General features: G+C 66.7%; 97 protein-coding genes, 1 other RNA gene and 1 pseudogene (2 of these 99 only partly in view). 41 read left to right on the top strand and 58 right to left on the bottom strand.

Annotated elements, in window-relative coordinates; translation table 11 throughout:
- From DZC73_RS24330 to DZC73_RS24320, 3 genes are all read left to right on the top strand, one after another.
- Positions 1-277, top strand: partial view of an oxidative damage protection protein gene (locus DZC73_RS24330; protein ID WP_124542971.1) — the 3' portion only. Its footprint begins 14 nt before the window's first position; 277 of the gene's 291 nt are visible here — the last part of the coding sequence; the start codon falls outside the window, past its left edge; its stop codon occupies positions 275-277.
- 138 nt (positions 278-415) lie between these two features.
- Positions 416-727 (top strand): H-NS histone family protein, encoded by a 312-nt coding sequence (locus DZC73_RS24325; RefSeq protein WP_124542970.1) that lies wholly within the window; start codon positions 416-418, stop codon positions 725-727.
- Positions 728-1,002: 275 nt separating this feature from the next.
- A complete protein-coding gene (locus tag DZC73_RS24320; RefSeq protein ID WP_161974722.1) occupies positions 1,003-3,984 on the top strand; it encodes a bifunctional diguanylate cyclase/phosphodiesterase in 2,982 nt (993 codons plus the stop codon).
- Between the two features lies 1 nt (position 3,985).
- Here the strand turns inward: DZC73_RS24320 and DZC73_RS24315 are convergent, their stop codons facing one another.
- A complete protein-coding gene (locus DZC73_RS24315; protein ID WP_124542968.1) occupies positions 3,986-4,723 on the bottom strand; it encodes a TonB family protein in 738 nt (245 codons plus the stop codon).
- 279 nt (positions 4,724-5,002) lie between these two features.
- Between DZC73_RS24315 and dnaG the strand changes: the two genes are divergently transcribed.
- From dnaG to DZC73_RS24300, 3 genes are all read left to right on the top strand, one after another.
- Entirely contained in the window at positions 5,003-6,904 is a 1,902-nt protein-coding gene (dnaG, locus tag DZC73_RS24310; RefSeq protein ID WP_124542967.1) for a DNA primase, read from the top strand.
- A 418-nt stretch (positions 6,905-7,322) separates the two neighbouring features.
- Positions 7,323-9,563: an RNA polymerase sigma factor RpoD gene (gene rpoD, locus DZC73_RS24305; RefSeq protein ID WP_124542966.1), complete on the top strand. Its 2,241-nt coding sequence runs from the start codon at positions 7,323-7,325 to the stop codon at positions 9,561-9,563.
- Positions 9,564-9,680: 117 nt separating this feature from the next.
- Complete coding sequence (locus DZC73_RS24300) at positions 9,681-10,625, top strand: adenylate/guanylate cyclase domain-containing protein (RefSeq protein WP_124542965.1); 945 nt, start codon at positions 9,681-9,683, stop codon at positions 10,623-10,625.
- A gap of 6 nt (positions 10,626-10,631) precedes the next feature.
- Here the strand turns inward: DZC73_RS24300 and DZC73_RS24295 are convergent, their stop codons facing one another.
- Complete coding sequence (locus DZC73_RS24295; RefSeq protein WP_124542964.1) at positions 10,632-11,345, bottom strand: HAD family hydrolase; 714 nt, start codon at positions 11,343-11,345, stop codon at positions 10,632-10,634.
- 97 nt (positions 11,346-11,442) lie between these two features.
- Here DZC73_RS24295 and DZC73_RS24290 point away from each other — a divergent pair, with 97 nt between their 5' ends.
- The 9 genes and pseudogenes from DZC73_RS24290 to DZC73_RS24250 all read left to right on the top strand — a co-directional run bounded on the left by DZC73_RS24290 (position 11,443) and on the right by DZC73_RS24250 (position 23,683).
- On the top strand, positions 11,443-13,563 hold the full coding sequence (locus tag DZC73_RS24290) for an ATP-binding protein (protein ID WP_161974721.1): 2,121 nt from the start codon (positions 11,443-11,445) through the stop codon (positions 13,561-13,563).
- Between the two features lie 65 nt (positions 13,564-13,628).
- Positions 13,629-14,732 (top strand): ferrochelatase, encoded by a 1,104-nt coding sequence (gene hemH / locus DZC73_RS24285; protein ID WP_407924126.1) that lies wholly within the window; start codon positions 13,629-13,631, stop codon positions 14,730-14,732.
- Positions 14,733-14,778: 46 nt separating this feature from the next.
- Complete coding sequence (locus DZC73_RS24280) at positions 14,779-15,180, top strand: RNA-binding S4 domain-containing protein (RefSeq protein ID WP_124542962.1); 402 nt, start codon at positions 14,779-14,781, stop codon at positions 15,178-15,180.
- Between the two features lie 156 nt (positions 15,181-15,336).
- The gene (grpE, locus tag DZC73_RS24275; protein WP_124542961.1) at positions 15,337-15,888 is read left to right on the top strand and encodes a nucleotide exchange factor GrpE; all 552 of its coding nucleotides are present in this window, start codon (positions 15,337-15,339) and stop codon (positions 15,886-15,888) included.
- A gap of 91 nt (positions 15,889-15,979) precedes the next feature.
- Positions 15,980-17,944: pseudogene (gene dnaK, locus DZC73_RS24270) on the top strand (molecular chaperone DnaK); the annotation flags it as partial.
- 124 nt (positions 17,945-18,068) lie between these two features.
- Entirely contained in the window at positions 18,069-19,223 is a 1,155-nt protein-coding gene (gene dnaJ, locus DZC73_RS24265) for a molecular chaperone DnaJ (protein WP_124542959.1), read from the top strand.
- A gap of 157 nt (positions 19,224-19,380) precedes the next feature.
- Positions 19,381-21,054, top strand: coding sequence for a response regulator (locus DZC73_RS24260; protein ID WP_124542958.1), 1,674 nt, complete (start codon positions 19,381-19,383; stop codon positions 21,052-21,054).
- Between the two features lie 27 nt (positions 21,055-21,081).
- The gene (locus tag DZC73_RS24255; protein WP_124542957.1) at positions 21,082-22,710 is read left to right on the top strand and encodes a phosphoethanolamine transferase; all 1,629 of its coding nucleotides are present in this window, start codon (positions 21,082-21,084) and stop codon (positions 22,708-22,710) included.
- Between the two features lie 64 nt (positions 22,711-22,774).
- Positions 22,775-23,683, top strand: a complete 909-nt coding sequence (locus tag DZC73_RS24250) for a cation diffusion facilitator family transporter (protein ID WP_124542956.1) — start codon at positions 22,775-22,777, stop codon at positions 23,681-23,683.
- 6 nt (positions 23,684-23,689) lie between these two features.
- On the opposite strand, the gene DZC73_RS24245 is transcribed toward DZC73_RS24250, so the two are convergent.
- On the bottom strand, positions 23,690-24,817 hold the full coding sequence (locus tag DZC73_RS24245) for a PA0069 family radical SAM protein (protein WP_124542955.1): 1,128 nt from the start codon (positions 24,815-24,817) through the stop codon (positions 23,690-23,692).
- 126 nt (positions 24,818-24,943) lie between these two features.
- On the opposite strand from DZC73_RS24245, the gene DZC73_RS24240 reads away from it, so the two are divergent.
- Positions 24,944-25,852 (top strand): class I SAM-dependent methyltransferase, encoded by a 909-nt coding sequence (locus tag DZC73_RS24240; protein WP_161974720.1) that lies wholly within the window; start codon positions 24,944-24,946, stop codon positions 25,850-25,852.
- Positions 25,853-25,858: 6 nt separating this feature from the next.
- Here the strand turns inward: DZC73_RS24240 and DZC73_RS24235 are convergent, their stop codons facing one another.
- Complete coding sequence (locus DZC73_RS24235) at positions 25,859-27,292, bottom strand: undecaprenyl-phosphate glucose phosphotransferase (protein ID WP_124542953.1); 1,434 nt, start codon at positions 27,290-27,292, stop codon at positions 25,859-25,861.
- A 496-nt stretch (positions 27,293-27,788) separates the two neighbouring features.
- On the opposite strand from DZC73_RS24235, the gene DZC73_RS24230 reads away from it, so the two are divergent.
- Genes DZC73_RS24230 through DZC73_RS24205 form a run of 6 tightly spaced genes read left to right on the top strand, consistent with a single transcriptional unit; the run spans position 27,789 to position 34,492 of the window.
- Entirely contained in the window at positions 27,789-28,859 is a 1,071-nt protein-coding gene (locus tag DZC73_RS24230; RefSeq protein ID WP_124542952.1) for a glycosyltransferase family 2 protein, read from the top strand.
- The gene (locus DZC73_RS24225) at positions 28,852-30,075 is read left to right on the top strand and encodes a glycosyltransferase family 4 protein (protein ID WP_124542951.1); all 1,224 of its coding nucleotides are present in this window, start codon (positions 28,852-28,854) and stop codon (positions 30,073-30,075) included. The genes DZC73_RS24230 and DZC73_RS24225 overlap by 8 nt, the downstream gene beginning before the upstream one ends.
- The gene (locus tag DZC73_RS24220; RefSeq protein ID WP_161974719.1) at positions 30,072-31,031 is read left to right on the top strand and encodes a glycosyltransferase; all 960 of its coding nucleotides are present in this window, start codon (positions 30,072-30,074) and stop codon (positions 31,029-31,031) included. Before DZC73_RS24225 ends, DZC73_RS24220 begins: the two co-directional genes overlap by 4 nt.
- A gap of 58 nt (positions 31,032-31,089) precedes the next feature.
- On the top strand, positions 31,090-32,160 hold the full coding sequence (locus DZC73_RS24215) for a glycosyltransferase family 4 protein (RefSeq protein ID WP_124542949.1): 1,071 nt from the start codon (positions 31,090-31,092) through the stop codon (positions 32,158-32,160).
- Positions 32,157-33,311, top strand: coding sequence for a glycosyltransferase family 4 protein (locus DZC73_RS24210; protein WP_124542948.1), 1,155 nt, complete (start codon positions 32,157-32,159; stop codon positions 33,309-33,311). Before DZC73_RS24215 ends, DZC73_RS24210 begins: the two co-directional genes overlap by 4 nt.
- Positions 33,308-34,492 carry a hypothetical protein gene (locus DZC73_RS24205; RefSeq protein ID WP_124542947.1) on the top strand — a complete coding sequence of 395 codons (1,185 nt, stop codon included), beginning with the start codon at positions 33,308-33,310 and terminating at the stop codon, positions 34,490-34,492. The genes DZC73_RS24210 and DZC73_RS24205 overlap by 4 nt, the downstream gene beginning before the upstream one ends.
- A gap of 2 nt (positions 34,493-34,494) precedes the next feature.
- On the opposite strand, the gene DZC73_RS24200 is transcribed toward DZC73_RS24205, so the two are convergent.
- The 10 genes from DZC73_RS24200 to DZC73_RS24155 are packed head-to-tail and all read right to left on the bottom strand — an operon-like array spanning position 34,495 to position 46,453.
- Entirely contained in the window at positions 34,495-35,175 is a 681-nt protein-coding gene (locus DZC73_RS24200; RefSeq protein ID WP_124542946.1) for an LbetaH domain-containing protein, read from the bottom strand.
- A 49-nt stretch (positions 35,176-35,224) separates the two neighbouring features.
- Positions 35,225-36,352, bottom strand: a complete 1,128-nt coding sequence (locus tag DZC73_RS24195) for an aminotransferase class III-fold pyridoxal phosphate-dependent enzyme (RefSeq protein ID WP_124542945.1) — start codon at positions 36,350-36,352, stop codon at positions 35,225-35,227.
- Positions 36,349-37,830 (bottom strand): lipopolysaccharide biosynthesis protein, encoded by a 1,482-nt coding sequence (locus DZC73_RS24190; RefSeq protein WP_161974718.1) that lies wholly within the window; start codon positions 37,828-37,830, stop codon positions 36,349-36,351. The genes DZC73_RS24195 and DZC73_RS24190 overlap by 4 nt, the downstream gene beginning before the upstream one ends.
- 23 nt (positions 37,831-37,853) lie before the next feature.
- On the bottom strand, positions 37,854-40,004 hold the full coding sequence (locus DZC73_RS24185) for an alpha-L-arabinofuranosidase C-terminal domain-containing protein (protein ID WP_124542943.1): 2,151 nt from the start codon (positions 40,002-40,004) through the stop codon (positions 37,854-37,856).
- A 39-nt stretch (positions 40,005-40,043) separates the two neighbouring features.
- The gene (locus DZC73_RS24180; RefSeq protein WP_124542942.1) at positions 40,044-41,033 is read right to left on the bottom strand and encodes an NAD-dependent epimerase/dehydratase family protein; all 990 of its coding nucleotides are present in this window, start codon (positions 41,031-41,033) and stop codon (positions 40,044-40,046) included.
- Positions 41,034-41,073: 40 nt separating this feature from the next.
- A complete protein-coding gene (locus DZC73_RS24175) occupies positions 41,074-41,829 on the bottom strand; it encodes a sugar phosphate nucleotidyltransferase (RefSeq protein ID WP_124542941.1) in 756 nt (251 codons plus the stop codon).
- Positions 41,830-41,860: 31 nt separating this feature from the next.
- Positions 41,861-43,381 carry an O-antigen ligase family protein gene (locus DZC73_RS24170; RefSeq protein ID WP_124542940.1) on the bottom strand — a complete coding sequence of 507 codons (1,521 nt, stop codon included), beginning with the start codon at positions 43,379-43,381 and terminating at the stop codon, positions 41,861-41,863.
- Entirely contained in the window at positions 43,378-44,046 is a 669-nt protein-coding gene (locus tag DZC73_RS24165) for a P-loop NTPase family protein (protein ID WP_124542939.1), read from the bottom strand. Before DZC73_RS24165 ends, DZC73_RS24170 begins: the two co-directional genes overlap by 4 nt.
- Positions 44,047-44,093: 47 nt before the next feature.
- Positions 44,094-45,695: a GumC family protein gene (locus DZC73_RS24160; protein ID WP_124542938.1), complete on the bottom strand. Its 1,602-nt coding sequence runs from the start codon at positions 45,693-45,695 to the stop codon at positions 44,094-44,096.
- Between the two features lie 11 nt (positions 45,696-45,706).
- Positions 45,707-46,453, bottom strand: a complete 747-nt coding sequence (locus tag DZC73_RS24155) for a polysaccharide biosynthesis/export family protein (protein WP_161974717.1) — start codon at positions 46,451-46,453, stop codon at positions 45,707-45,709.
- Positions 46,454-46,813: 360 nt separating this feature from the next.
- On the opposite strand from DZC73_RS24155, the gene DZC73_RS24150 reads away from it, so the two are divergent.
- Together DZC73_RS24150 and DZC73_RS24145 are read left to right on the top strand one after the other, a co-directional pair.
- The gene (locus DZC73_RS24150; RefSeq protein ID WP_161974716.1) at positions 46,814-48,172 is read left to right on the top strand and encodes a lipopolysaccharide biosynthesis protein; all 1,359 of its coding nucleotides are present in this window, start codon (positions 46,814-46,816) and stop codon (positions 48,170-48,172) included.
- A gap of 15 nt (positions 48,173-48,187) precedes the next feature.
- On the top strand, positions 48,188-49,078 hold the full coding sequence (locus DZC73_RS24145) for an aspartyl/asparaginyl beta-hydroxylase domain-containing protein (protein ID WP_124542935.1): 891 nt from the start codon (positions 48,188-48,190) through the stop codon (positions 49,076-49,078).
- 3 nt (positions 49,079-49,081) lie between these two features.
- On the opposite strand, the gene DZC73_RS24140 is transcribed toward DZC73_RS24145, so the two are convergent.
- The 12 genes from DZC73_RS24140 to DZC73_RS24085 form a co-directional block, all read right to left on the bottom strand.
- Positions 49,082-50,080 carry a glycosyltransferase gene (locus DZC73_RS24140; RefSeq protein WP_198414947.1) on the bottom strand — a complete coding sequence of 333 codons (999 nt, stop codon included), beginning with the start codon at positions 50,078-50,080 and terminating at the stop codon, positions 49,082-49,084.
- An 8-nt stretch (positions 50,081-50,088) separates the two neighbouring features.
- Positions 50,089-51,066, bottom strand: a complete 978-nt coding sequence (locus tag DZC73_RS24135) for a UDP-glucuronic acid decarboxylase family protein (RefSeq protein WP_124542933.1) — start codon at positions 51,064-51,066, stop codon at positions 50,089-50,091.
- Positions 51,067-51,242: 176 nt separating this feature from the next.
- Positions 51,243-51,740, bottom strand: a complete 498-nt coding sequence (locus DZC73_RS24130; RefSeq protein WP_124542932.1) for an FxDxF family PEP-CTERM protein — start codon at positions 51,738-51,740, stop codon at positions 51,243-51,245.
- A gap of 193 nt (positions 51,741-51,933) precedes the next feature.
- Complete coding sequence (gene dnaB / locus DZC73_RS24125) at positions 51,934-53,361, bottom strand: replicative DNA helicase (RefSeq protein WP_124542931.1); 1,428 nt, start codon at positions 53,359-53,361, stop codon at positions 51,934-51,936.
- Positions 53,362-54,108: 747 nt separating this feature from the next.
- Positions 54,109-54,561, bottom strand: a complete 453-nt coding sequence (rplI, locus tag DZC73_RS24120) for a 50S ribosomal protein L9 (RefSeq protein WP_124542930.1) — start codon at positions 54,559-54,561, stop codon at positions 54,109-54,111.
- 11 nt (positions 54,562-54,572) lie between these two features.
- Positions 54,573-54,863: a 30S ribosomal protein S18 gene (gene rpsR / locus DZC73_RS24115; protein WP_124542929.1), complete on the bottom strand. Its 291-nt coding sequence runs from the start codon at positions 54,861-54,863 to the stop codon at positions 54,573-54,575.
- 12 nt (positions 54,864-54,875) lie between these two features.
- Complete coding sequence (gene priB / locus DZC73_RS24110) at positions 54,876-55,166, bottom strand: primosomal replication protein N (RefSeq protein ID WP_124542928.1); 291 nt, start codon at positions 55,164-55,166, stop codon at positions 54,876-54,878.
- Positions 55,167-55,200: 34 nt separating this feature from the next.
- A complete protein-coding gene (gene rpsF / locus DZC73_RS24105; protein ID WP_124542927.1) occupies positions 55,201-55,572 on the bottom strand; it encodes a 30S ribosomal protein S6 in 372 nt (123 codons plus the stop codon).
- Between the two features lie 118 nt (positions 55,573-55,690).
- A complete protein-coding gene (locus DZC73_RS24100) occupies positions 55,691-57,790 on the bottom strand; it encodes a sodium:solute symporter family protein (protein ID WP_124543116.1) in 2,100 nt (699 codons plus the stop codon).
- Positions 57,790-58,071, bottom strand: coding sequence for a DUF4212 domain-containing protein (locus DZC73_RS24095; RefSeq protein ID WP_124542926.1), 282 nt, complete (start codon positions 58,069-58,071; stop codon positions 57,790-57,792). The genes DZC73_RS24100 and DZC73_RS24095 overlap by 1 nt, the downstream gene beginning before the upstream one ends.
- Before the next feature lie 85 nt (positions 58,072-58,156).
- A complete protein-coding gene (gene rnhA / locus DZC73_RS24090; protein WP_124542925.1) occupies positions 58,157-58,660 on the bottom strand; it encodes a ribonuclease HI in 504 nt (167 codons plus the stop codon).
- Positions 58,657-59,496 (bottom strand): class I SAM-dependent methyltransferase, encoded by an 840-nt coding sequence (locus DZC73_RS24085; protein WP_124542924.1) that lies wholly within the window; start codon positions 59,494-59,496, stop codon positions 58,657-58,659. Before DZC73_RS24085 ends, rnhA begins: the two co-directional genes overlap by 4 nt.
- On the opposite strand from DZC73_RS24085, the gene gloB reads away from it, so the two are divergent.
- Both gloB and DZC73_RS24075 read left to right on the top strand, forming a co-directional pair.
- Entirely contained in the window at positions 59,495-60,265 is a 771-nt protein-coding gene (gene gloB / locus DZC73_RS24080) for a hydroxyacylglutathione hydrolase (protein WP_124542923.1), read from the top strand. The two genes, DZC73_RS24085 and gloB, sit on opposite strands and share 2 nt — an antisense overlap.
- Before the next feature lie 11 nt (positions 60,266-60,276).
- The gene (locus tag DZC73_RS24075) at positions 60,277-61,896 is read left to right on the top strand and encodes a transglycosylase SLT domain-containing protein (RefSeq protein WP_124542922.1); all 1,620 of its coding nucleotides are present in this window, start codon (positions 60,277-60,279) and stop codon (positions 61,894-61,896) included.
- A gap of 71 nt (positions 61,897-61,967) precedes the next feature.
- On the opposite strand, the gene recR is transcribed toward DZC73_RS24075, so the two are convergent.
- From recR to dnaX, 3 genes are read right to left on the bottom strand one after another with little or no spacing between them, the layout of a single operon-like run.
- Positions 61,968-62,555, bottom strand: a complete 588-nt coding sequence (gene recR, locus DZC73_RS24070; protein WP_124542921.1) for a recombination mediator RecR — start codon at positions 62,553-62,555, stop codon at positions 61,968-61,970.
- A gap of 19 nt (positions 62,556-62,574) precedes the next feature.
- Complete coding sequence (locus tag DZC73_RS24065; RefSeq protein ID WP_124542920.1) at positions 62,575-62,901, bottom strand: YbaB/EbfC family nucleoid-associated protein; 327 nt, start codon at positions 62,899-62,901, stop codon at positions 62,575-62,577.
- 34 nt (positions 62,902-62,935) lie between these two features.
- Positions 62,936-64,828, bottom strand: coding sequence for a DNA polymerase III subunit gamma/tau (gene dnaX / locus DZC73_RS24060; RefSeq protein ID WP_124542919.1), 1,893 nt, complete (start codon positions 64,826-64,828; stop codon positions 62,936-62,938).
- Positions 64,829-64,876: 48 nt separating this feature from the next.
- Between dnaX and DZC73_RS24055 the strand changes: the two genes are divergently transcribed.
- Both DZC73_RS24055 and ffs read left to right on the top strand, forming a co-directional pair.
- Positions 64,877-66,004 (top strand): AIR synthase related protein, encoded by a 1,128-nt coding sequence (locus tag DZC73_RS24055; protein ID WP_124542918.1) that lies wholly within the window; start codon positions 64,877-64,879, stop codon positions 66,002-66,004.
- A gap of 45 nt (positions 66,005-66,049) precedes the next feature.
- An RNA gene (gene ffs, locus DZC73_RS24050) (signal recognition particle sRNA small type) lies at positions 66,050-66,147 on the top strand.
- Positions 66,148-66,159: 12 nt separating this feature from the next.
- On the opposite strand, the gene DZC73_RS24045 is transcribed toward ffs, so the two are convergent.
- On the bottom strand, positions 66,160-66,720 hold the full coding sequence (locus tag DZC73_RS24045) for a TetR/AcrR family transcriptional regulator (protein WP_235835260.1): 561 nt from the start codon (positions 66,718-66,720) through the stop codon (positions 66,160-66,162).
- A gap of 130 nt (positions 66,721-66,850) precedes the next feature.
- On the opposite strand from DZC73_RS24045, the gene DZC73_RS24040 reads away from it, so the two are divergent.
- Positions 66,851-67,318, top strand: a complete 468-nt coding sequence (locus tag DZC73_RS24040; RefSeq protein ID WP_124542916.1) for a nuclear transport factor 2 family protein — start codon at positions 66,851-66,853, stop codon at positions 67,316-67,318.
- 33 nt (positions 67,319-67,351) lie between these two features.
- On the opposite strand, the gene DZC73_RS24035 is transcribed toward DZC73_RS24040, so the two are convergent.
- The 5 genes from DZC73_RS24035 to DZC73_RS24015 form a co-directional block, all read right to left on the bottom strand.
- On the bottom strand, positions 67,352-67,747 hold the full coding sequence (locus DZC73_RS24035) for a hypothetical protein (RefSeq protein WP_124542915.1): 396 nt from the start codon (positions 67,745-67,747) through the stop codon (positions 67,352-67,354).
- A gap of 73 nt (positions 67,748-67,820) precedes the next feature.
- Entirely contained in the window at positions 67,821-70,247 is a 2,427-nt protein-coding gene (locus DZC73_RS24030; protein ID WP_124542914.1) for a serine/threonine protein kinase, read from the bottom strand.
- Positions 70,248-70,249: 2 nt separating this feature from the next.
- Entirely contained in the window at positions 70,250-72,085 is a 1,836-nt protein-coding gene (locus DZC73_RS24025) for an HDOD domain-containing protein (RefSeq protein WP_161974715.1), read from the bottom strand.
- Positions 72,086-72,291: 206 nt separating this feature from the next.
- Entirely contained in the window at positions 72,292-75,558 is a 3,267-nt protein-coding gene (locus tag DZC73_RS24020; protein ID WP_124542912.1) for a UvrD-helicase domain-containing protein, read from the bottom strand.
- Complete coding sequence (locus tag DZC73_RS24015) at positions 75,555-78,185, bottom strand: PD-(D/E)XK nuclease family protein (protein WP_124542911.1); 2,631 nt, start codon at positions 78,183-78,185, stop codon at positions 75,555-75,557. Before DZC73_RS24015 ends, DZC73_RS24020 begins: the two co-directional genes overlap by 4 nt.
- Positions 78,186-78,317: 132 nt before the next feature.
- Between DZC73_RS24015 and trxA the strand changes: the two genes are divergently transcribed.
- The 4 genes from trxA to DZC73_RS23995 all read left to right on the top strand — a co-directional run bounded on the left by trxA (position 78,318) and on the right by DZC73_RS23995 (position 82,344).
- Entirely contained in the window at positions 78,318-78,647 is a 330-nt protein-coding gene (gene trxA, locus DZC73_RS24010; protein WP_124542910.1) for a thioredoxin TrxA, read from the top strand.
- A gap of 273 nt (positions 78,648-78,920) precedes the next feature.
- Entirely contained in the window at positions 78,921-80,183 is a 1,263-nt protein-coding gene (rho, locus tag DZC73_RS24005) for a transcription termination factor Rho (RefSeq protein WP_124542909.1), read from the top strand.
- 105 nt (positions 80,184-80,288) lie between these two features.
- Positions 80,289-80,546: a type B 50S ribosomal protein L31 gene (locus DZC73_RS24000; RefSeq protein ID WP_124542908.1), complete on the top strand. Its 258-nt coding sequence runs from the start codon at positions 80,289-80,291 to the stop codon at positions 80,544-80,546.
- 133 nt (positions 80,547-80,679) lie between these two features.
- Entirely contained in the window at positions 80,680-82,344 is a 1,665-nt protein-coding gene (locus tag DZC73_RS23995) for a hypothetical protein (protein WP_124542907.1), read from the top strand.
- Here the strand turns inward: DZC73_RS23995 and phoR are convergent, their stop codons facing one another.
- From phoR to pstS, 7 genes are all read right to left on the bottom strand, one after another.
- A complete protein-coding gene (gene phoR, locus DZC73_RS23990) occupies positions 82,345-83,703 on the bottom strand; it encodes a phosphate regulon sensor histidine kinase PhoR (protein ID WP_124542906.1) in 1,359 nt (452 codons plus the stop codon). It abuts the gene before it with no gap.
- A gap of 22 nt (positions 83,704-83,725) precedes the next feature.
- Complete coding sequence (phoB, locus tag DZC73_RS23985; protein ID WP_124542905.1) at positions 83,726-84,427, bottom strand: phosphate regulon transcriptional regulator PhoB; 702 nt, start codon at positions 84,425-84,427, stop codon at positions 83,726-83,728.
- A gap of 13 nt (positions 84,428-84,440) precedes the next feature.
- Positions 84,441-85,148, bottom strand: coding sequence for a phosphate signaling complex protein PhoU (gene phoU, locus DZC73_RS23980; protein ID WP_124542904.1), 708 nt, complete (start codon positions 85,146-85,148; stop codon positions 84,441-84,443).
- 28 nt (positions 85,149-85,176) lie between these two features.
- The gene (gene pstB / locus DZC73_RS23975; RefSeq protein WP_124542903.1) at positions 85,177-85,962 is read right to left on the bottom strand and encodes a phosphate ABC transporter ATP-binding protein PstB; all 786 of its coding nucleotides are present in this window, start codon (positions 85,960-85,962) and stop codon (positions 85,177-85,179) included.
- A 13-nt stretch (positions 85,963-85,975) separates the two neighbouring features.
- The gene (gene pstA / locus DZC73_RS23970) at positions 85,976-86,848 is read right to left on the bottom strand and encodes a phosphate ABC transporter permease PstA (protein WP_124542902.1); all 873 of its coding nucleotides are present in this window, start codon (positions 86,846-86,848) and stop codon (positions 85,976-85,978) included.
- Positions 86,845-87,822, bottom strand: coding sequence for a phosphate ABC transporter permease subunit PstC (gene pstC, locus DZC73_RS23965; RefSeq protein WP_198414959.1), 978 nt, complete (start codon positions 87,820-87,822; stop codon positions 86,845-86,847). The genes pstA and pstC overlap by 4 nt, the downstream gene beginning before the upstream one ends.
- 113 nt (positions 87,823-87,935) lie before the next feature.
- Complete coding sequence (gene pstS / locus DZC73_RS23960; RefSeq protein ID WP_124542900.1) at positions 87,936-88,973, bottom strand: phosphate ABC transporter substrate-binding protein PstS; 1,038 nt, start codon at positions 88,971-88,973, stop codon at positions 87,936-87,938.
- A 179-nt stretch (positions 88,974-89,152) separates the two neighbouring features.
- Here pstS and DZC73_RS23955 point away from each other — a divergent pair, with 179 nt between their 5' ends.
- Positions 89,153-89,635 (top strand): fasciclin domain-containing protein, encoded by a 483-nt coding sequence (locus tag DZC73_RS23955; RefSeq protein WP_124542899.1) that lies wholly within the window; start codon positions 89,153-89,155, stop codon positions 89,633-89,635.
- Between the two features lie 68 nt (positions 89,636-89,703).
- On the opposite strand, the gene glmM is transcribed toward DZC73_RS23955, so the two are convergent.
- The 4 genes from glmM to DZC73_RS23935 form a co-directional block, all read right to left on the bottom strand.
- Complete coding sequence (glmM, locus tag DZC73_RS23950) at positions 89,704-91,035, bottom strand: phosphoglucosamine mutase (protein WP_124542898.1); 1,332 nt, start codon at positions 91,033-91,035, stop codon at positions 89,704-89,706.
- A gap of 66 nt (positions 91,036-91,101) precedes the next feature.
- Positions 91,102-91,929, bottom strand: coding sequence for a dihydropteroate synthase (folP, locus tag DZC73_RS23945; protein ID WP_124542897.1), 828 nt, complete (start codon positions 91,927-91,929; stop codon positions 91,102-91,104).
- A gap of 56 nt (positions 91,930-91,985) precedes the next feature.
- Entirely contained in the window at positions 91,986-93,893 is a 1,908-nt protein-coding gene (gene ftsH, locus DZC73_RS23940; protein ID WP_124542896.1) for an ATP-dependent zinc metalloprotease FtsH, read from the bottom strand.
- Between the two features lie 160 nt (positions 93,894-94,053).
- Complete coding sequence (locus tag DZC73_RS23935) at positions 94,054-94,746, bottom strand: RlmE family RNA methyltransferase (protein ID WP_124542895.1); 693 nt, start codon at positions 94,744-94,746, stop codon at positions 94,054-94,056.
- A gap of 20 nt (positions 94,747-94,766) precedes the next feature.
- On the opposite strand from DZC73_RS23935, the gene DZC73_RS23930 reads away from it, so the two are divergent.
- Positions 94,767-95,240 (top strand): YhbY family RNA-binding protein, encoded by a 474-nt coding sequence (locus DZC73_RS23930; RefSeq protein WP_124542894.1) that lies wholly within the window; start codon positions 94,767-94,769, stop codon positions 95,238-95,240.
- Between the two features lie 21 nt (positions 95,241-95,261).
- Here the strand turns inward: DZC73_RS23930 and DZC73_RS23925 are convergent, their stop codons facing one another.
- The 4 genes from DZC73_RS23925 to carA form a co-directional block, all read right to left on the bottom strand.
- Positions 95,262-95,696, bottom strand: coding sequence for a DUF4149 domain-containing protein (locus DZC73_RS23925; RefSeq protein WP_124542893.1), 435 nt, complete (start codon positions 95,694-95,696; stop codon positions 95,262-95,264).
- A gap of 3 nt (positions 95,697-95,699) precedes the next feature.
- Positions 95,700-96,176, bottom strand: coding sequence for a transcription elongation factor GreA (gene greA, locus DZC73_RS23920; RefSeq protein ID WP_124542892.1), 477 nt, complete (start codon positions 96,174-96,176; stop codon positions 95,700-95,702).
- An 84-nt stretch (positions 96,177-96,260) separates the two neighbouring features.
- Positions 96,261-99,539 (bottom strand): carbamoyl-phosphate synthase large subunit, encoded by a 3,279-nt coding sequence (carB, locus tag DZC73_RS23915; RefSeq protein WP_124542891.1) that lies wholly within the window; start codon positions 99,537-99,539, stop codon positions 96,261-96,263.
- Between the two features lie 78 nt (positions 99,540-99,617).
- On the bottom strand, positions 99,618-100,769 hold the full coding sequence (gene carA, locus DZC73_RS23910) for a glutamine-hydrolyzing carbamoyl-phosphate synthase small subunit (protein ID WP_124542890.1): 1,152 nt from the start codon (positions 100,767-100,769) through the stop codon (positions 99,618-99,620).
- Positions 100,770-101,074: 305 nt separating this feature from the next.
- Here carA and DZC73_RS23905 point away from each other — a divergent pair, with 305 nt between their 5' ends.
- On the top strand, positions 101,075-101,770 hold the full coding sequence (locus tag DZC73_RS23905; RefSeq protein WP_124542889.1) for a Bax inhibitor-1 family protein: 696 nt from the start codon (positions 101,075-101,077) through the stop codon (positions 101,768-101,770).
- Positions 101,771-101,836: 66 nt separating this feature from the next.
- On the opposite strand, the gene rlmD is transcribed toward DZC73_RS23905, so the two are convergent.
- Complete coding sequence (gene rlmD / locus DZC73_RS23900) at positions 101,837-103,180, bottom strand: 23S rRNA (uracil(1939)-C(5))-methyltransferase RlmD (RefSeq protein ID WP_124542888.1); 1,344 nt, start codon at positions 103,178-103,180, stop codon at positions 101,837-101,839.
- Positions 103,181-103,233: 53 nt separating this feature from the next.
- Here rlmD and DZC73_RS23895 point away from each other — a divergent pair, with 53 nt between their 5' ends.
- Complete coding sequence (locus DZC73_RS23895; RefSeq protein ID WP_124542887.1) at positions 103,234-103,818, top strand: hypothetical protein; 585 nt, start codon at positions 103,234-103,236, stop codon at positions 103,816-103,818.
- A gap of 12 nt (positions 103,819-103,830) precedes the next feature.
- Here DZC73_RS23895 and DZC73_RS23890 read toward each other — a convergent pair whose 3' ends face one another.
- The 5 genes from DZC73_RS23890 to surE all read right to left on the bottom strand — a co-directional run bounded on the left by DZC73_RS23890 (position 103,831) and on the right by surE (position 108,376).
- Positions 103,831-104,619 carry a 3'-5' exonuclease gene (locus DZC73_RS23890; RefSeq protein ID WP_124542886.1) on the bottom strand — a complete coding sequence of 263 codons (789 nt, stop codon included), beginning with the start codon at positions 104,617-104,619 and terminating at the stop codon, positions 103,831-103,833.
- 11 nt (positions 104,620-104,630) lie between these two features.
- Complete coding sequence (gene rpoS / locus DZC73_RS23885; protein ID WP_124543115.1) at positions 104,631-105,623, bottom strand: RNA polymerase sigma factor RpoS; 993 nt, start codon at positions 105,621-105,623, stop codon at positions 104,631-104,633.
- A gap of 188 nt (positions 105,624-105,811) precedes the next feature.
- On the bottom strand, positions 105,812-106,708 hold the full coding sequence (locus tag DZC73_RS23880) for a peptidoglycan DD-metalloendopeptidase family protein (protein WP_124542885.1): 897 nt from the start codon (positions 106,706-106,708) through the stop codon (positions 105,812-105,814).
- A 43-nt stretch (positions 106,709-106,751) separates the two neighbouring features.
- Positions 106,752-107,633, bottom strand: a complete 882-nt coding sequence (locus tag DZC73_RS23875; protein WP_124542884.1) for a protein-L-isoaspartate(D-aspartate) O-methyltransferase — start codon at positions 107,631-107,633, stop codon at positions 106,752-106,754.
- Positions 107,630-108,376 carry a 5'/3'-nucleotidase SurE gene (gene surE, locus DZC73_RS23870; RefSeq protein ID WP_124542883.1) on the bottom strand — a complete coding sequence of 249 codons (747 nt, stop codon included), beginning with the start codon at positions 108,374-108,376 and terminating at the stop codon, positions 107,630-107,632. The genes DZC73_RS23875 and surE overlap by 4 nt, the downstream gene beginning before the upstream one ends.
- 93 nt (positions 108,377-108,469) lie before the next feature.
- On the opposite strand from surE, the gene DZC73_RS23865 reads away from it, so the two are divergent.
- The 4 genes from DZC73_RS23865 to DZC73_RS23850 all read left to right on the top strand — a co-directional run bounded on the left by DZC73_RS23865 (position 108,470) and on the right by DZC73_RS23850 (position 113,686).
- Positions 108,470-109,447, top strand: coding sequence for an NADPH:quinone oxidoreductase family protein (locus DZC73_RS23865; RefSeq protein WP_124542882.1), 978 nt, complete (start codon positions 108,470-108,472; stop codon positions 109,445-109,447).
- Between the two features lie 52 nt (positions 109,448-109,499).
- Complete coding sequence (gene phnD, locus DZC73_RS23860) at positions 109,500-110,477, top strand: phosphate/phosphite/phosphonate ABC transporter substrate-binding protein (RefSeq protein ID WP_124542881.1); 978 nt, start codon at positions 109,500-109,502, stop codon at positions 110,475-110,477.
- A 119-nt stretch (positions 110,478-110,596) separates the two neighbouring features.
- Complete coding sequence (locus tag DZC73_RS23855; protein WP_124542880.1) at positions 110,597-111,337, top strand: LuxR C-terminal-related transcriptional regulator; 741 nt, start codon at positions 110,597-110,599, stop codon at positions 111,335-111,337.
- 33 nt (positions 111,338-111,370) lie between these two features.
- On the top strand, positions 111,371-113,686 hold the full coding sequence (locus tag DZC73_RS23850) for a sensor histidine kinase (protein WP_124542879.1): 2,316 nt from the start codon (positions 111,371-111,373) through the stop codon (positions 113,684-113,686).
- Between the two features lie 18 nt (positions 113,687-113,704).
- Here DZC73_RS23850 and DZC73_RS23845 read toward each other — a convergent pair whose 3' ends face one another.
- Complete coding sequence (locus tag DZC73_RS23845; RefSeq protein ID WP_124542878.1) at positions 113,705-115,111, bottom strand: DUF3999 family protein; 1,407 nt, start codon at positions 115,109-115,111, stop codon at positions 113,705-113,707.
- A 7-nt stretch (positions 115,112-115,118) separates the two neighbouring features.
- Positions 115,119-115,343, bottom strand: the 3' end of a protein-coding gene (locus DZC73_RS23840; RefSeq protein ID WP_124542877.1) for a DUF2339 domain-containing protein. Its footprint extends 3,531 nt past the window's final position; the window shows 225 of its 3,756 coding nt (coding positions 3,532-3,756); the start codon falls outside the window, past its right edge; the stop codon is at positions 115,119-115,121.

The raw sequence follows: 115,343 nt of genomic DNA, 5'->3' as shown, positions 1-115,343 counted from the left end.
TCAATGCACGTATCTCAAGAAGGAAGGCGAAGGCCTGGATTTCGCCCCCTACCCCGGCGAGCTGGGCAAGCGCATCTACAACGAGGTCAGCAAGGAAGCTTGGCAACTGTGGATGAAACACCAGACCATGCTGGTGAATGAAAACCGCCTGAATCTGGCCGACCAGCGCGCCCGCCAGTATCTCGCCCGCCAGATGGAGCGCTTTTTCTTCGGCGAAGGCGTAGAACAGCCCGCAGGTTATGTCCCGCCGGCCGATACCCCGAATACCCAAGGCTGACGCCTGATTTGATACTCAACCGGTCGCCAGTGCAAGCCGAGGTCAAACACCGATAAACCCCTGCTTGCTTCGCCAAACGATTTCACTAGAATCCGCGCCATCGCCGGATTGGCGAGTCCGAGAAAAAGGGAAATCGTTATGGCAAGTTTGCAAGACCTTCTGGACCGGAAGGCCGCACTTGAAAAGGAAATCGAGGCCACGCGCAAACAGGAACGCGCGGACGCCATTTCTCAAGTCCGCGCCCTGATGAGCCAATATGGCCTGACCGCGGCGGATTTGAATTCCAAGGCCTCACCCAAAGCGTCCGGCCCCGGCAAGGGCAGCAAGGTCGCCGTGAAATACCGTAACGCCGCCACCGGCGACACCTGGAGCGGCCGCGGCCTGCAACCCAAATGGCTCAAGGCAGCGATTGCCGCCGGCCGCAAGGTCGATGAATTTGCGGTCAAGTGATCTGACGCTGCGCTGACGCACGGCACGAAAAGCCGCCTCATTCAGGCGGTTTTTCGTTTTGGGGAGGACCGTGATTTCAAAAAATCATGGCGGGCATTGCGCGATTTGCGGGTTCTCCGCGACGGCAAATTGGATTCGAAGAGTTACATTCGATGCCGCCAGATCGCACTCAATTCCAGGGTGCCGTTTTGGCTTATTTCCATACCAGCGCCCCGTCCACCCGCCCGACCGCCGTGCCCGCCATGCGATTGCCGTTTGCTCGGCTGAACATTGCCGTGCCTGCCCTGTCCGTGACAGGCGTGGGCCAATTGGCGTTGATCGGTTTGAGCTGGTACGTGGCGGCACTGGTGAGCCTGTCCATCTCGCCGCACATGGCCCAGGTGGCCCTGCTGTGGCTGCCACCGGGCGTGGCGCTGGCGGCGCTTGTGCGCTGGGGCATGGGCGTGTGGCCCGGCATCTTCGTCTCGGCGACGGCGATGTTCATCGTCAGCGGCACCTCGCCAATCCTTGCGGCGGCACTGGGTGGCTGCCAGACACTGGGCGCGATCGCCGCCACCTGGGGCCTGAAGCGGCTGAACTTCCACCCGGCGCTCGAACACCGGCGCGATCTCTGGCATTTCTGCCTCATCGGCGCCGTGGCGGCCAGCCTGATCGTCTCCAGCAGCGCCGTGCTGTGCCTGGCCGTCTTCGGTGCGATGGCGAAGACCCAGTTGCCGGGCGCGTGGCTGTACGGCTGGGTCGGCGGCGCGGTGGGCACCCTGTTGCTCGGCGTTCCACTGCTCACCCTGTCGAGAGACACCCTGCGCGAGGCCCTGGCCGGCTGGCGCTGGCTGCCCACGCTGATGCTGGCGGCGGCGGTCCTCGCCAGCGGGCTGCTGGTCTTCGGTGCCACCGCCTCCAGCGACGCCCCGCTGTCGCCGCTGATCTTCGTGCCGCCGCTGCTGCTGTCATGGATGGCGGTCCGCAGCGGCACGTTCGCGTCGTCGCTGGTCGCCTTGCTGCTGGCCTGCGCCGCCGCCTTCGCCACGACCGCCGGGCACGGCCCCTTCGCCGAGCCGGCCATCGCATCCAGCATGGCGGTGCTGTGGGTCTACGCCTGCACGCTGTGCGCGACGCCGCTTCTGCTGACCGCGCTGGTCGGCGAAGTACGCAGCAAGGATGAACGCTGGCAGCTCGCGCTGGACCATTCACGCATCGGCGTCGCCGAATGGGATGTGGAAGCCGCCGAGTTCACCCTGTCGCGCCACTGGCTGGCCATGCTGGGCCACCAGACGCAGTCCTTCGGCCGGTCCTTCACCGCCGCCTGGACGCGTGTGCACGAGGAAGACCAGCCCGCCCTGCAGGATGCCCTGGCCAGCCTGCGCACCGGCCGCGACAGCGCGCGCGCCGAGTTCCGCATGCAGACCAACGACGGCGGCTGGAAGTGGCTGGAAGGCCATGCCATCGTCGCGCAGCGCAACGCCCAGCGCGAGCCGGCGCGCATCATCATCACCGCGCGCGACATCGGCGACCAGCGTGCCGCCGAGGAACGCTACCAGCTCTCGTCCAAGCTCTTCCAGCATCTGCACGAGGGCCTGCTCATCACCGATGCCAGCCACCGCGTGCTGGACGTGAACCCGACGTTCTCGGCCATCACCGGCTACACCCGCGAAGAGCTGCTGGGCGTGGTCGCACCGCTCATGCGCCCTGCGCCCACCGGTTCGGCCGCCGAGCGGCAACAGGCCGCCATGCGCGACAGCCTGCAGGCCAGCGGCACCTGGCGCGGCGAGATCGTGGACCACCGCCGCAACGGCGAGGCCTGCACCATGCAGGTCACGGTGTCCGCCGTCAAAGGGCAGAACGGGCAGATCCGCTTCCATGCGCTGGCCATCGCCGACGTCACGCAGGCCCACGCCCAGCGCGCCCAGCTCGAACGCCAGGCCCACACCGACGAGCTCACCGGCCTGCCCAACCGCGCCCGGCTGGCGCACCTGCTGCGCGACGCCATGCTCGCCAGCGAGCGCGAAGGCTTCCTGCTGACCATCTGCTACCTCGACCTCGACCACTTCAAGCCGGTCAACGACAACCACGGCCACGAAGCCGGCGACCGCCTGCTGGTCGACCTGGCCGAACGCCTGCGCCGATCATTGCGCCACTGGGCCAGCGGCGATGACGCAGTGGCCCGCCTGGGCGGCGACGAGTTCGTGCTGCTGCTGCGCACCGCCACGCTGGAAGAAGGCCGGCATGCGGTCGAGCGCGTGATGCGCAGCGTGTCGCAGCCGTATGCACTGGGCGTCGCGGCCGGCCCGGTGTGGGTCACAGCCAGCATCGGCGCTACGGTCTACCCCATCGACAAGGCTGATGCCGACACGCTGCTGCGCCATGCCGACCACGCGATGTACGGCGCCAAGCAGGCCGGCCGCAACGGCTACCTCTTCTTCGACGCCGAGCACGACAGACGCACCGAGCAGCACTTCGAGGCCCTGGGCCGCGTGCAGGACGCGCTGGACGCCAACGAGTTCGTCCTCTACTACCAGCCCAAGGTCGACATGCGCCAGGGCCGCGTGCTGGGCATGGAGGCGCTGCTGCGCTGGAAGCATCCGCAGCATGGGGTCATCACGCCGGCGCAGTTCCTGCCGCTCATCGAGCACACCGGCCTGAGTGCGCGCCTGGGCGACTGGGTGCTGCAAGAGGGCATCGAACAGCTCGCGAAGTGGCAGCGCATGGGGCTGGACGTGACTGTCAGCGTGAACATCTCGGCCCGCCACCTGCAGGAGCCGCTGTTCTCCAAGCGCCTGGCCGGGCTGCTCGGTCGGCACAACACGCCAGTGGGCCAGCGGCTCATCATCGAAGTGCTGGAGACCGCCGCGCTGGCCGACGTGGAGTACACCTGTGCCTTGATGGACGAGTGCCGCGAGCTGGGCGTGCGCTTCGCGCTGGACGACTTCGGTACCGGCTACTCGACCTTCACCTACCTCAAGCGGCTGCCGCTGGACTTCCTCAAGATCGACCGTTCCTTCGTGCACAACATGCTGATCGACCGCCAGGACCTGGCCATCGTCGAAGGCGTGATCGGCCTGAGCGAGACCTTCGGCTGCAAGGTGGTGGCCGAGGGTGTGGAGTCGAAGGAGCAGGCGCGCCGCCTGATCGAGCTGGGCTGCGACGTCGGCCAGGGCAACGGCATCTCCGAAGCGATGCCGGTGGCCGAGGTCTACAACTGGGTGCGCAACTTCAAGAACACGATCCCCGCGCCGCAGTGGGCGGAGACCCTGCAGTAGTTCATTCGAGGTTGAAGCCCAGGTCGACCACCGCCTGCTCTGCATGGCGGATGGGCTGGAACTTCCATTGCTGGACCGCCGACACTGCGCTCGGCGACAGGCGTGCATGCGTGCTCGTCACCGCGCGCGCATCGGTCACGCTGCCGTCGGGCTGCACGGTGAAGGCCACTTGCACCAGGCCCTTGCGCAACTGACGCATCAGCGAGGCCGGGAACTGGGGCTCGGACTTGACCAGCGGCGTGAGGACGATCTCTTCTTCCACCTCCACCACCGGAGAAGCAGCGGCGGTCGACGCGGAAGCGTCTTTCGTCTCGGTGGTCGGGTCGGGCTGTGCTACTGGCTTGGCAGCGGCCAGTTGCTCCTCTCGCGGCGCGGACTTGGCCGCCGTTTCTGCCGAATTGGCGCTGGCATCGGTGGCAGCAGGCTTGGGCGCGGCCCGCGTGGCGACCTTGGCAGGTGCAGGTGCCGGTGCAACGGCGGCCTTCTCAGGCGCGGCGGCCGGGACGGCGGCAGCCTTGCGGGGCTTGTCGGAAAGAATTCGGATCCACTGGAAGACCTTGTCGCCTTCCTTGGAGGCACGTTCGCTGGCCGACTGGCCAGGGCCGGCGCCATTGGCAGGCGGAACGGTCTGGGCTTGGGAGGTGCCGGCGAGTGCGGCGATCAGGACGGCAGCAAAGGCCGCAGGCTTGAACGAAGACGGGGCAGCGGCACGCGGGTACCGTGTTTGGCTGGACAGCATGATTCCCTCCGACAGTCCTTGTGATCCTCGAAGGCGCCTTCCGGGCACCCCCGACGAGCGGGGTCGTCGCGCGGCTTATGGCCGTTCGCGCGGCGCAGTGTATCGATATGTTTTGCCTCGCAAGGCTCGGGCCACCCTGGGAAATCCCTCAATGGCGGCGCAAGGACAAGAAAATCGTTGCAAAAGTCTCCCGCCATCGCACCGGCGCGGTGAACCCCGCCGCACAACGGTGAACTTCGATGCCCGCCTCTACTGAGCGGACCCTCTAGACTCCTGCCCGTGATCCCGCAGAACTTCATCGACGACCTCCTCAGCCGCGCCGACATCGTGGAGATCGTGGGGCGCCATGTCGACCTGAAGAAGGCGGGCATCAACCACAAGGGCCTGTGCCCCTTCCACGGGGAGAAGTCGCCCAGCTTCATCGTCAGCCCCACCCGGCAGACCTACCACTGCTTCGGCTGCGGCGTGCACGGCAATGCGCTGCGCTTCCTGATGGAGCACACCGGCGCGGGCTTCGTCGACGCCGTGCACGACCTGGCGCAGCAGGTGGGCATGACCGTGCCCGAGGACACCAGCACGCCCGAGGAGCGCGAGCGCGCCCAGGCCGCGAAACAGCGCCAGTCCACGCTCACCGACGTGCTGGCCAAGGCCGCCGAGCACTACAAGCAGCAGTTGAAGGAAAGCCAGCGCGCCATTGCCTACCTCAAGGGGCGGGGCCTGAGCGGACAGATCGCCGCGCGCTTCGGCCTGGGCTACGCGCCCGAGGGCTGGCGCAGCCTGGCCAGCGCCTTCCCCCGCTACGACGACCCGCTGCTGGAGGAGAGCGGCCTGGTCATCACGCACGAGGCCGACAGCGGCAACGAGGCGGACCGCAAGCGCTACGACCGATTCAGGGATCGCGTGATGTTCCCGATTCGCTCGGTGCAGGGCGAGGTGATCGGCTTCGGCGGCCGCGTGCTCGACAAGGGCGAGCCGAAATATCTCAACTCGCCGGAAACGCCCGTCTTCAGCAAGGGCCGCGAGCTGTACGGCCTGTTCGAGGCGCGCGCCGCGCTTCGGCAGAAGGGCTACGTGCTGGTCGTCGAGGGCTACATGGACGTGGTCGCGCTGGCGCAGCTGGGCTTTCCGAACGCGGTCGCGACGCTGGGCACGGCCTGTACCGCCGACCACGTGCAGAAGCTCTTTCGCTTCACGGAGTCGGTGATCTTCAGCTTCGATGGCGATGCCGCCGGCCGGCGTGCCGCGGGCCGCGCACTGGAAGCCGCCCTGCCCCACGCCACCGACACGCGCAGCATCCGGTTCCTGTTCCTGCCGTCCGAGCACGACCCCGACTCCTATGTGCGCGAGTTCGGCACCGAGGCCTTCGACCAGTACGTGCAGCAGGCCGTGCCGCTGTCGCGCCAGTTGCTGGAGGCGGCCGGGGAAGCTTGCGACCTCGACACCGCGGAGGGCCGCGCGCGCATGCTCTCCAACGCGCGGCCCATGTGGATGGCACTGCCCGATGGTGTGCTCAAGCGGCAGATCCATGCCGACCTGGCGCAGCAGGGGCGCATGGACGTGGCCGACCTGACATCGCTGTGGGGCTCGTCGCAAGCCCAGGCTGGCGGCCACGCGCGCCAGCGGTCACGGGAGTCGCAGGCTTACGACGAGCCGGATCGGGATGGCAATGGCGCGCCTCGTCCTCGCCGCTTCACACCCCGTGCCGCGGGCAGCCGAGTCAGCCGCGGCACGGCCAACCTGCTGGACCGCGCCCTGTGGCTCCTGGTGCAGCGCAGCGACCTGTTGCTGGCGCTGGACGGCGAATCCCACGACCTGCTGGCCCAGCAGTCAGCCCCCTACGACGCCTTCTTCAACTGCCTGGAGCGCCAGGTGCACGACCATGGCCCCATGGCCGCCCAGGCGCTGATGCCCGAACTGCGCGCCCAGGCAGCGGACGTGGACGCCGTCCCGGTCATCGAGCGCATGGCCGCCTTCCACGACCCCGACCCGCAGGCCGACCTGGCCGCCGAGCTGGCCATCCTGCTGGAACGGCTGCGGCTGCAGGCGGCGGAGGACGAACTCAAGCTGCTCTTCGACTCGGGCTCCCTCTCGCCCGACGCCCAGCAGCGCGGCAAGGAACTCATGGCCACCCAGGCGCGTCTGAAGGCGAAGATCGCCAAGATGAACGAGCCCGAACGCTGAACACCCGCGCCAGGCCGTTGCGCCAACCCGTCAAACGCCACAGGATCGAAGAATTCAAACCCTTGTCACTTTGACGGGGACTCTTTCCTGGACGATAATTGAGGGTTTGTTACGCGGCAAGAGTGAAGCAGCACCTCCGGGCCCCGGCCACCCTTTGAACCAGGGTCCCCACGCAAGGCCAACCTTCCCCGCAAGGGCTGCATGAAAAAGGTTCACGTGAGCTTGTCCGCCATGCCGGCCGATCGCCGTCTGTCCCACGGGATTCATCTCGAACCCCGCGGCATTGACGAATCCGCGCCGGCGCCAGCTTTGTCTCTTGCAGATTTCATCAATCGCACAACATGCCCTGATGGGCCCGCTGCGCCATTGACGCCTGCCGGTGCAAGGCCGTGAAGCCCATCATCATCCGAGGAATTGCATGACCGCGAAGAAGAGCGCCCCAGCCCCCGCTCCCAAGCCTGCCGCCAAGACCGCCGCCGCCCCCAAGGGTGCGAAGGCCGAAGCCGAAGACAAGAAGAAGACTGCCACCGCCGCGGCCAAGCCCGCCGCGAAGGCCGCCAAGCCGGCCGCGGAAGACACGAAGGCCAAGCGCGGCCGCAAGCCCAAGGAAGAGAAGGCCACCGCCAAGAAGCCCGGCGCCGCTGAAGAGGAAGAAGACTTTTCCGACCTCGAAGCCGAGCTGGAAGGGGAACCCGAAGCCGAGGCTGTCGATGAAGGCGAGGCCAAGGCCGCCAAGGCCAAGCCCCTGCGCATGAAGGTGTCGCGCGCCAAGGAGCGCGCGCTGATGCGTGAATTCGGCCTGGACGAGACGGCGCTCACCGAAGAGGAAGTCGCCAAGCGCCGCCAGGAGCTGAAGACCCTCATCAAGATGGGCAAGACGCGTGGTTTCCTGACCCACCAGGAAATCAACGACCACTTGCCCGAGAAGCTGGTCGACAACGAAATCCTCGAGGCCATCGTCTCGATGCTCAACGACATGGGCATCGCGGTCTACGAGCAGGCCCCCGATGCCGCCACGCTGCTGATCGCCGGCGGCGGCACCACCACCGCGACCGAAGAAGAAGCCGAGGAAGCCGCTGAAGCTGCGCTGTCCACGGTGGACTCCGAATTCGGCCGCACCACCGACCCCGTGCGCATGTACATGCGCGAGATGGGCACCGTCGAGCTGCTGACCCGCGAAGGCGAAATCGAGATCGCCAAGCGCATCGAAGGCGGCCTGCAGGCCATGATGCTGGCCATCTCCGCCTCGCCCACCACCATCGCCGAGATCCTCGCCTACGCCGACAAGATCGCCGCCGGTGAGATGCAGATCTCCGAGGTGGTCGATGGCTTCGTCTCCGAAGACGAGGCCGACGACTACGTGGCTGAAGAAGACGTGGACTTCTTCGACGAGGAAGACGACGACGACGGCCAGGGCGGCTCCAAGGCACTGACCAAGAAGCTGGAAGAGCTGAAGTCCGCGGCGCTGACCAAGTTCAACGAGCTGCGCACGAACTTCGACAAGATGCGCAAGGCCTTCGAGAAGGAAGGCTACAAGTCGCCGTCGTACAACAAGGCCCAGCATGCCATCAGCGACGAGCTGATGACCATCCGCTTCACCGTCAAGACCATCGAGAAGCTGTGCGCCATCCTGCGTTCGCAGGTGGACGACGTGCGCCGCTACGAGCGCGAGCTGCGCAAGATCCTCGTGGACAAGTGCGGCATGCCGCAGGAATACTTCATCAAGCACTTCCCCCCCAACATCCTCAACCTGAAGTGGGCGGAGAAGGAAGTCGCGTCGGCCAAGCCCTACAGCACGGTGCTCTCGCGCAACCTGCCGCCGGTGCAGGAGCTGCAGAAGAAGCTGATCGACCAGCAGGCCCGGGCCGTCGTGCCGCTGGAAGACCTGAAGGAAATCAACCGCCGCATGAACGAGGGCGAGAAGGCCTCGCGCGACGCGAAGAAGGAGATGATCGAGGCCAACCTGCGCCTGGTTATCTCCATCGCGAAGAAGTACACCAACCGCGGCCTGCAGTTCCTGGACCTCATCCAGGAAGGCAACATCGGCCTGATGAAGGCGGTGGACAAGTTCGAATACCGCCGCGGCTACAAGTTCTCGACCTACGCGACGTGGTGGATCCGCCAGGCCATCACCCGCTCGATCGCCGACCAGGCGCGCACCATCCGCATCCCGGTGCACATGATCGAGACGATCAACAAGATGAACCGCATCTCGCGCCAGCATTTGCAGGAATTCGGCTTCGAGCCGGATGCGCCGACGCTGGCCGAGAAGATGGAGATCCCTGAGGACAAGATCCGCAAGATCATGAAGATCGCCAAGGAGCCGATCTCCATGGAAACGCCGATCGGCGACGACGACGATTCCCACCTGGGCGACTTCATCGAAGACACCAACAACACCGCGCCCATCGAGGCCGCGATGCAGGCGGGTCTTCGCGACGTGGTCAAGGACATCCTCGATTCGCTCACGCCGCGCGAAGCCAAGGTGCTGCGCATGCGCTTCGGCATCGAGATGTCCACCGACCACACGCTGGAAGAAGTGGGCAAGCAGTTCGACGTGACGCGCGAACGCATCCGCCAGATCGAGGCAAAGGCGATCCGCAAGCTGAAGCATCCCAGCCGTTCGGACAAGCTGCGCACGTATCTGGACAACCTGTGATGCCTTGACGCGTCGTCCCGGCGAATGCCGGGATCCGCGGTGATCCATGGAAAACGGCTCCTTCTCGGAGCCGTTTTTTCGTGATCAATGTCACGGCCGGCGATAAACTCCCGACCCATGAGCCAGATCATCCAGCGCACCGTCCTGTTCGCCGACCTGCGCGGCAGCACGGCGCTCTACGAGACGCTGGGCAACACCGAAGCCACTTCCGTGGTCACGCAAAGCGTGGCGCTGCTCGGGCACGTGGTCAAGAACTGCGATGGTGTTGTCGTCAAGACCCTGGGCGATGGCCTCATGGCCATGTTCGTGTCCGCCTCGGCCGCCGTGATGGCCGCCGACGAGATGCACGACCAGCTCGAGCGTATCGGCACCCGCCCCTCCGACGGAACACCCCGCCCTGCCCTGAAGCTGCAGGTCGGCCTGGCGCTGGGCGAGGTGGTGGAGATGGCCGACGACTACTTCGGTGATGCCGTGAACGTCGCCGCTCGCCTGCTGGACCACGCTGGCGACAACGAAACGCTCGTCACCTCCGCCGTGCTCGACGCGCTGGACCCGCTGGAGCGATCGCGCTTTCGCAGCCTGGACCGCCTCCAGCTGCGCGGCCGCGTCGAGCCGGTGTACGTGCACCTGCTGGAAGCCCACCGCTGGGGCGACACCGCGGCCACGGCCTACGGCGACATCCTCCGCGCGCCTGAGCCCGAGGGCATCCGCTTGGTCTGGCTGGACACCAACCGCGTCTATTCGCCGCACAGCCTGCCGGTGGTGCTGGGCCGCAGCCCGCAGGCCACCTACTGCATCGACGACTCGCGCGTCTCGCGCTCGCACGTGCGCATCGACTGGCACGGCGGCACCTTCCAGCTCACCGACCTCAGCTACAACGGCACCTACGTGCGCTTCTCCGGCGACTCGGAGATCGTGAGCCTGCGCCGCGGCACCTGCACGCTGCACGGCAGCGGTGTCATCGGCCTGGGCTCGCCGCCGGCGGACATCACCGCGCCGGTGGTGCGCTTCGAGGTGATGAAGTTCGCGGACACCCAGCCGCAGGCCGGTTCGGACCTCTGAGTTTTCTCAGCCGGCCGGAATGCCCAGCCGGTCCGCCAGCGTCCTGAGGCAGGACACCGTCGCCAACCCCGCTGACCGGGCGTCATCCATCGGCTCGCAACCCTCGCGGCGCAGCCAGAAAGTGTGCAGCCCGGCATTGCGTGCGCCCAGAACGTCCAGCTCCAGGTCGTCCCCCACGTGCAGCACCTGTACGGGCTCCAGGCTCAGGCGCCGGCAGGCCTCGTGGAAGATGCGCGCATCAGGCTTGCCCACGCCGAACGCCCTAGCACTGATGGCCCCGCGGAACCACGGCCCGAGCATCGTCCGGGCGATATCGGCATTGCCGTTGCTCAGTGCCATCAGCGGATAGCGCGAGGCCAGGCGCCGGATGGCGTCCTCAACCTCGGGGTACAGCTCCAGCTCGTGCCGTGCCGCGAAGAACACCTCGAAGGCCTCTCGTGACAAGGCCGGGTCATCGCCCGACTCCAGCAGTGCGAGCCTCAGGCTCTCGTGCCGCACCTGCGTGAAATCATGCGCAATGTCCGGCCGCTTCAAGGCCACCTCGTCGCGCTTGGCGCGCAAGGCCGCAACGTCAAAGGCCTGCGCCGTCTTCGGCGCCTGAACCGTGAGCCAGGCATGCAGCGCCAGCTCGGCGCGGTAGATGGCCGGCGCAATGGGCCACAGGGTGTCGTCAAGGTCGAGCGTGATTGCCTTGATCAGCGGAATCGATTCTGGGGTCATCAGGAACTGCCTACCCGTGTTACCCCTTGCATTGCTTCACGGGGCCATGCGGAGATTGTCCGCTACAGTTGGCGACCTGCGCCTGCAGTCGTCCTTCATGAACCTGCCCGACCTGCCTGCCGACGAAGAAGAGCGCGTGCGGCTGCTGCACGAGTTGGACATCCTCGACTGCCCCGTCGAGCCGGCGTTCGACGCCATCGCCAGGCTTGCCGTCATGCTGACCGGCTGCCCGATCGGTGCGCTGAGCCTGGTCGATTCGCAACGCCAATGGTTCAAGGCCTGCATGGGCATGCCGGCCCGCGAGACGGTGCGGTCCGACGCCTTCTGCGCCCACACCATCCTCTCTCCCCACGTCCTCGTGGTGGAAGACGCCCGCATCGATCCGCGCTTTCGCAGCAGCCCGCTGGTCACGCAGGCGCCGCACGGCCGCTTCTACGCCGGCGCACCCATCGTGGTCGAAGGCCGGGCCCTGGGCGCCGTGTGCTGCCTGGATCCGCGAGAACGCGTGGCCACCGAAACGCTTCGGCAAGGCCTGCAAGACCTGGCTGCCGTGGCCGCCCAGATCTTCACCGAACGCCTGAAGGAAGTGCGCGCCAAGGCCCGCGCGCTGGAAGAGATGCAGGCCAGCGACGAGCGCTGGCGCCTCGCCCTCGAAGGCGGTGGCCAGGGCGTGTGGGACTGGGATTCCGACAAGCATGGCCTGTACTTCAGCGATGCGTGGAAAGCCATCGTCGGCCACGCCGGCAACGAGGTCGGCACGCAGGTGAAGGAATGGCTGTGCCGCATCCACCCCGACGACCTGTCTCACGCCAAGGCCAAGCTCGCCGCCCACCTGCGCGGTGAAACGCCGGTCTACGCGGTGGAGCACCGCATGCGCCACAAGCACGGCCACGACGTGTGGGTGCTCAACACCGGCAAGGTGGTGCGCCGAGCGAAGAATGGCCGTGCCACGCGCATGGTGGGCACGATGATCGACGTGACCAGCCAGCGCCACGCCGAATCCAGCCTGCGCGACAAGCGGGCCGCCGAGCTGGCTCACATCGCCAAGAGCGAATTCCTCTCGCGCATGAGCCACGAGATGCGCACGCCGCTGAACGCTGTCATTGGCTTCACGCAGTTGCTGCTCAGCCGCCAGGGCACGCCCGACCCCGACGAGGTTCGCGAGTACGCCGAACACGTGCTGCGCGCCGGCGAGCACCTGCTGGCGCTGACCAACGACGTGCTCGACCTGCAGCATGTGGAGGAAGGCCGCGTCGAGCTGGACACCGCCGACGTGCCGCTGGACAGCGTGGTCACGCAGGTCATCGGCCTGCTCGAAGGTGCCGCGCAGGACCGCGGCGTGCGCTTCGACAACTTCGTGCCCACCGGCATCGAGGTGCGCGCCGACGAGCGCCGCCTGCGGCAGGTGCTGATGAACATCGCCTCCAACGCCGTGAAGTTCAACCGCCCTGCCGGCGTCGTTCGCTGGTCGGTCGAGCTGGACACCGAACAGTCGCGGGTGCGCCTGAGCGTGGAAGACACCGGCTCGGGCCTCAAGCCCGCGCAGCTTGAACGCCTGTTCCAACCCTTTGAACGCCTGGGCCGCGAGACCTCGACCATCGAGGGCACGGGGCTCGGTCTCATCATCGCCAGAAGCCTCACGGTCGCCATGGGCGGATCGCTCCATGTCGCCAGCAGTGCGGGTGTGGGTACCCGCGTGGTCGTCGAACTTGCCATGGCCCAGCAAACGATGTTGCCTTTCACCCCTGAAGCCCACGAACACACGAACAGCGCCGCGGTCGACACGCCGCAGCGCCCGCCCGCGCCCATCGCAGCGATGACACCGCAGACGGTGCCTGCCCTGCGCATGCTCTACGTCGAGGACAACCGCATCAACGCCATCCTGTTCGAGGAAGCCCTGCGGCTTCGCGACGGCGTGGAGTTGCGGCTGGCCGAAGACGGGGCCGAGGCGCTGCACCAGGTGCGCGGCTGGACGCCCGACGTGCTGGTGCTGGACGCCCACCTGCCCGGCATGGACGGCTTCGAGCTGCTGGAGCGCCTGCGCCGCGAGCCCGGCCTGGCCGAGGTGCCGGCCTTCATGTGCAGCGCCGATGCCATGCCCGACGACATGCAGCGCGCCGCCGATGCGGGATTCGCGGGCTACTGGTCCAAGCCGATCAACATCGCGAAGATCCTGGGCGACCTGGACGAGCTCTGCGCCAGGCGGCTTCAGTCTTGAGCCCTTGACTGGCAAGCCGCAGGACGGGGAGATAATCCCGCGCTTCGTCGCACCTTCGCCTTCGCATGCTGCGTTTCGCGCCCGAACCCGCTCACAGCCACGGCCAGTCGCCGGCCACGCCGCGCACGGCCATCGTGCTGTGCAACCTGGGCACGCCCGATGCGCCCACGGCACCGGCACTGCGCAAGTACCTGGCCGAGTTCCTGAGCGACAAGCGCGTGGTGGAGATCCCGCGCTTCGTGTGGTGGCCCATCCTGCACGGCATCATCTTGCGCACGCGGCCGGCGAAGTCGGCCGCCAAGTACGCCAGCATCTGGACGCCCGAGGGCTCGCCGCTGCGGGTCTGGACCGACAAGCAGGCCAAGCTGCTCGCGGGCTACCTGGGCCAGCGCGGGCAGCGTGTCACGGTGCGCCATGCGATGCGCTACGGCAGCCCGTCCATCGCCTCGGTGCTCGACGAACTCAAGGGCATGGGCGTCAACCGCATGCTCATCCTGCCGCTGTACCCGCAGTACTGCGCCGCCACCACGGCCAGCGTGTTCGATGCGGTCTATGCCTGGGCGGCCACCCAGCGCTCGCTGCCCGAGCTGCGCTTCGTCAATCGCTACCACGACGATGCGCTCTACATCGAGGCGCTGGCGCGCCGCGTGATCGAGCATTCGCAAACCCACGGCCGCCCCGAGAAGCTCGTGCTGAGTTTCCACGGCGTGCCCAAGCGCACCCTGGCGTTGGGCGACCCCTACCACTGCGAATGCCAGAAGACCGCGCGCCTGCTGGCCGAGCGGCTGAGCTACAAGCCCGAGCAGGTGCTGGTGACCTTCCAGAGCCGCTTCGGCAAGGCCGAATGGCTGCAGCCCTACACCGAGCCCACGCTCGTCAAGCTGGCAAAGCAAGGGGTGAAGCGGGTGGATGTGATGTGCCCGGGCTTCACCTCGGACTGCCTGGAGACGCTGGAAGAGATCAACCAGGAAGCGCGAGCGGCCTACACGAAGGCCGGCGGCGCCGAGTTCCACTACATCCCCTGCCTGAACGACCAGCACGAGTGGATCGCGGCGATGTCGTCCATCGCCATGCGCCACCTGCAAGGCTGGCCCACCACGGGCGCGGATGATCCCGCCGCGCTGGCTGCCGAGCGTGAACGCGCCCTGGCCATGGGCGCCAGGGCCTGACACCCCTCACCCAGGCACGGCTTTTCAGAGGACTACGATTTCAGGCATGGACGAGGTCAGGCTGGACAAGTGGCTGTGGGCGGCACGCTTCTACAAGACGCGCAGCCTTGCCGTGGACGAGATCGGCAAGGGCCGGGTGAGCGTGAACGAGCAGGCGGCCAAGCCGGCCCGTTCGGTGCGCGTGGGTGACCTGATCGAGATGCGCCGCGAGGGCGTCATTCGCACGGTGAAGGTCCAGGACCTGAGTGAAGTGCGCGGCCCCGCGCCGGTGGCCCAGAAGCTGTACGAGGAAACGGCCGAGAGCATCGCCCACCGCGAGCAGCAGGCCGAGCAGCGGCGCTTCGGCGCCGAGCCGTCGCAGGCCATCGAACAGGGCCGCCCGACCAAGCGGGACCGTCGCAAGCTGGCCGACTGGAACCGCTGGAGCGCCACGGCCGAGCCCGAATGAGGCATTCCACCCCTGATTAACCCTTGCGGCAGCAAGAATCCAGCTTGATCCCGGCCAGATTGCACCCACTTCAGTTCAATGAAGTGGAAGTTCCGATCCCCTCTTGAAAGACGCGCAGCCGGCCCCAGATCGGCGGCTGTGGAAACGAGACCTGACATGACGACAGAACAAAACACCCAGGACACGCAGCAAGCCGCCAACCCCGCCACCACTGCGGACAACGGGGTTGCGCCGGCAACTTCCCCCGATTCCGATGCGCTGGCCCGCCTGAACGAGCTGGAAGCCAAGCACGCCGAAGTGGCCGATGCCTACCTCCGGGCCAAGGCGGACGCGGAAAACACCCGCCGCCGCGCCGAGGAGGAAATGTCCAAGGCCCGCAAGTTCGCCATCGAGAGCTTTGCCGAGAGCCTGCTGCCCGTGAAGGACAGCCTCGAAGCCGCCATCGGCATCCAGAACGCCACGCCTGAGCAACTGCTCGAGGGCGTGCATGCCACGCTGCGCCAGCTGGCCCAGGCCCTGGAGCGCAACAAGGTGATCGAGATCAGCCCCAGCGCCGGAACGAAGTTTGATCCGCATCAACACCAGGCCATCAGCATGGTGCCTGCCGATCAGGACGCGAACACCGTGGTCGCGGTGCTGCAAAAGGGCTATCTCATTGCCGAGCGCGTGCTGCGTCCGGCGCTCGTGACGGTCGCTGCGCCCAAGTGATGCCAAGGGGTGTCTGAGGGGACATCCACAGGCGCTTGCACCCTTGAAATAGCGACAGTTATCCACAACTCGAAGACAACCGAATTTCAGTTTCAGGAGAACCAACATGGCCAAAATCATCGGCATCGACCTCGGCACCACGAACTCGTGCGTGGCCATCATGGAAGGCAACAACACGAAGGTGATCGAGAACAGCGAAGGTGCCCGCACCACGCCATCGATCGTCGCGTACCAGGAAGACGGCGAGATCCTCGTCGGCGCTTCGGCCAAGCGCCAGGCCGTCACCAACCCGCGCAACACGCTGTACGCCGTCAAGCGCCTGATCGGCCGCAAGTTCACCGAGAAGGAAGTGCAAAAGGACATCGACCTGATGCCCTACAAGATCAGCTCGGCCGACAACGGCGACGCCTGGGTCGAGGTGCGCAACAACAAGCTCGCGCCTCCGCAGATCAGCGCCGAAGTGCTGCGCAAGATGAAGAAGACCGCCGAGGACTACCTGGGCGAGCCGGTGACCGAAGCCGTCATCACCGTGCCTGCGTACTTCAACGACTCGCAGCGCCAGGCCACCAAGGACGCCGGCCGCATCGCGGGCCTGGATGTCAAGCGCATCATCAACGAGCCCACCGCGGCAGCGCTCGCCTTCGGCCTGGACAAGAACGAGAAGGGTGACCGCAAGATCGCCGTGTATGACCTGGGCGGCGGCACCTTCGACATCTCCATCATCGAGATCGCCGACGTGGACGGCGAGAAGCAGTTCGAAGTGCTGTCGACCAACGGCGACACCTTCCTGGGCGGCGAAGACTTCGACCAGCGCATCATCGACTACATCATTGCCGAGTTCAAGAAAGAACAAGGCGTTGATCTCTCGAAGGACGTGCTCGCGCTGCAGCGCCTGAAGGAGTCCGCCGAAAAGGCCAAGATCGAACTGTCGAACAGCGCGCAGACCGACATCAACCTGCCCTACATCACGGCCGACGCCTCGGGCCCGAAGCACCTGAACATCAAGCTCTCGCGTGCCAAGCTCGAAGCGCTGGTGGAAGACCTGATCGAGCGCACCATTGCCCCGTGCCGCACCGCCATCAAGGATGCCGGCGTGAGCGTGGGCCAGATCGACGACGTGATCCTCGTGGGCGGCATGACCCGCATGCCCAAGGTGCAGGACAAGGTCAAGGAGTTCTTCGGCAAGGAGCCGCGCAAGGACGTGAACCCTGACGAAGCCGTCGCCGTGGGCGCGGCCATCCAGGGCCAGGTGCTGGCCGGCGACCGCAAGGACGTGCTGCTGCTGGACGTGACGCCGCTGTCGCTCGGTATCGAGACGCTGGGCGGCGTGATGACCAAGATGATCCAGAAGAACACGACCATCCCGACCAAGTTCGCGCAGACTTTCTCCACCGCCGACGACAACCAGCCGGCCGTGACCATCAAGGTCTACCAGGGCGAGCGCGAGATGGCCTCGGGCAACAAGAGCCTGGGCGAGTTCAACCTGGAAGGCATCCCGCCCGCACCGCGCGGCATGCCGCAGATCGAGGTGACCTTCGACATCGACGCCAACGGCATCCTGCACGTGAGCGCCAAGGACAAGGGCACGGGCAAGGAAAACAAGATCACCATCAAGGCGAACTCGGGCCTGTCGGAAGACGAGATCCAGAAGATGGTGAAGGACGCCGAGCTCAACGCGGCGGAAGACAAGAAGAAGCTCGAGCTCATCCAGGCCCGCAACTCGGCCGACGCGATGATCCACAGCGTGAAAAAGAGCCTTGCCGAACACGGCGACAAGCTCGAAGCTGGCGAGAAGGAAAAGGTCGAGGCCGCGCTGAAGACCGCCGAGGAAGCGCTCAAGAGCGAAGACAAGGCGGAGATCGAGTCCAAGACCGAAGCACTCGTCATGGCGAGCCAGAAGCTCGGCGAGAAGGTCTACGCCCAGGCACAAGCGGCTGATGCCGCGGCCGGCGCGGCCCAAGGCGCCAGCGCCGAGGCTCCGAAGGCTTCCGCCTCCGCCGCAGCCGACGACAACGTCGTGGACGCGGACTTCAAGGAAGTCAAGGACCGCAAGTGATGGTCGGCACCGGGGTGGGTTTCCTCCCCGGCGCATCGCCGCGTTCGAGTGCCCGACGGCCGTGTCGGAAGCTTGGCGCGGCGTTCTCGTTTGAATGAGTTCGACGGATCAAGCGGATAAAGCAATGGCAAAGCGCGATTACTACGAAGTCCTGGGGGTGGCGAAGAACGCCAGCGAGGACGACATCAAGAAGGCCTACCGCAAGCTGGCCATGAAGTACCACCCCGACCGCAACCAGGGCGAGGGGGCCAAGAAGGCGGAAGAAAGCTTCAAGGAGGCCAAGGAGGCCTACGAGATGCTGTCCGACGGCCAGAAGCGCGCGGCCTACGACCAGTACGGCCACGCGGGCGTGGACCCGAACATGGGCGGCGCGGGCTTCCGTCCGGGCGGGCCGGGTGCGGAAGGCTTCGGTGGCTTTGCGGAAGCCTTCGGCGACATCTTCGGCGACATCTTCGGCGGTGCTGGCGGCGCACGCCGTGCCCAGGGCCAGCAGGTCTACCGCGGCGCGGACCTGAGCTACGCCATGGAGATCACGCTGGAAGAAGCGGCCACCGGCAAGGAAACGCAGATCCGCATCCCGAGCTGGGAAGGCTGCGAAACCTGTCACGGCACAGGCGCCAAGCCGGGCACCTCGCCCAAGGTCTGCACCACCTGCAACGGCTCGGGCACGGTGCACCTGCGCCAGGGCTTCTTCAGCATCCAGCAGACCTGCCCGAACTGCCACGGCACCGGCAAGATCATCCCCGAGCCCTGCACGGCGTGCCATGGCCAGGGCAAGATCAAGAAGAACAAGACGCTGGAGGTGAAGATCCCGGCGGGCATCAACGAAGGCATGCGCATCCGCTCGGCCGGCAACGGCGAGCCGGGCACCAACGGCGGGCCGCCGGGGGACCTGTACATCGAGATCCGCCTCAAGCAGCACGAGATCTTCGAGCGCGACGGCGACGACCTGCATTGCACGGTGCCGGTGTCGCTGACCACGGCGGCGCTGGGCGGCGGGATCGAGGTGCCCACGCTGGGCGGCAAGGCCGAGATCGAGTTGCCCGAGGGCACCCAGCACGGCAAGACCTTCCGCCTGCGCGGCAAGGGCATCAAGGGCGTGCGCTCCAGCTACCCGGGCGACCTGTACTGCCACGTGCAGGTGGAGACGCCGGTCAAGCTCACCGAGCACCAGCGCAAGCTGCTCAAGGAGCTGGACGAGTCCTTCCGCAAGAGCGGAGACCGGCATTCGCCCAACAGCAAGAGCTGGTCGGACCGGGTCAAGGACCTGTTCAAGTGAAACAAGGGTCGCCGCGGCGGCCCTTTTTCATTCCTGGTGCCAGGGGATGCGGGCAGGCATCACACCCCAGGGCACAAACCCCAGGTGCGGCCGCTCGTGCAAGTTCTACAGTCGGACGAGAGCTTGCCGATAACGGCAGTGGGGTTTTGTCCGAACCATGTCTCGTCTCGACCACGATATCCACAACTGCCGCGCGCTCGTCGTCGACGGCAATCCGACATCACGCAGCGTGCTGACGGCGCAGCTGCGCGACTTCGGCGTGGGCACGGTGGTGCAGACCGGCCGCGTGAAGGATGCACGCAACATCCTGGAGAACCGGCATTTCGACGTGGTGCTGTGCGACTACCACTTCGAAGGCAGCGAGATGTCCGGCCAGGACCTGCTCGACGAACTTCGCCGCGAGCAGTTGCTGCCCTTCTCCACCGTCTTCCTGATGGTCACCGGCGAGGCCTCTTATGCCAAGGTGACCGAAGCCGCCGAATCCGCCCTGGACGGCTACCTCCTCAAGCCCCACAACGCCACCAGCCTGGGCGACCGGGTGCTGGAAGCCCGCAAGCGCAAGCGCGTGCTGCGGCACATCTTCGAGGCCATTGAGCGCGGCGACTTCGGCGCGGCGGCACAGCTGTGCCAGGCCCGGTTCGAGAAGCGTGCGCCTTACTGGCTGTATGCGGCGCGCATCGGCGCCGAGCTGTACCTGCGATTGGAGAAGCACGTCGAAGCCCAGCAGCTGTATGCGGCGGTGGTCGAGGCGCGCGCCCTACCCTGGGCCAAGCTCGGCATCGCGCGCTCGCAGCTCGCCTCGGGCCAGGTCGTGCCGGCACGCCGGACCCTGGACGCCCTCATCGGCGAGATGCCGCAGTTCGCCGACTCCTACGACGTGCTCGGCCGCGTGCTGGTCGAACAAGGCGAGATGCAGCAGGCCTTCGAGATCTACCAGAAGGCGGCGGAGCTCACGCCCGGCAGCGTGACGCGGCTGCTGCATGCCGGCACCCTGGCCTTCTTCGCGGGGCAGTCCGACCAGGCCATGTCCGCGCTGGACCGGGCCTGCGTGATCGGCGTGGCCTCGAAGATGTTCGACGACCATGCCCTGGTGCTGCTGGCCCTGCTGCAGTTCGATGCGAAGGACCCGAAGGCCTTGCAGCGCACCTATGACCACCTGTCGCGTCGCATGGAAAAGCAGCCCGAGAGCCGGCGCCTGGTGCGCTTCCAGGGCGTGATCGACACCCTGCGCACCATGCAGGCCAAGAAGGTGGCCGAAGCCATGCGCATGGTGCGCGAACTCACCTCGGAGATCGACAGCCCCGACATGGACATGGAGGCGGCCAGCAACCTCATCGCCTTGTGGGCACGGCTGAACTCCTCGGAGATCCAGCTCGACGAGATGCCCTCGCAGGTGCAGCGCATCGCGCAGCGCTTTTGCGTGTCACGGGCGTCGATGGAGATGCTGATTGCCTCCGCACAGGGCACTGAGCCCACGGCGACCATCGTGCGCGAGACGCATGCAAGCATTTCCGCCACCGCCGAAAAAGCCATGGGCGCGGCGATGAACGGTGCACCGGCCGACGCGGTGAGGCTGCTGCTGGCCAGCGGGGCGGAGACGCGCAACGCCAAGCTCATCGAGCTGGCCGGACTGGTCGCGCAGCGCCACCACGAGAAGATTGCCGACGTCGAATCCCTGCAGGCGCGTGCCCGCGAACTGTCGCAACGCTATTGCTCGCAGGGGGCGCACCTCATCGGCGGCAGCAAGCAAGGCGGCCGCTCGGCCGGCGGGCTCAGCCTGCGCGCGGCACCGGCCGCACCTGCGCCGGCCACCGCCCAGCCTGCGGCCTGAGCACCGGCCCTGCGACACAATCGGCGGATGCCTCGTCCGCCGATCTCACTGAACCCGACCACCCTCGCCCTTGCCACCGCCGCATGGATCGGCGCGTTCTCCAACTGGCCGCTGTGGCAGGCGCTGGCACGGCTGCCGGAGATGTCATCGGCGCGAGGGCTAGTGTTCATTGCCGGCTTCATGCTCGCGGTGATGGCGCTGACCTTCGCGCTGCTCACCGTCTTCGCCTCGCGTTTCACCATCAAGCCCATGGCCGCATTTTTCGTGCTGGCCGCGGCCTTCGGCGCGCACTTCATGGGCGCGTATGGCGTGGTCATCGACCCGACCATGATGACCAACGTGCTGCAGACCAACGCACGCGAGACACGCGACTTGCTGAGCGGGCGGATGGTGCTGGTGGTGGCGTTGCTGGCCGCACCGCCGCTGTGGGGCCTGTGGCGCGTTCGCCTTCTGCCCACCAGCGGTTGGCGGCAGCTCGCACGCAACGCCGTGGCCGTGCTCGCATCGATCGCGCTCGTGGTGGCCATCGTGTTCGCGCTCTTCGCCGACCTCTCGGCCACCATGCGCAACCACCGGCAGTTGCGCTACCTCATCAATCCGCTGAACTCCTTTTTCTCGCTGGGCGTGCTGGCCGCCGAGGGGCAAGCCAAGCCCAAGGGCCCGCCGCTGGCCATCGGCCTGGATGCCGCCGCGCTGCCTCGCGCTGCCGACGCAAAGCCACCCTTGCTGCTGCTGGTCGTCGGCGAGACGGCGCGGGCGGACCACTTCTCGCTGAATGGCTACAAGCAGCGCACGAACCCGGAGCTGGCCGAGCGCCAGGTACTGAGCTTCACCGAGGTGAGTTCCTGCGGCACCAGCACGGCCGCCTCGCTGCCCTGCATGTTCTCGCACCTGGGCCGCAAGGAATTCAACGCCGCCGATCGCGACCACGAGAACTTGCTGGACGTGCTGCAGCGCGCCGGCTACGCGGTGCTGTGGCTGGACAACCAGGCCGGCTGCAAGGGCCTGTGCACGCGCGTGCCCAATGCCGAAACCGGCGACGACAAGACACTGCCCGCCACGCTGTGCGACTCGGAAGGTGAATGCTTCGACGAGGCCCTGCTGCACGGGCTGGACCGGCGCCTGGCCACCCTGCCCGCCGAGCGCCGCGCCAAGGGCACGGTGATCGTGCTGCACCAGATGGGCAGCCACGGCCCGGCCTACTACAAGCGCTCGCCGCCCGAGCGCAAGCCGTTCACGCCGGAGTGCACGACCAACGTGCTGCAGCAGTGCGAGCATGAGTCGCTCATCCACGCCTACGACAACTCCGTCGCCTACACCGACCACGTGCTGGCGATGGCGGTGGACTGGCTCAAGGCCCGCGAGGCCGACTCTGCGCCGGCCTTGCTCTACGTATCCGACCACGGCGAATCGCTGGGCGAGAACAACCTGTACCTGCATGGCCTGCCCTATGCCGTCGCACCTCGCGAACAGACTCATGTGCCGATGGTGGTGTGGCTGCCGCCGCGGCATCCGCTCACCGCATGCCTCGCGTCGCAGCAAAGCAAGCCGCTCAGCCATGACAACCTCTTCCACACCGTGCTGGGCTTGGCCGGCGTGCGAGCCAAGGAATACCAGCAGGCGTTGGACATGACGGCTCAGTGCGGCCCTCGGTAATGGCCTTGATTTGAGGTAGGCTCGCGGACTTCGCAAGTCAAGCTCCCGTCAGGTTACAGGCCGCATGTCCGCACAAGCCGATTCCCTCAAGTCCATCCTCTTCGCGCTGGGCGCCAACTTCGCCATCGCGGTCGCCAAGACCGCCGGCGCGGTGTTCACCGGCTCGTCGTCCATGCTGGCCGAGGCGATCCACTCCTATGCCGACTGCGGCAACCAGGCGCTGCTGATCTGGGGCCTGAAGGAGGCCAAGAGTGCACCCACGGCGGACCACCCGCTGGGCTTCGGCAAGGCGATCTACTTCTGGAGCTTCATCGTCGCGCTGATGCTCTTCAGCATGGGCGGCCTGTTCTCCATCTACGAGGGCGTCCACAAGCTGCACGACACCGAGCCGGTGAAGTACGCCTGGGTGGCGGTGGGAATCCTCGCCTTCAGCATCGCGGCCGAAGGCATGTCGCTGTGGGGTTGCCTGGGCGAGATCAAGAAAGACCGTGGCGAGCAAAGCCTGTGGCAATGGTTCAAGACCTCGCGCCAGAGCGAGCTGCTGGTGGTGCTGGGTGAAGACCTGGCCGCGCTGGGCGGCCTGGTGCTGGCCTTCGGCTTCATCCTGCTGTCCATCCTCACCGGCAACCCGATGTGGGACGCGGTGGGTTCCATCGCCATCGGCGTGCTGCTGGTGGTGGTGGCAGTGCTGGTGGGTGTGGAGGTGAAGGCCCTGCTGGTGGGCCAGAGCGCCACGCCGCAGCGCATCGCGCAGATGCGTGCGCACCTGGAAGCGCAGCCCGAGGTGAACAAGGTGTTCAACCTGCTCACCCAGCAGTTGGGCGGTGAAATCATGCTGGCCGTGAAGGCCCAGATGGCACCGCAACCCAGCGACGTCGCGCTGGTGGAGGCGATCAACCGCGTCGAGAAAGGCCTGCGGGAGCACTTCCCCGACGTGCGCTGGATTTTCTTCGAGCCCGACCTGCGCGACTGAGCCTGATCAGAACAGCTCGCCCTGCCCGTTCTTCGAGGGCGGCCGTGGCCGCTTGAACCGGGTGAGGTCCAACTCCACCCGCGTGCGGTTCAGCCCCAGCCTGGCGGTGGCCTTGCTGTAGCGCTGGTGCAGCAGTTGCGCCCACACGCCCTCGCCTTTCAATCGGGCACCGAACTTCGCGTCGTAGTCCTTGCCGCCTCGCATCTCGCGAACGCGCGCCATGACGCGTGCGGCACGCTCGGGGAAGTGCTGGTCCAGCCACTGCTGGAAGATGGGGTTCACCTCCCAGGGCAGGCGCAGCACGATGGAGAAGGCCGAGGTGGCGCCCGCATCGGCCGCCGCTTCGAGGATCTTCTCCAGCTCCGGCTCGTTGATGAAGGGAATGATCGGCGACACGCTCACGCCCACCGGCACGCCCGCCTTGGCCAGCGCCTCGATGGTCTTGAGCCGCCTGTGGGGCGCCGCGGCTCGAGGCTCCAGGATGCGCGCCAGCTCGGGGTCGAGCGAGGTGATGGAGACGTAGATGGCCACCAGCCGCTTCTGCGCCATCGGCGCCACCAGGTCGAGGTCCCGCTCGATGCCCGATGACTTCGTGACCATGGAAAACGGATGCTCGCATTCGGACAGCACCTCGATCACCGAGCGCGTGATGCGCAGCTTGCGCTCGATGGGCTGGTAGGCGTCGGTGGCCGCGCCGATGTTGAGCATCAGCGGCTCGTAGCTCTTGCTGGCGAGGGCTTCGCGCAGCTTCTCTGCTGCATTCACCTTCGCGATGATCTTGGTCTCGAAGTCCAGCCCCGGCGACATGTTGAGGTAGCTGTGCGTGGGCCGGGCGAAGCAGTACACGCAGCCGTGCTCGCAGCCTCGGTAAGGATTGACCGAGAGGTCGAAGCCGATGTCGGGCGACTCGTTGCTGGACAGCACGGACTTCACCCGCTCCTCGATGATCTGCGTGGCCGGCGGCAGGTGCTCCTCGGTCGCTTCCTGCTCGGCCGTGCCCCAGCCGTCGTCGAAACTCTCGCTCACCTGCGAGGAGTAGCGATGCTCGATCGCCCAGGCTGTGCCCCGGCCCTTCACAGGCGCGCTGCCCGCAGGCGCTTCGGAAACGAGGCGAATGGTTTTGCCGTGACGCATACTGTGAATATATACAGTATCTTCTGGCATGCCAACTGCATGGCATGCGCCAAGCGGCGACATCCGTCACAGGGCGCACCGCAGTGCGCCGATACACTGCGCAGCCATCAAGTCGGGAAGGGTTCCATGGTCTACAAGAGCTTCCGCCTGGGCGGACTTAAGCTGTCCGTCAATGCAGATCGGGCAGGCGCCGGCGTGGCCATCTCGTTCAGCGGCGGGGCCTGGAATTCCTTCGTGAACAAGGTTCGCGGACCGCGCCCTCCGGCGGCCGATGCGCAGGCCCAGACCATGCCGGCAGCAGCCGCCAAGGCGCCCTCCACCCTCGAAGAGGAAGTGGCCTCGCAGTACTGGTACCACACCATCGACCTCGGCAACGGGCTGCGCACGCCCGGCCAATTCGACCATGGCCCGCTCATCGACCGCTATCAGTTGCCGACCAGCCTGGCCGGCAAGCGAGTGCTCGACGTGGCCACCTTCGACGGCTTCTGGGCCTTCGAGTTCGAGCGGCGCGGGGCGGCCGAAGTCATCGCGCTGGACCTGGACAAGCCAGCCGACCTCGACTGGCAACCCGCCCTGCTCGCCAGGGCCACGCCAGAGCAGCTGGCCGTGCGCTTCGGCAAGGGCTTCGAGCTCGCCAAGCGCGAGCTGAAGTCCAAGGTGCAGCGCGTCGCCTGCAACGTGTACGACCTGCATCCCGACAAGTTCGGCATGTTCGACATCGTGCACGCCGGCGACTTCCTGCTGCACATCAACAGCCCGGTGAAGGCCTTGCAGAACATGGCCCACGTCTGCCGCGAGTACGCCATCATCTCGGACGTCTACTTCCCCGAGCTGGAACACTTCGGCGGCATGCCGTTGATGGAGTACCGCGGAGGACGCGACGACGTGACCTGGTGGCGCTTCAGCCTCGCCGCGCTACAGCAGATGGTGAAGGACGCCGGCTTCAGCCGCGTCGAACTCGTGACCACCTTCCGCTACGGGCAGCGCAACATGCCCGAGAACATGCATCACGCCGTGCTGAAGGCCTACAAGTAGCCGAATTCAGTAGGCGTTGGGATCGTCGAGGACTTTGAAGATGGTCATCCAGAGAATCTTGATGTCCAGCTTCAGCGACCAGTAGTTGATGTACTCCAGGTCGCAGCGAATGCGATTGAGCATCTTCTCCGGCGTGTCCGTCTCGCCGCGGAAACCATTGACCTGCGCCCACCCCGTGATGCCCGGGCGCACCTTGTGCCTGAGCATGTAGTTGTCGATGAGCTTGCGCTGCGTCTCGTTGAGCGCCACCGGGTGCGGGCGCGGCCCCACCAGCGACATGCGGCCTTGCAGCACGTTGATGATCTGCGGCAGTTCATCGAGCGACGTGCGGCGCAGGAAGGCGCCCAGCGGGGTGATGCGCACGTCGTTCTTCGTGGCCTGCTTGAACTCGTTCTTGCCGTCCTCCACCGTGGTCATGGAGCGGAACTTGTAGATCTCGAACTCCTTGCCGTCCAGGCCGTAGCGGCGCTGGCGGAAGATGACCGGCCCGCGCGAGGTGGTCTTGATCGCCACCGCGATGCACAGCAGCGGCACCGCGATGAGGGTGAGGATCAGCGACGACATCACGATGTCAAAGAGCCGCTTGGAGGCGCCCTCGAAACCGCGGTGAGGCGTGTCCATCAGGCTCACCATGGGCATTCCGCCCAGCACTTCCCAGCTCGCATGCAGCAGGCCGAAGGCGGAGAAGTCGGGCACGAAGAGGATCTGCACCATCGAGTCGCGCAGGCGGTCGACCACCTGCTGGATGCGCAGCTCCGCGCGCAGCGGCAGCACGATGTAGACCACGTCGATCTCGCCGCGCTCCACGCGCTGGATGAGCACATCGATGCCGCCATCGAGCTTCATCTCGGGATGGGTGCGCGAGGCCTGCGGTGCACGGTCGTCGTAGATGCCGGCGACGACCATGCCCATCCAGGTGCTGCGGCGCATCAGGCCGGCGATGCTGTGGCCCGTCTCGTTGGCGCCCACGATGGCCGCGGTGCGGAAGTTGCGCCCATTGCGGCGCAGCGTGCGCAGCACCAGCCGAGACACCACGCGCGTGCCGAGCATCAACACCATGACGGTGAAGCCCCACAGCGGCAGCAGCGAACGCGGCACGTCGGGCGCAGGGTCGAAGAAGTAGAGCACGGCGGCCAGCAGCAGCATGGACACGGCCCAGCACGACACCGCCCGCTCCAGCTCCGTTCGAAGCGGCGACACGCGCCACGAGCGGTACAGCGTCCATTGGCCTGCAGCCGCGGTGAAGAAGCCCACGGCCAGCAGGCCGATCGTCAGGTGCCGGTCATGCCAGCTCACACCGACCCATTGCTCGGTGATCCACAGGCCCGCCAGAATCCATGCGGCATCGACGATGCGCAAGAGATCGACCAGGGTGGCGCCGTGGCTGTGAACCCAGCCCCGGCGATGGCCGTGGCGCCGCTGCAGTTCCGACTGTTCCATCTAGAGTGACCTCCAAACGGCTGCCGCGTCGGGCGCCGCCCCTTTGTTCTTGAAAGCAAGTGTTCTGCCAACGCGGTGACTGCTCGGGCAACTGGCCCCGGCCGCGTCCTGCACCGAATATCGTTGACACGATGCGAAAGCGCCATCCCTGGCTCGTGGGATCGCAGCACCGCGGACTGCCTGTGTCGATGTCGAATTGTCACTGCGACCATGACAAGGTGATTGCGAACCATTCCTCACAACGGCCTGTTTTGTGGGATGGCGCGGGGCTTGCGTTGCGCTGTAGCGTCCTGCACGCAAATCCAGACACATGCACGGTTTTCGATCCACCCCTCATTCAAGGCCCGCCGAAGTGGTGCACTGGCGGGTCATTGACGGGCAGAATCTCGCGCCAGACACCGCTGCCCCGCCCTTGACCGCTGGCCGTCACCGGACTCGTTGACAATGCGGCCCGCGCTTCCCGTCCCACCCCGCGTCCCACCCCGACCATCCAGCCATGACCAGCGTTGAACCCGTCGGTGCCCGCCAGGCGCCGGTCACCGTGGTGATCCCCACCTACAACCGCGCTGCGGACCTGCAGCGCGCGCTGCGCAATCTGGGCGCCCAGTCCGCCGGTCGGCTGCAGGTGGTCATCGTGGACAACAGCTCGACCGACAACACCAAGGAAGTCATCGAAGGGCTCATGCCCTCGTGGGAAGGCCGGCTGCGCTACATCCGCAAGAAGCCCGAAGGCCCCGCGGCCGCACGCAACACCGGCATGGCTGCCGCGACCACGCCCTACGTGCTCTTCCACGACAGTGACGTGGAGCTGACTCCCGACTGGGTGGAGCGCGCGCTGGCCCACCTGGAGGCCGATGCGTCGCTGGGTGCCGTGGGCGGCTACATCGTCTATGCCTTCGAGCCCGGCCGCGTCAATGCCTATGGCGGCGACCTGGGCCGCATGGGCCTGGCCTGGGACATCGGCGAAGGCAGCCTGCTGGATTCGAAGCAAGGCAGCGCGCCGCGCATCTGGATCAACTGCTCGGCCATGCTGGCCCGCGTGCCGGCAGTGCAGCAGGCCGGCGGCTTCGACGAGACCTTCTTCTACGGCTACGAAGACTCTGACGTCGGCTGGCGGCTGAACATCACCGGCCACCGCGTGGCGGTGTTCCCCGACCTCGTCGCACGTCACCACGTGGAGCCTTCGCCGGGCGGTGCACATGCCGAGATCGTCTTCCACTACTGCAAGAACCGCCTGCGTTCGGTCCTGCGCAACGCGGGCGGCTTCAACTTCTGGGTCATGACCCTGGGCTATGCCGCCTACACGCTGCTGGACCTCATTGCCCGCGGTCCGCGTGGCGCGAAGCTGCGCGCCTTGCGCTGGAACCTGGCCCGCTGGGGCGAGACCATGGCCCTGCGCCGCACGCTGCAGGTGCAGCGAAAAGTGGCCGATGCCGACATCTTCGCCCTGGGTGAGCGGCGCTGGCTGCCGCCCACGCCGCTGGGCGGCCAGCGCCGACGCCCTGTGGAATCCGCCGCCTCCACCTCGCCGCGCGGCGCGGCACCGGTGTCCGACGACCGTGTGTAGCGCGCTGGCCCATGCGCCGGCGCCACCCGCCGGCGCCTCGCCCCTGCCCGCCTGCGAGCCGATGCACGTGGTGGTGACGAACCCGTTCGCCTGGCCCCATGTGCGCCGCGGCGCGGAACGGCTGCTCAACGACCTGGCCGCCTGGCTGCGCTCGCGCGGCCACCGCGTCACCGTGTTTGCCATGGGCCCGCAGGACGCCGAGGAGGACCGCGACGGCGTGCGCTACGTCTTCATGCGCGAACGCATGCGCAGCTCGCGGCGCCAGCTCAACAGTCTGCACTATTTCGCCTGGCGGCTGCAGCGCGAACTCAAGGGCATCGAGGCCGATGCCGTGTTCTGCCTCAACTACTTCGATGCCTATGCAGCCCTGCAGGCGCGGCCTCAGGCGCCCAAGCCTTATCGCATCGTCTTCCAGGCCGTGGGCATTCCCACGCGCCGCTATTTCCGCGCTGTGCCGCTGGACGCGTGGTTCATCCGCCGCGTATTGCGCGAGGCCGACGCCACCGTCTCGCTGAGCAGCTTCGCGCGCGACCTGCTGCAAAGCGACTTCGGCTGCCGCTCGCTGGTGCTGCCGCCACCGGTGATGACGCACGACTTCTCCAAGCTGGAGGCCGTGGTTCCTGAAGGCGGCCCCATCGTGCTCTTCGTGGGCGACCTCGACGAGCCGCGCAAGGGCGTGCGGGCGCTGTGCATGGCCTTCGATCTCGTGAAGCAGGTCCATCCCGACGCGCAACTGGTGCTGGCCGGCCGCGCCAGCGATGCCACGCGCCAGATGCTGCTCGCGCTGCCGCGCGTGGCGGCGCATGCATCGAGCATCCGCTTCCACGGCGTGGGCGGCGTGCACGACCTGCCGGACCTGTATCGCCAGGCCTCGGTCACCGTGCTGCCCTCGGTGTGGGAAGCCTTCGGCCTCGTGCTCGTCGAGTCGCTGGCCGCCGGCACGCCGCTGGTGGGTGCGCAGCATGCGGGCATCGTGGACATCATCGACAGCCCGATGGTCGGCCGCATGTTCGACCCCGGCCGATTCGAGCTTCAGACCGACAACATCGCCGGCCTCGCGCAGGCCATCCTCGACGTGCTGGTCCAGGGCAAGACGCCCGAGGTGATCGCCGCCTGCCGTGCCCGCGCCGAATGCTTCAGCTGGGATGCGCTGGGCCCCGCCTACGAACAGGCCTTGCTGCCCCAGGGCGCGCAACGCCGCACCGCCTCGACATGATCCTCGCCAGCGTCGTCATTCCCACCCACAACCGGCGCGTGCTGCTGCAGCGCTTGTTGCGCTCGCTCGCGGCACAGACGCTGCCCAGCGACCAGTTCGAAGTCCTCATCGTCCACAACCACACCGCCGACGGCACCGAAGAGATGGCGCGCGAGTGGTGCGCGCAGCAGCCGTTCAAGGCCCGCTACTTCCCGAAGAACTACAACGGCCCGACACGCTCGCGCGAGTTCGGGGCGCGCTCGGCCGAAGGCCGATACGTGGTGTTCATCGACGATGACTGCATCGCCACGCCCGACTGGCTGGCCCAGGGCATCGCGGCCTTCGATGCGAAGAGCGACGCGCCCATCGGCCTCGTGCAGGGCATGACCACGCCGATGCCGGACCAGCCGCAGCGCTTTCCGTTCAAGACCATCAACATCGTCGAGCCGACGGTGTTCTTCGAGACCTGCAACATCTTCTATCGCAAGGAAGCCTTCGAGAAGGTGGGCGGCTTCTCCGAGGACTTCCTCGACCGCTTCTACGGCGAGGACACCGACCTCGGCTGGAAGGTGACGCAAGGCGGCTACGCGGCCGGCTTCGCGCCCGGCGCTCTGGCGCACCACGAGGTCTTCCAGGTGACCTTCAAGCAATGGCTGGCCGAGCCGCTGCATTTCAAGAACCTGCCCTACCTCGTCAAGAAGTACCCGGCGCTGCGCGAGCGCATGTTCGCCCACTACTTCCTGACGCGCGACACCTGCTTCTTCAACCTGCTGTGGCTGGCGGTGCTGCTGTCGCCGTTGAGCGCGTGGGCGGGGTTGCTGGCCCTGCCCTACTTCATCGAGCGCCTGCGCGGCGGCAGCCACGTGGGCGGCTGGAAGCTGCGCATCCTGCGCGTCATTGCCGGGCTGCCGCGCAACCTGTTCATGTGGTGGGCGCTGCTGCGTGGCTCGCTGAGAGCCAGGACGGTGTTGCTGTGAGCGCCGCACGGCCGCCCGAAAGCGCTCGCGCCGCAGTGCGAAGCACGGAGGCTTCTCAATGAGCACCACACGCCCCTTGCGCGTGCTGATGGTGCACGAGCGCTTCCCGCCCGACTACGCCGGGGGCGGCGAGTACTTCGTGCTCGAAACGGCGCGGCACCTGCAGCAGCGCGGCCATCGCGTGGACGTGCTCACCTGCGGCGACCCGTCCATCACGCATTTCGAGGGCATCCGCACCACGCGGCTGCCGATGTCACGCTACCGCTTCAACTTCGCGTGGAAGACGGTGGCCGAGCACGCGCGCGACGCCGACATCATCCAGACCTTCTCCTACCACGCGACCTATCCGTCCTTCCGCGCTGGCCGAGCGCTCAACAAGCCCGTGGTCTGCGGCGTGCTCGCGCTCTTCGACGAGGTGTGGCGCGAGATGCGCGGCCCTGTCGTCGGCCGCATGTTCCAGCGCATGGAGCGCTTCCTGCTCGGCCTGCCGCTGGACCGCCGCGTGTTCATCAGCGACGGCTCGCGCGAGGTGGCCCGCAAGCTGGGCCTGGCGCGCGACGAGGACGTGGTGCTGGAGCCCGGCATCAGCCTGGCGGACTACCGCAGCGCGCCGGACAAGCACGACGTGGTCTTCTCCGGCAAGCTGGACGTGCGCAAGGGCATCGATGCCGTGCTGCAGGCGGCCACTCGGCTGCCGCATGTGCCGTTCCGAATCATCGGCTGGGGCGAGCGCTTCGACGAGATCGCGCAGGCTAAACCGGCCAACGTACAGCTCGAACGCTTCCGCGACCGCAGCCACCTTGCCGAAGTGCTGGGCCGCGCGCGCATCTTCCTGTTCCCATCGAAGGCCGAGACCTTCGGGCTGGTGGTGGCCGAAGCCATGGCCTCGGGCTGCGCCGTCGTCTCCACCTTGCCCATTCCCTTCGAGGGCGTGCACCTGCGCGAAGCGGATGCCGAATCGGTCACGGACGCCGTCAAGCGCCTGTGGTCTGATCCCGACGCCTGCCGCGCAGCAGGCATCGCCAACGAACGCGCGGCCCAGCGCTACAGCTGGCCGCACCACGTCGAACAGCTCGAAGGCATCTACCTCGAACTGCTGCGTCAACATTCCAAGAACACACGCTCATGAGAGTCGCGCTATACCACCCCTGGATCTACCTCAAGAGCGGCCTGGAACGCACCATCCTCGAGATCGCCAAGCGCAGCCGGCATGAGTGGGACATCTACACCAGCCACTACGACGCCGAGGGCACCTACCCCGAGCTGAAGCAGCACCACGTGCAGGAGGTCAACCGCGTCTCCGTGCAGCGCAGCTATGGCGCGGTGCTGGGCGCTTCCATGAACATCGCCCGCACGCGGCTGGCCACCGACAAGGTCGATGCGCTGGTGGTGTGCTGCGACGGCGTGGGCAGCTTCGTCACCCTGCGCAACGGGCAGGTGCCGGCCATCAACCTGTGCTTCACGCCGCTGCGCGCGGTGTACGACGAGGAATACCGCAAGCGCCACCTCGAACGCCAGGGCGGACGCCGCTGGATGGCCTTGCTGATGGAAAAAGGCTACCGCTGGATGGACCGCTGGCTGTGGCGCCGCTACGACCGCGTGGTGTGCATCAGCGAAACGGTACGCGACCGTTCCGTGGCCGGCGGCCTGGGCGAGGCCGCGTCCATGGACGTGCTCTACCCCGGCGTGGACGGGTCGCGCATCCAGGCCAGCGACACCTTCGAGCACTTCTTCTTCCTGCCCGGCCGCATCATGTGGACGAAGAACATCGAGCTGGGCATCGAGGCCTTCCTGATGTTCAAGCGCGCGACCGGCTCCGACTGGAAGCTGGTGATCGCCGGCATGGTGGACCACAAGGGCCAGGAGTACTTCGCCAGGCTCAAGGAACTCACCGGCGGCGACGACAGCATCACCTTCCACGTCGGCCCGTCCGATGCGCAGATGCAGGACTACTACACCCGCTGCGGGGCCTCGCTGTTCACGGCCTTCAACGAAGACCTGGGCCTCACGCCGATGGAAGCCATGGCGCGAGGCAAGCCGGTGATCGCCGTGAACCGTGGCGGACCGCGCGAGGTGGTGGAGCACCAGGTCAGCGGCTACCTCGTCAACGCCGATCCGCAGAGCTTCTCGGTGGCGATGGAACTGCTCACGCAAGACGAGAGCCGCCTTCGCCGCATGGGCCAGGCCGGGCTGGAACGCGTCAAGCGCTTCACCTGGGACAAGCTGGTCAGCGGGCTGGATGACGTGATCGACCAGGCGGTGGCAGGCCGCAAGCGATGAACGACCTGGCCGCGCCCGAGCTGGTCGCCGGCGCCGTGGATGGCGACCCAAGCGCGCCCGTGGCGGCGCGGCTGCTCGTCATCGTCTCGGGCGACTACGGCGAGCTGGGCGGGGCCATGTACTTCCTCAACGGCCTGAGGCTGGCGACGCCGGCCACGGTGCTGCTGCCCGCATCCTTGCGCCAGTCGCAGTCGCCCATCGACGGCATCGCACCGCGGGTGTACGACAGCCTGGACGACATCGTGCGCGTGGTCGACGAGCTGCGGCCGGACATCGCCATGATGTTCTGCGGCTACCTGCTCACCATCGGGCGGCGGCTCACGCTGCTCAAGGCCTGGCGCCTGCGGCGGCTGCTGCGGCAGCGCGGCATCCGCGTGGTCACGAGCGACCCGTTCCTCGGCATGCTCGACAGCCCGAAGTCGCTGCGCTTCGCGGACATCCTGCGCGGGTCGTCCACCGGCGAAGCGGGCCTGGCCGTCCGGCTGCTGGCGCGGGCACTGTCGCTGCGGCTGTACCTCATGGGGCGGCTGTTCCGCCACGACCTGCACATCTATCCTGCTCCGGTGGATGCGATGGCGCCGGGACGCAGGCTGCCCTACTTCAACGCCAGCCGTCCGAAGCCGGCCACGCATGCAGCCGATGGCGCATGGCTGTTCGTGCTCTCGCAGATCGACCACCAGATGCAATGCAAGCGCTGGGGCGTGGAGCGCTTCCATGAGCTGCTGGCGGCAAGACTGTCGGACGCTGCGGCCAGCGGTGCGAGGGTCTGCCTGATCGGGCCGGCCGGCGTGGTGAAGGCACTCACCGGGCGCGTGCCAGCCAACGTCGAACTCGACAGCGCGGCGTCCTACCGCGACTTCATGCAGCGCCTGTCGCTGGCCCGCTACGCCTTCTTCTGGAACCACTACTCCTTCTCGATCATCCACCGCGTGATCGCCAGGCAGGTGGTGTTCTTCTTCGATGAAGGCCACATGGTGAGCATCCTGCCCAGCCTGCGCGACACCGGCATCCAGACCTTCTATGGCGGTTGGACGCCGCCGTCGCTGTCGATGGAGCAACGGCTGGATAGCGCCGACCTGGTGTCACGCGAGACGGACACCCTGGCGCAATTCGAGCGCATCACGCGGCGGCTGGAGAGCGGGCTGAAGCCCTCAGAGTTGATCGAGCACGTCGCTTCGTGAGCTCACGAAATCAGCGGGATGTTGCGGATGCGAAGGCTTGAAACGCGCGACGGCTTGCTGCGTGCGCCTCGATAAACCTCATAGTCCTTCGTGTCCTGCGTGATCAGCGCCCCCGCGCCGATGAGGTTGTGGCTGCCCACCTGCACGAACGGCGCCACCGTCGCATTCAGGCCCACGAAGCTGTAGTCGCCGATCGTCGTCGAGTCGCCGATCACCGCCGACGTGATCCACACGTGCTCGCCGATGCGCACCTTCAGCGCGATGCGCGAGTTGCTCCACACGATGGTGTCGGCGCCGATCTCCACGTCCGGGTGGATGTTCACCTGGTCCATGATCATCACGTTGGGCCGCGCCACGAAGCCCTTGGGCACGCGTGCCAGCGGGCTCACGTAGGAGGCCAGCGTGAAGCCGTCCTTCTGGACCTGCTCCACCTTCTGCGCCCGCAGCGTGTTGATCTTGCCGACGCCCACCGCCACGAACAGCTCGGCGCCTTCGCGCAAGGGGCTGGCCAGCAAGTCCTCGTAGGCCATGACCGGCAGCCCGCGGAACTCCGTGCGTCCTTCGACGTACGCCGCATCCACCGTGAACCCGCAGACCTCGTAGCCGCTGTCCTCCTCGCCGAAGAAGTGGTGGCACATTTCCGCGAAATTTCCCGTGCCGAAGATGAACAGTCGTTTCTTCATGCGTCTTCTCCTTGCGGGCCCCCGCCCCGTGTGTCATTCCTCGCTGGTCTCAGGCTGCCTTCACGATGGCCGCTTCAGCGGCTTGTTCGATGGCGCCGCAGGCCCGGTCGAGGTCGTCCAGTCCGATCGTGGCTGCCGGCAGCAAGCGGATGCATCGCCCGTGCGAACTCGCCAGCACGCCCTGTACACGGATGCCCTCCAGCGCCTTGGGCATGTCCACGCGCGGCGAGGCCTCCAGCACCCACAAGGCACCACGGCCGCGCAGCGTGAAGAGATCAGTGCGAGATGCAAACCGCTGCCGCACCGTGCGGTCGATGCCAGTCACCAGCGTCGTCATGTCCAGCGCGCCCATCGCGCCCAGCGTCGCGGCCACCGTGGCGGCGGCCAGCGGGTTCCCCGAGAACGTGCTGCCCGGCAACGCGTCGGCCGCAACGCCCAGCGGTTCGCGCAACGCAATGCCCGACACCGGAAAGCCATTGCCCATGCTCTTGGCAAACAGCACGACATCGGGCCTGGCCTGCAGCGAGTCCGAATGGAAGCACGGCCCCGTCCGGTACAGCCCGGTGAGGATCTCGTCGAAGATGCACAGCGTGCCATGCGCATGGCAGGCTTCGATCAGCCGTTCGTAGAAGGCCGCGCTGCCTTCATGCCCACCGTTCGATCCCTGGATGGGTTCCACGAACAGCGCCGCGATGCGCCCGCCTGCCAGCAGCCCGGTGAGCTGCTCGACGATCTGGTCTTCCGTGGCAGTCGACACGAACGGCAGCAGGTGCATCTGCGTCGACCCCACGGGCGCATTGGCCCAGGCCAGCGCCGCCGTGGCCACCGACTTGCCATGCATGCTGCTGGCAAAGCCGACGAACTCGCGCCGCCCCGTGTGGCGCGCGGCGACGCGCATGGCGAATTCCGCGACCTCCATGCCGGTGGAATACAGGCCGCCGAAGTGATAGCCCGTGGGCAGGATGGCCTCGATGGCACTTCGGGCTTGCGCGGACGCCGGATGTTCGAAGCGGGCGCAGGCCCACAGTGAATCCGCCTGCCGCTTCAAGGCATCGGCGATGTCAGCCCGGCAATGCCCGAGGAAGACCGCGCCGAAGCCGCTCATGAGGTCGATGTACTCGCGGCCGTCGGAGGCCATCACCCGGCTGCCGGCGCCACGCACGATCTCGGTGCTCACGACAAGGCCTCCCTGCTCAATTCGGGTTCGATCGCCAGCGCCGGCAAGGCGCCCTCCGCGCGCTTGAGGTTCTGGCGGGACTCGCGTTGCTCGCGCAGCTGCGACAGCACGCCGAAGCTGAGGATCACCAGGACGCAAGCCACCGCGAACTGCAGCGCCGGGCTGGCCTCCAGCGCACTCACGCTCGCGGCGACGAGCACCGCCGGCACGAGATAAAGCACGAGACGTGCCCCGAGCATGCCGTTGCCGTGCAGCGCCGAGCGGCTCCACAGCAGCGCCAGCAAGGCGAACTCCGACACTGCATAGGCGGCCGATGCGCCCTCGGCACCATAGCGAGGCACGGCCCAGGCATTGGCCATGGCGGCGATCACCAGGGCGGCCAGGCTCATCCAGAGCATGTCGCGCTCGCGGCCGAAGGCGAGCTTGCCCACCACGAGGATGGGCGTGACCAAGGCGAAGCAGGCGCCCAGGATCTGCCAGCGCAAGCTGGGCAAGGCCGACAGCGCACCCTGGCTGTAGCGCTCGCCGTAGAGCCAGTGCAGCAGGGCCGGCGCCACCAGCACGCCGGCCGCGCCGATGGCCGCCGCCACGCCCACCAGAAGGCGCGCATGGCTGCCGAGCTGGCACACCACCTCGTCCGGTTCGCGTTCAGCCATTGCCGTCAGCGTGGCGATCAGCGGCGTGGCGAACAGCCAGGCCACGTCGCGCAAGGGCGAGACCAGCCGCTGCGCCGCGCTGTAGCTGCCCAGCGCCTCGGGGCTGGCCATGGACCAGACGAAGAAGTTGCCCGAATGCTGGGCCAGCTTGTAGAGCACGCCAGTCAGGCCGAACACGCCGGCCGCGCGCATGAGCCGGCGCCATTCGAAGTCAGGCGATGGCTTGGGCAAGGCATAGCCCAGCACGCGCCGCGCGATCACCCGGCTGCCCAGCACCTGCACGATCTCGCGCGCCACCACGGCGAACGCCACCGCGACGCCCGCGCCATGCAAGCCCACCGTGACCAGGCAGGCGATGAGGAACGCAACATGCGTGGACATCGCCAGCAAGGTGGCACGGCCGAAGGCCTGCCGAACCTGGAAGACCACGTGGTACGCGCCCAGGTGAAGCAGCCACACCGCGATGGCCAGCGCCGCCAGCAGCGCCGGCTTGTCGGCCAGCGCGAAGGGACCGAAGCCCAGCGCCACGCACAACGCCGCCAGGGCCACCGCCACCCATCGCCGCCAGGCCAGCAGCGAGGCCATGATCTGCGGCTCGTCAGCCGGTGCACGAGCCACCTCGCGCGCCGCGACGGCGGTGGTGCCCATGTCCAGCACGTCCTGCGACAGCGCGAAGATGGCGCCGATCAGCGCCACCAGCCCGAAGTCCGCTGCCGGCAGGTGCCGGCCCAGCAGTCCCGCGATGAACAGCGAGATCGCCAGCCGTGCCACCTGGGCCAGCAGCAGGATGTGCTGGCTGCGCGTGGTGGCACTGCGGGTCACGGGGTCACTCGTTGCGCGGCGTGTCAGCGGCGCAGGTCGGCCACGCTGAGCGTGGTGACGCTCAGGGGCGGCAGCTGGACGGTCAGCGGAACGCCTGCGGCCGTGGCACTCGCGCCAGGCAGGGTTCCGGATTCACGACGGATCTCGCTCGGTGCGCCGCGGCTGAACCGCGCGACTTCCACCTGCTTGCCCCACTTCAGGCCGGGCACCAGCGGCAGCTCGGTGCCGGTGTTGGCGTCCAGCGAATCCGCGCGGAGGATGTCGGTCTTGGCCGGCCCCGTCGAACGCACGCCCTTCACGACGATGTGCGCCTCCACCGCCTTGTCCTCGCTCTTGTTCACGAGGATGACCTGCATCTTGCCGCCGTCCACCGTGGCCACCGCGTCCACGAAGGGCGAGCGCTCCTGCGAGGACACCACGCCGATGGCCTTGCTGGAGAAGGTCGGCGAGGTCACGTCCGTCTGCACCAGGTTGCGGCCGAGGTTGTGGCGGTACTGGGAGAACACCAGGTACGGCGCGGTGGCCTGCCAGCCTTCCTTGCGGCGGCCCAGCCAGCCCATGAAGCCATGGTCGGTGAGCTTGAAGAAGTTGGCCATCTCCACCCGCGGGTTGCGCAGGAAGACGTTGAGCGTCGAGGCCACGTACAGCGCCGAGCCCATGGTCTTCACATGGTCGACCCAGGGGCTGTCAGGCTGCACGTGGAAGAACGGCCCCCATTCGGTCACGGCGATGCCGATGGGCTTGCCCGGCGTCTCGTACTTTGAAAGAAGCGCCGACAGCGATTGAAGATTTTGCTCGACTTGCGCAGGCGCGGCGAGCATGGAGCGGTAGACGGTCAGCGGATCGGTCTTGTCGCTCACGCCGATGACCACCGGCGCATAGGCGTTGTGCACCGACAGGAAGTCGATCTGTCCGGCCGCCTGCTTGAGGATGGTCTCGGTCCAGCGGTCGTCGTCGATGAAGTGGTAGGTGCCCTGGTTCAGGCCGCCGATGGCACCGATGCGGATGGACGGGTCCACCGCCTTCATCGCGCTGGCGTAGGACTTGTAGATGCCGGCATACTTGTCGGCCTTCATGAAGGCGCCGGAGAGGTCGCCCTTCATGTACAGCTCGTTGCCCACTTCCCACAGGCGGACCTTCGGACCCTGGACCTGGTTCATGGTCCTGACCCAGTCAGCCGCCTCCGCCGCGGTGCCCGTGCCGGCGTTGACCGTGAGCAGCAGTTCCGCGCCCGCGGCCTTGGCCACCGCCGCCACCTCTTCGGTGCCGAAGCTGTGGCGCGACTTCGGGCCGTTGGGGTGGTGTTCGGTGGTCGGCCGCTTGTCCTGCGGGCCCATGCCGTCGCGCCAGTGGTAGGTGTCGGAGAAGACGCCACCGGGGAAACGCAGGACCGTCGGGCCGAGTTCCTTGACCAGGCGCACGCCCTCGGGATCCAGCGAATTCGCGCTGGCCGACCACAGGCCCTGGCCGTCGAAGATCCATTCGACGTTGGTGCCGTAGATGGTGGCCGGGATGGTGCGCACGGTGCGGGCGGCATCGATGCTGATGTCGACCTTCATGGCCGCGGCCGTGGTGATCGGTGCGACCGTGGGCGCCACCGCAGCGCCCTTGGCCGCCGGTGCGGCTGCCCCTTCGGGCTCCATGGACACGCCGTCGAACCAGGCCTTGCCGCTCGTGCCCGCCACGATGGCATAGACGATCAGGTTGTCTGCCGAATCGGGCACCGCCAGCACCTGCTGCTGCGGCAGCAGCGCGCCGCCGGAGGCGCCTTGCTTCAGCTGGACGAAGCCGAGGTCGCCCTTCTTGCCCAGTGCATGAACACCGACGATGGCCGTGGCGCCGCCTTCGGCACCCAGCTTGGCCTGCACGACGATGCGCTTGCCGCGGTAGGCCGCGGCATCGAGCAACTGGCCCACGCCCAGCGGCTTGTCGCCGCCGTTGCGCGAATTGGGCGCCAGCTGCAGCACGCGCTGGCCGCCCACATCGGCCATGCGCGCCTCGCCCTTGTCCTTCACGGCGGCATCGAGGTTCCAACCCGCCGGCAGGCTGCCGGCAGTCTGGTCGAAACTGCCATTGACCAGGGCAGCACTGCCCACGGCCAGGGACGACAACGGAAGCGCCAGCAGCAACGATGCCGCCAGCGCGAGGACACGCCAGGACTTCTTCGGTGTCATGTCAACCTCGCACGAATCAGGAAGGGATGGACTGTGCCATCACGCCGCCTGGGTCCCGCGGAAATAGTTGAGATACCAGTCGATGGTTTCCTTGAGGCCCTCTTCGATCGTGATGTGCGAAGACCAGCGGAGCATCTCGCGTGCCTTGGCCGAGCTGAGGTACTGGTGCGGGATCTCCCCCTTGGCCTCGTTGAGCACCTCGGGCTGCAGGTCGCTCTTCATCAGCTTGAGGATGAGGCGTGTGATGTCCAGGACGGTGAGCTGGCTTTCCGTGCTGTAGTTGAAGGCATGGCCATGGATGTCCTTGTTCTCCATGGCTTCGGCCAGGTGGAGATAGAACAAGGCCACGTCGCGCACGTAGACATAGTCGCGGATCAGCGTGCCGTCGCTGCGGATCACCGGGCGCTTGCCTTCGGCCACCGAGCGGATGGTGCCCGGCACGATGCGGCTGAAGTTCAGGTCGCCTCCGCCGAAGAAGTTGCCGCAGCGCGTGATGCACACCGGCGTGCCGTAGGTGTTGTGGTAGGTCTGCGAGATGAGGTCCGTGCAGCTCTTGGACACGTCGTAGGGGTGCATGCCCTGCAGCGGCATGCCTTCGTCATACGGCAGCTTGGGCTGCTCGCCATAGGCCTTGTCGCTGGACGCCACCACGATGCGCTTGACCGTCGACACCTGGCGGCAGGCCTCGAGCAGGTTCCACGAGCCGCGGATGTTGGCCTCGAAGGTGGACACCGGGTTGCGGTTGGCGATGCCCACGATGGGCTGCGCGCCCAGGTGCAGCACCGTGTCGATCTCGTACTCGTTGATCGCGCGGGTCAAGAGCGGCAGGTCTTCCAGCGCGCCGAACACGGTGAAGTTCAGGCCGGCACCCGGGATGAGGCTGTCCTTGCCCGTCTTGGACACGTCGCGCACGAGGCCCACCACGTTCGCGCCGCGCTTGTTCAGCTCGGACGTGACCCAGCTGCCCAGGAAGCCGGACGCGCCGGTGACGAAGACGTTGCGGTTCTGCCAGAAAGTGTTTTGAGTCATGGTCTGTTCCCTCTCTTGTGATGTGTGCTGGTGCTTCGCCTCAGGCCGGCGCCTTGATGTCGCGGTGGTCGTAGTAGCGGTAGAACTCGGTGTGCTGGGCGTGGTTGGTCACCGGCACCAGTTCGTTCTTGGACAGCATCTCCTCGAGCTCCTGCTGGTCCTTGTAGGTGTCCATGGACTTGAAGAAGCCGTCATGGCGGTAGGTGAACAGCTGCTTGTTCTTCACCAGCTTGGGGAACACCTCGCGCTCAAGGTTGCCGCCTTCCCAGTGGTTGAAGATCTCCTTGTTCATCACGAAGAAGCCGGCGTTGATCCAGTGGCTGTTGAGGCGGGGCTTTTCCTTGAAGCCGGTGACCTCGTTGTTGTCGCCGAACTCCACCGTGCCGTACTGCGACTGCAGCGGCACGCTGGTGAGCGTGGCCAGGCCGCCATGCGAGTTGTGGAACTCCACGAGCTTGTCCATGGGCACGTCGCACAGGCCGTCGCCATAGGTGGCCATGAACTGGTCGCGCAGCAGGTGGCGCAGGTTGTAGATGCGGCCCGCGGTGTCGGTCTCTTCACCGGTGTCGACGATGGTGATGTCCAGGTCGTTGTCCTTGTGGGCGAAGTAGTCGAGGATGACTTCCTTGCGGTGGCCGATCGAGAGGATGAACTCGCGGTGCCCGGCAGCCGCGAACAGATGCATGATCTGGACGAGGATGGGCTTGCCGCCCACGGGCATCATCGGTTTGGGAAGGTATTCGGTGAACGGGTATGCGCGCGTTCCCTTGCCGCCCGCGAGAATGACAACCTGCATGGAAAGTTCTCCTCGTTAAGAAAATCGAAAATCAGATCGGTTGAAGTGCCGGCCGTGCCATGCGGCGGCGCAGCGGGTCGTTGGCCACGTTCCAGTAATGCGCCGCGACGATGAGGCCCACGACGATCCAGAAGATGCGGTCGGGCGCGGGCACGCGCTGGAAGAAGCTGCCCATGCCGTCGACCATGATCGCGACGATGCCGCACACGGCACCGACGCTGGTCATGCTGATGCGGGAACTGTGCATGTAGCGTCCGTTCTGGAAGGCCAGCCAGATCACATGCACGTGCAATGCCAGGAAGAAGAACAGGCCCACCGTGCCCTGCTCCGCCCAGACCAGGAAGTAGGTGTTGTGCACCACCGGCCACACCGGGCCGAACAGCTCCATCATCTTGCCCACGCTGTAGGGGCTGAAGTCGACGATCTGGTAGGTGAAGGTGTTCAGGCCATGGCCGAAGACGGGCTTGTCCTGCACCATCTTCCAGGCCACGCCCAGCCATTCGTAGCGGAAGTCCAGCGCACCGGAATCGCTGTGCGTGAGCCGGGTGATGATGGGCCCGGCGGCCGCCACCGCGCCCACCACCAGCAGCATGGCCATGGTGGCCTTCAGCTTCACGTGCTGGCCGCGCAGCGTGGGGTGCGCCACCACCACGAAGCCCAGGGCCAGCGTGGCCGCCGCGAAGGCCGCCCAGCCGGTGCGTGACAGGGTGAGCACCAGCGCCAGCAGGCCGAAGCCGCTGAGCAAGGCGATGAGGGCCTTCATCGACCACTTGTAGTCGGTGAACAGCAGCCCGATGTAGATGGGCAGCAGCATGGCCAGGTAGGCTGCGAAGAGGTTCGGGTGCCCGACCAGGCCGGACACGCGGTACACCGCGCCCGCGCCCAGGTAAACGCCGTAATTCGCGCCGAGCACGGCCTCGGGCGCCGGTTCGCCCAGCGCCTCCAGGCCGAGCGAGCGCTTGAGCGCGAACTGCAGCAAGGCGATGACGATGTTCAGCACCAGCCCGCCGGCCAGCGCCATCATCACGTGATGGAAATGCCGCTCGCGCACGCACTCGTTGATGATCACGAGAAAGAGCAGCCAGCACTTGAACATGCGGAAGGTCTCGAAGGCGGCGAACTCGCGGTACGGCCCCGCCACCACGTTCCACATGCCCAGCGCCATCAATCCCACCCACCACAGCGAGAGCCAGGACAGGCGGATTTCCTTGCGGTAGCCCATGGCGAAGTCGCGCACCATGAACACCAGCAACGGCACCATGAACAGGTCCATCGCATCGATGCTGTACGACGGCGCCCCGCCGATGTGCACATGCCGGTTGAAGTTGATGGACAGGCCCAGCGCCGCCGTGCCCACCATGCCCACAAGGAAGAACAGCCGCGGATTGCGGCTGGCATACAGCGCCACCGGGAAGGCGGTGGCCAGCACCATCGGCAGCGAATACAGCTTGCCCGCGCTCAGCAGGAGGATGACGAGAACCGCGCCCCACAGCGAAAGGAGCACCACCACCAGTGGCGGCAGCAACCCCGTGGAGCGCAGGACACGGTTCACTCCGAGCCGCCCACCACGACCACGCGCGGATCCATCACGCCGTTGGCGCGCAGGAGCTTGCGGCTCTCATCCAGCGAGCGCATCAGCGTCTTGTTTTCCAGCGTCAGCACGAAGACGGCATCGGCCTGCGCCACCGTCACCATGTAGCGGGTATCGGCCAGTACCGAGCTGACCTGGACCAGCACGTGCTGGTATTGCGAGCGGGCCACGTCCAGCATTTCGCGAAGCCGCCCGATGTCCACGCCCGACTTGCTGCCTTCGGTGATCTGCCCGGCAGGCAGGATGTCCACGCCCGGCACGCTGCTGGCCGTCACCGGCAGGTGCTTGCCGTTCAGGCCTTCGCGCTGCACGTCGGCGTAGCCGCGCGCCGCCCCAAGGCCCAGGCGGTTGCTGATGCCGCCTTCGGAATCCTTCACGCGCGCATCGACCACCAGCACCTTGCTGCCCAGTTCGGTCTGCAGGCAGTAGGCCAGCATCAGCAAGGCATCGCTGGAGACCTTGTCGCCGTCGAGCGAGAAGAAGGCCAGGCACACGCCGCCGGCCTTGTGATCGAACTCCTTCTCGATCAGCCGCGACATGTAGCGATAGGTGCGCGATGCCGGTTCACGCGTCTTGACCACGTTCTCCAGCAGGCGTTCGTACCAGTTGCGCAAGACGTTCCCCAATGATTGTTCTTCGACGAGAGCGGTGGATCAGGCGGCGCCGCGCATGCTCAGGCAGCGCCACGCATGCGGTAGAGCGAGGCGACGAACTTCTCGTCCTGCTCCACCACGGCAAAGAGGCCAGCCTCGTCGCCGCGCTGCGCCAGGCGATGCCGGTTCACGCGCACGAACACCAGCTCCAGCACCAGGGCGGCCAGCACGCCCACGCCCAGGCCCGCGACCAGCGCCACGATGATCATCAGCTTGGTCTTGGGCCACACCGGCTGCTCGGGCAGCGCGGCCGGCTCGACCACGCGCATCGCGGCAGGCGCCGAGCGTGCGGTGGCCATGGAGACGGCGGCCACCGTGAGCTTCTCGTTCAGGCCGGCGTACTTGCTTTCCAGGAAGAGCTGGCGGCGCTCCAGCTCATGGTTGGTCTGCATCTTCGAAGGAATGGTGTCGAGCATGGAGCGCATGTTCTCCAGCTCGGTCTTCTTCACCTTCAGCGACGACTGTGCACCCGCCAGCTGCGACTCCAGGCTCAGCTTCTTGGCACGCAGCACCTCGTAGGAATCGCTGATGCGCTGGGAGTTGCGCACCACCGAGGCCTGCTTCGCATCGCCCAGCGCCGCCATGGACACGCGGATCTGCTCCTCGATGTCCTTCACCTCCGGCGCCTCGGGCTTGAAGGTCTGCTTCATCGCGGCCAGCTGCATCTCGAGCTTGGTCAACCGGTCCTTGGCGGCCTCCTCGCGGAACAGGCGGTCGCTGCTGAGCTTGCTGCCCTCTCCTTCGAGCTGCTTGTTGATCATGGCCAGCGAGCTCTGGTTCTCGGCGATCTGCGCCTCCAGGTCGGTCACGGCCGAGCGCAGCACGAACCACTGCCCGATCTGCACGCGGTCCTTCTCGAACAGCAGCACGGCGCCGCTGTCGGCACGGAACTGCTTGACTTCCTTGTCGAGCTCGTCGATTTCCTTCTGGGTCTTCTCGGCCTCCAGCAAAAGGCTGGCGTGGGCCTGGGTCGCCTCGGCGACGAAGCGATCACGGCGCTGCTCCAGGTAGACCTCGACGATCTTGTTGGCGATCTCGGCCACGCGCGGGCTGGAGCCCTTGACGATGAGCAGGCCGATGCTGGCCTCGCCCACCTGGCGCACCGCCACGCCCGACTGGAAGTCGGCCAGCAGCTTGGCGCGCTCCAGGTCCTGCTCGGACAGCACGTACGGCCCCTTCTTCTTGCCGAACAGCCAGTCCTTGAAGGCGCGGTAGTTGCGGCCCACGGTGGAGTTCATCCACAGGTGCACCGCATGGCTGGCGAAGGGGTGGTAGATGTCGTCGTACTTCAGGTCCAGCCGCTTGATGACTTCCTTGAGCACCGGCGGCCCGGTCATCAGCGTGGCTTCATCGGTCAGGCCATCGCGGCGGAAGATGTTCCAGCCCTGGTAGAAGGCCTGGCGCTGCACGTCCTTCTCGGAGTCGGCCGCGACCATCACTTCGGCCTCGAAGGTCGGCGGCCACACCGTCACGAACACCGCGACGAAGACCACCGTGAGCAGCATGCACGTGAGGACGACCCACTTGTGGCCGACCACGGCCTGCTTGATGTTGTCGATGGCGCCCTGGATCTGGAAGCTGTCGGCCTCCGGACGGTGAGGGATCGCCTCGACGATGGTCATGTCCGCGGGCTTCACTTGGTCACCGCCCGGACGATCAGCAGGTTGAACAGCGGCGACAGCGCGGTGTTCACGTCGCTCAGGGTGCGCAGCAGCTGCGAACGGCCGCTTTCGGGCACGAGGATCACGTCGTTGGTCTGCAGCGTCATGTTGCTCAGGGCGAGGTACACGTCAGGCTGGCTGGGTGCCAGCCCATTGGTTTCGATGGAACGCGACTCGAGGAAGCCATCCTTGTTGATGCGGATGAGCTGCACGTTCTCGGCCGAGGCCTTCTGCGTGGCGTCACCCGCCTGGGCCAGCGCCTGCACCACGGTGCGGGCCTGGCGCAGCGGCAGCGCGCGCGGCTGGCCCACCTGCCCCACCACATACACCATCGGCTCGGGTGGGTTCTCCACCATCACCGTCACCTCGGGCTTGACCAGGCGCTCGGCGAACAGCTTCGTCAGTTCCTGGGCCAGGTCCGCGGGTGTCCTGCCGCTGGCCTTGACCTCGTTCACCAGGGGAAGAGAGATCGCGCCGTCAGGCCGGATGATTGTCTTGCGCGAGAACTCCGGCTGGCGGTAGAGGAACACCTCCAGCTGGTCGCCAGGTTGCAGCACGTAGGCATGCTCGTAGCGGTTGAGCGCGTCCAGCACCTCGACCTTGACCTTCAGTGCAGTGCTGGTGGACGGGCTCGCGCAGGCCGCCAGGGTCAGCGCCACGGCGGGGAGCAGGCCTCGCAGCATCGCGCCCATTGAATCGAACCAACGTCCAGACACCATCACCGAGCCTTCCCCCAATGCATTCGAATCCGATACACGCAAGAGTCGTGCAAAGCGCGCGGCTCCTGGTGTGGCGCACCTACCCCGCGCATGCAAAGCGTCATGCGCGGCCGGTGGACCGACGCGGCGTACTGTGCAGGGTTGGCGTTGCATGGCCGTGAAATTGAACGCATTCGTCGACCCACCGAAGCACTCCCACGACCGCATGTCTTTTACGCGTTGCAGCTGCTGCTGCCCGCGCCCGGCGCGAGTCTAACGCAGGGCCCTTTCGCGGCATCCCCCTTGAATGCACGGCTTACACTCCGACGCACCGCACACCGCGAAAACCGTCACGCGCCGGCATGGCGCCTGTTGCGCCCCATGTCGCCGTCTCCCGAGCCCTCCCACAAGACCTCCTTGCTGCGCCGCATCGGCAGCGCCTGGCTGAACGTCGTTGCCAAGTTAGGGGGCACGGCCTTGTCCTTCGGCGTCTACATCGCCCTGGCCCGCTGGATGAGCCCCGAGGCCTTCGCCGAGGTGGTGGTGATGCTGACCTGGCTGGCCATCGCCACCGCCTTCGGTGGACTGAGCATGCCGCTGGTGGTGGTGAGGCACGTGGCGGAGAACCTGGCGGCAGGCCAGGTGGGCGTGGCGCGAGGCACCTACCGTTTTGCGCTGGCCGCCATCGTGGCCGTCTCCCTAAGCCTTGGGGGGCTGGCCGTCGTGTTGGCGGCCCTGGGGTGGCTGGGATCGACGCCGGGCAGGTTCATGAGCGTCACGATCACAGCCGCCTTGCTCGTGCCCAGCGTCGTGCTGACGGTGCAGACCGGCCTGCTGCAGGCGCTCAAGCAAGTGGTGCTGGCCGAATTGCTGACCAACACGGTCAGGCCCATCCTCCTGCTGATCGGCCTGGGCGGACTCTGGCTGGCAACACGCTCGCCGCTGGCAGCCTCCACGGTGCTGGCAGCCTACCTGCTGACCGCCTTGCTTCTGGTGACTGCCCTGTGGTGGAAGGCACGGCAAGCCCTGCCTGCAGCTTGGCGCATCACATCGCCCGAAGACAACCGGCGCGCCGCCATGCACACCGCGATGGGCTTCATGCTGGTGATGATTGCCGCGGCCCTGAACGAGCGCGTGGACATGCTGCTGCTGGGCGCCACCGGCCGCCCCGAGGACATCGGTGCCTACGCCGTGGCCACGCGGTTCGGGCAGGCCATCATCGTGGCCGTGAATGCGGTCTCCGCGGTGATGGCGCCTCACTTCGTCGAGCAGTTGCAGGCCATCAAGGACGGTCGCACCGCAGCCGCTCAGGATCTCGTCAGCCGCACCGCACGAACGACGTTGTGGCTGTGCCTGCTGGCCCTGGTTTTCTTTGCGCTGCTGGGTCCGTGGCTGGCGGCGCTGTTCGGCCCGCACTACGGACATGCCTACCTGCCGCTGGTCGTGCTGGCGGGGGGCCAGGCCCTTGCCGCGCTGTTCGGCCCGGCCGCCCTGGCCTGCACCCTGGCCGGATCACCCAGGGTGGCTGTCGCCAGCCTCTTGGCCGGCATCGCCACCAACGCGGTGCTCAACCTGGTGCTGGTGCCCCGCTTCGGTGCGACCGGCGCCGCCGCGGCCACGGCCTGTGGCACGGTGCTTGCGGCCGGCCTCTCCTGGCTGCGCACCCGGCAAATGCTTGGAATCGACAGCTCGGTGCTGGCATCGCGACAATCCGCGGTCATCACCTCCGCTGCCTCCTGAACACCAAGGTCCGCCATGTCCCGCAATCCCCGCATCGCCGAGCAGTCCAGACGCATCGTGCAAGCCATGCGCGATGGCAGCTACTGGGATGCGGTGATGGATGGCGGGCCGGCCCTGGCGCGCGTGCAGTCCTGGCTGCGCATGCTGGCCGGCGACGAGGAAGAGGCGCCCGGCCTGCCCTTGCAGAACCCGGGGTACGTCCGCTTTCCAGGACTGCGGCACAGCGCCTGGCGGCCGACCAGCGATGTATCCGGGGCCTTGCAGCTGGAAGCGAACTTCCAGACCATCCTCGACGACTACCTCTCGCTCGCGGACACCGACTACCTGCACTACACGCCGCCGTCCATGAGTCGCATGTGGGCGGTGTTCCTGTACACGACCATGGGGGTGGAGCTACAGCCGGTGCTGGGCCGTTGCAGCAAGAGCTTCGAGCTCATCAAGTCGCTGCCCCGCGTCTGCCTGGACTACCCATGGGGCGACGCGCTGCTGTCCGTGCACGCCTCGGAGGCCCATCTCAAGGCGCATTGCAGCGTCGACAACCTGCGCGTGCGCTGCCACCTTGGCCTGCGCGTCCCCAAGGGCTGCGAGATGCGCGTGGGCACCGAAATCCGCCAATGGCAGGAAGGCAAGGCCCTGCTGTTCGAAGACTCCTTCGAGCACGAGGTGTGGAATCGCGGTGACGCGCGCCGTGCCATTCTGATCGTGGACTTCTGGCATCCGGACCTCAGCGACATCGAGATCCGCGCCATCACCGCAGGCTTTCGCAAGGCGCAGGTGCGGCGGATCTTCCTGCATGACCGCACCGCGATGGTCAACGGCTTTCCGCCGGCCTTGACCGCACACTTGGATGCCGTGGTGGAGGCTCAGGACCAGGACCCGCTGCTGCGCGAGTTCTGGCGCGGCTGAGCCTCACAACACCAGCGAGCGGAAGCGGATGCTGCCGTAGAGCAGCGACAGGCTCATCACCAGCATGCGCGGCATGTGCAGCAGCGTGCGGCCACAAAAGCGCGCCAGTTCGATGGGGTTGATGCTGCGCGTGCGCTGGATGCCGCGCGCCAGCAGCAGCGCCGGAATCAACCACAGCAGCCAAGGCTTGATGAGTGCTGCGGCCACGACCAGCGCGATCGCGACGTAGATGAGCAGTGCCGGCGGATAGAAGAACAGGCCTGCGGTGAGCAATTGAGCGCGCAGCTCGGGATGCCGCCTCACCAGCTCGGGCACGAGGAAAAGGCGCGTGCCTTCGAGCATCCAGAACCACACGCCCTGCTGCTCGATCTCGTGCTGCATCACCGCGCCCGAGAGGAAGCGCCGCTCGTGCCCCGCCTTGATGATGCGCCAGGCAAGGTCGGTGTCAGCGCACTCGGTGGCGCGGTCGAAGGGGTCGCGAAAGCTCAGTGATTCGTCGAAGCCGCCGTGCTCCAGGAACACGCTCTTGCGCACGAAGAGGTTGGCCGTCGGGAAGGTCGGATGCTCCACCGTCGTCACGAAGCTCATCTTGGAGGTCAGCGTGGCCGTCTGCTCGGGCTTGGGCAGCACGGGGCCGCTCACCAGCGCGATCTTCGGGTTCGCGAACTCCGCAGCGCCCAGCGCCATCCACTCCGGCGTCGGACGGCAGTCGCTGTCGGTGAAGGCGATGATCTCGCCGCGCGCCATCGACACGCCGATGTTGCGCGCCGGCGCCGGCCCGCGGTCCTCCGCGGTGCGGCGGGTGACGATGTCCAGTCCGAGTTCGTCGCGCGCCCGCGCCATCACCGGGCCGAGGTCCTCGCTGGAGCAGTTGTCGATGACCACCACCTCGAAGCGCTCGCGCGGGTAGCTCTGCGAGCCCAGGCCGACGAAGCAATCCCACAGCATCGTCGCGCGGTTCTTCACCGAGATGACCACCGACACCATCGGCAGTCCGGGCATCACGCTGCTCATGTCGACTTGGCGGCAGCGAAGCGCGACAGCAAGGCGTCGAAGTAGGCGACGGTGGCACGCAGGCCTTCATCGACCTCGATGGTCGGTTCCCAGCCCAGCACGTCGCGGGCCTTGGTGATGTCGGGCCGGCGCTGCTTGGGGTCGTCCGATGGCAGCGGCTTGAAGACGATGGGCGACTTCGAGCCGGTGATGGCGACGATCTTCTCGGCCAGCGCGAGCATGGTGAACTCGCCGGGGTTGCCGATGTTGACCGGACCGGTCACCTCGTCGGGCGAATCCATGAGGCGCACGAGGCCGTCGATGAGGTCGGACACGTAGCAGAACGAGCGCGTCTGCGTGCCGTCGCCGTAGATGGTGATCGGGTCGCCGCGCAGCGCCTGCACGATGAAGTTGGACACCACGCGGCCGTCGTTCGGATGCATGCGCGGACCATAGGTGTTGAAGATGCGCGCGACCTTGATGCGCAGCTTGTGCTGCCGCCAGTAGTCGAAGAACAGCGTCTCGGCGCAGCGCTTGCCTTCGTCGTAGCACGAGCGCTGGCCGATCGGGTTCACGTTGCCCCAGTAGCTCTCGGTCTGCGGATGCTCCGCGGGGTCACCGTAGACCTCGCTGGTCGAGGCCTGCAGCACCTTGGCGCGAACGCGCTTGGCCAGGCCCAGCATGTTGATGGCGCCATGCACGCTGGTCTTGGTGGTCTGAACCGGGTCGAACTGGTAGTGCACCGGCGAGGCCGGGCAGGCCAGGTTATAGATCTCGTCGACCTCCACGTACATCGGGAAGGTCACGTCATGCCGCATCAGCTCGAAGCGCGGGCTGGACAGCAGGTGCTCGATGTTGTCGCGCGTGCCGGTGAAGAAGTTGTCCGCGCACAGCACGTCGTGGCCCAGCTCGACGAGCTTGTCGCACAGGTGCGAGCCGAGGAAGCCGGCTCCTCCGGTGACGAGGATGCGCTTGCGCAAGCGGTAGTTTTCCATGCGATGAAGAAGAGGTTTCGCGTTCGGAGCCGGGCGAGTAAACCACATCCGCGGCGACATTTCGCCCTCGGCATGGGCCCGGGCGGGTCATCGTGCACACCTGCCGCGGGCAGGAATCGAAAAGCAAAAGGCGGGCCGCAGCCCGCCTTGGGTCAGGTCACGCCGGACCTGCGGAATCAGCCCTTGCGCTGGCGGCGCACCAGGCCCAGCAACGCCAGGCCGCCGAGCATCAGCGCGTAGGTCTCGGTCTCAGGCACGGCGGGGGTGATGGAGGTGGCGATGTATCCGTCGTAGATGCCGCCCACGGCACCTGCGATGCCGCCGATGGCGACCTTGTAGGTGCCCGCTGCCGGCAGGCCGGCGAACACGCCCCAGCCATCGCTGCCGTCCACGTCGGCATTCAGCAGGTTGTTGGAGGCGTCAAAGAAACCCAGGAAGTTGAAATCGATGTGGGTTTCGTCGGTCGGGAACGGGATCGAGATGGTGAACGCACCACCGAGGCCGGAACCGGTGACGTCGAAGGTGTAGTAGTCGATGAACGAGCCAGGGGCGACGACGTTGCTCACCTCGACCGCGGCGTTGTCCAGCACGCCCAGGTAGCCGGGGCCGGAGATGGCGTTGGCGGTTCCAGCCAGCGCCAGGGCCGCGACGGCGACCACGCTCTTGATCTTCATGGGGTTCCTCCGGAATGCTGTAGGTCTGGCGAAGCAGCATTTTCAAATGCCCTTGCGCACTGCGGGTTTATAGACAACTCCGAGGCGGCTCGCACCCCCTGTCCATGGGGGTTTGGCAAAGAAACTTGTGCAATGCACCACGCTTGCGCCGGGAACACCCCGAACGCACCAGCCTGGACAGGGTTTCGTGCGATCAGTAGTCGTCCCCGCCACTGCCGCCCATGCCCGGCGCCAGGTTCTCGAACTTGGTCAGCGGCTTCAGGAAGGCCAGCTTGCAGGTGCCCGTCGGGCCGTTACGCTGCTTGGCGATGATCACCTCCGCCACGCCCGGCTCCTTGCAGGCTTCCTTGGTGTAGTACTCGTCGCGGTAGATGAACATGATGACGTCCGCGTCCTGCTCGATGGCGCCCGACTCGCGCAGGTCGCTCATCATCGGACGCTTGTCGGTGCGCTGTTCCACGCTGCGGTTCAGCTGCGACAAGGCAATCACCGGACACTTCAGTTCCTTGGCGAGGCCCTTGAGGCCGCGGGAGATTTCGCCAAGCACCGTGGCGCGATTCTCTTCGCTCGTGCCGCCGCTGCCGGTCATCAGCTGCAGGTAGTCGACGATGATCAGGCCGAGCTGTCCGCAGATGCGCGCCTGCCGCCGCGCCCGCGCCCGCACTTCGCTGGGCGTGAGGCCGGGGCTTTCGTCGATGAACATGCTGACCTTGCTCAGCTTCTCGACGGCCTCGGACAACCGGCCCCATTCGTCATCGCGCAGGCGACCGGTGCGCAGGTTGGACTGGTCGATGCGACCCAGAGAACCCACCAGACGCAAGGCAAGCTGGGCGGCGCCCATTTCCATGGAGAACACCACCACCGGCAGGCCTTCGGCCACCGCGACGTGCTCGCCGATGTTCAGCGCCAACGCGGTCTTGCCCATGGAGGGACGCGCTGCAAGGACGATCAGGTCGCCCGGCTGCAGGCCTGCGGTCATGCGGTCGAAGTCGTACAGGCCGGTGCGCACACCGGTGACCTCTTCGGCGCCGTTCTCGTGCAGCTCGTTCACGCGGTCGATCAAGGCCACCACGAGCTGGTCCATGCTCTGGAAGCCCTGGCGCGACTTGGAGCCTTCTTCGCCGATGCGGAAGATCTGGCTCTCGGCCTCGTCGAGGATCTGCGAGACCGGACGGCCCTGCGGGTTGAATGCGTTCGTCGCGATCTCATCGCTGGCCGCCACCAGCTTGCGCAGCACGGCGCGCTCGCGAACGATCTCGGCGTAGCGCCGGATGTTGGCTGCGCTTGGCACGCTCTGCGCCAGCGCGTTGAGGTAGACCAGCCCGCCGCACTCCTCGGCCTTGCCCAGGCTTTGCAGTTGCTCGAACACGGTGATCACGTCCGCCGGCTTGTTGCCGTTGATCAGGCCACCGATGGCCGCGTAGATGTGCCGGTGCTCGAAGCGGTAGAAGTCGCTGTCGTTGAGCAGGTCGCCGGCCTTGTCCCAGGCGCTGTTGTCCAGCAGCAGGCCCCCCAGCACGCTTTGCTCGGCTTCGATGGAATGCGGCGGGATGCGCAGGCGCGCGACCTCGTCATCGGGTGGAGAGAACTTCCGATCGGAAGAGTTGAGCACGCTGGACATCGGGGGATGATAAGAGGGACTGCCTGCCAACCCTGTGGACAAGGCTGTGGGCATCCGGTTGGCTTTCGGTTGAAATCGGGTCCTTTGTGCGTTTAGCGACGGCTAGACGGATGTGGGCAAGACCTAGGGTTGGGCAAAGGCGCGGGTGGGCTGGCTGGGGCGCGCGGCGGAAGCGGTCGGCGCTTTGCGCCGACTCCGCTGCGGTGCTCGGGCTTGTGGTCCGGCGAGAAACTCGCTTCAGGCCCCTGCGGTGCCTTACGCTCAAACAGTCTCGCCGAGTCAGATGACGAAGCGCGCTGCGCGCGCGACCACAAGCCCTGCGCTCCTCGCCGCTTCCTGATGCGCGCCCCAGCCAGCCCACCCGCGCCTTTGCTGTTGCAGCATTGGGCTTTTCTCGTCGAGCCAGCCCAACCTCCCTTGAGCGGGAGGCGGCATGGGCCAGGGGCTGCGTCTGTGGCGGCGAGCAGCGCAGCACCGAGGGGTGGCGCGCGCAGCGCGCTTCGTCTTCTAGCTTGCCGCGGCTGTTTGAGCGCAGCGCACCGCAGGGGCGCGTAGCGAGTTCTGCGGCACACCCCTCGGTGCGAGCAGCACAGCGCAGTCGGCCGCAGGCCGACCGCCACAGCCGCAGCCCCTGGCCCATGCCGCCTGCCGCGGTCCCACCAGAACGATGCGGAAGACACGCCCCCCCAAGCGCAGCAATGAAAAAGGCCGGCAAAGCCGGCCTTTGAATCGATCGCAGAAAGCGGATCAGTCGGTCTCGCCGACCACGACCACCTTCACGTCGACGACCACGTCGGTGTGCGGAGCCACCGTCACGGCATGCTCGCCCACGGTCTTCAGCGGACCATTGGGCATGCGCACCTGGGCCTTCACGACCTTCAGGTTGAGCTTGTTCAGCGCGTCGGCCACGTCGCCGTTGGTCACGGAGCCGAACAGGCGGCCGTCCACACCCGCCTTCTGGGTGATGTGCACGGAGATGCCGTTCATCTTCTCGCCCAGGGCTTGCGCCTCGGCGAGCTTCTGCGCAGCAGCCTTCTCGAGCTCGGCGCGCTTGGCTTCGAATTCCTTGATCGCGGCTTCGGTCGCACGGCGTGCGGCACGGGTCGGGATCAGGAAGTTGCGGGCATAACCGTCCTTGACCTTGACGACGTCGCCCAGGTTGCCGAGGTTGGCCACTTTTTCAAGCAGGATCACTTGCATGTCGTCGCTCCTCAGACCCGATGCTGGTCGCTGTACGGCAGCATGGCCAGGAAGCGCGCGCGCTTGATGGCGGTGGTGAGCTGACGCTGGAAGAACGCACGCGTGCCGGTCAGGCGAGCGGGCGTGATCTTGCCGTTTTCGGCGATGAAGTCACGCAGGGTGTCGACATCCTTGTAGTCGATCTCGGTGACGCCGGTGACGGTGAACCGGCAGAACCGCTTGCGCCTGAACAGCAGCGATTGCTGGTTGCGCTTGGGCTTGCGGTCCTTGGAGAACTTACCTTTACCACGTGGCGGGGGCATATTTCACCTCTTTCAAATCTGTTCAGTGAGCTCGGTCACATGAAAAACGATGCCGCGTCCGTTGCGCTGGGAACCGAGGAAGCCGGCAAAGCCGAGTGAGCTTCCGATCTCCAGCTGCAACAAGCGTCGTGTGATCTCCCCGATCGCGCGCGCCTTGATTTCCATGGAAACCTTGCGCTGCTGGCCGTCTTGCGTGACCTCCGACTCGTGCTTGAGCATCAGGTCGAGGGCCGGAAGGCCGGCGGGGGTGTATCTCACGGCGCCCCGCTCCACCAGCTGGGCCGACAGAACCAGGCGGTTCATGCGGCGCTCGGTGTCGCGGACGCTGCGTCCGTCCTCAGGCCGCGGCCTCCTGCTGTTGTTGCGGGGCCTTGCGGGCTTCTTCCTTCTCGACCATCTTCATCATGACCGAAGGGGTCGTCTCGGCCTTTTCCTTGACCACGGTGAGGTGGCGCAGAACGGCGTCGTTGAAGCGGAAGCCGGTTTCGAGCTCGGCAAGAACTTCCTTGCTGCACTCGATGTTGATGCACAGATAGTGGGCCTTGGCCAGCTTCTGGATCAGGTAGGCCATCTGGCGACGGCCCCAGTCTTCCACGCGGTGCACCTTGCCGCCGGCGGCGGTGACGATGCCCTTGTAGCGTTCCAGCATGGCCGGAACCTGTTCGCTCTGGTCCGGATGGATCAGGAGCACGATTTCGTAGTGACGCATTTGAACTCCTTGTGGATTACGCCCCAGGCGTGATTGCCCGGTGGCGAAGCCACCCCGAAGCGTCAAGACCCGGGTGTGGCAAGGGGAAAGCCGACGATTATAGCCCGATCCTGGAAGATCACCCGGCCCCGGGGATCCGCAAGTTCTTCACGAAGGCGCGCTGGGCCGCCTCCGGGGCCGGCGTCAGCAGGGTGACGACCACCATCACCGCCAAGCCCAGCGGCACGCCGAACACTGCCGCGGAGATCGGCTGGATGTTCCACCACAGGTCGATGGACGAATGGATGCGGAAGATCCCCCGCAGCCAGGGCTCGTTGCGCACCATGTAGTACACGGTCAACCCCAGCCCGGCGAGCATGCCGGCGATGGCGCCGTGCTTGTTGGCGCGCGACCAGAACACCCCCAGCACCAGCGCCGGGAAGAAGGCCGAGGCCGCCACCGAAAACGCAGCCGACACCATGAACACGATGTCCACCGGCTTGGACGCCGCCAGCGCCGAAGCCGCCAGCGCCACGACCAGCAGCACCACCTTGGAGACCGTCACCCGGTGCGAGCTGCCCTGCCCCTTGCGGACGATCTTGTAATAAAAATCGTGGCCGATGGCGTTGGCGATGGTCAGCAGCAGCCCGTCGGCCGTGGACAGCGCCGCCGCCAGCCCGCCCGCGGCCACCAGCGCCGACACCACGTAGGGCAGCCCACCGATCTCCGGCGTGGCCAGCACGACGATGTCCGCGCCGATCTTCATCTCGCCCAGCTGCAGGATGCCGTCGTGGTTCACGTCCACCACCGACATCAGCGACGGGTCCACCTTCGACCAGTTCGAGATCCACGCCGGCAGGTTCTCCCACGACGTGCCCACCAGCACGTTGAACACCTCGAACTTCACCAGCACCGCGAGCGCCGGCGCCGTGAGGTACAGCAGCACGATGAAGAACAGCGACCACGCCACCGATTCGCGCGCCTCCTTCACCGTGGGCGTGGTGTAGCTGCGCACGAGGATGTGCGGCAGCCCGGCCGTTCCCACCATCAGGCAGAAGACCAGCGCGAGGAAGTTGCGCCTGGACTCGTCGTAGGCCTGGCGCTCCGCGGGCGTTCCGTTGGGGTCGCCCGCGAACTGCTGGCCGTGCGGCGGCATGCCTGCCAGCGGCTTGGCGCGCGCCTCGTTCTGCGCGGCCAGGCGCGTCCACAACTCGCGCGCTGCGGCCTCGTTCTTCGGCACGGCGGCCAGCGCCTTCTCCGCGGCCTGGATGTCCCCCAGCGGCGCGTTGATGGCCTTCAGGTCGACCACCTTCTCCGTCGCCACTCGGCGATCCTGCGACAGCGCCAGCGGCACGTTCTCCAGCTTGGCCCGGTACGACTCCGCCCGCGCCTTGAACGCCGCGATCACCTGCAGCTCCTTCGGGTCCTGCATCAGCTCCTTCTCGCGCTGCGTCACCTTCTGCAGTTGCGAGCCGTAGGCCAGTTGCGGCAAGGGGTTGCCGGTCTGCTTCACCGACAGCCACACCACCGGGATCATGAAGGCCACGATGAGGATGATGTACTGGGCCACCTGCGTCCAGGTCACCGCCTTCATGCCGCCGAGGAAGGAGCACACCAGGATGCCGCCCAGCCCGAGGAAGATGCCGATCACGAAGTCCACGCCCGTCAGCCGCGTGGTGATGAGGCCCACGCCATAGATCTGCGCCACCACATAGATGAACGAACACAGGATGGCCGCCGTGATGCCCACGAAGCGCGTGACGTCGCTGCCGTAGCGCGCGCCGAGGAAATCAGGGATGGTGAATTCGCCGAACTTGCGCAAGTAGGGCGCGATCAATAGCGCCACCAGGCAGTAGCCGCCGGTCCACCCGAGGATGAATGCCAGCCCCACGTAGCCCTGCAGGTACAAGGTGCCGGCCAGGCCGATGAAGGACGCGGCCGACATCCAGTCCGCCCCGGTCGCCATGCCGTTGTAGATGGCCGGCACGCGCCGCCCGGCCACGTAGTACTCGGTGGCGTCGGTGGTGCGCGAGATGATGCCGATGCACGCATACAGCACCACCGTCGCGAGCAGGAAAGTCACGCCCACCCAGCGCTTGGGCACGCCCACCTGCTCCAGGACTGCCATCAGCAGCATGAAGAGCACGAAGCCGACCGTGTACCAGAAGTAGATGCGGTTGAGCCTGCGGCGAAAGGCCGTCTTCTTTTCCGCGGCGGACCAGCCTTCGCCCGACGACATCATTCGTCCTCGGCCACGCCGTGCTCGCGGTCGAGCCGGTCGATGCGGCGGGCATACCACCACACGATGGCCAGGTACACCACGAGCGACCCCTGCGCCGCCATCCAGAAACTGAACGGCCAGCCGAAGAACGTGAAGTTCAGGTCACGCGCGAAGAACGCCGCCACGAAGGTCACCACGAACCACACCGCCAGCAGCCAAGCAGTGATCCGCAGGTTGCGCTGCCAGTACCTCTGGATGTTGTCGGACCTGACGGCGTCCGCGCCGTTCGACTCGATCATGGCGTGTGGGAGATGTCTCGCGATTCTCGGACATCACCCCGCCGCCCAAGGTTTGTCGCACCTAGGGCTTTCGATAGGTGGGTGCCTAGGCTGATTCGCAGCCTCGGTTGGCCAGCGCATCGGCCTTCTCGTTGCCCGGGTCGCCCGCGTGCCCCTTCACCCAGCGGAATTCCACGCGGTGCAGGTTGCGCAATGCATCCAACCGCTGCCACAGGTCGGCGTTCTTCACCGGCTTCTTGTCGGCCGTCTTCCAGCCGCGTGTCTTCCAGCCGTGGATCCACTCGGTGATGCCTTTGCGGACGTACTCGCTGTCGGTGTAGAGCACCACGTCGCAGGTGCGCTTGAGCGAGGCCAGTGCCTCGATCACCGCAGTGAGTTCCATGCGGTTGTTGGTGGTGAGCTTCTCGCCGCCGAACAACTCTTTCTCGTGCCCGCCCGAGCTGAGCCAGGCACCCCAGCCGCCCCGCCCTGGATTGCCCTTGCAGGCCCCGTCGGTGTAGACCACCACCTGCGGCCGCGAGATGGCGGGCTTGTCGGTGGCGGGCTTGTCCGTGGCGTTGTCGGGGCTCGTGCTGCTGATCGTCGTCATGAATGTTCTGTCTCGACCGGGCGTGTCAGCCCGGCGCGATGTTGATGATGATGCGCCACGACGGCAGGCGCCGCCTTGGCTTTGCTGCGTTCCTTGCGGACCAGCCCGACCAGCCGCATGCCGCGCACGCGCTTGACCGCAGTGATCGAGTACACCGCGCCGAACACCGGCCACCAGCGGTCGCCCAGTCGTTCGGCCCATTCGTAGCGCGCAAGCCAGCGATCGGACGCCACCGGCGGACGATAGCAACCGAAGCGGCCAGCCTCGACCTCGAAGCTCAACAGCCGCAACCAGTCGCGCAAGCGCCGGTAGCCGATGAAATCGCCCTCGCTGGGCAGGTACAGCGGCGTGTGCCTGCTCAACCCCATGCCTCGCCGCATGCGGCCAAAGCGCTGGCGCAGGCCCCACAGGCTCGCTGGGTTGAACCCGACGATCACGACCCGCCCTTCGGGCCGCAGCACGCGCTCCACCTCGCGCAGCGTGAGGTGCGGGTCGCGCGCCAGCTCCAGCGAGTGCGGCAGCACGACCAGGTCCAGGCTCTGGCTGTCGAAGGGCAAGGCGTCGTAGTCGCACTGCAGCGAGATGATCGCGGGCTTCACCGCCAGGTCGTGGTCGTCATGGCCATTGGCTTCGGAGCCGTCGCCGCTCACCCATCGATGCGGCATGCGGTTGGCCCGCAAGGCATCGAGTTCGGGCAGCCCCAGCTGCAGCGCATGGAAGCCGAAGATGTCGACCACGGCACGGTCCAGGTGGGCCTGTTCCCAGGCCAGCAGGTAGCGGCCAGCGGGAGTTCGCAGCCAGTCGGCCAAACCTATAATTGCTGCGCTGTTCGACATGAAACTCGTTTCGATTCCCGCCTTCTCCGACAACTACATCTGGATGCTCCACGATGGCTCGCAAGCCCTCGTCGTCGATCCGGGAGACAGCGCGCCCGTCCTGGACGCGTTGGCGTCGAACCAGCTGACGCTCGCGGGCATTCTAGTGACCCACCATCATGGCGATCATGTCGGAGGCCTCCAGGGCCTCCGATCCGTTTTGAAGGGACCGGTTTTCGGGCCTGCCCGTGAAAACATACCCGGTTCTTTCACACAGTTACGCGACGGTGACTCCATCATGCTGATGGGACTCCGATTCGATGTCATGGACGTTCCCGGACACACCAGCGGCCACATCGCCTACGTCACCGCAGACACCGCCGACCAGCCCACGCTGTTCTGCGGCGACACGCTGTTCTCGGCCGGCTGCGGGCGGCTGTTCGAAGGCACGCCGCAACAGATGCACCACTCGCTGTCGCGCCTGGCCGATCTGCCCGGCAACACCCGCGTGTGCTGCGCCCACGAATACACCTTGTCGAACCTGAAGTTCGCCCATGCGGTCGAACCCCACAATGAAGACCTCGCCGCCTACACGCGCCGCTGCGAAGCGCTGCGCGAGCAAGGCATCCCGACGCTGCCCAGCACCATCGCGCAGGAGCGTCTCGTCAACCCCTTCTTGCGCTGCGCCGAACCGGCCGTGATCGAGTCGGCGCGTGCCCATGGCGCGGCCAGCAACGACGGCACCGATGTGTTCGCCGCCCTTCGACAATGGAAGAACGATTTCCGATGATTCACCGATTCATGAGCGGCCTCCGATGGCGTGGTGTCGCACACCTGCTCCTCGCTTCCATCGCCGCCACCTCGCTGCTGGCCGGCTGTGCCACCACCGGCAACCCCGATGCTCCTGTCATCGCCGCGAACGAGGCCTTGTCGGCCAAGGCGCCCGAAGCGCCGGCTTCCGCGGCATCCGCTCCTGAGTCCCCTGCTTCTGCCGCCTCCGCGCCTGAGATGGCCGCGGCGCCGGCCGAAGCTGCCTCCGCGCCCGTCGCCGTCGACCCGCTGCGTCCCGAAGCCGCCGTGAACCTGGACGATGCCGCTGCCCGCGCCGATCTCTGGGCCCGCGTGCGCAAGGGCTTCGCCATGCCCGACCTCGACACCGAGCTCGTGCGCGACTGGGAGCAGTGGTACGGCTCCCGCCCCGACTACGTGCAGCGCATGACCGAGCGCGGCAGCCGCTACCTCTTCCACATCGTCGAGGAAGTCGAGCGCCGCGGCATGCCCACCGAACTCGCGCTGCTGCCCTTCATCGAGAGCGCGTTCAACCCACAGGCCATGTCGTCGGCCAAGGCGTCGGGCATGTGGCAGTTCATGCCCGGCACCGGCCGCGATTTCTCGCTCAAGCAGAACGTCTTCCGCGACGACCGCCGCGACGTGCTCGCCTCCACCCGCGCCGCGCTCGACTACCTCGACCGCCTGCACACCATGTTCGGCGACTGGCACCTCGCGCTGGCGGCCTACAACTGGGGCGAAGGCAACGTGACGCGTGCCATCGCCCGCAACCAGCGGCTGGGCCTGCCCACCAACTACCTCAGCCTGCGCATGCCCTACGAGACGCAGCGCTACGTGCCCAAGCTGCAGGCGGTGAAGAACATCGTGGCCAACCCGGGCAACTTCGCGCTGGCCCTGCCCGCGGTGACCAACCACCCCTACTTCCTGAGCGTGCCCATCACCCGCGACATCGACGTGTCGCTGGCCGCCCGCTTCGCGGGCCTGCCGGTGGAGGACTTCAAGAACCTCAACCCGCAGATGAACAAGCCCGTCATCCTCGCCGCGGGCACGCCCTACGTGCTGCTGCCCTACGACAACGCGGACCGCTTCGTGCATTCGCTGGGCGAGCACCAGGGTTCGCTGGCGAGCTGGACGGCGTGGGTGGTGCCCAAGACGCTGCATCCGGCCGAGGCTGCGAAGCAGGTGGGCATGAGCGAAGCGGAATTGCGCGAGGTCAACCGCATACCGCCACGCATGCTCGTCAAGAGCGGCTCGACCCTCCTGGTGCCGCGCACCGAGAAGCGGCCGGACGACGTCTCGCCTCAGCTGGCGGACAACGCCACCATCAGCCTCGCCCCGGATGGTCCGGCGATGCGCAAGATGGCGATCAAGGCCGGCAAGAAGGACACCGTGGCCACGATCGCGCGCCGCTACCGCGTGAGTGCGGCACAGGTGGCGCAGTGGAACCAGGTGGGCGCCAATGCGGCGTTCAAGCCGGGGCAGCAGGTGGTGGTGTTCGTGGCGAACAAGGCACCGGCGACAAGGCGTGCATCGACGGCGAAGCGGCCTGTGAAGCAGGTGGCGGCCAGCAAGAGCAAGTCGCGCTCGGCCAAGGCCGGGCATGCGACGACGCGGGCGGCGAAGACGAACTGACCCATTCCCGTTCGGGCTGAGCCTGTCGAAGCCCTCGTCACGACAGGACCAGGGCGAACGGGGGGGTGGATCTACCGCCGATCGCTCAGCGCATGCGCGATCGTGCCCAGGTCCACATACTCCAGCTCGCTGCCGATCGGCACGCCCCTTGCCAGCCTGGTGACCTTCAATCCGCGCGACTTCATCGCCTCGGAAATCACATGCGCCGTGGCTTCACCTTCGGCGGTGAAGTTGGTCGCGACGATCACCTCGTCCACGCTGCCGTCGCCCACGCGCTGCAGCAACTGGCCCAGGCCGATGTCGCGCGCGCCCACACCATCGAGCGGACTCAGCTTGCCCATCAGCACGAAGTACAGCCCGCGGTAGCTGCCGGTGCGCTCCAGCGCGGCCTGGTCGGCCGGCGACTCCACCACGCACAGCAGGCGTGAATCCCGCGTCGCATCCAGGCAGGTGCTGCACACCGGGCTCTCGGTGAAGGTGTGGCAGCGCTCGCAGTGGCGGATGTTCTTCACCGCCCCCTGCAGCGACGCCGCCAGCCGCTGCGCACCCTCGCGGTCGTGCTGCAAGAGGTGGAAGGCCATGCGCTGGGCCGACTTCACGCCCACCCCGGGCAAACGCCTCAGGGCTTCGATCAATGCGTCGAGCGACGGCTCCGCCACGTGTGCCTGGCCTCGCGGATCAGAACGGGAACTTCATGCCCGGGGGCAGCGGCATGCCGGCGGTGAGCTTGCCCATCTTCTCCTGCGACACCTCTTCGGCGCGTCGGATGCCGTCGTTGAAGGCGGCGGCCACCAGGTCTTCGAGCATGTCCTTGTCGTCGGCCAGCAGGCTCGGGTCGATGACCACGCGCTTGACGTCGTGCTTGCAGGTCATCGTGACCTTCACCAGGCCGGCGCCCGACTGCCCTTCGACCTCGATGCTGGCCAGCTCTTCCTGCGCCTTCTTGAGGTTGTCCTGCATCGCCTGCGCCTGCTTCATCAGGCCCGCGAGTTGGTTTTTCATCATGGTCAAGTTCTCCTGGAACGTGTCTGTGTGGAATTCAGTGCGGCTTGATGGAGCCCGGCACGATGCGTGCCGTCTTGTACTGCGCCATCAGCGCCTGCACGAGGGGGTCGTTGTGGATGATCTGCTCGGCCTCGACCTGCCGCCGCTCGGCCTCGGCCGCGGCACGCAGGGCCGGTGAATCGGTGGCCGCGCCGCCTTCGACGTCCAGCCGCACGGGCTGGCCCAGGTGCTGCGACAAGGCGGCCTGCAGCTTGTCCTTGTGCGTGCCGGCGCGAAGCATCTCGCGCTCGACGCGCAGCGTCCAGACCGCCGTGCCAGCCTCATGGGCAAGGCCGATGCATTCAGCCTGCATTGCCAGCTCGCGCACCAGCGCGGAGATGCTGCCTTGCTGGACCATCTGCGTCACGGTCTCGTCCCAGCGGTCGCCGAGCTCGGTGCGCTTGACGACGGTGGAGGTGCGCGGTGTGGAAGGCGATGGCGGCATGGCCGGCGGCGAGTCGGGCATCGCATCGGATGCCGGACGTGCCGCGACGCGAGGTGCCGCCGCTGGTTCATCCTCCCACGGGGGCGGCGGCTCGTCGTCCGGACCATCGTGGCGCGGCGCGGGCGAAGGATTCGGCCTGGCGACAGGCACGGCCACGGGTGCTGCAACGGGTCGTGCCGGAGGCGGCGACGCGACGGGACGCGACGGCATGGCCTGAGGCGCCGCTGCAGGCCGCGCAGCGACTGGCGGAACCGGCCGCACCGGCGCCGCTGCCACCGCAGCGCTCGACGCCACCGCAGGCTGCGCCGACGGCTTGCGTGGCGCAGGCATCGCATCGCCACTGCCCTGCGGCCGGAAGGCCAACATGCGCAGCAGCACCATCACCAATCCGCTGTATTCGTCAGGCGCCAGGCCCAGTTCGGCGCGGCCATGGATGGCCATGCTGTAGCAAAGCTGGATCTCATCGGCCGGCAGCGCGGCAGCCAGGCGCACCGCCGCAGCGCTGTCGGGATCGTTCGCGTCCAGCGAACCCGGCACGGCCTGTGCCACCGCCATCTGTTGCAGCAGCTCGGAGAGTTCCTCCAGCGTGCCCGCCGCCGACAAGCCCATGCCGCGCAGGGCATCGGCTGCCGCGATCAATGCCGCGCCGTCGTTCGCCGCCAGTGCCTCGATGATGCGCACCGCATGCCCGCGATCCACCGCCCCCAGCATCTGCCGCACGCCGGCTTCGGCCAGCACGCCGGCGCCGAAGGCAATCGCCTGGTCCGTCAGCGACAAGGCATCGCGCATCGACCCGCGCGCCGCACGGGCCAGCAAGCGCAAGGCACCGGGCTCGGCCTCGATGCTCTCGGCCTGCAGCACGTTGGTGAGGTGCGAGTGCACCGTCTGCGGCGCCATCGGCCGCAGGTTGAACTGAAGGCAGCGCGACAGCACCGTGGGCGGCACCTTCTGCGGATCGGTGGTGGCCAGCACGAACTTGAGGTATTCGGGCGGCTCTTCCAGCGTCTTCAGCATCGCATTGAATGCCGTGGTGGAGAGCATGTGCACTTCGTCGATCATGTAGACCTTGAAGCGCCCCACCACCGGCTTGTAGACCGACTGGTCCAGCAGCGTGGAGATCTCTTCCACGCCGCGGTTGGAGGCTGCATCGAGCTCCACGTAATCCACGAAGCGGCCGGAGTCGATGTCGCGGCAGGCATTGCACACGCCGCACGGATGCGCCGTGATGCCGCCCTGCCCGTCCGGCCCGGTGCAATTGAGGGATTTCGCCAGCAGGCGCGACACCGTGGTCTTGCCCACGCCGCGGGTGCCGGTGAACAGGTAGGCGTGGTGCAGCCGTCCCTGCGTGAGCGCATTCGCCAATGCCTGCACGACGTGCTCCTGCCCCACCAATTGCTCGAAATTGGACGGGCGGTACTTGCGCGCGAGGACGAGATAGCTCATCCGGGCGATTCTACGGGGGCGACATCGGCTGACCGATAATCCCGTCCCATGACTTCCCCTGCTTCCCATCCCGCATCCGGCACGCTCAGCTACGAACAGGCCGGCGTGAACTACGACCTGATCGACCCGCTGAAAGTGGCGGCCCAGCGGGCAGCCGCCGCGACAGGTGCGCACCTCGCGCACCACGGCTTCAGCGAAGTGGCCGCCTCGCGCGGCGAGTCGGCCTACGTGGTGGACGTGGGTCCGTTCTACATCGCGAGCATCGTCGAATGCCTGGGCTCCAAGGCGCTCGTGGCCGACGAGATGAACAAGCTCACCGGCAAGAGCTACTACGACAGCATCGCGCAAGACACCATCGCCATGGCGATCAACGACCTCATCACGGTGGGCGCGACGCCGCTGGTGGTGCAGGCCTACTGGGCCGCGGGCGGCTCGGACTGGTTCTCCGATGCGCAGCGCGCGAAGGCGCTCGTCGACGGCTGGAAGCGCGCCTGCGACACCTGCAAGGTGGCCTGGGGCGGCGGCGAGACGCCGGCGCTGGCGGGCATCGTGGCCGACGGGCGCATCGACCTCGCGGCGTCGTGCACCGGCATCATCAATCCGAGGGAGCGGCTGTCGGTGGGCGACAAGCTCGGCGCGGGCGATGCGATCGTGCTGCTGGCATCGAGCGGCATCCACGCCAACGGCTTGAGCCTGGCGCGCAAGCTGGTCGAGCGGCTGCCCAATGGCTACCTCACCGAAGTGGAACCCGGCGTGTCATATGGCGAGGCCCTGCTCGCGCCGACGGTGCTGTACTCGCCCGTCACCGAGGCGCTGTACGCCGCGGGTGTGAAGCCGCACTACTGCGCGAACATCACCGGCCACGGATGGCGCAAGCTGCTGCGGCATCCGGCCACGCTCACCTATCGCATCCACAGCGTCCCGTCCGTCACGCCCGTGCTCAAGTTCATGCAGGAGCATGCGAAGCAGGACGACAAGGAGGCCTACTCCACCCTCAACATGGGCGCGGGCTTCGCGCTCTTCGTGCGGGCGGAGGATGCGCAGAAGACCGTGGTTGTCGCGAAGGCGCAAGGCATCGATGCGATCGTTGCGGGCGTGGTCGAGGCGGGTCCCAAGAAGCTCATCGTCGAGCCGCTGGGCATCGAGTTTGGCGACGACGCGCTGCAACTTCGATAAGCCCACGCGAAGGCGGCGCATCGGCGTCGCCTACAATCCGCCCCTGACGGGCCTCCCCGCATGGAAGCGCGCCCAACCTGGTCAGGTCGGGAACGAAGCAGCCACAAGCGTTGCGACCAGTGCCGGGGGTAAGGCTCGTCAACCTCCCCTCCCTTTCAAGCCCCGCGCTTCATCGCCTTCAGCAGTAGCGAGAGCGGCTCCAGTGCCTCTTCGGGTGTGCCCAGCACCTGGGCCTGGACGATCGCACCATCGATGGCCAGCGCAATCGCACGGGCCTCTGCCGAGCGGCCGCGGCCCGTCGGCAGCACGGCCGCGACAGCATCCGCCATCTCCTGCTTGTGGCTGCGCGTCACCTCCACCACCGCCGGCTGCACCGGCCCCAGTTCACCCACGCTGTTGATGAATGCGCAGCCTCGGTAGTCGGGGCTTGAGAACCATTCCCGCAAGGTCGGCACGATCGCGTCCACGGTGCCGCCGTGGCGCGCCAGTGCATCGACGAACCACGTCATCCAGCGCTCGTGGCGCTGCTCGAGGAATGCGAGGATCAGGTCGTCCTTGCTGGGGAACTGCCGGTAGAAAGTGACCTTGGTGACACCCGCCTCGGCGATCACGCGGTCGATGCCCGTGGCGCGAATGCCCTCGCGGTAGAACAGGTCATGGGCCGTGCTGAGGATGCGCTCCCGCGGAGTCGCGTCACCTGCGAGGGGTAGATTCAAGGCAGCGGCAGTCGTTCGTCGGCTTGGCATGTCGGCGATTGTAGACAGACTTGTCTACCGCCTTTAGACTGCGCACGTAGACAACTCTGTCTACATCGCTTCGACCTCTTCCACCAACCGACCACACTCCATGGACACCAAGCCGCCCGTCCCGCCCTTCACCAAGGAATCCGCTACCCAGAAAGTCCGCCTCGCCGAAGACGCCTGGAACTCCCGCGACCCGGCGCGCGTCGCGCAGGTCTACACGGAAGACACGAAGTGGCGCAACCGCGCCGAGTTCCCGGTTGGCCGCGAGCAGGTGAAGGAATTCCTCACCCGCAAATGGGCACGCGAACTGGACTACCGGTTGATCAAGGAACTCTGGGCGCACGACGGCAACCGCATTGCCGTGCGCTTCGCCTACGAATGGCACGACGACTCCGGTCATTGGTACCGCTCGTACGGCAACGAGAACTGGGAGTTCAACGAGTTCGGCCTGATGCAGCGGCGCTTCGCCAGCATCAACGACTTGCCGATCACCGAGGCGGATCGCAAGTTCTTCTGGCCGCTGGGCCGCCGGCCGGACGATCACCCAGGGTTGAGCGACCTCGGCCTGTGAGGCGCGAAGTCGCTCGATCGGATCAATCGGCCATCAACGGCGGCCGCTCAGCCGTGCCAGCACGGCATCGTGATCCGCCTGGGCCTGGCGCATGCACTGGCTGTTCGCGGCACCATGTCCTTCGCGGCGGCACTGGGCGCGCACCTCGGCCAAGGCATTCGTCGCCTCGATGCGTGCATCGCGCGCGCTCTGGGGCGACTGCGGCCCGCCGGTGGTCAAGTCGACGGACGTCTGGATCACTTTCTCTGGCAGCACGATGACCTGCTGGGGTTGCGCAGGCGCGGGTGTGGCGGGCGTGTCCGCGGGCGGCGCCACCACTTCGGCCGGCATGGTGCGCGGGTCCTGCACCGGCTGGGCCGTTGTAGTTTGTGCAAAGGCAACGGGAGCGACGCACAGGGCCACCAGGGCACAGAGTCGGTTCAGCTTCATGGTTTCTCCTTCGGATCAGGCCCCAGGGGGGCATGTCAGAAGAAGCGGCAAGCGGTGTGCCTGAAACCGGGGCTCAACCCGCCTGCTTGAAGGCCATCACGGCCTGGTTGCGCAAAGTCCGCAGCAACGACAGTTCCCGCTCGCCCAGTTCGATGCCACCAGGCGTCGCCTTGTCGGCGTAGATGAGCGCGAACGGCGCGCCCTTGATCATCAGCGGCAGCAGCAGGAAGGCCGGCGCGTTCACCGATTGGCGATACCAGGCCGGCAGCCGCGTCGCGATCGTCGGCACGGTCGCGTCGCTGATGAGCGTGTCCGCACCCTTCAGGCACACGGCGGCAAAGAGATCGCTCGGCGTCTTCAGCGACACCTTGAAGGCCGCTGCCACCTGCTCGGACTTGTCGCCCAGGCCGAAGCGCCCGCTGAGCACCTCGGTCCTCGGGTCCTTCAGGCAGAAGACGACGCGGCGAAAGCCCAAAGCGCGGAACATGGTCTCCAGGATCATGCGCAGCACTTCGTTTAGCTTGAAGGTCTCCACCATGGTGTTGGTGATGTCCTGGATGCCCGCGGCCATGACTTCGGCCGCGTTGTCCACCGGCGTCATCGCCGACTGGTCTTCGGTGATGGTGGCCTGCAGCGTGTGCGGCGTGAGCGTGTCGTGCTCTTCTTCCTTCTTCTCGACCGCATCGATGGTGGGATGCAGCAGCCGCGAGGCCGGCGTGCCCGGCTGCACGTGGATGTTCATCGCCTGCGCCATCTGCGCCAGCTTGCCGCGTGCTTCCACGGCTGCGCCTTCGATGACCTTGCTGCTCACGCCCAGCACCTTGCTGTAGCGTTCGGCCACTTGCGCAATCGATGCCGCAGATTCGCCCGGCTCGCTGCGCAGGAGTGCGTCGGTGATCTCGTTGGCGCTCTGCGCCAGCCAGCGGATGCGGTCGGCCGGCTTGTCGGCGAGCTTGACCGGAATCTCCGCCGTGGGCGTGCGCATGCAGCGCTGCAGGTTCTCCGGCAGGCCCCACGATTTGGCAACGCCCAGCCCCAGTTCCTCGAAGCTCAGCCCCAGCACGTTGATGGAGGCCGCCTCTTCGGTCTGCGCGCTGTAGGTTCGCCCGCTCTTGGCGTAGTCGGCCAGCACGCTGCGGACCTGCCGCGCCTCTTCCGGGAAGTAATACTCCGTGAGCAGCCGCCCCAGGTTCTGGAACATCGCGCCGATGAAGGCCTCTTCGCTCTCGCGGGCCACCGGGCACAGCTCGGTGGCCACGGAGCCTGCCATCAGCGAGCGCAGGAATTCTTCCTTGAGCTGGTTCGCATGGCTCTTGTCATGCATGTGCTCCAGCAGCACCAGGCTCAGCGCCATGTTGCGGATGCCCGCGAAGCCGATCAGCGCGATCGCACGCGACACCGTGCTGATGCTGCCGCCACCCGCATGCTGGTAGTGCGCGGTGTTGACCATGCGCAGCAGCTTGTTGGTGAGCGCCACGTCCTTGAGAATTTCGTTGGACAGGCTGCCCAGGCTTTCCTTCTCGGAGGTGGCCACGCGCTGGATGCGCACCACCGAATCGGACATCGCCGGGAAGTCGCTCTTGTGGCGCATGCGGCGCAGCAGGAACTCCAGCGTACCGTTGTTGTTGGCGCCGCCGTTGGCTGCATTCGCCGCCTTGCCGCCGCCGGCCGTGCCGTCCAGCCAGTCCTGCAGGTCGCCGCGGAACTTGGCGGCGCTGGCGTGGCGCTGCGACGCGTCGCGGGCCATGCCGCGCATCAGCACGGCGCGCAGCTTGTCGTCCACTTCCGAAGGCAGCCCGCCGGGCAGCTTCAGGTCTTCATGCGCCACGCGGTAGATGGCGCGGTAGGCATCGCGCTCGGCGATCACCGGCTTGCCGCTGAGCACTTCGGCCAGCACCAGCGCGGTGGAGAACACGTCCATGGCCGGCGTGGGCGCCTCGCCATGCGCCGCTTCGGGCGACATGTAGCCGGGCGTGCCCACCACCTTCTGGTTGCCGCCGTCCTTCACGTGGGCGGCGATGCCGAAGTCCATCACGCGGGCCCGGCCCGCGCCGTCGACGAGGATGTTCGATGGCTTGAGGTCGCGGTGCACCACGCCCGCCGCATGCGCGGCCTGCAAGGCATCGAGCACGCCGACCACGAGCTGCACGGCCTCGCGCGCCGGCAGCGGCCCGCGCGCCTTCAGATGCTCGGACAAGGTCCGGCCTGCCACGTATTCGAAGACGAGGTAAGGCTGCTGCCCATGCATGTCGGCCTCGAAGACCGGCACGATGTGCGGGTGCGTGAGCCGGCTCACGGCGCGGGCCTCGTGCATCCACTGGTTCACCGCGGCGGCATCGGTGCCGGCGGCGGGACGCATCAGCTTGACGGCCACCTCGCGGTCCAGCCGCGGGTCGTAGCCCAGGTACACGGTGGCCTGCGCGCCCTTGCCCAGGATGCGGCGCAACTCGAAGCGGCCCAGTTGCGGGCTTTGCGCGGAGGTGGCAGGGACGGCGGCCATGGTCAGCGCTTGTCGGGTTCCGCAGTGGTCTCTTCGCTCTTGGCCTTTTGCACATCGGCGACCCGCTTGCCGGTGCGCAGAGCAGTGCGAGCGGCCTGCAGGGCTTCCTGCAGGTCGCGCGGGCCGATTTCCAGCGAGCGGGCATAGCGCTGCGCGACGAGCGCAATGCCTTGGGCAATGCGCGTGGCCGGCAGCGTGGTAATGGCATCGACCGCCTCGTTCGCCGCGCTGGCCGCGGTGCGCAGCACGTCCGCATCGCCATCGGGCGTGCGCACGGCCTTGTCGCGGGCCAACCGGTGGATCATGTGCTGGACGTCCTCGCCCAGCCCCCAGTGGCGCGCCACGGACGCGCCCAGGGTCTCGATGTTCACGCCCAGCACGGCGTACGAGGCCCCGGCTTCGGTCATGCCGGGCTGCTCGGGCGTGCCGGGTTCGGCATTGGCCGGCGGCGGCACGGGCTTCATCAGCTGCCAGATCTGCTCGGCTTCCTCGGAGAAGTGGTACTGCAACAGCAGGCGCCCCAGGTTCTGTAGGACGGCCACGAGGTAGATGACCTCGGGGTCGTAGCCGCCAGGGCACAGGGCCTGCGCGGTGTAGCCGGCCAGCCGCACACGCTCGATGGTGCGCTCCATGGCCGTGGCACCTTGCGGCGTCAGCGGCCCCGGCCACACGCGAAGCTGGGCAGCGGCACTGCGGATGCCGTTGAGCCCCACCAGCGCGATCGCCCGGCGGATGGTCAGCACCGGGCCGTTGCCCGACACCTGTGTGCTCTGCACCTGCGCGGAGTTCACCATGCGCAGCAACTCGAAGCTGAGCGCCATGTCCTGCAGGATCTGCTCGGCCATCTCGTCGGTGCGCTGGCCTTCCATGGACGTGAGCCGCGACACGCGCCCGCCCACTCCCGGCATGGCCGGCAGATGGCCGACGGTGCGCATGCGGTCCAGCAGCAGCGCGAGCGGACCGCCGGTGTCCTGTGCTTCGGCGGCACGCCAGCCTTCCAGCGCCTGCAGCAGCGTGCGTGCGCTGAGGTAGCGCTGGCGCTCCTGGCTGGCGGTGGTGCGGTTGGCAATGGCGCGCAGCGCCTCGGGAATCGGGTGCGGCGTGCTCCACGGCAGGCGCACGATTTCCTTGCCCAGCGGTGTCAGGCGGGAAATCACGAGCGCCGTGTCGGGTTCTTCCAGCGCGGGCTGGCCCACCAGCAGTTGCTGCAACAGCAAGCCGCAGGCGAGCACGTCGCGCTCGGCGTTCTGGCGGTGGGCACGCAGCCGGTTCGGGTCCAGCGGCATGGCGCGGTTGGCATCGTCGGGATTGGCCTGCGGCTGGCCGACGGCGGCCAGCGCCATCACGCGGACGCTGCCGTTCTCGCTGATGAGCAGGTGGTGCAGTTGCAGGTCGCCATGCGCAGCGCCGGACTCGTGCGCGAAGGCCATGCCTTGCAGCGCATGGCACATCCAGCCCACCGACTCCAGCGGCGCCGGGTTGGGATGCGCGGCCAGCCATTCGGGCAGCGTCATGCCCAGGGCACGATCCACCGCCACGTAGGGCCAGTTCTCCTGCACGCCGACTTCCACGACGTGGGCGATGTTGGGGTGGTTCAGCCTCGCGGCCGACCGCACTTCGTCCTGCCAGAGCTCCAGCGCCGCGGGCGACGCGGGCTGCACGCGCGGCAGGGTCAGCATCAGTTCCTGTTCGAGGCGCGGGTCCCATGCGAGCCAGACCATGGTGCCGGCGCTCTTGCCCAGCAGTTGCCGCAGCTCGAAGCGGCCAAGCCGGCGTGCAACGGCCGCCGGTGCGCTCGCAGCGGCTGGACGTGGGGATGAAGACGCGGGTGCAACCATCGTGGACTGGGACGAAGTTGCGCTATTGGATGCCGGGAACTCCCTGGCCGAAACCTCGATGAGGCCCGGCATTCCGTGGCAATTCGTTTCAAAACCCAGTGTGCGCGCGGCGGAGCGCAGTGTGGCGGTCATCCCTGGCGGCGTCGTGAGAAATGCCCGCTTCCCGTCTCGGGCCGATCACGCCGTGGCGAGCATGCCCAGGCCGCTCAAGGGGTCAATTCGACCAGCTCGCCGGCACCGGTGATGAAGGCGCAGCGGACCTCGTCAGCCGGTTGCAAGCTTTGGACGATGCGGCGGTAGCGCAGGAGCTGGTCACGGTATTGCGGCAGCTCCGCAGGCGACTGGTTGAGCTTGTAGTCCAGCACCCACCACTGGCGCCGGCCGGCCGCCTCCAGGGCCACCAGCCGGTCGATGCGCAGCTCGGTCTCGCCCTCGCCCACCGGCACCTCGTTGCCCGACCAGTGCAATTGCGGACCGCGGAAGAAGCGCGCGCAGTCCGGGCTGCGCCAGATCCGGCCCGCGAGGCGGCGGACCTGCCGGCCGTCGGACTGGAACTCGCGGGCGGCGGCATCGGCCAGGTGGTCGAAGTGGTCGGCATCGTCCGCCAGTGGGCCTTGGGCGCCGGCCCATTCGAGCGTGCGGTGCACGGCCTTGCCCAGCAGGCTGACCATGCTGTCCTCGGCCGTGGCCCTCGCAGGCACGGCAGGCCGCTCGGGCGCATCGGTCCAGTTCGGCAGCACAGGCAGGACGATGGGCCGCTGCTGCGCCGCATGCGGTTCGTGGGCCTGGGTGGCCGGCATGGGTTGCGCCACCGGCTGGAGGAGCTGCCACCACGAAGGCTGTTCAGGCGGGCGATGAGGCTGGGTGGCGCTGAAGACCAGCCGCTGCCGGGCGCGTGTCATCGCCACGTACAGGCTGTTCAGCTCCTCGCGTTCGCGCGCCTCGCGTTCGCGCGCCAGCACCGGCAGCAGCGAGGGCGGGCATTGGCCCTCCGAGTAGACGAAGGCGCAGGCCTGGGGGCTTTCGGCTTCGACGGGCCAGTCCACCAGCAGCGTGGCCGTCTCGGCGTTCTTGGGCGTCGGGTCGGCGTCCATGATGAACACGACCTCCGCCTCCAGGCCCTTGGCGCCGTGGACGGTGAGCAGCTGGACGGCGTCCGGCTGCAATGCCGCAGGCACCTTCAGGGACCGGCGTTTCAGCGCGCGGACGAAGTTGTAGGGCGTGGCGTAGCGGGCGCCGTCCAGCGTGAGGGCCTGGTTGAGCACGGCATCGACGGCGTTGAGGGCTGCCGGGCGCCGCTCGGCGGGGACGGCAGCGGCCAGGCGCTCGCGCAGCTCGCCCTCTGCCACGACGATGTCGAGCAGGTCGTGCGGGGGCAGTTGCTGGGCCACGTTGGCCCAGCGCTGCAGAAGCTTCCGGGCGCGATCCAGGGCGGGCGAGGCCTCGGGCGACTCGCGCAAGGCACGCCACCAGTCACCGTGGTTGACCGCCTGGCGAGCGAGCCGCACAAGGTCATCGTCCGACGCGCCGAACAGCGGGCTGCGCAAGGCATGGGCCAGCGAGAGCTTGTGCTGAGGCGAGGCCAGCACGTCGAGCAGCGCCACGATGTCGCGTGCCTCGGGCGCATCAAGCAGGTCGAAGGCCTCGGGCGCAGCGAAGGGGATGTGCAGGCGCGACAACTCGTCCGCCGCGAGCCGCAGGGATTCGCGCTTGCGGCACAGCACCTGGATGTCGCCGGGTGCCATGCCCGAGTCGATGAGTTCATCCACCGCGGCCGCCACCAGCCTGGCTTCCTGTTGGCGCAGCAGCTCTTCGGCCTCGATGCGCGGCTGCGTGAGGCTGTCGCGCCAGGCCAGTGGTGCGTCGTCCTCGGCAGGCTTCTCCTTCTGCGGACGCATGACCTCCGGCAAGGCGAGTGCCCCAGGGCCACCATGCGGGACGGACTCGGTCGTGTGCTCGCGAAAGCCCTCGAACCGCGCCTGGTCCTGCAAGGCACGGAACACGCCGTTCAGCGCCTGCAGCACCTCCGGCGAATTGCGGCGGGTGTGGTCACAGGTGAGCACCGTGCCGCCCAGGCCTTGCAGCAGGAAGTCGCGCGCCGCTGCGAAGACCTTCGGCTCGGCACCCCGGAAACGGTAGATGCTCTGCTTGGGATCGCCCACGATGAACACGCCCAGGGGTCGGTACCCGCTGGTACCACCGCCAGCGCCGGCGTAGCCCGCGAGCCACGCATGCAGGGCGTGCCACTGCAAGGGACTGGTGTCCTGGAACTCATCGATCAGCAGGTGCCGCACGCGGGCATCCAGCCGTTCCTGCACCCAGGCCGAGAGCGTCGCGTCGCGCAGCAGCGCGAGTGCGCAGCGCTCCAGGTCGTTCATGTCGGCCAGGCCGCGCGAGCGCTTGTAGGCGGCGTATTCGGCGAAGAGCGTGCGCGACAGCCTGACCATGCGCAGGTGCTCGTCATGCGCGGATTGCTGGCGGCAGGCGCGGTCGATGTCCTCGATGAGACCGGCTACCTCACTCACGCCGGGCACATCGGCCAGGGCCTTGCGGAGTTCGCCCTTGCCGGTGAACAGCGCCGCACGGACGCCATCGAGCGACTGGGGTGGATCGTCCAGGCCCAGCGCCTGTTCAAGGACCACGGCCTGCTTCTTGCACGTGGCGGACTTGTGCGCGCCGAGCGTCGCTGCGACCGCTGCCAGCATGGCTCTCGCATCCGGCATCAGCACCCGATGCGATGGATGCGGCAAGCCCGCGTAGCTCGGCCATTGCTCGGCCGCGGACTTCACGCTGTCTTCCAGCACGCCGCCTTGATCGGCCAGCTCGATGTCGATGCGCCGCGCCCAGGCCGCATCCAGCCACTTGCGAAGCTGCGACCGGCCGCGTGACAGCACGAGGGCTCGAAAGTCCTCGTGCAGGACCTCGTCTGCAATCACTGCCGCATGAAAGCGCCGGTAGACCTCGCCGCGGTGGTCGGCCACGTCTTCCAGCAGGTCCATGTCGGGCTGCAGGCCCAGTTCGTTGAGCAGCTCCAGCGGCGCAGCGCGCAGCAGTTGCGAGAACCAGGCGTGGAAGGTGCGTACCTCCACCGATCGGCCGGTGGCGAGCAGTCTTTCGTGAAGATCGGCCAGCAAGGGCGCGGCGCTGGTGGCTTCGGCCAGCGACATGCCGCGCGCCATCAGCTCGCGCTGTCGGCGCGCGTCGTCGCATTCGGGCGAGCCGAAGTCGGCCAGCCATTCGTCCAGGCGCGCCCGCATCTCGCCGGCCGCCTTGCGCGTGAAGGTGATGGCCAGGATCTCCTGCGGCATCGCGCCGTCGAGCAGGGCACGCAGGATGCGCGACACCAGCATCCAGGTCTTGCCCGCGCCGGCGCAGGCCTCGACGATCACGCTGCGGCGCGGGTCGCAGGCCGCGGCGTAGAAGGCCTCGCGCGACGCGAGCCGCCCGTCGATCTGGTAGGCCGCGCCGGTCATGGCACGGGCTCCCAATGGTCCTTGCGGCACAGGCCGCGGGCCTCGCAGAACTCGCAGGCCATGCCCTCGCCCAGCGCGGGCATCCGGGCGCCCCGGCGCAGGCGTTCCAGCTCGGCGCCGATCTCCTGCACCAGCACCTGCGCCGTGATCTCCACCTGCGGATGTTCGATGGGCTTGATGCCATCGCTGTCGTCCAGCGGCAGGTAGATCGCGCTCACGGCGCCGCCCGCTTCGGACTGCTGCGCCATCAAGGCGGCGTAGAAGGCCAGCTGCGTGTCTTCCAGCGGCGTCTTCACGAGGTTGCGCAAGGCCTGCCCGCTGCCGGTCTTGTAGTCGATGAGCTGGGTGACCGGCCCCTCTTCGCCCGGCACGCTGTCGATGCGGTCGATGCGGCCTTGCATGCGAACGCCGGCCCACTGCACGGGGCTGGCTTTCAGGTCGCGCTCGCCGTCGATCCAGCTCGCGCCTTGTTCATCGCGCTCGTGCAACCACTGCACATAGCGCGGTACGAAGCGTTCGAAGGTCGCGGCGAAAGGCAGGAAGGCGGCGTCATCCAGGCCCATGTGCTCTTGCGATTGCGCCGCCACCTCGCGCAGCCTGGCCTCGTCCTGCCCGATCGCCTGGGGCACCGTTCGTGATTCATGGAAGCGATGCAGCACGTCGTGCAGCCAGGTGCCGTAGTCGCGCTTTTCCACAGCGTCGTCGAGTTCGTCGGCCTCGCGCAGCGACAGCAGGCGCAGGGCGAAGAAGCGGTACGGGCAGCTGCGCAGCGCATCGCAGGCGGAGGCGCTCAGGGTGTCGGGCAGAAGGTCGGGCGCGAAGGGCATGGGGCGCGGCACCGGCGCGGGTGCCAGCGTCGCCCTGCCTTGCGGATCGGGCGCCTGCGCGATCGAACGGCCCTGCTTGCGCATGGCCAGGTCCAGCCGCTCGACCAGCGTGCTCGGCGCCAGCGGCTCGCCGCCATCGTCCAGCCGCCGAAGCAAGGTGATGCGCGGCATGCGCAGCAGTTGGATGAAGGCCAGCATCTCGGCCTCGCGCTGCTGCTCCATGGTGGGCAGCCGCAGCGAGGCGGCCAGTGAATCGTTGAGCAGCGGATGCGGCGACGGGGCGCCGCCCAGGCGCTTCTCGTCGGCTCCGGCGAAGACCACGGAGGCGAAGGGCCGCAGCATCGCCTGTGCCAGCGGCGTCACGACGACGCTCGCCTGCGACTGACCGGCTGCCGCCTCGGGCACGAAGGACGCGTCTTCCAGCGTGCCATCCACCCAGTTCGTGAACTCGTGCAGGCTCATGGCCTGGGGCGTTTCCGCCGGGTCGGCCACGGGTGCGTCGTCCAGATGCAGTGCATTGATCGCCTGCACGCCGGCATCGTCGGACTGCAGCAAGTCCAAGGCGCCCGAGGCCGCGAGCGCCTGGCGCAACGCGGAGATCCATGCATTGAAGCTGCGTGAGCGCGGTGAGCGCAGGTCCGCGATCACGGCCTGCGCCGCCTGCCACAACTGGCCTGGCGCGTCGCCCATCGCCTGCGCATCCACCGCCGACGGCGTGGACCAGGCCTGGCGCCGCATGGCCGTCTCGATGGCCTGCATCGCCCGCGAGGCGCCAGCTACGCCGGGCCAGTCGGTGGCACCGGCCTTGAGCCAGTCCAGCCAGTCGTCGGCGGTGGCGCGAGGGTTGGCCGCGCGCAGGAGATTGCCCACCATCGCACCGGCCCGCGTGGTCGACAGCTTCCACCCGGTTTCATCGACGATGGGCACGTGCTGGCGCGCGAGCAAGGCGCGCACGCGCCGCGTGAGCAGGCGGTCTTGGGAGATCAGCGCCACGGGGCGATGCCCGGTGTTGAGCCTGTCGAGCACCTCGGCGGCGCAGCGGCTCGCCTCGGATTCGAAGTCGGCGCATCGGGCCTGGCTGACATCCGCGATGCGCGCCGCGTGTGAGAAGGCCGCAGCATGGTCGGGATCGGCCTGGATGACGAGCGCAGGACCGTGCGCATGCAGCAGCAGCGCCTCGGTCAGCGCATCGGCACCGCCCGCCTGCACGACCATCCAGGCAGAGGGCTGCAAGTCGAACAACTGGTCGGTGACCGGGGCGGCGGATGCCGCTGCCCACTCGAAGGCCACGCGAGCAAGCATGCGTTCGGTGCCGCCCGGGCCCGGCGCGATGCTCAGGAGTTCACGGCCTTGCGTCCAATACGCGTCCCGGTCCGACGGCGCCATCGCAGCCGCTGCCCGGGCGAATGCCTGGGCCGTCTGGGCCACCGATGCCACCGCCTGATCGAACCCTCGCTCGTCGCGCTTGTGCCACGCCTGCCCGAAGGCCTGTCCGCGCAGCAGATGCCTGGCCGTGAGCCGGTCCAGCGCGCCGTCGAAACTGATCTGCCCGGGCTGCGAAGCAGCCCCTGGCCCCAGGCTGCGGGCCAGCGTCTGGGTGGTCTCCACGCGCGGCATCCACCCGCCCAGCGCGATCCACGCCCGGCGCGCGAGCGGCAAATGCTGCGCGAATGGCAACAGCATCACCGCGTCGCGCAGGACCACGCCCTGCCCTTCGGCCCACGCCTGCGCCAGCCGCACCACGCGCGGCCATGGGTCACCGGGGCCGATTTCAAGAGGGATGCGAACTATGGGCGCCATAGAAAAGATGAAGCCGCCGCGGGGGCCGCGACGGCAGCGGGGTCTGAGCACAATGTGTCAGAATCATTGTGCCTTGCCGCCTCGTGCGGCGTTCAACAGGTTCGAGAAGGACCCACCCCCTTAGGACAAGTCATGAGCTCCGATCTCATCAAGCACACCACCGACGCGTCATTCGACAGCGACGTTCTCAAGGCCGACAAGCCGGTCCTCGTGGACTACTGGGCCGAGTGGTGCGGGCCCTGCAAGATGATCGCCCCCATCCTGGACGAAGTCTCCAAGGACTACGACGGTCGCCTGAAGATCGCGAAGATGAACGTCGACGAGAACCGTGACGTGCCCGCGAAGTTCGGCATCCGCGGCATTCCGACGCTGATGCTGTTCAAGGACGGCCAGCTCGCCGCCACCAAGGTGGGCGCACTTTCCAAGGCCCAGTTGACGGCCTTCCTCGACGGTCATCTATAATCCGTCGCAGTCGCTTCGGGAGAAGCCCGGCTCACCTGCCAAGTCCCACAAGGCCGCCAGTCAGGCGCCCCTCCCGAAGCCAGAATTTTTGCCACCACGCCAGCAGTCAAGGCGCGTGGATCCGGCCTCCTACTCCGACCCTTAGCTCTCTCTTCGCGACCTCTGCGCCAACGTTGTTCAGGCGGATCAGAGGCAGCGAATCGGACACGAGGCCGACCGCTCGGGCGGCGCCATTGGCAGGCGTCGACCCACATCACCCCAGGGTTGCAACCCATGCATCTGTCAGAACTTAAAGCGCAGCACGTCTCCGAGCTCATCAAGATGGGCGAAGCGCTGGAGATCGAAAACGTCGCTCGCCTGCGCAAGCAGGAGCTGATGTTCGCGATCATGAAAAAGCGCGCCAAGGCCGGCGAACAGGTCTTCGGCGACGGCGTGCTCGAAGTGTTGCCTGATGGCTTCGGCTTCCTGCGCTCGCCCGACGCGAGCTACATGGCGTCCACCGACGACATCTACCTGAGCCCCAGCCAGATCCGCCGCTTCAACCTGCACACCGGCGACGCCATCGAAGGCGAAGTCCGCGTGCCCAAGGACGGCGAGCGCTACTTCGCGCTGGTGAAGGTCGACAAGGTCAACGGCCTCACGCCCGAGGAGAGCAAGCACAAGATCATGTTCGAGAACCTGACCCCGCTGTTCCCGAAGGAACAGTTCAGGCTCGAGCGCGACATCAAGGCTGACGAGAACATCACCAGCCGCATCATCGACCTCATCGCCCCGCTGGGCAAAGGCCAGCGCGCCCTGCTCGTCTCGCCGCCCAAGAGCGGCAAGACGGTGATGATGCAGAACCTGGCGCACGCCATCACCGCCAACTACCCTGACGTCTACCTCATCGTCCTGCTGGTCGACGAGCGTCCGGAAGAAGTGACCGAAATGCAGCGCACCGTGCGCGGCGAGGTCATCAGCTCCACCTTCGACGAGCCCGCCGCCCGCCACGTGCAGGTGGCCGAGATGGTCATCGAGCGCGCCAAGCGCCTGGTCGAGCTCAAGAAGGACGTGGTGATCCTGCTGGACTCCATCACCCGCCTGGCCCGCGCCTACAACAACGTGCTGCCCTCGTCGGGCAAGGTGCTGACCGGCGGCGTGGACGCCAACGCCCTGCAGCGTCCCAAGCGCTTCTTCGGCGCGGCGCGCAACATCGAGGAAGGCGGCTCGCTGACCATCATCGGCACGGCGCTGGTGGACACCGGCAGTCGCATGGACGAAGTCATCTACGAAGAATTCAAGGGCACCGGCAACTGCGAAATCCACCTGGATCGCCGCATGGCCGAGAAGCGCGTGTACCCGTCCATCCTGCTGAACAAGTCGGGCACGCGCCGTGAAGAGCTGCTGCTGAAGCCGGAAATCCTGCAAAAAAGCTGGATTCTTCGCAAATTGCTCTACCCGATGGACGAGATCGAGGCGATGGAGTTCATCCTCGACAAGATGAAGTCGACGAAGAACAACCTGGACTTTTTCGACATGATGAGACGCGGGGGCTAGCCGTCGGTCGCCCATTTGGGCGGCTACGGGCTATAATCCGCGGTTTTCCGCACCGGCAAGTGCGTCGAGTGGTTCGACGTGGCTCCCGACATCACGAGGTTTCCCATGAAAGAAGGCATTCACCCCGGTTACCGCGACATCTGCTTCGTGGACCTGTCCAACGGTTTCAAGTTCGTGACGCGCTCCACCGCGCAGACCAAGGAAACCATCAAGATGGAAGACGGCCGTGAGCTGCCGCTCATCAAGCTGGAAACCACGAGCGAATCGCACCCCTTCTACACCGGCACCCAAAAGAGCGTCGACTCGCTCGGCGGCCGCGTCGAGAAGTTCCGCAACAAGTTTGCGCACCTCTCCAAGAAGTAAATCCAGCGTCCCGCCCAGGCGGGATTCGCACATCAAAGGCAGCCCCGGCTGCCTTTTTTGTTGCCCGGGTGGTCCGGTGAACGCCGGGCTCCGTTGTGTTGCATGATCCGACGCTGACAACAAGAACGGCATCTTGAACTCGCCCAATCCCGCCCTCGTCACCCACCGCGCCGCCCAGCGCCTGCCGCGGCTGGCGCTGTTCCTGTTCTGTGCGGCCTACGTCATTCCAGGCGTGTTCGGCCGGGACCCTTGGAAGAATGCCGACATCACCGCCTTCGGGTACATGGTGAGCATGGCAGAGGGCCGCAGTTCCTGGTTCGCGCCAGCCCTGGGCGGGCTGCCGTCGGACGCGGCCTTCCTGCCCTACTGGCTGGGTGCCGCCTTCATCAAGGTGATGGGGCCACTGTTCGGTGCGCCGCTGGCAGCCCGGCTGCCCTTCGCGGCGCTGCTGGCGCTGGTCCTGCTGCTCACCTGGTACAGCACCTACCACCTCGCCCGCACCGACGCCGCCCAGCCGCTGCCCTTCGCCTTCGGTGGCGAGGCCGATCCGATCGACTACGCCCGAGCCATTGCCGACGGCGCCTTGCTGGCCGTGATCGCCTCGCTGGGCCTGCTGCAACTCGGCCATGAGACGACGCCGGAGCTGGCGCAGTTGGCGAGCATCTCCCTCTACCTCTACGGACTGGCCTCGATGACGGTGCGCGACTGGGGTCCGCGCATTGCCGTGCTGGTCGCCCTGCCCGCCCTGGCCGGCAGCGGAGCGCCTGCGGTGGCGGTGGCCCTGGGCGTGGTCGGCACGCTGGTGTGCTGGCACGGGGGTACCGAGCATGGCCGCCGTCACCTGCCCGCCGTCATCGGCAGCACGGTGTTGGCCGCATTGGCCGCCTGGATGCTCGGCGCCTGGGGCTGGCGGGTGAACAGCTACGGCTCCAGCGCCCAGGTGCTGGCCACCATCAAGCTGCTGGTCTGGTTCCCCTGGCCGGCCTGGCCGCTGGCTTTCTGGACGTTGTGGCGCTGGCGCCGGCAGCTCACGCAGCATCACATCGCCATCCCGCTGGGCTGCGTGCTGGTGAGCCTGGCCGCCTGCATTGCCATGGGCGGATCCGATCGCGCGCTGATGCTGGCCCTGCCCGCGCTCGCCGTGCTCGCGTCCTTCGCACTGCCGACACTTCAGCGCAGCACGTCTGCTGCGGTCGACTGGTTCGCCGTCTTCTTCTTCAGCGTCTGCGCGCTGAGCATGTGGGTGGTCTACGTCTCGCTGCAGACCGGCGTGCCCGCCACGCCCGCAGCCAACGTGGCGCGGCGCCTCACCGGCTATGCCTCCAGCTTCTCGGTCGTGTCGCTGGTCCTCGCCTCGCTGGGCACGCTGGCGTGGGTGTGGCTGGTCCGCTGGCGCACCGGCCGGCACCGCAATCCGCTATGGAAGAGCCTCGTCCTGCCCGCCGGTGGCGTTGCCTTGTGCTGGATGCTGCTGACCACGCTGTGGCTGCCCATGCTGGACTACGCCCGCAGCTACCGGCCGCTCATCGACCGCATTGCGAAGCAACTGCCCAAGGACCAGTGCGTCAACGGCTGGGCCTTGCCTCGCGGGCAGATCGCCGCGCTGGAGTACATGGGCGGCTACCAGGTTGATGCAGTGAACACGCCGGCGATGTCGCGCTGCGACATCCTCATGCGGCTGGAACCTGCGGTGGAACCCAAGCCGCCCATCGCAGGATGGACCCTGGTGGCCCGTGCCCAGCGCCCGAGCGATAAGGACGAGCTGACCGCGATCTACCGCCGCAACGGCACGCGCTGATCAGCCAGCGTCTGCGTGGTCCAGAGCGCGCCGCGGATCCACCGCCGGCTCGATGTAGCGAATGCGTGCAGCGGGGAACATGAGCTTGAAGGTCGAGCCCTTGCCCGGCTCGCTGTCGATTTCCAGCACGCCGCCATGGCGCTGGGCCACGTGCTTCACGATGGACAACCCGAGGCCCGTGCCGCCCGTGTCGCGCGAACGGCTGCCGTCCACGCGGTAGAAGCGCTCGGTCAAGCGCGGCAGATGCTCGCGCTCGATGCCGATGCCTGTGTCCACCACGTCGATCTCGCCGCCGCCATCCGCCCGCAGGCTCCAGCGCACGTCGATGCGTCCGCCCGAAGGCGTGTAGCGAACGGCGTTGTTCACGAGGTTGGCGATGGCGCTCATCAGCTCCGGCTCGGCACCGGCCACCTGCACGCCATCGGCCTGGTCGAAGCCCAGCGTGTGGCGGCCCGAGGACAGCGCCTCCGCATCCGCATGCACCTGCCCCAGCACCTTCTGCAGCGACACCCAGCGGTCGGCCGCGGGACGCGGGCTGCCTTCGAGCTGCGCCAGCGTGAGCAGGTCGCCCACCAGCGTCTGCATGCGCACGGTTTGCTGCGACATCAGCTCCAGCACGCGGCGGCGCTCGACCTCCGTCAGCGGCAGGTTGCCCATGGTCTCGATGAAGCCCGACAGCACAGTCAGCGGCGAGCGGATCTCATGCGACACGTTGGCCACGAAATCGCGGCGCATGGCGTCGTTGCGCTCGCGCTCGGTGATGTCCTGCGACAGCACCAGCTTCATGCCTTCGCTGTACGGGCGGATCAGCACGGAGATCGTCCCGCGCGCTCCTGGCCCGCCGAAACTCATCGCCTCGTCGTAGTCACCCGACTGCAGGTAGGCCACGAAGGCGGGCGCCCGCACGAGGTTGGTGATGCGCTGGCGGCGGTCGCGCTGCGGGTCCAGCCCGAAGTGGTCCGCGGCGACCGAGTTGCACCATTCGATCTGGTCGTTCTCGTCCAGCAGCAGCACGCCGTTGGGCGAGGCTTCGATGGCCGACAGGAACTGCGTGAGGCGCATGTTCTCGCCTTCGACGCGCTTCTCCAGCAGGCGCACCGAACGCTCGACGCGGTAGCCCACCTCGCCCCAGAAGCCGGCGTCGCGCGGTGCGCTGCCTTCGTTCTGCCGGCGCAGCCAGCCCATGAAACGGTGCGCCCGCCAGGCATCCACGAAGCCGTAGATGAGCGCCCCGGTGCTGGCGCCGAGCGCGGCACCCAGCACAGGCCACTGCAGCACGCCGCCGATCAGCATGCCCAGCAGCGAGCCCATGGCCACCGCCAGCACGCCGGCCAGCAGCCGAGGAATGAGCCATCCCATCGTGTGGTGGGTCCTCAGTGGGTCAGTTCGACAGCGCCTGAACTTGTTGCGTGAGGCGGTAGCCCGCGCCACGCACCGTCTCGATCATGCGTGCGCAGTTCACCGGCTCCAGCGCCTCGCGCAGGCGCTTCACGTGGACGTCGACCGTGCGCTCTTCAATGAAGACGTGGTCGCCCCACACGCGATCGAGCAGCTGGGCGCGGCTGTGCACGCGCTCGGGATGGGTCATGAAGAAATGCAGCAGGCGGAATTCCGTGGGGCCGATGCGCACCTCGCGGTCGTCGCGGGTCACGCGGCGGGTCGCCGGGTCGAGCTTCAGGCCGCCCACGTCCACCAGCGCGTCCAGCGCCTCGGGCGCCTTGCGGCGCAGCACCGCGCGGATGCGAGCCAGCAGTTCGTTGGTGGAGAACGGCTTGACGAGGTAGTCGTCGGCGCCTGCGTCCAGGCCGGCGATCTTGTCGGCCTCTTCCGCACGGGCGGTGAGCATGATCACCGGCAGTTCACGCGTGCGGGCGGTGCTGCGCCAGCGCTTGGCCAGTGCGAGGCCGCTCTGGCCGGGCAGCATCCAGTCCAGCACCACGAGGTCGGGCAGCACCCGGTCGACCTCGAACTGCGCCTGGTCGGACGTTGCCGCAATGGTGACTTCATAGCCTGCGTGGCGCAGGTTGATCGAGATCAGCTCGGCGATGGCCGATTCGTCTTCGACTACAAGAACGCGACTCATCGCTTGGTTCTCCTCAACGGACCATGTTCTCGACGTTGGCCACGGGGGCGTGGCGCACGTCGGTACCCTTGACGACGTAGATGATGACCTCGGCCAGGTTCTTCGCATGGTCGCCCACGCGCTCGATGGCCTTGGCGACGAACACCAGGTCGATGCTCGACGAGATCGTGCGCGGGTCTTCCATCATGAAGGTGATGAGCTTGCGCATCAGGCCTTCGAATTCCTGGTCGATCTGGTCATCCTGCTTGAGCACTTCCACGGCCTTCTCGATGTCCAGCCGGGCGAAGGCATCCAGCGCCTTGCGCAGTTGCTTGATGGCCAGCTCCGACTCGAAGGCCAGGTCGCTCACGGGCAGACGCATGCGGCTGGACACGCCGCTGTTGATCAGCCGCTGCACCGTGCGCGCGATGCGCGCCGCCTCATCGCCCACGCGCTCGAGGTTGGCAATCGTCTTGCTGATGGCGATCAGCAGGCGCAGGTCGCGCGCGGTGGGCTGGCGACGGGCGATGATGGTCGACAGGTCGCGGTCGATCTCCATCTCCATCGCATTGACCACCTCTTCCTGGCCAAGGACCTGCGAGGCCGTCTCGCCGCTGAAGTTGGTCAAGGCGTAGATGGACTGCGCCACCTGCGACTCCACCAGCCCGCCCATTTCGAGCACGCGGGTGGAGATGCCGCTCAGCTCGGCATCGAATTGCGTGGACAGATGCTTGTCGACCATGGTGCCCTATTCCTTTGCTTTCCCTGATTCAGCCGAAACGCCCGGTGATGTAGTCCTCGGTGTCCTTCTTCTTGGGCTTCATGAACAGGTCCGAGGTGGGGCCGAACTCGATGAGGTCGCCCAGGTACATGTAGGCGGTGTAGTCCGACGTGCGGGCCGCCTGCTGCATGTTGTGCGTGACGATGACCACGGTGTAGTCGCTCTTGAGCTCGTGGATGAGCTCCTCGATCTTGCCGGTGGAAATCGGGTCCAGCGCGGAGCACGGTTCGTCGAGCAGCAGCACTTCGGGCTTGATGGCGATGCCGCGCGCGATGCACAGGCGCTGCTGCTGGCCGCCGGACAGGCCCGAACCGCTCTGGTTGAGCTTGTCCTTCACCTCGTTCCACAGGGCCGCCTTCTTCAGCGCCCACTCCACGCGCTCGTCCATCTCGATGCGCGGCAGCGTCTCGAACAGCCGCACGCCGAAAGCGACGTTGTCGTAGATGGACATCGGGAACGGCGTCGGCTTCTGGAACACCATGCCGACCTTGGCGCGGATGAGCGACACGTCCTGCTTGGAGCGCAGGATGTTCTCGCCGTCCAGCATGATCTCGCCTTCCGCGCGCTGCTCCGGGTAGAGCTCGAACATGCGGTTGAAGGTACGCAGCAGCGTGGACTTGCCGCAGCCGGACGGCCCGATGAAGGCGGTGACCTTCTTCTCGGGGATGTCCAGGTTGATGTGCTTGAGCGCGTGGAAACTGCCGTAGTAGAAGTTCAGGTCGCGCACCGAGAGCTTGGGCTTCTCGGTCACGGGGAATTCGACTTTTGCATCCATGACGTTCTTCTCTTCAGTGCTTCTTGCGGAACATGATGCGCGCGAAGATGTTCAGCGCGAGCACGCCCAGGGTGATGAGGAACACGCCCGCCCAGGCCAGCCGCTGCTGGTTCTTGTCGATGTTCATCGCGAAATCAAAGATGGTCTTAGGCAGACTGGCAATTGGCTTGGCCAGATCGGTGGACCAGAATTGATTTGACAGCGACGTGAACAGCAGCGGAGCGGTCTCGCCGGCAATGCGGGCAAATGCGAGCAGCACACCGGTCATGACACCGGCTTGTGCAGACTTGAGCGTTACAGTGAGGATGACCTTGTACTTCGGCGTGCCCAGCGCATAGGCGGCCTCGCGCAAGGCATTCGGTACCAGCGAAAGCATGTTTTCCGTCGTCCGAATCACGACGGGGATGACGATCAAGGCGAGAGCCAGCACGCCTGCATATCCGGAGAAGCTCTTCATCCGAGTCACGACGACCGCATAGACGAACAAGCCGACAACGATGGATGGCGCAGACAGCAGGATGTCGTTGATGAAGCGGGTGGCACTGGCAAGCTTGGTCTTCTGCCCGTATTCCGCGAGGTAGATGCCAGCAAGAATGCCCACCGGTGTTCCGATGAAGGTGGCCAGAACCACCATCAGTGCGGATCCAAAGAGCGCGTTCGCAAGCCCGCCGCCTTCGGATTGCTGAGGAGGCGTCATCTCGGTGAAAACACCCCAGGTCAGGCCACCGATTCCGAGGCGCACCGTCTCAAACAGGATCCACAGCAGCCAGAACAGTCCGAAGGCCATGGCCGCCATCGACAGCGTCAGGGCAAGGACGTTCACCAGCTTGCGACGCCGGTGCTTGGCCAACCGCATCGCGTCATTGCTTGCTGCGATGGCGCTCATGCCCGTGCTCCTTCACCCTTGCGCAGTTGCGCCAGCAGCAGCTTGGACAGCGACAGCACCACGAAGGTCACGAAGAACAGCACGAGCGCCAAATACAGCAGCGACGCTTGGTGCAGTCCCTCGCCGGCCTCGGCGAATTCATTGGCCAGCACCGACGTGATGCTGTTGGCCGCCTCGAACAGCGAGGGGCCGTTGAGCTGGTTGGCATTGCCGATCACGAAGGTCACCGCCATGGTCTCGCCGAGCGCGCGGCCCAGCCCCAGCATGATGCCCCCGATCACCCCAGTCTTGGTATAGGGCAGTACCACCTTGAACACCACTTCCCAGGTCGTGGAACCCAGGCCGTAGGCCGATTCCTTGAGCATGGCCGGCGTCACCTCGAACACGTCGCGCATCACGGCGGCGATGAACGGGATGATCATGATGGCCAGGATGATGCCCGCCGACAGGATGCCGATGCCCACCGGCGCGCCGGAGACCAGGTCCTTCAGGAAGGGCACGTTGCCGAACAGGCGCTGCATGGGCTGCTGCACGTACTCCGACAGCACCGGGCTGAACACCAACAGCCCCCACATGCCGTAGACGATGGACGGAACCGCGGCCAGCAGTTCGATGGCCACACCCAGCGGGCGACGCAGCCAGCCGGGCGAGAGCTCCGTGAGGAACAGCGCAATCCCGAAGCTCACCGGCACCGCGATCAGCAAGGCGATCAGCGAAGTGGCCAGCGTGCCGTAGATCATGACCAGGCCGCCGTACTGGTCCTTCACGGGGTCCCATTCGCTGCGCCAGAGGAAGCTCAAGCCGTATTCGCGGATGGCCGGCATGGCGCCGAGGATGAGCGAACCGATGATGGCGGCCAGCAGGGCCAGGGTCAGGAGTGCGGCTCCGTGCGCCAGGACCGAGAACAGCGTGTCGGCCCAGGGTCCCGCCCGACGGACGGTGGGTGGCCGCCCCAACGGGTCGGAGCGTTGCATCTCGTTCTTGTCGTAGTGGGATGCGGGGAGTGTAGCGGCCACGATCTCTCCAGGCAGGCTTGAACGGCGCGGCCACAAGGGCCAGCGCCGATCGTTTCTTCTTCAGTCGGGGATCACTTGAAGGCGACGACCTTGCCGGTGCCGTCCTTCACCTCGGCCCACTGCTTGTGCACCAGGGCCTTGACCGAGTCGGGCAGTGCGACGTACTCCAGTTCGGTGGCCATCTTGTCGCCGTTGGTGTAGGCCCAGTCGAAGAACTTCAGGGCAGCCGCGGCCTGGGCAGGCTTGTCCTGCGCCTTGTGCATCATGATGAAGGTTGCGCCGGTCAGGGGCCAGGCGTCCTTGCCGGCCTGCTCGGTCAGCACCTGGTAGAACGACTTGCTCCAATCGGCGCCGGCGGCGGCGGCCTTGAAGTTCAGGTCGTCCGGCGCCACGAAGTTGCCGGCGGCGTTCTTCAGGAGCACGTGCGCCATCTTGTTCTGCTTGGCGTAGGCGTACTCGACGTAGCCGATGGAGTTCGGCAGGCGCTGCACATAGGACGACACGCCCTCGTTGCCCTTGCCGCCCGCGCCAGTCGGCCAGTTCACGGCCGTGCCTTCGCCGACCTTGCTCTTCCACTCGGCGTTCACCTTCGACAGGTAGTTCGTGAAGATGAAGCTGGTGCCCGAGCCGTCAGCGCGGCGCACCACCTGGATGGCGCCGTCCGGCAGCGGCACGCCGGGGTTCAGGGCGGTCAGGGCCGGGTCGTTCCACTTGGTGACCTTGCCCAGGTAGATGTCACCCAGGATCTGGCCGGTCAGCTTGATCTGGCCGGGCTGGATGCCCTTGATGTTGACCACGGGCACCACACCGCCGATGACGGTGGGGAACTGGATCATGCCGTCCTTGGCCAGTTCGTCGTCCTTGAGCGGCATGTCCGAAGCGCCGAAGTCGACCGTCTTGGCGCGGATCTGCTTCAGGCCGGCGCCGGAACCGACGGACTGGTAGTTGATGCGGTTGCTGGTGGCCTTGTTGTAGGCATCGGCCCACTTGGCGTACAGCGGCGCGGGGAACGTGGCGCCGGCGCCGGTGACTTCATCGGCCGCCAGAACGCTGCCGGCGGCGAGGGCCAGGCCGAGGGCCAGGGTGGAAGGAATCAGGGCGAACTTCATGGGCACACCTTTCTCAACGAGCGTCTTGTTTCGATGCCCGGGACTGTAAGAGGGGCATGTGACAGCCCCGTGACACCGGCTGTCATCAAAGAATGTGCGTCATGCGAAGGTCACGAAAACGTCATGTGACAACTCTAAGCTCCCGCCGTTCGTGCAAATAGACCTCAGAAGGAGTCCCCATGACCGCTCGCCAATGGCTTGCCGCCACCGCCTGTGCCCTGTTCTCGCTCGTCGGGTGTGCCACCGCGCCGGCCCCGACAACCGTCGCTGAAACGACCGCCGCCCGTCCCGAACTGTCGACCCTGAACAAGCTGGTCAACCAGTCGGGACTCGCCGACACGCTCAAGGGCCCAGGCCCCTACACGATGTTTGCCCCGACCGATGACGCATTCAAGTCGGTTCCGCCTGCCACGATGGCCAAGCTGGCCAATGACAAGGAGTTGCTCAAGTCGGTGCTGAGCTTCCATGTGGTCGGCAACAAGCTGCCCGCTGCCGAGGTCAAGAACGGCAACGTGAAGAGCCTGCAGGGCGCCAACCTCGCGGTGTCCAAGTCGGGCGACTTCGTCACGGTGGAAGACGCCGTCGTCACGCAGGCCGACCTGCAAGCCAGCAACGGCGTGGTGCACGAGATCGACCGCGTGCTGATGCCGCCAGTCAAGTAATCCGTTCGGATCCACAAAGACAAACGCCCCGGTTTTCTGCCGGGGCGTTTTGTCTTTCAAGGAGCGATTCAGGCCCGGAGCGTGGCCGCCAGCCGCTCGGCGCAGGACTTTGCCACCGCCGGATCAGCCGCCTCCACCATCACCCGCACCAGGGGCTCGGTGCCCGAGGGGCGGATCAGAACGCGGCCGGAATCGCCCAGCTCACGCGTCACACTGGCCTGGACGTCCGCCAGGTTCGGGTTGGACTTCCAATCCTGCCCCGGCTGCAGCTTCACGTTGATGAGCACCTGCGGGAACAGCTTCACGTCCGCCAGCAGCTGCGACAGCGGCTTGCCCGCACGGGCCACGGCTTCGAGCACCTGCAACGCGCTGACGATGCCGTCGCCGGTGGTGTGCTTGTCCAGGGCGAGCAGATGGCCGGAACCCTCGCCGCCCAGCAGCCAGCTGCGGGCCGTCAGGTCTTCGAGCACGTAGCGGTCCCCGACCTTGGCGCGGACGAACTCGATGCCGCGCGACTTGAGCGCCACTTCCACTGCCATGTTGGTCATCAGCGTGCCCACGGCACCCCGGACAGCCTGACCTTGGGCGAGGCGATCGGCCACCATCACGTAGAGCAATTCGTCGCCGTTGTAGAGGCGGCCGTCCGAATCCACGAGCTGGAGCCGGTCGGCGTCACCATCCAGCGCCACACCGTAGTCGGCCTTGTGCTCGCGCACGGCCTCGATGAGCTTCGCCGGCGAGGTCGCGCCATAGCCGGCATTGATGTTGAACCCGTCGGGCTGGCAGCCGATGCAGACCACCTCGGCACCCAGCTCATGGAAAACGTCCGGCGCCACGTGGTAGGCCGCACCATGGGCGGCATCGACGACGACCTTCAAGCCCTTGAGCGACAGGTCGTTGGAGAAGGTGTTCTTGCAGAACTCGATGTAGCGGCCGCTGGCGTCATCCAGGCGGCGTGCCTTGCCGAGCTGGGCGGAATCGACCCATTGGGGTTGGTCGCCCAGCGCGGCTTCGACATCCAGCTCCCACGCATCGGGCAGCTTTTCGCCACGGGCGGAGAAAAACTTGATGCCGTTGTCACCGAACGGATTGTGGGATGCGCTGATCACCACGCCCAGGTTCAGGCGCAGCGCGCGCGTGAGGTAGGCGACGCCCGGCGTGGGCAGCGGGCCGGTGAGCAGCACGTCCACGCCGGCGGAGGCGAAACCGGCTTCGAGCGAGGACTCGATCATGTAGCCGGAGATGCGGGTGTCCTTGCCGATGAGCACCGTCGGGCGCTTGTCGGAACGCTTCAGCACTCGGCCGACCGCGTGGCCCAGGCGAAGCATGAAATCGGGGGTGATGGGCGACTGGCCAACCGTGCCGCGGATGCCGTCTGTGCCGAAGTAGGTTCTGCTCATGATGTTCTACTGCCAGGGGGATCGAACCGGCGATTGTCCCCGATTGGGGCGCGGGTTCGGATGGGGTCAGGCCAGGCCGGCAGCGGACCAGACTTTCAATGCATCGACGGTGGCCGCCACGTCGTGGACGCGGACGATGGATGCGCCATGCTGCACCGCGGCAAGCGCTGCAGCGACGCTGGGGACCAGCCGTTCGCCCGGGCCGCGGCCGGTGAGCACACCCAGGGTGGACTTTCGCGACCAGCCCGCCAGCAACGGGCGGCCGAGCACCATCAGTTCGCGCTGCCGGCGAAAGAGCTCGAGGTTGTGGTCCACCGTCTTGCCGAAGCCGTATCCCGGGTCCAGCACGATGCGTTCGGCAGCGATGCCAGCGTTCAGCAGCACTTGCGTTCGCTCGGCCAGGAAGCTGCGTACCGTTGACAACAAGTCGTCGTAGGTCGGCGCCGCCTGCATGGACCGAGGCTCGCCCTGCATGTGCATGAGGCACACGCCACAGCCAGGATGCGCCGCCACGCAGTCGACCGCACTTGGCGCACGCAGCGCCTGGATGTCGTTGATGATGTCCACCCCGAGGTCCAGCGCGCGCTGCATCACCTCGGGCTTCGCCGTGTCCAGCGAGACCGGGCACCCCAGCTGCAGCGCCTCGGTCAGCACTGGCATCACACGCGCCAGTTCGTCTTCCACGCTCACCGGCGCAGCCCCTGGCCGGCTGGACTCGCCGCCGATGTCCAGGATGTCCGCGCCCTCCTTCAGCAATTGCTCGCAATGCGCCGCGCCTGCCGAGGCATCGCTGAAGCGCCCGCCGTCGGAGAAGGAATCGGGCGTGACGTTCACGATGCCCATCACGCGGGGACGGGACAGGTCGATCCGGAATCGGGTGGTCTGCCAGAACATGGATTTGGAAAAACAAACGGGGCCGAAGCCCCGTGAGTATGAAGTGCCTGGACTACTCAGGCTGCAGCCGGTGCGCCGTCGGCGCTGACCTGCGGAGGCGAGCCGCCACCGGGCTTGTTGGCCGAAGGCGTCCAGTCCTTGGGAGGACGCGGCGGCTTGTCGTTCATGATGTCTTCCAGTTGATCGCTGTCGATGGTTTCCCACTCGAGCAACGCGTTCGCCATGGCGTGCATCTTGTCCTTGTTCTCTTCGATCAGCTTGCGGGCGATGCCGTACTGCTCGTCGATGATGCGGCGCACCTCGGTGTCGACCTTGCGCATGGTCTCTTCCGACACGTTGGTGGTCTTCGTGACCGAACGGCCGAGGAACACCTCACCCTCGTTCTCGGCGTAGACCATGGGGCCCAGCGAGTCGCTCATGCCATAGCGCATGACCATGTCGCGGGCGATCTGGGTCGCGCGCTCGAAGTCGTTGCTGGCGCCAGTGGTCATCTGGTCCATGAACACCTCTTCGGCGATGCGGCCACCGAAGAGCATCGAAATCTTGCTCAGCATGCGCACCTTGTCCGTGCTGTAGCGATCTCTCTCAGGCAGCGACACCGTGACGCCAAGGGCGCCGCCGCGCGGGATGATGGTGACCTTGTGCACCGGGTCCAGCTTGGGCAGCAGGCGCCCGATGAGCGCGTGCCCGGCCTCATGGTAGGCGGTGTTGCGGCGCTCTTCCTCGTCCATCACCATGGACTTGCGCTCCGTGCCCATGATGATCTTGTCCTTCGCGCGCTCGAAGTCGATCATCTCGACCACGCGGCCGTTGCGACGGGCCGCAAACAACGCAGCTTCGTTGACCAGATTCGCGAGGTCGGCCCCGGAGAATCCAGGAGTTCCGCGGGCAATGACGTCGCCCTTGACGTCGCTGCCTAGCGGCACCTTGCGCATGTGCACGTTGAGGATCTGCTCACGGCCACGGATGTCAGGCAGCGTCACGTAGACCTGGCGGTCGAAGCGGCCCGGACGCAACAGCGCCGGGTCGAGGATGTCGGGCCGGTTGGTGGCCGCCATCACGATCACGCCGAGGTTGGTCTCGAAGCCGTCCATCTCGACGAGCATCTGGTTCAGCGTCTGCTCGCGCTCGTCGTTGCCGCCGCCCAGGCCGGCACCGCGGTGGCGGCCGACGGCGTCGATTTCGTCGACGAAGATGATGCAAGGCGCGCTCTTCTTGGCCTGCTCGAACATGTCGCGCACGCGGGCCGCGCCCACGCCGACGAACATTTCAACGAAGTCGGAACCGGAGATGCTGAAGAACGGCACCTTGGCCTCGCCGGCGATGGCCTTGGCCAGCAGCGTCTTGCCGGTGCCCGGGGGGCCGACCAGCAGCACGCCGCGCGGAATGCGGCCGCCCAGCTTCTGGAATTTCTGCGGGTCCTTGAGGAAGTCGACCAGCTCCTTGACTTCTTCCTTGGCCTCGTCGCACCCGGCGACGTCCGCGAAGGTGGTGGTGTTGTTGGCCTCGTCCAGCATGCGTGCCTTGGACTTGCCGAAGCTGAAGGCACCGCCCTTGCCGCCGCCTTGCATCTGGCGCATGAAGTAGATCCACACGCCGATCAGCAGAAGCATGGGGCCCCAGGACACGAGGATGCCCGTCAGCATGGACGGCTCTTCCCGGGACTTCACCTCGAAAGTCACGCCGTTGTTGCGCAGGTCGCCGACCAGGCCGCGATCGAGGTAGGTGGCGGTGGTGCGGACTTCGCTGTCATCGGTGCGCTTGGCACGGATTTCCGTGCTGCCGGCGGGACCTTCCTGCAGCACCACGCTCTTGATGCGCTTGTTCTGGATTTCATCCAGAAACTCGGAGTACTTGATTTCGTTGGTGCGGGTGGCACCGCGGTCGAACTGCTTGAACACGGTGAACAGCACCAGGGCGATCACCAGCCAAACAGCGATTTTCGAGAACCATTGATTGTTCACCGCGGCTCCTTTTCCGGGTCAAAACACGCTGGCCCGAACAGCTTCAACACTCGGGCTTCCACGGCATATGCGGACGATTTTATGCCACGCAAGGCTCGGTGATACCGGGGATAAATGCCGCCATAGCCAAGGTGTATCGGCATGTGTTGGCAGGGCTCGTTCACTCTTCGTTATCGGCCGGCAGCACCGGGGCCTTGAGACCGATGCCCACCAAAAAGGTTTCGGCGGATTTGTCGCGAGATGCCTTCGGTTTGATGGGTTTGACCACTTTGAACCGCTCTTTGAACAGTTTCACGAGCTGGCTGTAGCCGCTCCCGTGAAAAACCTTGCAAACCAGCGCGCCTCGAGGCGTCAAGTGGTTTTGGGCAAATTCCACCGCCAATTCAATGAGATGGGCAATCCGGGCGGAGTCCGAACTCTCGATGCCCGACAGGTTGGGCGCCATGTCCGACACCACCACGTCGACCGGCCGGCCGGCCACCTGCTCCTCGAGCTGGCGCAGCACGGAATCCTCGCGAAAGTCGCCCTGGATGAAGGTCACGCCCTCGATGGGTTCGAAATCCAGGATGTCCAGGGCGATGATCGTCCCGTTCAGATCGCCCGCCGCAGCGCCGCCTGCCTCCTTAGGGGCGAACTTTCGGCGCAGGTACTGGCTCCAGGCGCCCGGCGTGGCCCCCAGGTCCACCACCAGTTGCCCCGGCCGGATGAGCTTGAGCTCCTCGTCGATTTCCTTGAGCTTGTAGGCCGCACGCGCCCGGTATCCCTCTTTCTGGGCCAGTTTCACGTAGGGGTCGTTCAGGTGGTCGTAAAGCCACTGCTTGTTGACCTTCTTGCTTTTCGATTTGACTTTCATGCTGCGTCGATAATACGTGGATGCCTGCGATTCAACTGACACCTTCCGAGCGCAAGGAAAAACGCGCCGATGCCCACCACCTTGATCCGGTCGTCATGATCGGCGGCGATGGCCTGACACCCGCCGTCGTCAAGGAGGTGGACGCCGCCCTCAACGCGCACGGGCTCATCAAGGTCCGCGTCCTGTCCGACGAGCGCGAGACCCGCGAGGAGGCGCTGGCCACGCTGAGCGAGCGCTTGAACGCCGCGCCGATCCAGCACATCGGCAAGCTGCTGGTGCTGTGGCGGCCGATCCCGGAGAAAACCCGGGAAGAGCGCGAAGACCGCAAGCCCGGGCCCAAGGTGGTCAAGGTGCTGAAGTTCTCCAAGAGCGGCAACCACCGGCCCCAGGTGAAGAAGATCAAGGTGCTGGGCAACCAGCGGATCGCGGCCGGCGGAACGCTCAAGCGGGCCAAGAAGCGGCAAACCAGCGTCAAGAAATCAGCAATGGATTGACGCCGCCGTCGCCCCGGCGGCTCACGCCGTGAGCCGCCACGCCAGGGTCGACACCAGCACCGCTCGCAACATGTAGAGCCCGGCCGAGATGCCGTGCAGGGCGCCGAAGGACAGGTTTCCCTGCCCTGCCTTGGCTGCCGCCATCATCGGCTGCAGCGCGAAGTAGCCCAGCACGATGGTGAACAGCGCACCCAGCACCAGCAGCATGTTGCCGCTGAAGACCGACCCGGCGCCCGAGGCGGCCGAATCACGCGCCATATTGCGCAGCAGCACGAACAGGACAATCGCCAGGATCAACCCCAGGTAGGCCTCCTGGGCGAACATGCGCCCGGCCACACGTCCTGCCGTGGCCGGATCAGCCGTTGCGAACCCCGCCGGCGCGCCGACCAGGCCCACGCCCCACAGCAACCCTGCCCACAGCCCCGCCAACCAGGCGGACCAGCGCTTGGCCGTCATGGTTCAGATGTAGCGGACTTCGATGATCTCGTAGCTCTTGACGCCGCCGGGCGCCTGCACGTCGGCCACGTCGCCAGCTTCCTTGCCGATCAGCGCACGTGCGATGGGCGAACTGATGGAAATCAGGCCCTGCTTCAGGTCAGCTTCGTCGTCACCGACGATCTGGTAGGTCACCTGGGCGCCGCTGGCTTCTTCTTCCAGGTCGACCGTGGAGCCGAACACCACGCGACCACCGGCGTTCAGCGCGGCCGGATCAATCACCTGGGCCGCCGCGAGCTTGCCTTCGATCTCCAGGATGCGGCCTTCAATGAAACCTTGCTTGTCCTTGGCGGCTTCGTACTCGGCGTTTTCAGAGAGGTCACCCTGCGCCCGCGCCTCGGCAATCGCCTGGATGACAGCATGGCGCTCGACGGACTTCAGTCGCTGCAGTTCGTCCTTGAGCTTTTCGGCGCCTCTCTTGGTGAGCGGGATGGTGGTCATGTGCCTAACCTTCGAGCAAAAATGAAGCCGCCGCCAGATGACCGGCGGCGGCGATGTTTCGGGATGGACTGAGTTTAGTTCGGTTTAGCGGCTTTGCGCTGCCAGTTCGGCGTGCAATTCCTGCAGGGAAACCACGAGTAGATCGGCCTGGTGCTTCATGCCCTCGACCGCGGCTTCGCAGCCCGCCATGCTGGTGTAGTAGGTGATGCGATTGGCGAGCGCCACCTGGCGGATGTGGCGCGAATCCGCGATGGCCGTGCGGGTTTCGTCCACCGTGGTGAACACGAGCTGGATTTCGCCCGCCTTGACCATGTCCACGATGTGCGGGCGGCCGTCCTTGACCTTGTTGACCGCCTTCACCGGGATGCCAGCCTCGGCGATCGCCGCCGCCGTGCCCTTGGTGGCCACCAAGCCGAAGCCCATGGCGTGCAGGTCGCGCGCCACGGCCACCGCACGCGGCTTGTCGTTGTTCTTCACGGTGATGCACACCGTGCCCTTGGTCGGCAGCCGCGAACCCGCGCCCAGCTGGCTCTTGAGCATGGCCTCGCCGAAGCTGCGGCCCGCGCCCATCACTTCGCCGGTGGACCGCATCTCGGGTCCGAGGATGGGGTCCACGCCCGGGAACTTGTTGAAGGGGAACACCGCTTCCTTCACGCTGAAGTACGGCGGGATCACCTCGCGCGGCGCCTTGCCGTCCTTGCCCCGCTGGCCGGCCAGCTTCTGGCCCACCATGCAGCGCGCGGCAATCTTCGCCAGGGGCTGGCCGGTCGCCTTGGACACGAAGGGCACCGTGCGCGAAGCACGCGGGTTCACTTCGAGCACGTAGACGATGGACTTGTCGCCCTCTTGCTGGATGGCAAACTGCACGTTCATCAGGCCCTTGACCTTGAGCGCGCGAGCCATAAGCGTCGTCTGGCGGCGCAGCTCTTCCTGCAGGTCCTTGCTCAGCGAATAGGGCGGCAGCGAGCAGGCCGAGTCGCCTGAGTGGATACCCGCCTGCTCGACGTGCTCCATGATGCCGCCGATCATCACGCCATCGGGGCCATCGGTGCCGTCGGCGATGCAGTCGACGTCGACTTCGATGGCGTCGTCGAGGAAGCGGTCCAGCAGCACCGGCGACTTCTCGCTCACCTTCACGGCTTCGCGCATGTAGCGCTCGAGGTCCTTGTCGCCGTGCACGATTTCCATCGCGCGGCCGCCCAGCACGTAGCTCGGACGCACCACCAGCGGGTAGCCGATCTCCTGCGCCAGTTGCAGCGCGGCCTCTTCAGTGCGGGCGGTGCGGTTGGGCGGCTGCTTGAGGCCGAGCTCGTGCAGCAGCTTCTGGAAGCGTTCGCGGTCTTCCGCGATGTCGATGCTGTCGGGCGTGGTGCCCACGATGGGCACGCCGGCGCGCTCCAGGTCGAGGGCGAGCTTCAACGGCGTCTGGCCGCCGTACTGCACGATCACGCCGACGGGCTTTTCCTTGTCGACGATCTCCAGCACGTCTTCCAGCGTCACCGGCTCGAAGTACAGGCGGTCGGAGGTGTCGTAGTCGGTGGACACCGTCTCGGGGTTGCAGTTGACCATGATGGTCTCGTAGCCGTCTTCGCGCATGGCGAGCGCGGCATGGACGCAGCAGTAGTCGAACTCGATGCCCTGGCCGATGCGGTTCGGTCCGCCGCCCAGCACCATGATCTTCTTGCGGTCGGTCGGGTTGGCCTCGCACTCCTCGTCGTAGGTGGAGTACATGTAGGCCGTCTGCGTGCTGAACTCGGCGGCGCAGGTGTCCACGCGCTTGTAGACGGGGCGCACGTTCAGCTTGTGGCGCAGGGCGCGGACTTCATGCTGGTTGGTGCCCAGCAGCTTGGCCAGTCGCTTGTCGGAGAAGCCCTTCTGCTTGAGGAAGCGCAGTTCGTCGGCGCTCAGGCTGGCCAACGTGCGGCCGGACAATGCCTTCTCGGTCTGCACGATCTGCTCGATCTGCGCAAGGAACCACGGGTCGATCGCCGTTTCCTCGAACACCTCTTCTCGCGTCATGCCGATGCGGAAAGCGTCGCCGACGAAAAGGATGCGCTCAGGACCAGGCTCACCAATCTCCTGCACGATCTCTTCACGGTCGGTGCTGCGTTCGGTCAGGCCGTCAATGCCGGTCTCCAGGCCGCGCAGCGCTTTCTGGAAGCTTTCCTGGAAGGTGCGGCCCATGGCCATCACCTCGCCCACCGACTTCATTTGCGTGGTCAGGCGCGAGTCGGCCGCCGGGAACTTCTCGAAGGCGAAGCGCGGGATCTTGGTGACCACGTAGTCGATGCTGGGCTCGAAGCTCGCCGGGGTCGCACCGCCGGTGATGTCGTTGCGCAGTTCGTCCAGCGTGTAGCCCACGGCCAGCTTGGCCGCCACCTTGGCGATCGGGAAGCCCGTGGCCTTGGAGGCCAGCGCCGACGAACGCGACACGCGCGGGTTCATCTCGATCACGATCATCCGGCCGTTGTCGGGGTTGATCGAGAACTGCACGTTCGAGCCACCGGTGTCCACGCCGATCTCGCGCAGGATGGCGATGGAGGCATTGCGCAGCAGCTGGTATTCCTTGTCGGTGAGCGTCTGCGCCGGCGCCACGGTGATCGAGTCACCGGTGTGGATGCCCATCGGGTCCAGGTTCTCAATGGAGCACACGATGATGCAGTTGTCCGCCTTGTCGCGGACCACTTCCATCTCGTATTCCTTCCAGCCGATGAGCGACTCTTCAATCAGCAGCTCATTGGTGGGCGAGAGGTCCAGTCCGCGCTTGCAGATTTCCTCGAACTCTTCCGGGTTGTAGGCGATGCCGCCGCCCGTGCCGCCCAGCGTGAAGCTCGGGCGGATGACCATCGGGAAGCCCGTGCCGCCGATTTCATGCTGGATGCGACGCTGCACTGCCAGCGCCTCTTCCATCGAGTGCGCGATGCCGCTCTTGGCCGAATGCAGGCCGATGCCCGTCATCGCGTCCTTGAACTTCAGCCGGTCTTCGGCCTTCTCGATCGCCTTCTCGTTGGCGCCGATCATCTCCACGCCGTACTTGGCAAGCACGCCATGCTTGTGCAGGTCCAGCGCGCAGTTCAGCGCGGTCTGGCCGCCCATGGTCGGCAGGATGGCGTCGGGCCGCTCCTTGGCGATGATCTTCTCGACAACCTGCCAGGTGATGGGCTCGATGTAGGTCACGTCGGCCATCTCCGGGTCGGTCATGATCGTCGCCGGGTTGCTGTTGACGAGGATGACGCGGTAGCCCTCCTCGCGCAGCGCCTTGCAGGCCTGGGCGCCGGAGTAGTCGAACTCGCACGCCTGGCCGATGATGATCGGGCCCGCGCCGATGATGAGGATGGATTGGAGGTCTGTGCGCTTTGGCATGGTCTCGATCTTGTTCAGGCAGACGCGGGTGCGCCCGCCGGTTCTTCATTCAGCAGATTCAGCATCACAGCTGCCGCCTCAGGCACGCGCCATCAGGTCGGTGAAGCGGTCGAAGAGGTAGGCGATGTCGTGCGGGCCGGGCGATGCCTCCGGGTGGCCCTGGAAGCAGAACGCGGGCTTGTCGGTGCGCGCCAGGCCCTGCAGCGTGCCGTCGAACAGCGACACGTGCGTCGGGCGCAGGTTGGCGGGCAGCGTCTTCTCGTCCACCGCGAAACCGTGGTTCTGGCTGGTGATGCTCACGCGGCCGGTGTCCAGGTCCTTCACCGGGTGGTTCGCGCCGTGGTGGCCGAACTTCATCTTGAAGGTCTTGGCACCGGAAGCGAGCGCCATGATCTGGTGGCCCAGGCAGATGCCGAAGGTGGGAATGCCCGTCTCGATGAGTTCGCGCGTCGCGGCGATGGCGTAGTCGCAGGGCTCCGGATCGCCGGGGCCGTTGGACAGGAACACGCCGTCGGGCTTGTGCTTGAGCACCTCGGACGCAGGCGTCTGCGCCGGCACGACGGTGATCTTGCAGCCGCGGCTGGCCAGCATGCGAAGGATGTTGAACTTCACGCCGAAGTCGTAGGCCACGACGTGGAACTTCGGCGCGGTCTGCTTGCCGTAGCCGGTGCCGAGTTCCCATTCGGTCTCGGTCCACTCGTAGGCCTGCGTCTGGCTGACCACCTTGGCCAGGTCCAGGCCCGCCATGCTGGGCGCGGCCTTGGCCTTGGCGACGGCCTGCGCCACGTGCTGTTCGGTGATGGACGCACCTTCGGGCAGCGTGACGATGCAGCCGTTCTGCGCGCCGGTGGTGCGCAGAACGCGGGTCAGCCGGCGGGTGTCGATGTTGGCGATGGCGACCGTGCCTTCGCGCTTGAGGTACTCCGGCAAGGTCATGGACTTGCGGAAGTTCGATTCGAGGACCGGCAGGTCCTTGATGATGAGGCCGGCGGCGTGAACCTTCTTCGCTTCGACGTCTTCGCTGGCGACGCCGTAGTTGCCGATGTGCGGGTACGTCAGGGTGACGATCTGGCGGCAGTAGCTCGGGTCGGTGAGGATTTCCTGGTAGCCGGTGAGCGCGGTGTTGAAGACCACTTCGCCGACCGTCTCGCCAGGAGCGCCGATCGATGTCCCCTTGAAGATGGTTCCGTCTGCGAGAGCAAGGAGGGCGGGAGACAGAACTGGCAGCAAGGAAAACTCCATCGTTGCGCCCAGCTCCGCCTCGCGTGTGCACCGTGTTGAACGGCACGGCCGCGGGCCGAATCCGGTGGGGAAACTGCGGGAGGTTTCGCTAGGGCGGGGGTGATTGCGGGTAAACCTTAGGAGTATATCCGATGACACCCGCACAAAGCCATTCCCATGCCGCGCAATCCACCCGAAATCGCTGCCTTTGGCCTCTTGTGGAAACCCCCTTCGCTCCCACATACTGCCGCGGGGGCGGGAACTAGAATCCGCGCCCTGGGTCTGAACCCACGTCTTTCAACCTGGAGGTATCAATGAACGAAAGCCTGCAAACCATCTACGGTGGCGGCTCATTCATTTCCGCGGATCAACGCAACCGCGTCCTGCGCAACACGTACTGGCTGCTGGCGCTGTCGCTGATTCCCACCGTGCTTGGCGCCTGGATCGGCGTGAGCACCGGCATCATGCTCACCATGGGCACCGGCATGAGCCTGCTGGTGTTCTTCGGCGGCGCCTTCGGCTTCATGTACGCCATCGCCAAGACCAAGGATTCCGCAGCCGGCGTCGGCGTGCTGCTCGCCTTCACCTTCTTCATGGGCCTGATGATGTCGCGGCTGCTGGCCGTGGTGCTGGACTACAAGAACGGCGCCGGGCTGATCATGACGGCCTTCGGCGGCACCGCCGGCGTGTTCTTCGCCGTTGCTTCGATGGCCACCGTCATCAAGCGCGACCTGTCGAGCATGGGCAAGTTCCTGTTCGTCGGCGCCCTGGCGGTGATCATCGGCGGCGTGCTGAACGCGCTGTTCTTCCACTCCGGCCCGATGATGCTGGCGATCTCGGTCATCTCGATCGGCATCTTCAGTGCGTACATGCTGTACGACATCAAGCAGGTCATCGACGGCGGCGAGACGAACTACATCACCGCCACCTTGCAGATCTACCTGGACCTCATCAACGTGTTCCAGAACCTGCTGGTGCTGCTGACCTCGCTGAGCGGCGAACGCGACTGACGCATCCGCCAAAACGGCGAACGAAAACGGGGCTTTCGGGCCCCGTTTTTCATGGTCGATCGGAAATCAATCCCGCTCGAAGACGGCGATGCTTTCCACGTGCGCCGTGTGCGGGAACATGTTGACCGCGCCCGCTGCCACGCAGCGGTAGCCCGCCTGGTGCACCAGCAGGCCCGCATCGCGCGCGAGCGTGGCGGGGTTGCAGCTCACATAGACGATGCGCTGTGGCGGCACATAGCCCGGTGCCAGGGACGGATCGGCATGCAAATCCGCCATGGCCGTGGCCAGCGCGAAGGCCCCTTCGCGCGGCGGATCGACCAGCCACTTCTGCGCAGACCCGTAGCCCGCCAGTTCGGCAGGCGTGATCTCGAACAGATTGCGGGCGATGAAGCTCGTCTTGGCCGACAGTCCGTTGAACGCCGCGTTCTCGCGCGAGCGCGCCACCAGCGCCTCGCTGCCTTCGATGCCCACCACCTCGCCCGCCTGCGTGGCGATGGGCAGCGTGAAGTTGCCCAGCCCGCAGAACCAGTCGATCACGCGCTCGCCCGGCTGCGCCTGCAGCAGGCGCAGCGCACGGCTGACCAGCACCGCATTGATCTGGTGGTTGACCTGGGTGAAATCCGTCGGCTTGAACGGCATGGTGATGCCGAACTCCGGCAGCGTGTAGTCCAGCGCCGGGCCGCTTTCGTCGAGCAGGTGCACGGTGTCCGGCCCCTTGGGCTGCAGCCACCACTGCACCGGATGCTCCGCGGCAAAGGCCCGCAGGCGAGCCAGGTCGGGCTTGCTCAAGGGTTCCAGGTGCCGCAGCACCAGCGCGGTCACCTGCGAGCCGATGGCCAGTTCGATCTGTGGCAGGCGGTCGCGCTGGTCCATGCCGGAGATCAGGTCCGCCAGCCTGGGCAGCAGCGCGCTCACGTGCGGCGGCAGCACCTCGCAGCTGTCCATGTCGGCCACGTAGCTGGACTTTCGCTCGTGGAAGCCCACCAGCACCTTGCCCTTCTTGGCCACGTAGCGCACCGACAGGCGGGCCCGGTAGCGGTAGCCCCAGGACGGCCCTTCGATGGGCCGCAGCACGCGCTCCGGCTTGACTTTGCCCAGGTGCCACAGGCCATCCTCCAGCGCCCGCTGCTTGGTCGCGATCTGCGCACCGACGTGGAAATGCTGCATCTTGCAACCACCACACACGCCGAAGTGCGGACACTGCGGCTTCACGCGCTGCGAACTCTCGCGGCGCAGCGCCGTCATCGAGGCCTGCTCCCAGTTGTTCTTCTTGCGGTGCACCTGCACCTGCACTTCTTCACCCGGCAAGGCGCCTTCGATGAACACCACCTTGCCTTCGGCGTTGTGGGCCACGCCCTGCCCTTCGAGGTCGAGGGACTCGACCTTCAACCATTCATTGCTCGCTGTCATGGACGCGATTATCCCGGCCCGGCGATACTGCCCCGCCAGACCGTCCGTGCAACATGCCACTGCCCAGCCCGCCACCGCTGCAGCTGCCCTTCGCGCCCGAGCGGGTGATCGTGTTCTCCGGACACATCGTCGACGCACCGGGGCGGCCGGACGAACGCTTTCCTTCCCGCATGCTGCCCGCGGCAACCCATCGCATCGGCGAGGCGTTGGATGCGATGCAGTGCGGCCCGTCTGACATCGCGATCACGCAGGGTTCGGCAGGCGGCGACATCCTGTTCATCGAGGCCTGCGTGCAGCGCCGCATCGCCATTCAGCTGATGCTGCCCCTGCCCGAGCCGCAGTTCATCGAGCGTTCCGTCGAAGCCACCACGGACGGCGCCACCTGGAAAAACCGCTACCTCGCGGCCCGTGGCCGGCTGGGGTGCGAACCGGCGGTGATGCCCGGCGCGCCGGGCAATCCCTTCGAGCGCTGCAACGCCTGGATGCTGTCCACGGCGCTGGCCAGCGGTGCCTCGCGCCTTGAACTCCTGTGCCTGTGGAACGGCGCACCCGGCGACGCCGGCGGCACGGCCCACATGGTGCTGGAGTCGATGGCCGCCAGAGGCAAGATCACCTGGATCGACACGCGCGAGCTGTAGCCCGCCGCGGCGTCACACCCAGGCCGACATGTACTCCTGCCAGTGCGGCTCGGCATTGCCTGCGAGCGTTTCCTTCACGTAGGCAATCTCGCGCTCGTACTCGGCCTCGGTGAACCCGCCACGCATCATCTGGAAGCGGCAGTACACGAGGTAGGTGTTCATCACGTCCGTCTCACAGTAGCGGCGGATGTCTTCCAGCTTGCCGTCGCGGTAGGCCGAATACACCTGCGAGCCATCCATGCCCAGCTTGCCCGGAAAGCCGCACAGCTTGGCCATGGCATCCAGCGGCGCGCTGGCGCGCGGCTGGTACATGGCCAGCAGGTCCATGAGGTCCAGGTGCCGCATGTGGTAGCGGCTGATGTAGTTGTTCCACTTGAACTCGCGATCGTCTTCGCCGAGGTCCCAGTACTTGTTGGCGACCACGCCGTGGCGCAGGCCGCGGTAGTGCAGCACCGGCAGGTCAAAGCCACCACCGTTCCAGCTCACCAGCTGCGGCACGTGCTTCTCGATGGAGTTGAAGAAGGCCTGGATGATCTTGCCTTCCTGGCTCGTGCCGTCCGCCTCGCGGTCGACGAAGGAATGCACCTTCAGCCCTTCGGCATTGCGAAACACGCAGGAGATGACGAGGATGCGCTGCAGGTGCAGCGGCATGAAGTCGCTCTTGCCCGCCTCCTTGCGCTCGGCCATCTCGATCGCGTACACCTCGTCGTCACTCGTGCTGGGCGGCAGGCCCCGCAGCAGCTTCAGGCCGGGCAGATCGGGAATGGATTCAATGTCGAAAACGAGGACGGGCCAGGCCATTCAGTGTGTGATCAGAAGATGGAATCGCGGTCCACGCCGTTGCGGATCATCCGGCGCTTGAGCTTGAGCAGGGCTTCCTGCTGGATCTGGCGGATGCGTTCGCGCGTGAGCTTGAGCCGCTCGGCCAGCACCTCCAGTGTCTCAGGTTCACGGTCGCGCAGGCCGTAGCGGCCGGCCAGCACCTCGCGCTCGCGCTCGTTGAGCTCGTCCAGGCCGTGATTGAGCAACTGCTCCACCTCGTTGCTGAGCGTGAGGCTCATCGGGTCGGTGGCGCCTTCGTCGGCCACGCTGTCCAGCATGGATTCGGCACCGTTGTGGTCGGCGGGGTAGCGCTCGATGGGCGCATCCAGCGAGGTTGGCAGCTCGGAAAAGCGCAGCAGGTCGCTCACCACCTGCACCGGCCGGCCCACCGCCGCGGCGACGTCTTCCACCCGCACCTGCTTGTCGTGGTGGCCATTGCGGCCCGACTCCGCCTCCAGCGCCCGGCGTGCCTTCAGCACCTGGTTCAGCTCGCGCACGATGTGCACCGGCAGCCTCACCAGCCGGGCCTGGTGCATGATGGCCCGCTCGATGTTCTGGCGGATCCACCACGAGGCGTAGGTCGAGAAGCGGAAGCCGCGCTCGGGCTCGAACTTGCTGATCGAATGCATGAGCCCGAGGTTGCCTTCCTCGATGAGGTCCGTCATCGGCAGGCCGCGGCCCAGGTAGTTCTTCGCGATGCTCACCACCAGGCGCAGGTTGTGCTCGATCATCGCCTGCCGCGCCTGGAAGTCGCCCATGCGGGCCCGCGTCGCGGTCTCGTATTCCTCTTGCGGGGTCAGCAGCGGCGCCCGGCGGATCTCCCGCAGGTAGGTCTGCAACGTGTTGCCGATCTCGCCTTCGCCCGCGGCGATTTCCGGCGACCCGGCCGTGTCGGTGGCCACCATGCCGTCGGCATCCACGCTGTCGGCATCCACGCTGTCGGCATCCGCGCCGTCTGAGTTGGATGGGACGACGATGTCCATCGGCGCCGATTCGGTTTCCGGCTCAGGCTCCGCCGAGGACAATGCCGCGTCCGGCAGCGGCTCGATCAGCGCCTCGTCATGCTCCGCAGCCGGTGCGTGCCCCGCGTGCCCTGCGTGCACATGCCCGTTCGATGAGGTCCGTCGCTTGTTCATGCTGGGTCCTGGATCGAACGTGCATCGGCCGCATGTCAACGTGGCGGCAGAAGCTTGGCTGGATCGATGGGCTTGCCGAGCTTGCGGATCTCGAAGTGCAGTTGCACCCGTTCCGCGTCGGTGGAGCCCATCTCGGCGATCTTCTGGCCACGGCGCACGGTCTGGTCTTCCTTCACCAGCAGCGTCTGGTTGTGCGCGTAGGCCGTCAGGTAGGTGTTGTTGTGCTTGAGGATGACGAGGTTCCCGTAGCCGCGCAGGCCGGAGCCCGCGTAGACGACGCGGCCGTCAGCCGCTGCGAAGACCGGGTCGCCGGCCTTGCCGGTGATGGCCAGTCCCTTGCTCTTGCTCTCGTCGAACACACCGGCGACCGGCCCGGTGGCGGGCCAGAGCCAATTGATGTCGTCGTCGCCTTCCTTCGGTGACGGCGGCACCGGCGAGGAAGCCGCCGGCGTGGGCGCGACGCCAGAGGCCGCGCCGCTGGCCGGCGAGGCGTTGGGCTGCGCGCTGCCCAGCGGCTTGACCTCGACCTTCGCCGTCTTGTTGCCGTTGGCACCGTTCGGATCGACGCCCGGCGGAATCACGCGCAGCACCTGGCCCACCTCGATGAGGTTGGGGTTCTCGATGCCGTTCCACTTGGCGATGTCTTTCCAGTTCTGCCCGTTCTCCAGGCCGATGCGGATCATCGTGTCGCCGGGCTTGACGGTGTAGTAGCCCGCCTTGCCTGCGTTCTCGGCACCCGGCTTGGGCGCTTCCTTGGGCGCTTCGGGCGAGGACGCCGCCGACGCGGGAGGCACCACCGCTGCCGTGCGGGAACCGTTGCTGCGGTCTTCCACCGGGGCATGGTTCTTCGACGTCGCGCAGCCCGCGAGCAGCAACACCGCGGCCGCGAGCGCGGCGCAGAGTTTCGTGTCCATCGAGCGATTCTTCGTCATCACCATCGGCTGTGCCATCCCCTGTTCACTGTCCTTGCAACTGTCATCGAACCGTCCCCGATCTTAATGGGACGAACTGAACCACTTCATGAATGCTTCGCTGGAAGCCCTGTTCGTGGCGGTCAACGACCACCAGCACCTGCTTGTCGCCCTCGCGCACAGGCGCCACGATGCGGCCGCCCACGGCGAGCTGGTCAAGCCAGGCTTGCGGCAAGGCATCGCCGCCGGCGGCCGCGATGATGCCGTCGTACGGCGCGTTGGGCGCGTGACCCAACATGCCGTCACCATACACGAGTCGAACGTTGTGCAGGCGCAGCGGCGCCATGAGATCGCGGGCTTTGTCGTGCAGCGGCTTGAGCCGCTCCACCGAAATCACCTGCCGCGACACCTGCGCCAGCACCGCCGCCTGGTAGCCGCAGCCGGTACCGATCTCGAGCACGCGGGCGAGCGGCGTGGCGCTGGGCGCATGCACCTGGGCGTTGGCACCTTCCAGCAGCAGCTCGATCATGCGGCCCACCACCGAAGGCTTGGAAATGGTTTGGCCATGGCCGATGGGCAGGCTCGTGTCCTCGTAGGCCTGGGTGACCAGCGCCGCATCGACGAACTGGTGGCGCGGCACCATGGCCATGGCGGCCAGCACCTTGTTGCTGTCCAGGCCCTCGGCCCGCAGGCGCTCGACCATGCGCTGGCGCACGCCGACCGAATCCAGCCCGAGGCCCGTGGGGGCCGTCTTGCGCGCCGACTCCGTGGCCGCGTGCTGCAAGGGCTGTTGCGGACGCAGCAGTGGCCGCGGGGTGACGGGCGCCGGCGTGGCAGGTTTCAGCGTCGTGGTCGTGGCGGAGCCTTGCGGTGCCTTCACCAGCGTCTTGCGCGGCGTGGCCATCTGGTCCAGCCGCAGCGGGAACTTGGGGGTGCGTCCGGTCATGACTGCAGCCACCCTTGCCACGCGGGCAGTTCGGCATGGTCGGTCAGATCGATCTGCAGCGGCGTGATGGACACGCGGCCGTTGGCGGTGGCGTGGAAGTCCGTGCCCTCGCCGGCCTCGCGTGCATTGCCCGCCGGTCCGATCCAGTAGATGTCCTCGCCACGCGGGCTGGTCTGGCGGATCACCGGCTCGCTCGCATGGCGCCGGCCCAGCCGAGTCACCACGCGCGGGGCGCGGTCTGCGTCTGCCAGGTTGGGAATGTTGACGTTCAGCAGGTAGGGCGAGCGGCTGGGCGGCTCGCGCAGCACGTGCTGGATGACCTCCCGCGCCACGCGGGCCGCGGCATCGAGGTTCGTCCAGCCCTTGTCCACCTGCGAGAAGGCAATGGCCGGAATGCCGAAGAGGAAGCCCTCCATCGCCGCCGCCACGGTGCCCGAATAGAGCGTGTCGTCGCCCATGTTCGCGCCCTGATTGATGCCCGAGACCACCAGGTCGGGCCGGTGCCCGAGCAGGCCGGTCAGGGCGACGTGGACGCAATCGGAGGGCGTGCCGTTGATGTAGCGAAAGCCGTTGGACGCGGTGTAGACCGACAACGGCCGGTTGAGCGTGAGCGAGTTGGAGGTGCCGCTCGCGTTCTGTTCGGGCGCCACGATGTCGAGATCGCCCAGCCCTTCGCAGGCCTGCACCAGCGCGGCCAGGCCGGGTGCGAGGTAACCGTCGTCGTTGGCGATGAGTATGCGCATCCGGCGATTGTATGAACTCGTCACGTCCGCGACTGGCCATCGGTCCACCCCGACCTATGATCATTCGAGACAACGACTCCCCGGAGACACCGCATGCACGCCTGGATCTGCGACAACCCCATCGGACCGGAAGCGCTCACCTGGAAGGATGTGCCGACGCCCGAGCCCAAGCCCGGCGAGGTGCGCATCGCCATCCGCGCGGCCAGCCTGAATTTTCCCGACCTGCTCATCGTGCAGAACAAGTACCAGATGAAGCCGCCGCTGCCCTTCGTGCCGGGCTCGGAACTCTCCGGTACCGTGGATGCCATCGGCGACGGCGTGAAGCACCTGAAGGTCGGCGATGCGGTCGCGGCCTTCGGCGGCATGGGCGGGTTCGCCACCCATGCGTGCATCGATGCGCGACTCGTGATGCCGCTGCCGCCGGGTTTCGCGTTCGAGGACGCCGCGGCCTTCATCTGCACCTACGGCACCACGCATCACGCGCTGATCGACCGCGCACAGCTCAAGGCGGGCGAGACGGTGCTCGTCCTTGGTGCGGCCGGCGGCGTGGGCACGGCGGCCATCCAGATCGCCAAGGCCGCCGGGGCGCGCGTCATCGCCGCTGCATCGAGCGATGAGAAGTGCGCCACCTGCAAGTCGCTGGGCGCGGACGAGACCATCAACTACGGCAAGGCAAACATCCGCGACGAGCTGAAGACGCTCACCGGCGGCAAGGGCCCGGACGTGGTGTACGACCCCGTGGGCGGCGACCTGGCCGAGCCGGTGTTCCGCTCCATCGCCTGGCGCGGACGCTACCTCGTCATCGGCTTCGCGCAAGGTGCGATCCCCTCGCTGCCGCTGAACCTCGCGCTGCTCAAGGGCGCCTCGGTGGTGGGCGTGTTCTGGGGCGAGTTCGCCAAGCGCGAGCCGCAGAACAACGCGAAGTCGCTGGCCGAGCTGGCGCTCTGGTACGCGCAGGGCAAGATCAAGCCCGTCATCGACTCGAAGCTGCCCATGCCCCAGCTGAAGGCCGCGTTCGAGCGCATGGGCAGCCGCCAGGTCGTGGGAAAGCTCGTGATGACAAACGGTTGACGATGGCCATAATCGGCGCCTTGGGACCGCATCCAGCGGGAGAACAACGCCAGTGCGCCGACAGTTCCTTCAACGATCGCTGCTCGCCGCGGCCACGCTGGCCCCATGGCTTCGCGCCATGGCGCAGGGCAACGGGCCGGCACTGAACTTCGTCGTCATCACGACGACCACGGTTGAAGAGACCAAGGCCTCGTGGGATCCGTTCTTCGCGGACTTCCGCATCGGCACGGGGCTGGACATCCAGCCCTACTACGCACCCAGCTATTCCGCGGCCATCGAGGCGCTGGTGTCCAACCGAGCGCAACTGGGCTGGCTGTCGAGCAAGGCCGCGCTGGACTGCATCGAGCGCGCCAACGTCGAGGTCTTCGGCCAGCTCATCGACTCCAGCGGCTCGCCGGGCTACCGCTCCATCATCATCGCCCGCAAGGACGGCCCGGTGGGCACGCTCGACCAGTTGCTGGCCAAGCCGCGCACCTACGGGTTCGCGATGGGCGAGATGTCCTCCACCTCGGGGCATGCGATGCCTTCGTATGCGCTGTTCGTGCCGCGCGGCATCAAGCCCGAGGAGTACTTCGTGCCCTTCATCCGCGGCACCCATGCGCAGACCATGGATGCCGTGCTGCGCGGCCAGGTACAGGCCGGTACCTACAACACTGAAGAGCTGCAGCGCCTGAAGGCCACCCAGCCCGCTCGGGCTGCCAGCCTGAAGGTGCTGTGGGAGTCAGCCCTGATCCCCAAGGACCCGCTGCTGTGGCGCAAGGACCTGCCGCTGTCGGTGCGCAACCGGCTCGCCGCCTTTCTCTTCGGCTACGGCAAGACCACGATGGAAAAGGCCAAGCTCAAGCAGATGTTCGACCTGGCGGGCTTCAAGCCCTCCAGCAACCAGCAGCTGAAGTTCGTCCTGGAGATCGAAGACTTCAAGCAGCGCTCGGAGGTGCTGCTTGACTCGCGCCTGACCGAGGCACAAAAGAGCGAGAAGCTCGTGGACCTGCGTGACCGCTACACCCGGCTCGCCCGGGCCTTGCAGTAGGGCCTATTACGGGTTGGGCGGGCAAAACCGGACAGGCGACAGCCGCCAAGATTTAGGGGTTCGCTTCTCCGTCAGGCTGCTACGATGAGCACTTCTGAGAAAAAGTACCGGCCCATCCAATGGCAGTCAAGGTTCTGATCGTCGAAGACAACCCCGTTGCACGCAGCTTCCTATGCCGCGTGGTGCGCGAGAGTTTCTCCGACACCATCGTCATCACCGAGGCCGGTGACCTGGAATCGGCGCGTCGAAACATTGCGTTGCAAAGTGGTTCCACCGCTGTCGCGCCCAGCGATCCCTTCAAGCTGATCCTCGTCGACCTGGAACTTCCCGATGGCAACGGCATGGAGTTGCTGGGCGAACTGGCCCGCTATCCGGCCACCAAGATCGTCACCACGCTCTACTCCGACGACGACCACCTCTTCCCCGCCCTGCAATGCGGCGCGGACGGCTACCTGCTGAAGGAAGACCGCTTCGAAGTGCTGGTCGAAGAGCTGCAGAAGATCGTGCGCGGCCAGCCACCGCTGTCTCCGGCGATTGCCCGGCGCCTGCTCACGCATTTCCGGCATGGCCCCACGGGCGGCGGCGATTCCGGCTTCACGCCGCTGCCGTCCTCGGGCTTCCAGAGCAGCCGGCCCATGCCGCTGGGCAAGGGCGCGCCGCTGGACCATGAACGCCTGACCCCGCGCGAGAGCGAGGTGCTCACCTACCTGAGCAAGGGTTTCACGATCAAGGAGATCGCGAGCCTCATGGGCATCAAGTGGTTCACGGTGAATGACCACATCAAGTCCATCTACAAGAAATTGAACGTGTCCAGCCGCGCTGAAGCGGCTGTCCTGGCCAGCAAGCAGGGCCTGGTCTAAACAGCGGCCACAGGGCCCTCGGGGAAAAACGCAGTGGCTGTGACCAGCACGGGCCTCGGCGCCGATCTCCCGCCTCGCGACCGCGGGCCCAACACCACCACACCGGCCGCAGGGCCGGCCGCCGCAGAGTCGGCCTTTGATTCAGGCCTGCTGGAACGCGGCTTCAGCGGCAACGCGAACCTCACCCGCTGGATGGGGTGGCGCCTGCGGCTGCTGGTGGGCGCGGCGCTGCTGGGCTGCATGGGCCTGTTCTTCCTCGCCCGCTGGCTGAGCGACCCGCCGCACATCGACGCCAGCTGGCGAGCCAACTCGCAGGGCCGGCTGGAACTGGCCAGTACCAGCGACCCGGCGCTCAAGCCCCACCTCGGGCACGCGCTCATCGGCATCGTCGGCGGCGACGTGTCCGTCGCGGTGGCGGACATGCTCACCCTGCAGCGCTCCTCGCGCTGGCTCATCTCCGACACCGACCGCGAGCGGCACCGGGCGATGCATGAGCAGATATCGAACGCCCTGTCGCGGCAGGGCGTGAAGCTCTTCTTTTCCGATGGCGACATGGTGGAGCTGCAGTTGCAGAGGCGCGGCTTCGCCGGCCTGGGCGGCATGTTCTGGCTGCTCAGCGCGCTCGGCCTGGTGCTGTACCTCGTGGCCATGGTCGTGCTGCTCGCGAGGCCCACCGGGCTGAACCTGCTCTACGCGGTGATGGCGCTGTGCCAGACGGGCAACCTCGTCTTCATCGCGGTGGAATCCACGCTGGAACTGGCGCTGCCCATGCCCTTCCCCCGGCTGGACATGCCCTTGCGCATGGCCTTCGACCTGGTGACGGCCGCGGCCATGATCAACGCGATCTGCCGGCACCCGCGACGATTGCCCGGCGCCGGCTGGATCGCCCTGCTCGCCTGGTTCTACGTGCTGGTGCTCATCGGCCTGATGGTGCAGGGCATCCTGCCCGACACCTGGTGGTGGGCGCAGGGCAGCGAGTCGGTGATGGGCGTCTTGATGATGGTGCTGCTCACCTGGTCGTACCGCATCGAGCCGCACCCCTTCGCGATCGTGCTGCGGCGCTTCAGCGTGGTGGCGGTGAGCACGTGGATATTGCTCACCATCTCGCTGGCCGCGGCGGCCCAGGCGCCGGGCGTGCAGAACAACATCGCGGCCATCGGCTCGATGATCTGGTACGTGTTCCTCGCGTCGCTGCTGCTGCTGGTGCCTTTCCTGTCGAAGTCGCAGCAGATCATGCGGGAGTTCTCGCTGCTCGCAGCCATCAGCACCGTGGCCACCTCGCTGGACCTGCTGTTCGTGGCGGTGTTCAGTTTCGGCCAGTTCGCCTCGCTGACGCTGTCGCTGTTCCTCTCGCTGGGCGTCTACGCAGGAGCCCGCCAGTGGATCCTGAACCAGCTGCTGGGCAACAGCATGCTCACCACCGAGCGCATGTTCGAGAAGCTGTACCGCATCGCCCGCGAGGTGGAACTGCATCCCGAGCGCACCCCCGCCCTGCTCTCGCAGCTCTTGCGCGAACTGTTCGAGCCCATCGAGGTGATGCTGGTGGACAAGCGCAGCAACATCACGCGGATCGTGGCCGACGGCTCGGCCATGATCCTGCCCGTGCCGCAGCTCAGCCAGCCGGCGGAGGACGACGGCCTGCAGGCCAGCTCAGGCTCCATCGTGCTGCGCTTCGCGCATCGCGGACGGCGGCTGTTCACCTCGGAGGATGCGCGGCTGGCTGACCGCATCGTGGAGCAGTTGCGCCGCGCGGTGGCCTTCGACAAGGCGGTGGAACAAGGCCGCAGTGAGGAGCGCGCCCGGCTGGCGCAAGACCTGCATGACGACATCGGCGCGCGGCTGCTGACACTCATGTACAAGGCGCATTCGCCGGAGATGGAAGAGTACGTGCGGCACACGCTGCAGGACCTGAAGACGCTCACGCGCGGACTGGCCGCGCCCAACCACCGGCTCTCCCATGCGGCGGCGGAGTGGAAGGCCGATCTGACGCAACGGCTCACGGCCGCCCACATCGAGCTCGGGTGGACCTTCCACTTCGATGAAGACATCCTGCTCACGGTGGTGCAGTGGTCGGCACTGACACGGGTGCTGCGCGAGCTGGTGAGCAACATCATCGCCCACGCGCAGGCCCGGCGGGTGGACATCGACTTCAGCCTCGAAGGCGACCGGCTGGACCTCTCGGTGGTTGACGACGGCATCGGCCGCAACCCGCGCGCCTGGTCGCACGGCCTCGGCCTGGGCGGCGTGCGCAAGCGCGTAAAGCAACTGGGCGGCGAGGTGGAATGGCGCGAGCTGTCGCGCGGCATCGGCTGCCGCGTGATCATCCGCGGGTTGTCGACGCGGCGCTGAGCGCGTCGACTGTCGCGCTCAGGGCGCCACGGGCTTCTTCAGCAGCGTCCAGGCCATGCCGCCCATCGCAGCGAGCCCTGCAAGCAGCGCGGCCCAGAGCCAGATCGTCTTCGACTCGTCCTTGGCCGGCGCGGCTGCAGGCGCTGCCGACGCAGCCTTCGCGGGCGATGGCGTCATCACCGGCGGGGCCGACTCAATCACGCTTGCCGTGTCAGCCGGCAAAGGATCCGACGGCTTGCGCGAAGGCATCATGTCGGCCAGCGACATCGCCGCCGAAGCTGCTTTCGGGTCGTCCGTCATCTGCAGGCGGTACGGGCCAGGACCTCGCGCCAGCATCACCAGCATCGGCGTTCGCGCGCCCACGCGAAGCATCGGCGGTGTCGAGCCCAGCTGCGTGATCGGCCCCTGGGTCTGGATGCGCAGGCCGGAATAGAACCCGCTGCTCAGCCACATCGGACCGGACCTCACCTCGCCCTCGCTCGGACGCAACCAATACACCGTGGCCGATTGAAGTTCGGCCCATTGTGGCGAAGGCGGCGTCTGTGGTTGTGGCGCGCTTTTCTCACGCAGCTTGCGCAAGGGATGGTGATGCAGCAGGTGGAGATGCCGCTGGTGATAGCGCTCATGAACTTCAGGCGCGATAGCGGCATCGACCTGCCCCAACACCGTCACCCGCGCCAGTGTGTTGGGCTCGGCCAGTTGCCAACGCACCTGCTCCAGCGGCACGTTCTTCGGAATCGCGTAGTCGCAATGGTCCGCCGCGCAGGCCGTCGGCGCGATGGCATCGCTCCACTGCACGGGCCGCAGTTCCGACTGCTCCACCACGCTCGTCACCTTGGCCTCTTTCAGATCAGGCAGCAGGCTGTGGTTCAAGGCCGTGAGCCGCACGTACTTGCCGCGCGAGCCGGCCATGTCGATGCTCATGCTGACCAGTTGCTGCCCCTGGTGCTCCAGCGACACGACCTGCGCCGAGTCCTGCACCTGGCGCCACTGCTGCATGTCATCGCTGACCTCCACACGCAGGCTGTACACGCCACGGACTGTCTCCGGCAGGCCCAGCGACAGCGACAGCATGCCGCCCTTCACGGCGCGGGTGTCGAGCATCCAGCTCCTGGGCGCCGTGGCCTTGGCGCCCGAGGCCGGCCCCGGCAGCTTGAAGACCGGCACCACCTGCTCCGACTCCTGCACGGTGCCGGGCAGCGCCTCGACCCAGGCGAAGGGAATCGGCTCGGAACGCCCGTTGAGCACCTGCAGGTCGCGCAACTCCGGCGAACTCGACCGGGTGCGCAGCGACAGCGGGATCGTCACCGAGTAGTACGGCCCCTCGCCCTTGAGGGACAGCTCCATCGTCTGCGCGGCTTGCGCCGAGGTGCCTGCCGCAACGGTGGCCAGCAGGAAGGCAGGAATGCTTGATCGATGCGTCATGGTCACCTCAGGCTGTCGCCGGCTTGTCGTTCGTGCTGCTGGGCGGCAGCGGCGCGAAGTAGCCCACCACGAGCAGCAGCACGCCGACCACGATGAAGGACACGATGCGGTACAGCCCGCCGTGGTCGGCCAGTTCCACCAGGAAGAGCTTGGCCACCACGACGGCGAGCAGCGATGCGCCGGCGCCCCACACCGTGCGGCTGAGCTTGCGGTTGCCCAGCAGCATCGCACC

Source organism: Rhizobacter terrae (genome assembly GCF_003852895.1).
In the GTDB taxonomy this organism is placed as follows: Bacteria; Pseudomonadota; Gammaproteobacteria; order Burkholderiales; family Burkholderiaceae_C; genus Albitalea; species Albitalea terrae.
The sequence above is the reverse complement of the archived record's forward strand: the minus strand, read 5'-3'. Positions and strand labels throughout refer to the sequence as shown.

Coding starts and splice junctions, on each gene's coding strand:
- DZC73_RS24325 (WP_124542970.1), top strand. CDS start 416: ATGGCAAGTTTGCAAGACCTTCTGGACCGGAAGGCCGCACTTGAAAAG.
- DZC73_RS24315 (WP_124542968.1), bottom strand. CDS start 4,723: ATGCTGTCCAGCCAAACACGGTACCCGCGTGCCGCTGCCCCGTCTTCG.
- rpoD (WP_124542966.1), top strand. CDS start 7,323: ATGACCGCGAAGAAGAGCGCCCCAGCCCCCGCTCCCAAGCCTGCCGCC.
- DZC73_RS24300 (WP_124542965.1), top strand. CDS start 9,681: ATGAGCCAGATCATCCAGCGCACCGTCCTGTTCGCCGACCTGCGCGGC.
- DZC73_RS24295 (WP_124542964.1), bottom strand. CDS start 11,345: ATGACCCCAGAATCGATTCCGCTGATCAAGGCAATCACGCTCGACCTT.
- DZC73_RS24290 (WP_161974721.1), top strand. CDS start 11,443: ATGAACCTGCCCGACCTGCCTGCCGACGAAGAAGAGCGCGTGCGGCTG.
- hemH (WP_407924126.1), top strand. CDS start 13,629: ATGCTGCGTTTCGCGCCCGAACCCGCTCACAGCCACGGCCAGTCGCCG.
- DZC73_RS24280 (WP_124542962.1), top strand. CDS start 14,779: ATGGACGAGGTCAGGCTGGACAAGTGGCTGTGGGCGGCACGCTTCTAC.
- grpE (WP_124542961.1), top strand. CDS start 15,337: ATGACGACAGAACAAAACACCCAGGACACGCAGCAAGCCGCCAACCCC.
- dnaJ (WP_124542959.1), top strand. CDS start 18,069: ATGGCAAAGCGCGATTACTACGAAGTCCTGGGGGTGGCGAAGAACGCC.
- DZC73_RS24260 (WP_124542958.1), top strand. CDS start 19,381: ATGTCTCGTCTCGACCACGATATCCACAACTGCCGCGCGCTCGTCGTC.
- DZC73_RS24255 (WP_124542957.1), top strand. CDS start 21,082: ATGCCTCGTCCGCCGATCTCACTGAACCCGACCACCCTCGCCCTTGCC.
- DZC73_RS24250 (WP_124542956.1), top strand. CDS start 22,775: ATGTCCGCACAAGCCGATTCCCTCAAGTCCATCCTCTTCGCGCTGGGC.
- DZC73_RS24245 (WP_124542955.1), bottom strand. CDS start 24,817: ATGCGTCACGGCAAAACCATTCGCCTCGTTTCCGAAGCGCCTGCGGGC.
- DZC73_RS24240 (WP_161974720.1), top strand. CDS start 24,944: ATGGTCTACAAGAGCTTCCGCCTGGGCGGACTTAAGCTGTCCGTCAAT.
- DZC73_RS24235 (WP_124542953.1), bottom strand. CDS start 27,292: ATGGAACAGTCGGAACTGCAGCGGCGCCACGGCCATCGCCGGGGCTGG.
- DZC73_RS24230 (WP_124542952.1), top strand. CDS start 27,789: ATGACCAGCGTTGAACCCGTCGGTGCCCGCCAGGCGCCGGTCACCGTG.
- DZC73_RS24220 (WP_161974719.1), top strand. CDS start 30,072: ATGATCCTCGCCAGCGTCGTCATTCCCACCCACAACCGGCGCGTGCTG.
- DZC73_RS24215 (WP_124542949.1), top strand. CDS start 31,090: ATGAGCACCACACGCCCCTTGCGCGTGCTGATGGTGCACGAGCGCTTC.
- DZC73_RS24210 (WP_124542948.1), top strand. CDS start 32,157: ATGAGAGTCGCGCTATACCACCCCTGGATCTACCTCAAGAGCGGCCTG.
- DZC73_RS24205 (WP_124542947.1), top strand. CDS start 33,308: ATGAACGACCTGGCCGCGCCCGAGCTGGTCGCCGGCGCCGTGGATGGC.
- DZC73_RS24200 (WP_124542946.1), bottom strand. CDS start 35,175: ATGAAGAAACGACTGTTCATCTTCGGCACGGGAAATTTCGCGGAAATG.
- DZC73_RS24185 (WP_124542943.1), bottom strand. CDS start 40,004: ATGACACCGAAGAAGTCCTGGCGTGTCCTCGCGCTGGCGGCATCGTTG.
- DZC73_RS24180 (WP_124542942.1), bottom strand. CDS start 41,033: ATGACTCAAAACACTTTCTGGCAGAACCGCAACGTCTTCGTCACCGGC.
- DZC73_RS24175 (WP_124542941.1), bottom strand. CDS start 41,829: ATGCAGGTTGTCATTCTCGCGGGCGGCAAGGGAACGCGCGCATACCCG.
- DZC73_RS24160 (WP_124542938.1), bottom strand. CDS start 45,695: ATGACCATCGTCGAGGCGATCCCTCACCGTCCGGAGGCCGACAGCTTC.
- DZC73_RS24155 (WP_161974717.1), bottom strand. CDS start 46,453: ATGGTGTCTGGACGTTGGTTCGATTCAATGGGCGCGATGCTGCGAGGC.
- DZC73_RS24150 (WP_161974716.1), top strand. CDS start 46,814: ATGTCGCCGTCTCCCGAGCCCTCCCACAAGACCTCCTTGCTGCGCCGC.
- DZC73_RS24145 (WP_124542935.1), top strand. CDS start 48,188: ATGTCCCGCAATCCCCGCATCGCCGAGCAGTCCAGACGCATCGTGCAA.
- DZC73_RS24140 (WP_198414947.1), bottom strand. CDS start 50,080: ATGCCCGGACTGCCGATGGTGTCGGTGGTCATCTCGGTGAAGAACCGC.
- DZC73_RS24135 (WP_124542933.1), bottom strand. CDS start 51,066: ATGGAAAACTACCGCTTGCGCAAGCGCATCCTCGTCACCGGAGGAGCC.
- DZC73_RS24130 (WP_124542932.1), bottom strand. CDS start 51,740: ATGAAGATCAAGAGCGTGGTCGCCGTCGCGGCCCTGGCGCTGGCTGGA.
- dnaB (WP_124542931.1), bottom strand. CDS start 53,361: ATGTCCAGCGTGCTCAACTCTTCCGATCGGAAGTTCTCTCCACCCGAT.
- rplI (WP_124542930.1), bottom strand. CDS start 54,561: ATGCAAGTGATCCTGCTTGAAAAAGTGGCCAACCTCGGCAACCTGGGC.
- rpsR (WP_124542929.1), bottom strand. CDS start 54,863: ATGCCCCCGCCACGTGGTAAAGGTAAGTTCTCCAAGGACCGCAAGCCC.
- priB (WP_124542928.1), bottom strand. CDS start 55,166: ATGAACCGCCTGGTTCTGTCGGCCCAGCTGGTGGAGCGGGGCGCCGTG.
- rpsF (WP_124542927.1), bottom strand. CDS start 55,572: ATGCGTCACTACGAAATCGTGCTCCTGATCCATCCGGACCAGAGCGAA.
- DZC73_RS24100 (WP_124543116.1), bottom strand. CDS start 57,790: ATGTCGTCGGGCGAAGGCTGGTCCGCCGCGGAAAAGAAGACGGCCTTT.
- DZC73_RS24095 (WP_124542926.1), bottom strand. CDS start 58,071: ATGATCGAGTCGAACGGCGCGGACGCCGTCAGGTCCGACAACATCCAG.
- rnhA (WP_124542925.1), bottom strand. CDS start 58,660: ATGACGACGATCAGCAGCACGAGCCCCGACAACGCCACGGACAAGCCC.
- gloB (WP_124542923.1), top strand. CDS start 59,495: ATGAAACTCGTTTCGATTCCCGCCTTCTCCGACAACTACATCTGGATG.
- DZC73_RS24085 (WP_124542924.1), bottom strand. CDS start 59,496: ATGTCGAACAGCGCAGCAATTATAGGTTTGGCCGACTGGCTGCGAACT.
- DZC73_RS24075 (WP_124542922.1), top strand. CDS start 60,277: ATGAGCGGCCTCCGATGGCGTGGTGTCGCACACCTGCTCCTCGCTTCC.
- DZC73_RS24065 (WP_124542920.1), bottom strand. CDS start 62,901: ATGATGAAAAACCAACTCGCGGGCCTGATGAAGCAGGCGCAGGCGATG.
- dnaX (WP_124542919.1), bottom strand. CDS start 64,828: ATGAGCTATCTCGTCCTCGCGCGCAAGTACCGCCCGTCCAATTTCGAG.
- DZC73_RS24055 (WP_124542918.1), top strand. CDS start 64,877: ATGACTTCCCCTGCTTCCCATCCCGCATCCGGCACGCTCAGCTACGAA.
- DZC73_RS24040 (WP_124542916.1), top strand. CDS start 66,851: ATGGACACCAAGCCGCCCGTCCCGCCCTTCACCAAGGAATCCGCTACC.
- DZC73_RS24035 (WP_124542915.1), bottom strand. CDS start 67,747: ATGAAGCTGAACCGACTCTGTGCCCTGGTGGCCCTGTGCGTCGCTCCC.
- DZC73_RS24030 (WP_124542914.1), bottom strand. CDS start 70,247: ATGGCCGCCGTCCCTGCCACCTCCGCGCAAAGCCCGCAACTGGGCCGC.
- DZC73_RS24025 (WP_161974715.1), bottom strand. CDS start 72,085: ATGGTTGCACCCGCGTCTTCATCCCCACGTCCAGCCGCTGCGAGCGCA.
- DZC73_RS24020 (WP_124542912.1), bottom strand. CDS start 75,558: ATGACCGGCGCGGCCTACCAGATCGACGGGCGGCTCGCGTCGCGCGAG.
- DZC73_RS24015 (WP_124542911.1), bottom strand. CDS start 78,185: ATGGCGCCCATAGTTCGCATCCCTCTTGAAATCGGCCCCGGTGACCCA.
- trxA (WP_124542910.1), top strand. CDS start 78,318: ATGAGCTCCGATCTCATCAAGCACACCACCGACGCGTCATTCGACAGC.
- rho (WP_124542909.1), top strand. CDS start 78,921: ATGCATCTGTCAGAACTTAAAGCGCAGCACGTCTCCGAGCTCATCAAG.
- DZC73_RS24000 (WP_124542908.1), top strand. CDS start 80,289: ATGAAAGAAGGCATTCACCCCGGTTACCGCGACATCTGCTTCGTGGAC.
- phoR (WP_124542906.1), bottom strand. CDS start 83,703: ATGGGATGGCTCATTCCTCGGCTGCTGGCCGGCGTGCTGGCGGTGGCC.
- phoB (WP_124542905.1), bottom strand. CDS start 84,427: ATGAGTCGCGTTCTTGTAGTCGAAGACGAATCGGCCATCGCCGAGCTG.
- phoU (WP_124542904.1), bottom strand. CDS start 85,148: ATGGTCGACAAGCATCTGTCCACGCAATTCGATGCCGAGCTGAGCGGC.
- pstB (WP_124542903.1), bottom strand. CDS start 85,962: ATGGATGCAAAAGTCGAATTCCCCGTGACCGAGAAGCCCAAGCTCTCG.
- pstA (WP_124542902.1), bottom strand. CDS start 86,848: ATGAGCGCCATCGCAGCAAGCAATGACGCGATGCGGTTGGCCAAGCAC.
- pstC (WP_198414959.1), bottom strand. CDS start 87,822: ATGCAACGCTCCGACCCGTTGGGGCGGCCACCCACCGTCCGTCGGGCG.
- pstS (WP_124542900.1), bottom strand. CDS start 88,973: ATGAAGTTCGCCCTGATTCCTTCCACCCTGGCCCTCGGCCTGGCCCTC.
- DZC73_RS23955 (WP_124542899.1), top strand. CDS start 89,153: ATGACCGCTCGCCAATGGCTTGCCGCCACCGCCTGTGCCCTGTTCTCG.
- glmM (WP_124542898.1), bottom strand. CDS start 91,035: ATGAGCAGAACCTACTTCGGCACAGACGGCATCCGCGGCACGGTTGGC.
- folP (WP_124542897.1), bottom strand. CDS start 91,929: ATGTTCTGGCAGACCACCCGATTCCGGATCGACCTGTCCCGTCCCCGC.
- DZC73_RS23935 (WP_124542895.1), bottom strand. CDS start 94,746: ATGAAAGTCAAATCGAAAAGCAAGAAGGTCAACAAGCAGTGGCTTTAC.
- DZC73_RS23930 (WP_124542894.1), top strand. CDS start 94,767: ATGCCTGCGATTCAACTGACACCTTCCGAGCGCAAGGAAAAACGCGCC.
- DZC73_RS23925 (WP_124542893.1), bottom strand. CDS start 95,696: ATGACGGCCAAGCGCTGGTCCGCCTGGTTGGCGGGGCTGTGGGCAGGG.
- greA (WP_124542892.1), bottom strand. CDS start 96,176: ATGACCACCATCCCGCTCACCAAGAGAGGCGCCGAAAAGCTCAAGGAC.
- carB (WP_124542891.1), bottom strand. CDS start 99,539: ATGCCAAAGCGCACAGACCTCCAATCCATCCTCATCATCGGCGCGGGC.
- DZC73_RS23905 (WP_124542889.1), top strand. CDS start 101,075: ATGAACGAAAGCCTGCAAACCATCTACGGTGGCGGCTCATTCATTTCC.
- rlmD (WP_124542888.1), bottom strand. CDS start 103,180: ATGACAGCGAGCAATGAATGGTTGAAGGTCGAGTCCCTCGACCTCGAA.
- DZC73_RS23895 (WP_124542887.1), top strand. CDS start 103,234: ATGCCACTGCCCAGCCCGCCACCGCTGCAGCTGCCCTTCGCGCCCGAG.
- DZC73_RS23890 (WP_124542886.1), bottom strand. CDS start 104,619: ATGGCCTGGCCCGTCCTCGTTTTCGACATTGAATCCATTCCCGATCTG.
- rpoS (WP_124543115.1), bottom strand. CDS start 105,623: ATGGACATCGTCGTCCCATCCAACTCAGACGGCGCGGATGCCGACAGC.
- DZC73_RS23880 (WP_124542885.1), bottom strand. CDS start 106,708: ATGACGAAGAATCGCTCGATGGACACGAAACTCTGCGCCGCGCTCGCG.
- DZC73_RS23875 (WP_124542884.1), bottom strand. CDS start 107,633: ATGACCGGACGCACCCCCAAGTTCCCGCTGCGGCTGGACCAGATGGCC.
- surE (WP_124542883.1), bottom strand. CDS start 108,376: ATGCGCATACTCATCGCCAACGACGACGGTTACCTCGCACCCGGCCTG.
- DZC73_RS23865 (WP_124542882.1), top strand. CDS start 108,470: ATGCACGCCTGGATCTGCGACAACCCCATCGGACCGGAAGCGCTCACC.
- DZC73_RS23855 (WP_124542880.1), top strand. CDS start 110,597: ATGGCAGTCAAGGTTCTGATCGTCGAAGACAACCCCGTTGCACGCAGC.
- DZC73_RS23845 (WP_124542878.1), bottom strand. CDS start 115,111: ATGACGCATCGATCAAGCATTCCTGCCTTCCTGCTGGCCACCGTTGCG.